General features: G+C 49.8%; 95 protein-coding genes, 7 tRNA genes, 1 rRNA gene and 1 other annotated feature (2 of these 104 only partly in view). Of the genes, 87 read left to right on the plus strand and 16 right to left on the minus strand.

The genetic code is table 11. The annotated features are described in order from the left end of the window. From ACXMYH_RS00070 to ACXMYH_RS00105, 8 genes are all read left to right on the plus strand, one after another. Positions 1-2,386: ribosomal RNA gene (locus ACXMYH_RS00070) — 23S ribosomal RNA — on the plus strand; it begins 502 nt to the left of the window's first position. Between the two features lie 73 nt (positions 2,387-2,459). Continuing rightward, positions 2,460-2,533, plus strand: a tRNA-Asp gene (locus ACXMYH_RS00075). 37 nt (positions 2,534-2,570) lie between these two features. Continuing rightward, positions 2,571-2,643, plus strand: a tRNA-Val gene (locus tag ACXMYH_RS00080). Between the two features lie 13 nt (positions 2,644-2,656). Then, positions 2,657-2,729, plus strand: a tRNA-Thr gene (locus tag ACXMYH_RS00085). 29 nt (positions 2,730-2,758) lie between these two features. Beyond that, positions 2,759-2,840 (plus strand) — tRNA-Tyr (locus tag ACXMYH_RS00090). Positions 2,841-2,891: 51 nt separating this feature from the next. Then, positions 2,892-2,965 (plus strand) — tRNA-Met (locus ACXMYH_RS00095). Between the two features lie 4 nt (positions 2,966-2,969). Continuing rightward, positions 2,970-3,042 (plus strand) — tRNA-Phe (locus tag ACXMYH_RS00100). Between the two features lie 20 nt (positions 3,043-3,062). Continuing rightward, positions 3,063-3,135: transfer RNA gene (locus tag ACXMYH_RS00105), tRNA-Lys, on the plus strand. A gap of 126 nt (positions 3,136-3,261) precedes the next feature. Here the strand turns inward: ACXMYH_RS00105 and ACXMYH_RS00110 are convergent. Then, positions 3,262-3,948: a TIGR00266 family protein gene (locus ACXMYH_RS00110; RefSeq protein ID WP_118532130.1), complete on the minus strand. Its 687-nt coding sequence runs from the start codon at positions 3,946-3,948 to the stop codon at positions 3,262-3,264. Between the two features lie 296 nt (positions 3,949-4,244). Here ACXMYH_RS00110 and ACXMYH_RS00115 point away from each other — a divergent pair, with 296 nt between their 5' ends. From ACXMYH_RS00115 to ACXMYH_RS00205, 19 genes are all read left to right on the plus strand, one after another. Next, the gene (locus ACXMYH_RS00115; protein WP_486555248.1) at positions 4,245-5,522 is read left to right on the plus strand and encodes a hypothetical protein; all 1,278 of its coding nucleotides are present in this window, start codon (positions 4,245-4,247) and stop codon (positions 5,520-5,522) included. Positions 5,523-5,770: 248 nt separating this feature from the next. After that, positions 5,771-6,277 carry a DUF1003 domain-containing protein gene (locus ACXMYH_RS00120; protein WP_118532136.1) on the plus strand — a complete coding sequence of 169 codons (507 nt, stop codon included), beginning with the start codon at positions 5,771-5,773 and terminating at the stop codon, positions 6,275-6,277. A 74-nt stretch (positions 6,278-6,351) separates the two neighbouring features. Then, positions 6,352-7,944 (plus strand): aminotransferase class I/II-fold pyridoxal phosphate-dependent enzyme, encoded by a 1,593-nt coding sequence (locus ACXMYH_RS00125; RefSeq protein WP_486555249.1) that lies wholly within the window; start codon positions 6,352-6,354, stop codon positions 7,942-7,944. A 272-nt stretch (positions 7,945-8,216) separates the two neighbouring features. Next, the gene (locus ACXMYH_RS00130) at positions 8,217-8,798 is read left to right on the plus strand and encodes a nucleoside/nucleotide kinase family protein (protein ID WP_142410763.1); all 582 of its coding nucleotides are present in this window, start codon (positions 8,217-8,219) and stop codon (positions 8,796-8,798) included. Between the two features lie 136 nt (positions 8,799-8,934). Then, on the plus strand, positions 8,935-9,942 hold the full coding sequence (holB, locus tag ACXMYH_RS00135; protein ID WP_252197347.1) for a DNA polymerase III subunit delta': 1,008 nt from the start codon (positions 8,935-8,937) through the stop codon (positions 9,940-9,942). Positions 9,943-9,952: 10 nt separating this feature from the next. Further along, positions 9,953-10,864: a PSP1 domain-containing protein gene (locus ACXMYH_RS00140; RefSeq protein WP_117483866.1), complete on the plus strand. Its 912-nt coding sequence runs from the start codon at positions 9,953-9,955 to the stop codon at positions 10,862-10,864. Then, a complete protein-coding gene (locus ACXMYH_RS00145; protein WP_118321839.1) occupies positions 10,854-11,591 on the plus strand; it encodes a tRNA1(Val) (adenine(37)-N6)-methyltransferase in 738 nt (245 codons plus the stop codon). Before ACXMYH_RS00140 ends, ACXMYH_RS00145 begins: the two co-directional genes overlap by 11 nt. Before the next feature lie 197 nt (positions 11,592-11,788). Further along, positions 11,789-12,637, plus strand: coding sequence for a 16S rRNA (cytidine(1402)-2'-O)-methyltransferase (rsmI, locus tag ACXMYH_RS00150; RefSeq protein WP_486555250.1), 849 nt, complete (start codon positions 11,789-11,791; stop codon positions 12,635-12,637). A gap of 213 nt (positions 12,638-12,850) precedes the next feature. Beyond that, positions 12,851-13,126, plus strand: coding sequence for a hypothetical protein (locus ACXMYH_RS00155; RefSeq protein ID WP_486555251.1), 276 nt, complete (start codon positions 12,851-12,853; stop codon positions 13,124-13,126). A gap of 166 nt (positions 13,127-13,292) precedes the next feature. Beyond that, positions 13,293-14,420: a poly-gamma-glutamate synthase PgsB gene (pgsB, locus tag ACXMYH_RS00160; protein ID WP_486555252.1), complete on the plus strand. Its 1,128-nt coding sequence runs from the start codon at positions 13,293-13,295 to the stop codon at positions 14,418-14,420. Beyond that, complete coding sequence (locus ACXMYH_RS00165) at positions 14,413-14,838, plus strand: poly-gamma-glutamate biosynthesis protein PgsC/CapC (RefSeq protein WP_486555253.1); 426 nt, start codon at positions 14,413-14,415, stop codon at positions 14,836-14,838. Before pgsB ends, ACXMYH_RS00165 begins: the two co-directional genes overlap by 8 nt. Before the next feature lie 16 nt (positions 14,839-14,854). Then, entirely contained in the window at positions 14,855-15,928 is a 1,074-nt protein-coding gene (gene pgsW / locus ACXMYH_RS00170) for a poly-gamma-glutamate system protein (RefSeq protein ID WP_117472164.1), read from the plus strand. Beyond that, positions 15,918-17,357: a sensor histidine kinase gene (locus tag ACXMYH_RS00175; RefSeq protein WP_486555254.1), complete on the plus strand. Its 1,440-nt coding sequence runs from the start codon at positions 15,918-15,920 to the stop codon at positions 17,355-17,357. Before pgsW ends, ACXMYH_RS00175 begins: the two co-directional genes overlap by 11 nt. Then, complete coding sequence (locus ACXMYH_RS00180; protein ID WP_015553922.1) at positions 17,326-17,949, plus strand: response regulator; 624 nt, start codon at positions 17,326-17,328, stop codon at positions 17,947-17,949. Before ACXMYH_RS00175 ends, ACXMYH_RS00180 begins: the two co-directional genes overlap by 32 nt. A gap of 340 nt (positions 17,950-18,289) precedes the next feature. Then, positions 18,290-20,152 carry a gamma-glutamyltransferase gene (ggt, locus tag ACXMYH_RS00185; RefSeq protein ID WP_486555255.1) on the plus strand — a complete coding sequence of 621 codons (1,863 nt, stop codon included), beginning with the start codon at positions 18,290-18,292 and terminating at the stop codon, positions 20,150-20,152. A gap of 93 nt (positions 20,153-20,245) precedes the next feature. Next, positions 20,246-20,902 carry a DUF6305 family protein gene (locus ACXMYH_RS00190; RefSeq protein WP_486555256.1) on the plus strand — a complete coding sequence of 219 codons (657 nt, stop codon included), beginning with the start codon at positions 20,246-20,248 and terminating at the stop codon, positions 20,900-20,902. Between the two features lie 79 nt (positions 20,903-20,981). Then, positions 20,982-22,268 (plus strand): TRAP transporter large permease subunit, encoded by a 1,287-nt coding sequence (locus tag ACXMYH_RS00195; protein WP_486555257.1) that lies wholly within the window; start codon positions 20,982-20,984, stop codon positions 22,266-22,268. A 15-nt stretch (positions 22,269-22,283) separates the two neighbouring features. Continuing rightward, the gene (locus ACXMYH_RS00200) at positions 22,284-22,439 is read left to right on the plus strand and encodes a hypothetical protein (protein ID WP_015553926.1); all 156 of its coding nucleotides are present in this window, start codon (positions 22,284-22,286) and stop codon (positions 22,437-22,439) included. Between the two features lie 9 nt (positions 22,440-22,448). Continuing rightward, the gene (locus ACXMYH_RS00205) at positions 22,449-23,582 is read left to right on the plus strand and encodes a M14 family metallopeptidase (RefSeq protein WP_117472168.1); all 1,134 of its coding nucleotides are present in this window, start codon (positions 22,449-22,451) and stop codon (positions 23,580-23,582) included. A gap of 67 nt (positions 23,583-23,649) precedes the next feature. Here ACXMYH_RS00205 and ACXMYH_RS00210 read toward each other — a convergent pair whose 3' ends face one another. Continuing rightward, positions 23,650-24,045, minus strand: coding sequence for an ECF transporter S component (locus tag ACXMYH_RS00210; RefSeq protein ID WP_486555258.1), 396 nt, complete (start codon positions 24,043-24,045; stop codon positions 23,650-23,652). A 245-nt stretch (positions 24,046-24,290) separates the two neighbouring features. Between ACXMYH_RS00210 and ACXMYH_RS00215 the strand changes: the two genes are divergently transcribed. The 27 genes from ACXMYH_RS00215 to ACXMYH_RS00345 all read left to right on the plus strand — a co-directional run bounded on the left by ACXMYH_RS00215 (position 24,291) and on the right by ACXMYH_RS00345 (position 61,755). Beyond that, a complete protein-coding gene (locus tag ACXMYH_RS00215; protein ID WP_486555259.1) occupies positions 24,291-25,256 on the plus strand; it encodes a beta-ketoacyl-ACP synthase III in 966 nt (321 codons plus the stop codon). A 122-nt stretch (positions 25,257-25,378) separates the two neighbouring features. After that, on the plus strand, positions 25,379-25,612 hold the full coding sequence (acpP, locus tag ACXMYH_RS00220; protein WP_015553932.1) for an acyl carrier protein: 234 nt from the start codon (positions 25,379-25,381) through the stop codon (positions 25,610-25,612). A gap of 110 nt (positions 25,613-25,722) precedes the next feature. Next, positions 25,723-26,655, plus strand: coding sequence for an enoyl-[acyl-carrier-protein] reductase FabK (fabK, locus tag ACXMYH_RS00225; protein ID WP_144363693.1), 933 nt, complete (start codon positions 25,723-25,725; stop codon positions 26,653-26,655). A gap of 8 nt (positions 26,656-26,663) precedes the next feature. After that, the gene (gene fabD, locus ACXMYH_RS00230; RefSeq protein ID WP_215702243.1) at positions 26,664-27,572 is read left to right on the plus strand and encodes an ACP S-malonyltransferase; all 909 of its coding nucleotides are present in this window, start codon (positions 26,664-26,666) and stop codon (positions 27,570-27,572) included. 80 nt (positions 27,573-27,652) lie between these two features. Beyond that, a complete protein-coding gene (gene fabG / locus ACXMYH_RS00235; RefSeq protein ID WP_117470021.1) occupies positions 27,653-28,396 on the plus strand; it encodes a 3-oxoacyl-[acyl-carrier-protein] reductase in 744 nt (247 codons plus the stop codon). Between the two features lie 113 nt (positions 28,397-28,509). Further along, positions 28,510-29,745 carry a beta-ketoacyl-ACP synthase II gene (fabF, locus tag ACXMYH_RS00240; protein WP_486555260.1) on the plus strand — a complete coding sequence of 412 codons (1,236 nt, stop codon included), beginning with the start codon at positions 28,510-28,512 and terminating at the stop codon, positions 29,743-29,745. Positions 29,746-29,756: 11 nt separating this feature from the next. Further along, positions 29,757-30,233: an acetyl-CoA carboxylase biotin carboxyl carrier protein gene (gene accB / locus ACXMYH_RS00245; protein ID WP_015553937.1), complete on the plus strand. Its 477-nt coding sequence runs from the start codon at positions 29,757-29,759 to the stop codon at positions 30,231-30,233. Positions 30,234-30,307: 74 nt separating this feature from the next. After that, positions 30,308-30,730, plus strand: a complete 423-nt coding sequence (gene fabZ / locus ACXMYH_RS00250; protein ID WP_015553938.1) for a 3-hydroxyacyl-ACP dehydratase FabZ — start codon at positions 30,308-30,310, stop codon at positions 30,728-30,730. 13 nt (positions 30,731-30,743) lie between these two features. Next, on the plus strand, positions 30,744-32,099 hold the full coding sequence (locus ACXMYH_RS00255) for an acetyl-CoA carboxylase biotin carboxylase subunit (protein WP_215702245.1): 1,356 nt from the start codon (positions 30,744-30,746) through the stop codon (positions 32,097-32,099). 38 nt (positions 32,100-32,137) lie between these two features. After that, positions 32,138-33,913: an acetyl-CoA carboxylase carboxyltransferase subunit alpha gene (locus ACXMYH_RS00260; RefSeq protein ID WP_118321832.1), complete on the plus strand. Its 1,776-nt coding sequence runs from the start codon at positions 32,138-32,140 to the stop codon at positions 33,911-33,913. A gap of 8 nt (positions 33,914-33,921) precedes the next feature. Continuing rightward, the gene (locus tag ACXMYH_RS00265; protein ID WP_486555261.1) at positions 33,922-35,061 is read left to right on the plus strand and encodes an NAD(P)H-dependent flavin oxidoreductase; all 1,140 of its coding nucleotides are present in this window, start codon (positions 33,922-33,924) and stop codon (positions 35,059-35,061) included. Between the two features lie 155 nt (positions 35,062-35,216). Continuing rightward, positions 35,217-35,933: a nucleoside recognition protein gene (locus ACXMYH_RS00270; protein WP_142410776.1), complete on the plus strand. Its 717-nt coding sequence runs from the start codon at positions 35,217-35,219 to the stop codon at positions 35,931-35,933. 278 nt (positions 35,934-36,211) lie between these two features. Continuing rightward, positions 36,212-37,873 (plus strand): ABC transporter substrate-binding protein, encoded by a 1,662-nt coding sequence (locus ACXMYH_RS00275; RefSeq protein ID WP_215701986.1) that lies wholly within the window; start codon positions 36,212-36,214, stop codon positions 37,871-37,873. Beyond that, complete coding sequence (locus ACXMYH_RS00280; RefSeq protein ID WP_486555262.1) at positions 37,864-38,862, plus strand: ABC transporter permease; 999 nt, start codon at positions 37,864-37,866, stop codon at positions 38,860-38,862. Before ACXMYH_RS00275 ends, ACXMYH_RS00280 begins: the two co-directional genes overlap by 10 nt. Then, a complete protein-coding gene (locus tag ACXMYH_RS00285; protein WP_486555263.1) occupies positions 38,859-39,680 on the plus strand; it encodes an ABC transporter permease in 822 nt (273 codons plus the stop codon). The genes ACXMYH_RS00280 and ACXMYH_RS00285 overlap by 4 nt, the downstream gene beginning before the upstream one ends. 12 nt (positions 39,681-39,692) lie before the next feature. Continuing rightward, positions 39,693-40,532 carry an ATP-binding cassette domain-containing protein gene (locus tag ACXMYH_RS00290; protein ID WP_486555264.1) on the plus strand — a complete coding sequence of 280 codons (840 nt, stop codon included), beginning with the start codon at positions 39,693-39,695 and terminating at the stop codon, positions 40,530-40,532. After that, positions 40,529-41,167, plus strand: a complete 639-nt coding sequence (locus tag ACXMYH_RS00295; protein ID WP_118651121.1) for an ABC transporter ATP-binding protein — start codon at positions 40,529-40,531, stop codon at positions 41,165-41,167. Before ACXMYH_RS00290 ends, ACXMYH_RS00295 begins: the two co-directional genes overlap by 4 nt. Before the next feature lie 164 nt (positions 41,168-41,331). Beyond that, on the plus strand, positions 41,332-41,802 hold the full coding sequence (locus ACXMYH_RS00300; RefSeq protein WP_182426825.1) for a prepilin peptidase: 471 nt from the start codon (positions 41,332-41,334) through the stop codon (positions 41,800-41,802). 32 nt (positions 41,803-41,834) lie between these two features. After that, complete coding sequence (locus ACXMYH_RS00305) at positions 41,835-42,878, plus strand: type II secretion system F family protein (RefSeq protein ID WP_329752211.1); 1,044 nt, start codon at positions 41,835-41,837, stop codon at positions 42,876-42,878. Between the two features lie 14 nt (positions 42,879-42,892). Then, positions 42,893-43,360, plus strand: a complete 468-nt coding sequence (locus tag ACXMYH_RS00310) for a type II secretion system protein (protein WP_118532160.1) — start codon at positions 42,893-42,895, stop codon at positions 43,358-43,360. After that, positions 43,357-43,710 carry a type II secretion system protein gene (locus tag ACXMYH_RS00315; protein ID WP_118298258.1) on the plus strand — a complete coding sequence of 118 codons (354 nt, stop codon included), beginning with the start codon at positions 43,357-43,359 and terminating at the stop codon, positions 43,708-43,710. Before ACXMYH_RS00310 ends, ACXMYH_RS00315 begins: the two co-directional genes overlap by 4 nt. Continuing rightward, positions 43,700-44,086 (plus strand): type II secretion system protein, encoded by a 387-nt coding sequence (locus ACXMYH_RS00320; RefSeq protein ID WP_118532162.1) that lies wholly within the window; start codon positions 43,700-43,702, stop codon positions 44,084-44,086. Before ACXMYH_RS00315 ends, ACXMYH_RS00320 begins: the two co-directional genes overlap by 11 nt. Positions 44,087-44,176: 90 nt before the next feature. Beyond that, positions 44,177-45,409: a GspE/PulE family protein gene (locus ACXMYH_RS00325; protein ID WP_118532164.1), complete on the plus strand. Its 1,233-nt coding sequence runs from the start codon at positions 44,177-44,179 to the stop codon at positions 45,407-45,409. Between the two features lie 421 nt (positions 45,410-45,830). Continuing rightward, positions 45,831-46,895: a DUF6273 domain-containing protein gene (locus tag ACXMYH_RS00330; protein ID WP_215701995.1), complete on the plus strand. Its 1,065-nt coding sequence runs from the start codon at positions 45,831-45,833 to the stop codon at positions 46,893-46,895. A 12-nt stretch (positions 46,896-46,907) separates the two neighbouring features. Beyond that, positions 46,908-50,603: an N-acetylmuramoyl-L-alanine amidase family protein gene (locus ACXMYH_RS00335; protein ID WP_486555265.1), complete on the plus strand. Its 3,696-nt coding sequence runs from the start codon at positions 46,908-46,910 to the stop codon at positions 50,601-50,603. 15 nt (positions 50,604-50,618) lie between these two features. After that, positions 50,619-60,713: an MSCRAMM family protein gene (locus tag ACXMYH_RS00340; RefSeq protein WP_486555266.1), complete on the plus strand. Its 10,095-nt coding sequence runs from the start codon at positions 50,619-50,621 to the stop codon at positions 60,711-60,713. Then, the gene (locus ACXMYH_RS00345) at positions 60,697-61,755 is read left to right on the plus strand and encodes a hypothetical protein (RefSeq protein WP_185911826.1); all 1,059 of its coding nucleotides are present in this window, start codon (positions 60,697-60,699) and stop codon (positions 61,753-61,755) included. The genes ACXMYH_RS00340 and ACXMYH_RS00345 overlap by 17 nt, the downstream gene beginning before the upstream one ends. Here the strand turns inward: ACXMYH_RS00345 and ACXMYH_RS00350 are convergent. Continuing rightward, complete coding sequence (locus ACXMYH_RS00350; RefSeq protein WP_486555267.1) at positions 61,747-62,103, minus strand: arsenate reductase family protein; 357 nt, start codon at positions 62,101-62,103, stop codon at positions 61,747-61,749. The two genes, ACXMYH_RS00345 and ACXMYH_RS00350, sit on opposite strands and share 9 nt — an antisense overlap. 89 nt (positions 62,104-62,192) lie before the next feature. On the opposite strand from ACXMYH_RS00350, the gene ACXMYH_RS00355 reads away from it, so the two are divergent. The 4 genes from ACXMYH_RS00355 (at position 62,193) to ACXMYH_RS00370 (ending at position 64,373) form a co-directional block, all read left to right on the plus strand. Then, positions 62,193-62,726 (plus strand): spore maturation protein, encoded by a 534-nt coding sequence (locus ACXMYH_RS00355; protein WP_118532174.1) that lies wholly within the window; start codon positions 62,193-62,195, stop codon positions 62,724-62,726. Positions 62,727-62,955: 229 nt separating this feature from the next. Then, positions 62,956-63,417, plus strand: coding sequence for a MarR family winged helix-turn-helix transcriptional regulator (locus tag ACXMYH_RS00360; protein ID WP_346011198.1), 462 nt, complete (start codon positions 62,956-62,958; stop codon positions 63,415-63,417). Positions 63,418-63,577: 160 nt separating this feature from the next. Then, entirely contained in the window at positions 63,578-64,075 is a 498-nt protein-coding gene (locus ACXMYH_RS00365; protein ID WP_118532176.1) for an ABC transporter substrate-binding protein, read from the plus strand. Continuing rightward, a complete protein-coding gene (locus tag ACXMYH_RS00370; RefSeq protein WP_486555268.1) occupies positions 64,011-64,373 on the plus strand; it encodes a hypothetical protein in 363 nt (120 codons plus the stop codon). The genes ACXMYH_RS00365 and ACXMYH_RS00370 overlap by 65 nt, the downstream gene beginning before the upstream one ends. Before the next feature lie 134 nt (positions 64,374-64,507). Here the strand turns inward: ACXMYH_RS00370 and ACXMYH_RS00375 are convergent, their stop codons facing one another. Further along, a complete protein-coding gene (locus tag ACXMYH_RS00375) occupies positions 64,508-65,029 on the minus strand; it encodes a nitroreductase family protein (protein WP_118532180.1) in 522 nt (173 codons plus the stop codon). 232 nt (positions 65,030-65,261) lie between these two features. On the opposite strand from ACXMYH_RS00375, the gene ACXMYH_RS00380 reads away from it, so the two are divergent. Both ACXMYH_RS00380 and ggt (ACXMYH_RS00385) read left to right on the plus strand, forming a co-directional pair. Further along, positions 65,262-66,638: a sodium:solute symporter family protein gene (locus ACXMYH_RS00380; RefSeq protein ID WP_118532182.1), complete on the plus strand. Its 1,377-nt coding sequence runs from the start codon at positions 65,262-65,264 to the stop codon at positions 66,636-66,638. Between the two features lie 85 nt (positions 66,639-66,723). Then, on the plus strand, positions 66,724-68,469 hold the full coding sequence (gene ggt / locus ACXMYH_RS00385) for a gamma-glutamyltransferase (RefSeq protein WP_486555269.1): 1,746 nt from the start codon (positions 66,724-66,726) through the stop codon (positions 68,467-68,469). Between the two features lie 114 nt (positions 68,470-68,583). On the opposite strand, the gene ACXMYH_RS00390 is transcribed toward ggt (ACXMYH_RS00385), so the two are convergent. Beyond that, the gene (locus tag ACXMYH_RS00390; protein WP_486555270.1) at positions 68,584-69,306 is read right to left on the minus strand and encodes a cysteine hydrolase family protein; all 723 of its coding nucleotides are present in this window, start codon (positions 69,304-69,306) and stop codon (positions 68,584-68,586) included. Between the two features lie 261 nt (positions 69,307-69,567). Between ACXMYH_RS00390 and ACXMYH_RS00395 the strand changes: the two genes are divergently transcribed. The 7 genes from ACXMYH_RS00395 (at position 69,568) to ACXMYH_RS00425 (ending at position 76,173) form a co-directional block, all read left to right on the plus strand. Beyond that, positions 69,568-70,416: a helix-turn-helix domain-containing protein gene (locus tag ACXMYH_RS00395; protein ID WP_118532188.1), complete on the plus strand. Its 849-nt coding sequence runs from the start codon at positions 69,568-69,570 to the stop codon at positions 70,414-70,416. After that, positions 70,397-70,672, plus strand: a complete 276-nt coding sequence (locus tag ACXMYH_RS00400; protein ID WP_486555271.1) for a DeoR family transcriptional regulator — start codon at positions 70,397-70,399, stop codon at positions 70,670-70,672. The genes ACXMYH_RS00395 and ACXMYH_RS00400 overlap by 20 nt, the downstream gene beginning before the upstream one ends. An 11-nt stretch (positions 70,673-70,683) precedes the next feature. Next, the gene (locus tag ACXMYH_RS00405) at positions 70,684-71,166 is read left to right on the plus strand and encodes a DeoR/GlpR family DNA-binding transcription regulator (RefSeq protein ID WP_486555272.1); all 483 of its coding nucleotides are present in this window, start codon (positions 70,684-70,686) and stop codon (positions 71,164-71,166) included. Between the two features lie 380 nt (positions 71,167-71,546). Then, positions 71,547-73,073 carry a glycerol kinase GlpK gene (gene glpK / locus ACXMYH_RS00410; RefSeq protein WP_118532192.1) on the plus strand — a complete coding sequence of 509 codons (1,527 nt, stop codon included), beginning with the start codon at positions 71,547-71,549 and terminating at the stop codon, positions 73,071-73,073. A gap of 22 nt (positions 73,074-73,095) precedes the next feature. Continuing rightward, positions 73,096-74,532: an NAD(P)/FAD-dependent oxidoreductase gene (locus ACXMYH_RS00415; RefSeq protein ID WP_118298242.1), complete on the plus strand. Its 1,437-nt coding sequence runs from the start codon at positions 73,096-73,098 to the stop codon at positions 74,530-74,532. Positions 74,533-74,543: 11 nt separating this feature from the next. Beyond that, positions 74,544-75,800: an NAD(P)/FAD-dependent oxidoreductase gene (locus ACXMYH_RS00420; protein ID WP_118532194.1), complete on the plus strand. Its 1,257-nt coding sequence runs from the start codon at positions 74,544-74,546 to the stop codon at positions 75,798-75,800. 16 nt (positions 75,801-75,816) lie between these two features. Continuing rightward, positions 75,817-76,173: a DUF1667 domain-containing protein gene (locus ACXMYH_RS00425; RefSeq protein ID WP_118298240.1), complete on the plus strand. Its 357-nt coding sequence runs from the start codon at positions 75,817-75,819 to the stop codon at positions 76,171-76,173. A gap of 72 nt (positions 76,174-76,245) precedes the next feature. Here the strand turns inward: ACXMYH_RS00425 and ACXMYH_RS00430 are convergent, their stop codons facing one another. Further along, positions 76,246-78,078, minus strand: coding sequence for a DUF885 domain-containing protein (locus tag ACXMYH_RS00430; RefSeq protein ID WP_486555273.1), 1,833 nt, complete (start codon positions 78,076-78,078; stop codon positions 76,246-76,248). A 285-nt stretch (positions 78,079-78,363) separates the two neighbouring features. Between ACXMYH_RS00430 and ACXMYH_RS00435 the strand changes: the two genes are divergently transcribed. Next, the gene (locus tag ACXMYH_RS00435) at positions 78,364-78,843 is read left to right on the plus strand and encodes an acyl-CoA thioesterase (protein WP_118298237.1); all 480 of its coding nucleotides are present in this window, start codon (positions 78,364-78,366) and stop codon (positions 78,841-78,843) included. 72 nt (positions 78,844-78,915) lie between these two features. On the opposite strand, the gene ACXMYH_RS00440 is transcribed toward ACXMYH_RS00435, so the two are convergent. Together ACXMYH_RS00440 and ACXMYH_RS00445 are read right to left on the minus strand one after the other, a co-directional pair. Beyond that, positions 78,916-79,791, minus strand: coding sequence for an alpha/beta fold hydrolase (locus ACXMYH_RS00440; RefSeq protein ID WP_486555274.1), 876 nt, complete (start codon positions 79,789-79,791; stop codon positions 78,916-78,918). Beyond that, positions 79,779-81,497, minus strand: a complete 1,719-nt coding sequence (locus ACXMYH_RS00445) for a bifunctional lysylphosphatidylglycerol flippase/synthetase MprF (protein ID WP_486555275.1) — start codon at positions 81,495-81,497, stop codon at positions 79,779-79,781. Before ACXMYH_RS00445 ends, ACXMYH_RS00440 begins: the two co-directional genes overlap by 13 nt. 167 nt (positions 81,498-81,664) lie before the next feature. Continuing rightward, positions 81,665-81,909, plus strand: a binding site (T-box leader). A 180-nt stretch (positions 81,910-82,089) separates the two neighbouring features. Here ACXMYH_RS00445 and metG point away from each other — a divergent pair. The 16 genes from metG (at position 82,090) to ACXMYH_RS00525 (ending at position 102,361) form a co-directional block, all read left to right on the plus strand. Further along, positions 82,090-84,066: a methionine--tRNA ligase gene (metG, locus tag ACXMYH_RS00450; protein ID WP_486555276.1), complete on the plus strand. Its 1,977-nt coding sequence runs from the start codon at positions 82,090-82,092 to the stop codon at positions 84,064-84,066. After that, complete coding sequence (locus ACXMYH_RS00455; RefSeq protein ID WP_486555277.1) at positions 84,067-84,855, plus strand: TraX family protein; 789 nt, start codon at positions 84,067-84,069, stop codon at positions 84,853-84,855. Positions 84,856-84,936: 81 nt separating this feature from the next. Then, on the plus strand, positions 84,937-85,713 hold the full coding sequence (locus ACXMYH_RS00460; RefSeq protein ID WP_486555278.1) for a TatD family hydrolase: 777 nt from the start codon (positions 84,937-84,939) through the stop codon (positions 85,711-85,713). Positions 85,714-85,842: 129 nt separating this feature from the next. Next, positions 85,843-86,709, plus strand: a complete 867-nt coding sequence (gene rsmA / locus ACXMYH_RS00465; protein ID WP_015553982.1) for a 16S rRNA (adenine(1518)-N(6)/adenine(1519)-N(6))-dimethyltransferase RsmA — start codon at positions 85,843-85,845, stop codon at positions 86,707-86,709. A gap of 119 nt (positions 86,710-86,828) precedes the next feature. Continuing rightward, complete coding sequence (locus tag ACXMYH_RS00470; protein WP_015553983.1) at positions 86,829-87,521, plus strand: L-2-amino-thiazoline-4-carboxylic acid hydrolase; 693 nt, start codon at positions 86,829-86,831, stop codon at positions 87,519-87,521. Positions 87,522-87,623: 102 nt separating this feature from the next. Then, positions 87,624-88,937, plus strand: coding sequence for an MATE family efflux transporter (locus tag ACXMYH_RS00475; RefSeq protein WP_117503785.1), 1,314 nt, complete (start codon positions 87,624-87,626; stop codon positions 88,935-88,937). Positions 88,938-89,314: 377 nt separating this feature from the next. Beyond that, the gene (locus ACXMYH_RS00480) at positions 89,315-90,301 is read left to right on the plus strand and encodes a diaminopimelate dehydrogenase (protein ID WP_118532211.1); all 987 of its coding nucleotides are present in this window, start codon (positions 89,315-89,317) and stop codon (positions 90,299-90,301) included. A 167-nt stretch (positions 90,302-90,468) separates the two neighbouring features. Next, on the plus strand, positions 90,469-91,845 hold the full coding sequence (locus tag ACXMYH_RS00485) for an MATE family efflux transporter (protein WP_486555279.1): 1,377 nt from the start codon (positions 90,469-90,471) through the stop codon (positions 91,843-91,845). Positions 91,846-91,963: 118 nt separating this feature from the next. Beyond that, complete coding sequence (locus ACXMYH_RS00490) at positions 91,964-92,899, plus strand: leucine-rich repeat protein (protein WP_486555280.1); 936 nt, start codon at positions 91,964-91,966, stop codon at positions 92,897-92,899. Between the two features lie 17 nt (positions 92,900-92,916). Beyond that, positions 92,917-94,281 carry a vWA domain-containing protein gene (locus ACXMYH_RS00495; RefSeq protein WP_215702006.1) on the plus strand — a complete coding sequence of 455 codons (1,365 nt, stop codon included), beginning with the start codon at positions 92,917-92,919 and terminating at the stop codon, positions 94,279-94,281. 195 nt (positions 94,282-94,476) lie between these two features. Continuing rightward, positions 94,477-96,021: an ATP-binding protein gene (locus ACXMYH_RS00500; RefSeq protein WP_486555281.1), complete on the plus strand. Its 1,545-nt coding sequence runs from the start codon at positions 94,477-94,479 to the stop codon at positions 96,019-96,021. Positions 96,022-96,041: 20 nt separating this feature from the next. Next, positions 96,042-96,914 (plus strand): B12-binding domain-containing radical SAM protein, encoded by an 873-nt coding sequence (locus ACXMYH_RS00505; RefSeq protein ID WP_486555282.1) that lies wholly within the window; start codon positions 96,042-96,044, stop codon positions 96,912-96,914. Positions 96,915-97,495: 581 nt separating this feature from the next. Continuing rightward, positions 97,496-99,685 (plus strand): anaerobic ribonucleoside-triphosphate reductase, encoded by a 2,190-nt coding sequence (gene nrdD, locus ACXMYH_RS00510; protein ID WP_117503797.1) that lies wholly within the window; start codon positions 97,496-97,498, stop codon positions 99,683-99,685. Next, complete coding sequence (gene nrdG, locus ACXMYH_RS00515; protein WP_486555283.1) at positions 99,685-100,236, plus strand: anaerobic ribonucleoside-triphosphate reductase activating protein; 552 nt, start codon at positions 99,685-99,687, stop codon at positions 100,234-100,236. The genes nrdD and nrdG overlap by 1 nt, the downstream gene beginning before the upstream one ends. A gap of 312 nt (positions 100,237-100,548) precedes the next feature. Continuing rightward, positions 100,549-100,995 carry a MarR family winged helix-turn-helix transcriptional regulator gene (locus ACXMYH_RS00520; RefSeq protein ID WP_021903993.1) on the plus strand — a complete coding sequence of 149 codons (447 nt, stop codon included), beginning with the start codon at positions 100,549-100,551 and terminating at the stop codon, positions 100,993-100,995. Further along, the gene (locus ACXMYH_RS00525; RefSeq protein WP_486555284.1) at positions 100,982-102,361 is read left to right on the plus strand and encodes an MATE family efflux transporter; all 1,380 of its coding nucleotides are present in this window, start codon (positions 100,982-100,984) and stop codon (positions 102,359-102,361) included. The genes ACXMYH_RS00520 and ACXMYH_RS00525 overlap by 14 nt, the downstream gene beginning before the upstream one ends. Before the next feature lie 171 nt (positions 102,362-102,532). Here the strand turns inward: ACXMYH_RS00525 and ACXMYH_RS00530 are convergent, their stop codons facing one another. The 5 genes from ACXMYH_RS00530 to ACXMYH_RS00550 form a co-directional block, all read right to left on the minus strand. Then, complete coding sequence (locus tag ACXMYH_RS00530; RefSeq protein ID WP_486555285.1) at positions 102,533-103,777, minus strand: 3-isopropylmalate dehydratase large subunit; 1,245 nt, start codon at positions 103,775-103,777, stop codon at positions 102,533-102,535. Between the two features lie 16 nt (positions 103,778-103,793). Further along, entirely contained in the window at positions 103,794-104,285 is a 492-nt protein-coding gene (locus ACXMYH_RS00535) for a LeuD/DmdB family oxidoreductase small subunit (RefSeq protein WP_486555286.1), read from the minus strand. A 325-nt stretch (positions 104,286-104,610) separates the two neighbouring features. Continuing rightward, positions 104,611-105,861 (minus strand): 3-isopropylmalate dehydratase large subunit, encoded by a 1,251-nt coding sequence (locus tag ACXMYH_RS00540; protein ID WP_486555287.1) that lies wholly within the window; start codon positions 105,859-105,861, stop codon positions 104,611-104,613. Positions 105,862-105,865: 4 nt separating this feature from the next. Further along, on the minus strand, positions 105,866-106,348 hold the full coding sequence (locus tag ACXMYH_RS00545; RefSeq protein WP_015553998.1) for a LeuD/DmdB family oxidoreductase small subunit: 483 nt from the start codon (positions 106,346-106,348) through the stop codon (positions 105,866-105,868). 312 nt (positions 106,349-106,660) lie between these two features. After that, complete coding sequence (locus ACXMYH_RS00550) at positions 106,661-107,284, minus strand: MBL fold metallo-hydrolase (protein ID WP_486555288.1); 624 nt, start codon at positions 107,282-107,284, stop codon at positions 106,661-106,663. Between the two features lie 202 nt (positions 107,285-107,486). On the opposite strand from ACXMYH_RS00550, the gene ACXMYH_RS00555 reads away from it, so the two are divergent. Beyond that, a complete protein-coding gene (locus ACXMYH_RS00555) occupies positions 107,487-108,629 on the plus strand; it encodes a M20 family metallopeptidase (protein ID WP_486555289.1) in 1,143 nt (380 codons plus the stop codon). A 139-nt stretch (positions 108,630-108,768) separates the two neighbouring features. Here the strand turns inward: ACXMYH_RS00555 and ACXMYH_RS00560 are convergent, their stop codons facing one another. The 3 genes from ACXMYH_RS00560 to ACXMYH_RS00570 form a co-directional block, all read right to left on the minus strand. Continuing rightward, entirely contained in the window at positions 108,769-110,175 is a 1,407-nt protein-coding gene (locus ACXMYH_RS00560) for a HAMP domain-containing sensor histidine kinase (protein WP_329752240.1), read from the minus strand. After that, the gene (locus tag ACXMYH_RS00565) at positions 110,172-110,882 is read right to left on the minus strand and encodes a response regulator transcription factor (protein ID WP_118532235.1); all 711 of its coding nucleotides are present in this window, start codon (positions 110,880-110,882) and stop codon (positions 110,172-110,174) included. Before ACXMYH_RS00565 ends, ACXMYH_RS00560 begins: the two co-directional genes overlap by 4 nt. A gap of 108 nt (positions 110,883-110,990) precedes the next feature. Further along, positions 110,991-113,387, minus strand: coding sequence for an endonuclease MutS2 (locus ACXMYH_RS00570; RefSeq protein WP_486555290.1), 2,397 nt, complete (start codon positions 113,385-113,387; stop codon positions 110,991-110,993). Positions 113,388-113,778: 391 nt separating this feature from the next. On the opposite strand from ACXMYH_RS00570, the gene ACXMYH_RS00575 reads away from it, so the two are divergent. Both ACXMYH_RS00575 and ACXMYH_RS00580 read left to right on the plus strand, forming a co-directional pair. Next, positions 113,779-115,104, plus strand: coding sequence for a S1C family serine protease (locus ACXMYH_RS00575; RefSeq protein WP_215702017.1), 1,326 nt, complete (start codon positions 113,779-113,781; stop codon positions 115,102-115,104). Between the two features lie 56 nt (positions 115,105-115,160). After that, positions 115,161-115,343 carry the 5' portion of a 3'-5' exoribonuclease YhaM family protein gene (locus ACXMYH_RS00580; RefSeq protein ID WP_118321794.1) on the plus strand. The gene runs 762 nt beyond the window's last position, so 183 of the gene's 945 nt are visible here — the first part of the coding sequence; the start codon lies at positions 115,161-115,163; its stop codon lies beyond the right edge, outside the window.

Here is a 115,343-nt window from a genome sequence, read left to right on the forward strand (position 1 = left end):
AAGGTGAAAAGGACCCCGGGAGGGGAGTGAAAGAGAACCTGAAACCCTGTGTTTACAAGCTGTGGAAGCACGTTAAGGTGCAACCGCGTACTTTTTGTAGAACGGTCCGGCGAGTTGCGGATGCTGGCAAGGTTAAGCACTAAAGGTGCGGAGCCGAAGCGAGAGCAAGTCTGAATAGGGCGTCAAGTCAGCATGTGCAGACCCGAAACCGGGTGATCTATCCATGTCCAGGTTGAAGCGAAAGTAAAATTTCGTGGAGGACCGAACGCACATCCGTTGAAAAGGGTGGCGATGAGGTGTGGATAGGGGAGAAATTCCAATCGAACCCGGAGATAGCTGGTTCTCCTCGAAATAGCTTTAGGGCTAGCCTCGTATTAGTCTGGTGGAGGTAGAGCACTGAATTTCCTAGGGGGCGTCAAAGCCTACCGAAGAATATCAAACTCCGAATGCCATACAGATGATGTACGGGAGTCAGACGGCACGAGATAAGTTGGGTCGTCAAAAGGGAAAGAGCCCAGACCTGCAGCTAAGGTCCCAAAGTGTGTGTTAAGTGGAAAAGGATGTGGGATTTCAAAGACAACTAGGATGTTGGCTCAGAAGCAGCCACACATTCAAAGAGTGCGTAATAGCTCACTAGTCGAGAGGTCCTGCGCCGAAAATGTCCGGGGCTGAAACACAACACCGAAGCTCAGGAATGTATTTATACATTGGTAGAGGAGCATTCTTAAAGGGGCGAAGCAGTACCGATAAGGAGCTGTGGACTTTTAAGAAGAGAGAATGCCGGAATGAGTAGCGAGATGGAGGTGGGAATCCTCCAGGCCGAATATCTAAGGTTTCCAGGGTAAAGCTGATCTGCCCTGGGTAAGTCGGGGCCTAAGGCAAGGCTGAGAAGCGTAGCTGATGGACAACAGGTTTAGATTCCTGTACCACATGATATCAGAACTGTGGGGACGCAGAGGGATAAGATGACCGGGGAACAGAACCCCGGGCAAGCGTAGGAGGTGTCAGGCAGGCAAATCCGCCTGATAAGCCAAAGACGTGACGCGGACCGAACTAAAGTAGGGAAGCATCTGATTCCAGCTGCCGAGAAAAGCCGCTATTGTGTATCATGTGCCCGTACCGTAAACCGACACAGGTGGATGAGGAGAGAATCCTAAGGCCGGCGGGAGAAGCATTGTTAAGGAACTCGGCAAAATGACCCCGTAACTTCGGGATAAGGGGTGCCAGAGAGATCTGGCCGCAGAGAATAGGCTCAAGCAACTGTTTAGCAAAAACACAGGTCTATGCGAAACCGTAAGGTGATGTATATGGGCTGACGCCTGCCCGGTGCTGGAAGGTTAAGAGGAGAGGTTAGAGCAATCGAAGCTTTGAATTGAAGCCCCAGTAAACGGCGGCCGTAACTATAACGGTCCTAAGGTAGCGAAATTCCTTGTCGGGTAAGTTCCGACCCGCACGAAAGGCGTAATGATTTGAGCGCTGTCTCGACAATGCACCCGGTGAAATTGAAATACCAGTGAAGATGCTGGTTACCTGCGCCAGGACGGAAAGACCCCATGGAGCTTTACTCCAGCTTGATACTGGGATTCGGTAATGCATGCACAGGATAGGTGGGAGGCTACGAGTACGGAACTCCGGTTTCGTATGAGCCGCTGTTGGGATACCACCCTTGCGTTACTGGGTTTCTAACCATGGTCCATGATCTGGATCGGGGACAATGTCAGGTGGGGAGTTTGACTGGGGCGGTCGCCTCCGAAAGGGTATCGGAGGCGCTCAAAGGTTCCCTCAGAATGGTTGGAAACCATTCGAAGAGTGCAAAGGCAGAAGGGAGCTTGACTGCGAGACCGACGGGTCGAGCAGGTAGGAAACTAGGACTTAGTGATCCGGTGGTATGAAAGTGGGATTGCCATCGCTCAACGGATAAAAGCTACCCTGGGGATAACAGGCTTATCACTCCCAAGAGTTCACATCGACGGAGTGGTTTGGCACCTCGATGTCGGCTCATCGCATCCTGGGGCTGAAGTAGGTCCCAAGGGTTGGGCTGTTCGCCCATTAAAGCGGTACGCGAGCTGGGTTCAGAACGTCGTGAGACAGTTCGGTCCCTATCCGGCGCAGGCGGAGGATATTTGAGAGGAGCTGTCCTTAGTACGAGAGGACCGGGATGGACGGACCGCTGGTGTACCGGTTGAGCTGCTAAGCTCATGGCCGGGTAGCCAAGTCTGGCAGGGATAAACGCTGAAGGCATCTAAGCGTGAAGCCCCCCTCAAGATGAGATATCCCATTCGTTAAGAAGTAAGACCCCTTGAAGACGACGAGGTAGATAGGGCAGAGGTGGAAGTGCAGCAATGCATGGAGCTGACTGTTACTAATCGGTCGAGGGCTTATCCAGAAAGGTCAAGTGAAGATTCGAAGGTTGATGGAGTTCAGTATGTGATTTTGAAGGTATGTTAAATACCTTGTATGGCCCGGTGGCTCAGCTGGTTAGAGCGCCGCCCTGTCACGGCGGAGGTCGTGGGTTCGAATCCCATCCGGGTCGCGCATACATGGTTTTGTATGTATTTATTTTTAAATATGGGATCTTAGCTCAGCTGGGAGAGCATCTGCCTTACAAGCAGAGGGTCATAGGTTCGAGCCCTATAGGTCCCACTTTTAAAGATATGCCGATGTGGCTCAATTGGCAGAGCAGCTGATTTGTAATCAGCAGGTTATCGGTTCGAGTCCGATCATCGGCTTTTAGTTTCAAAAACTAAATAATTCTTATGGGCGGATTCCCGAGTGGCCAAAGGGGACAGACTGTAAATCTGCTGCAACTTGCTTCGGTGGTTCGAATCCACCTCCGCCCATTAAAATAGGTATTGATTTTTCGATATTTATTGTGTATAATAATAAGGTATCGCGGGGTGGAGCAGTCTGGAAGCTCGTCGGGCTCATAACCCGAAGGTCGTAGGTTCAAATCCTGCCCCCGCAATTATGCCCAGATAGCTCAGTTGGTAGAGCAGAGGACTGAAAATCCTCGTGTCGCTGGTTCGATTCCAGCTTTGGGCACTACAACTTCATAGTTGTATGGGATATTAGCTCAGTCGGTAGAGCACTTGACTTTTAATCAAGTTGTCCGGGGTTCGAATCCCCGATGTCTCATTAAGTTGCGGAAGCCGAGAGGTTTCCGTTTTTTCGTATTCTAAAGTTTGCTAAAAAAGAGGTTGCTGCACATTCACACAGCAACCTCTTTTTTAGGTTAAAGTATATGTTGTTGAAAGTCGAAGATCAGTTTGATTTTGTCGGAATGAACTGTGCAATGCGTCCGGCGAAATCAGCGATATTCTGAGTCTGAAGGATCACACGGCCAGGACCGGTAAGCTTTGTGAGGAAGAGACCTTCGCCGCCGAAGAAGATGTTTCCAAGGCCTTTGATCGTCTCAACTTCATATTTTAAGGTTTTCTCGAACGCAACGATATTTCCTGTATCAACTTTGATCACTTCGCCCGGTGCGAGCTGTTTCTCGACAACATCGCCGTCGATTTCGAGAAAGGCCATTCCGGAACCGGAGATGGATTCAAGGATGAAGCCTTCGCCGCCAAACAGTCCGGAAGTAAATTTCTTTGTGAAGGTGACATCAAGATTTACAGAATCCTGTGCGCAGAGGAATGCACCTTTCTGGCAGATCATGCCGCCGTTTTCTGCCGCGTCGATCGGAAGAACCTGACCAGGTACAGTTGACGCAAATGCGATCGTGGCACCCGGAGCATCCGCACGGTAGGTAGCCATAAACATGGATTCACCGGCAAACATGCGGCCAAGACCTTTCATAAATCCGCCGCGTGTGTTTGTGGACATGGAAATCCCTTCAGACATCCAGGACATTCCGCCGGACTGTGTGTACATAGTTTCGCCTGGAGCATCAAATTTGATCTCAACTGCAGGGATAGTTGTGCCAATAATTCTGTATTTCATAGGATCCTCTCTTTCTGGCGTATTGAACGATGAAAATACGCTTGTATTGCTGTATCCAAAAGATACACAAGGGTGAACAAATATATTATATCATACTCTGCCGATAGTTACAGAAGAGATACTGGAATGAAATTTACGATGAAAAATCCTGTTTATGAAAATAACAAAATGATAACATGTTTACAGTTTCCTTAAATATGGGAGTGCTCGCTTGTGTGAAAAAATTATGGATGATAGAATATCGGTAACAAGTTCAGTGACAGGCGAGTTCAGTTTTTTGAAAAGAAGGTGGCAAGGTGAAAAAGATTTGGATGATGGCGGCAGCTTTAGGACTGGGAATCTGGCTGACAGGGTGTTCGCCGGCTTTTGTTCCGGTAGAAGATCCGAGTGAGCCACAGACAGAGGAACGAAATAGTCCTGAAACGGAAAAAGATGATCAGAGGGAAGATCTGGCCTTTCAGCCACTTTCGGAGGAAGAACGTCGGTGGATCGTAACAGAATTGGAATCCTTTGATGGAGATCATAAATTTTCGGATATGGATCCGGAAAAGGCAGCATCCTGCGGTGGAGAGATCCGGGATGCGTATGATTTTGTTGGACGGGAGACGGAAAATGGTTACGGGTATGTCCTGGGATTTCGAAAAGGCAAGGAGGATCCGCTGAAAGATCTCAGCATTTACAGCATTGATGATGTGATCGAGGCTGAAAAGTGGAACGAGGACGAAAGTATTTTTGAAAAAGTATATACTTTCGAAAATGTTTATGAAATGTATTACACGGAAGCAAAGGATGTTCTGTTTTTTGTTCCGAGCGGAATGGAAGAATCGGAAGAACTCAGAAAAGCATTTACATACAGCCTCTGTGACGGTGACGAGGGGGTCCGGTATCTGGAGACTGTAAAGGAGCGCGGTGTGCGGATGTCACCACCGGAGGACGGCGGATATCTTACCGTCCGAAGATTTGAAGCTGCAGAGGTACTGGAGGAATATATTCCTTTGACTGAGGATCAGGAGAAAGAGATCACCGGCTCGGATGAGATCATTGATCCGGTAATGTATGGAATAGATGGGATCACATATACGGCAAGCCAGGAAATTTATGAGTCAGAAAACCCGGATCCGGATGAGATCACAGTTCCGGCATTAAGAATTGCTGAGGAAAAATGTGAATTTCAGACGGTAGGAACGGAAGACATGAAAGAAATTACAAGTGCGGAACTTGAGGTGATCCCGATTTCCAAAGAGCTGGAGAAAGGCTTGGAGAGCAAAGATTCTGCTGACGTGGAAGCTGACTCGGAAGTCGTGGGAATATCCGAGACGCTGCAGGATCCGGAATTGTTAAAAAGGCTGGAGGAGATCCTGTCGGGGGCATCTTTTGATGAAGAGAAAGACTGTCCGTATAACGGGATCCTGACGCTTACAAAGGCGGATGGGACACAGATAACGGTGAGACTGGCATCGGACGGATGCGATTCGATGGTTTACGGCAGCTACGGCTTTTATCAGGCAGCCGGGGATGAAGTCGCGGAAATTTGGTATATGTTTCCGGAGGTAAAAGCGGAGCTTGTAAAGTAAGCCGGCATTTGTAGCATTGACACTTCTTATGGAATACAGACAGATATTAGACTGGGTGAACAAAGAAGACTGGAGTGCATTATTGGATGTAGTACCGTTCATGTTTCTGCCGTTGGGTATATATGTGGTTGTTATGCTGTTGTCAAATGCGCTACTTGTCAGATTTATAAACAAAAAATCAGGGAACTGTTCCGGGGGGGCTGCGCAAATAAATTTTACCAATTGATCGAATTGGAAGGAGTATCATCATGAAAGAGAACAGAAAATTATTGAAAGAAGTGCTGAAGGACATCCGGCACGATATGACGGATGAGGAAGTTTTGAACCTTTTAGCAGACAGTAAGATTTCAGTCAGTCCTGAAAAAGAGAAAGAAAAGTACACACTCGGGCAGCGGGCAGCTGACACGATCGCAAAATTTGCAGGCAGTTGGGCGTTTATATTTTCCTTTACAGGTGGGCTGATCCTGTGGATGGTCATCAACACGATTCTTGCGTCAAAAGCGTTTGACGCATATCCGTTTATCCTGCTGAACCTTGTCCTGTCCTGCGTTGCAGCCATTCAGGCACCGCTGATCATGATGAGTCAGAACCGACAGGAGGAAAAAGACCGCCGGCGTGCTGAAAACGATTATAAGGTAAACCTGAAAACCGAGATCATGATTGAAGACCTCCATGATAAGGTGAATGCGATTCTTATCAGACAGTCGCAGATCGAGAAAATTCTCTCGGAGCAAAAAGAGAAAAATACTTTATAACGAATGTGGATTCGAATTTGACGGGCAATTTCCAGTTCGTTTGCAGTCAGATGGGAAACAGGAGAATAAAAATTTTGAATTACAGAAAAGAAAAACAGCCGGGACTTTTAGAACGGCTGACAGAATATGCGGGATCGGATGCGTATCCATTTCATATGCCGGGACATAAAAGACGGGAGATTCCGGATGGGATCCCGGGGGGATTTCCGGACCCGTATGGGATCGATATCACGGAGATCGATGGGTTTGACAACCTGCATCATGCGGAAGGAATTTTGAAGGACGCCATGGATGAGGCGGCTGCGATCTACGGGGCGGACCGGTCCTGGTATCTTGTGAATGGGAGTACATGCGGGATTTTAAGTGCAGTTTTTGCGACTACGGAAAACGGCGGAAAGATCCTGACAGCGAGAAACTGTCATAAGGCGGTGTACCATGCGATCTGCCTGAACCGGCTGGAGGCTGAATATCTGTATCCGGAGGAGATCACGGAATTCGGGATCAATGGAGGAATCCGTGCGGAGGACGTGAGAAAAGCGCTTGAAAAGGATGCGATGCGCTGTGCGGGAAATTCGGGGGATGTGAGAGGAAAAATCACGAAAATCCAGGCAGTGCTCATCACATCTCCAACCTATGAAGGCGTGGTGTCGGATATCCGGGCGATCGCGGATGCGGCTCATGAATACGGGATCCCGTTGATCGTCGATGAGGCGCATGGGGCGCATCTGGAGTATGCAGATCAGTGTCACGGATTTCCGAAATCGGCGCTGGAATACGGGGCGGATCTTGTGATCCAGAGCCTTCATAAAACGCTGCCGTCCTTTACCCAGACGGCAATCCTGCATGTGAAGGGAAAACTTGTGGATCAGGACAGAGTTTCGAGGTATTTGTCCATGTTTCAGACGTCCAGCCCGTCATACCTTTTTATGGCTGGGATGGAGCGGTGCATCTGGTATATGGACGGGGACGGAAGAAATGAGATGGTCCGGTATGAGGAAAGACTGGAGCACTTTATGGAGCGGATGGAAGGACTTCAGGTACTTGAGATCCTGGACCGGGAAATCTGTGGGAAATATCGGACGGTGGTCGGATGGGATCCGTCGAAGATCGTGGTTTCCACGATGCGCGCAGAGGAGTTTCACGGGGAAGAGCTGGCGGAGACACTGAGGAGAAAATACCATCTTGAGATGGAGATGACAGCGCCGGAGTATGTGATCGCGATGACGTCGCTGATGGACACGGAAGAAGGATTTGAGCGGCTTGGAACGGCGCTGCTGGAGATTGACGGGGCATTGAGACACTGCGTGGAGCCTGAACAGCAAAAAGAAAAAGGTGAGTCAAAGGAAAAAGAAAGATGTGAGACTCCAGAAGTCACGGAATCCAAAGTTTTGCACCCAGTCAGGAGAATGCTCATCTGCGAGGCGATGAATGCCGATATGGAGCGCACAGCGCTTCAGGATACGGTCGGAAAGGTATCTGCGGAGTTTGTGTATCTGTATCCGCCGGGAATCCCGATCATCGCGCCGGGAGAGGTCTTCACGGATGCGATCGTGGAGAAGATCGTGGCGTACAAGGCAGCAGGACTTCTTGTCCAGGGGCCGGCTGATCCGGATGCGGACGTGATCTTAACATGTCAGACGCCAGGGCTTGTTCATAAAGGATGCTGAGGAAAAAGGAAAACGTTAGTAATTCAAGTGCATAAGAGGTGGCTGCATCCGAAATGAAGAGGCTTATCAGGCAAGAATATTTCCCAGGAGACAAATTTTTGTTACTTTAAAAGGATAAGAATTATCGAGCGAGGATGGAAACAACGGTTGCACGAGACCTCTGGTTTTGATACAATGAAAAGATAGAACCTGAAAAATGGTTGTAAAAGTTCGATCGAAAAGTCTTATCTGACTGGGATAAAAATTATAATACAGAAGGCTGAGAGAAACAAATGGGCAGGATATATTATCTTCTTGGAAAGAGCGCGACAGGAAAAGATACACTGTATAAGGAAATCCTGAAACGGAGACCAAAGCTGCGGACGGTGACGATGTATACAACAAGACCGATCCGGGAAGGCGAGACGGACGGAGTGGAATATTTCTTTACCGGTCGAGAGGAGCTGGAGCGGCAGCTGGCTTCCGGAAAGGTGATCGAGTCGAGAACTTATCAGACGATCGCCGGTCCGTGGACTTACTATACAGTGGATGACGGGCAGTTTGATGTTGCCGACGACGAGTCCTGTCTTATGATTGGGACACTGGAATCTTACGAGAAGATGTGTGCCTATTTTGAAGCGGGAAAGATGGTTCCGGTCTATATCGAGGTCCCGGATGGGATCCGGCTTCTCAGGGCCGTCAAACGCGAGGAAAACCAGAAAAAGCCGAATTATCGGGAAGTCTGCCGGAGATACCTTGCAGACGAAAAAGATTTTTCAGAGGAAAATCTGGAACGCCTGGGAATTACGAAGAGATATCAGAATACGGATATGGAAATGTGCGTGGAAGAAATCCTAAGGGATTTGGATAAATAACTTTTTATAGGCGTTATTTTGTGGTAAGATAAAATGGAAACACCGTTAGCGGGAACAGTTAAATGTTCTGTTCGAACCGGGAAGCTCCGGCGTAAAAAGCACTGCCGGAACCAACAGGATGAGGAGGGATGCGGCTATGTCAGAAGAAAAGATCATGGGATTTGAAGAGATCCTCGGGAATGAGATGGTGAAAGATCACTTTAAAAAGGCAATCCAGAACCATAAGATCTCACATGCTTATATCCTGACGGGAGAAGCCGGCATGGGAAGAAAATCGATCGCGAATGCGTTTGCGATGACGCTCCTGTGCGAGAAAGGCGGAAGTGAGCCGTGTATGATATGCCATTCCTGCAAGCAGGTGATGAGCGGAAATCATCCGGATCTCATCTATGTGACGCATGAAAAGCCGGGAAGTATCGGCGTGGATGATGTGCGGGAACAGATCAATGATACGATCATGATCCGTCCGTACAGCAGCTATTATAAGATCTATATCGTGGATGAGGCGGAAAAAATGACGGTCCAGGCGCAGAATGCCCTGTTAAAGACGATCGAGGAGCCGCCGTCCTACGCGGTCATCATTCTGATCACGACGAACCAGGAGGCGTTTCTTCCGACGATCCTCTCCAGGTGTGTGCAGATGAAATTAAAGCCGCTGAAGGATTTTACGATCAAGAGCTATCTGACGCAGAATCTCCATGTTCCGGAGAAGGACGCAGATATCTGCACCGCGTTTGCAAGGGGAAATCTCGGGAAAGCGATCCATCTGGCATCTTCTGATGAGTTTAAGGAGCTTTTCCAGAAGGTCATGGTCCTCGTAAAGAATGTCAGGACGATGGACATTTCCATGCTTTTAGATTGCATCCGCGAGATGAAAGAGCAGAACTTTGATATCGGCGAGGTGCTGGATCTGATGCAGCTCTGGTACCGGGACGTGCTCATGTTCAAGGTCACAAAGGACATGAACCTGCTGATCTTCAAAGATGAATATAAAATGATCAATGAGACGGGAGAAAAAGTCGACTATGCCGGTCTGGAAGCGATCCTTGCGGCGATCGACACAGCGAGAACACGTTTGAACGCAAACGTAAATATGGAATTGGCGATGGAATTACTCCTGCTGACCATGAAGAACCCGTCATAAGGAGCAAAGAATGACGAAAGTAATCGGGATCCGCTTCCGGAAAGCGGGAAAAGTATATTATTTCAGCCCTGGTGAAAATGAGATTAAAACAGGCGATCATGTGATCGTCGAGACGGCCAGAGGCGTGGAGTACGGATATGTGGTGCTCGGAACTCACGAGGTGGACGATAAAAAGGTGATCCAGCCGCTGAAATCCGTGATCCGCATGGCAACACCGGCGGATGAGGAGACGGAGCGCCGCAACAAGGAGAAAGAAAAAGAGGCGTTCAAGGTCTGCGTTGAGAAGATCAAGAAACACAACCTCAGCATGAAACTCATTGACACGGAGTATACGTTTGACAACAATAAAGTATTGTTCTACTTTACGGCAGACGGAAGGATCGACTTCCGTGAGCTGGTAAAGGATCTGGCGTCCGTGTTTAAGACGAGGATCGAGCTCCGACAGATCGGTGTCCGCGATGAGACAAAGATCGTCGGCGGGATCGGGATCTGCGGAAGACCGCTCTGCTGTGCGTCGTATCTTTCCGAGTTTATCCCGGTATCGATCAAGATGGCGAAGGAGCAGAACCTGTCCTTAAATCCGACGAAGATCTCCGGCGTCTGCGGCAGACTGATGTGCTGCTTAAAGTACGAGGAGGACACATACGAGGAGTTGAACGGAAGACTTCCGAATATCGGTGACTATGTGACGACGGACGACGGTTTAAAGGGTGAAGTCCACAGCGTCAGCATCCTGCGCCAGCTTGTGAAGGTTATCGTGACGGTAAATAACGATGAGAAGGAGATCCGTGAGTATAAGGTGGATCAGCTGAAATTCCGGCCGAAAAAGAGACGGGAAAAACAGTCATCCAACGATGCGGAGTTAAAGCAGTTAGAGGCACTGGAGAAAAAAGAAGGGAAATCGAAACTCGATGGCGATTGAGTTAAAGGAAAATGAACGGCTGGATGATCTTCAGAGAAATGGTCTGCAGATCATCCAGAAGACAGATGGATTCTGCTTTGGAATGGATGCGGTGCTGCTTTCCGGATTTGCGGCGGTGAAACCGGGAGAGCGGGCGCTGGATCTCGGAACAGGAACGGGGATCATCCCGCTTCTTCTCTCCGCAAAAACGCAGGGAGAACATTTTTCGGCACTTGAGATCCAGGATGAGATCGCCGAGATGGCAGAGCGGAGTGTGAAACTGAACCATCTGGAAGAAAAAATCGAGATCGTACATGGAGATATCAAGGAAGCCAGCCGGATTTTCGGAGCGGCTTCCTTTGATGTCGTTACGACAAATCCGCCGTATATGAATGACGCTCATGGGTTAAAGAACCCGACGGAAGTGAAGGCGATCTCGAGACATGAGGTCCTCTGCACGCTGGAGGATGTTGTGCGGGAAGGCGCGAAGGTCCTGAAACCGGGCGGAAGGATGTATATGGTCCACCGGCCGCACCGTCTGATCGAGATCTTCGGGACGATGAAGCAGTATAAGCTGGAGCCGAAGCGGATGAAAATGGTCCATCCGTTCAAGGATAAGGACGCGAACATGGTCCTCATCGAGGCGGTCCGCGGCGGCGGAGCCTGGATGAAGGTCGAGGCGCCGGTGATCGTTTATAAGGAGCCGGGCGTGTATACGGATGAGATCTATTCGATTTACGGGTATTAAATTGTTGTGAGGGTTTTTTAGGCGGATGAGACGGAAAAATGACAGGAATTTTCTAAACGAAAAGATCCGGATAATGTAGGAATGGTCGCGGATCTTGCCAAGCCGGAATGGAACCATCTGTAAACTCGCGTTACGGAAATGTTGAGATAAAAAGCTGTCGGTGAAAAAGCAGCATCGGGCAGCAGGAGGAATTGGTCATGCAGGGAAAATTATATTTATGTGCAACGCCCATCGGGAATCTGGACGATATCACGCTGCGGGTGTTAAATACGTTGAAAGAGGTCGATCTGATCGCTGCGGAAGATACGAGACACAGCATCAAGCTCTTAAACCATTTTGACATCAAAACGCCGATGACCAGTTATCATGAGTTCAACAAGGTGGAAAAGGCGAGAGTTCTCGTCGAGAAGATGAAGGAAGGCACCAATATCGCACTGATCACGGATGCCGGGACACCGGGGATCTCGGATCCGGGCGAGGAGCTTGTAAAGCAGTGCTATGAGGCCGGAATCGAGCTGACTTCTCTTCCGGGGCCGGCGGCATGCATCACGGCACTCACGATCTCCGGAATGGCGACAAGACGGTTCGCGTTTGAGGCGTTTCTGCCGTCCGATAAGAAGGAAAAGCAGAGAATTCTGGAAGAATTAAAGTCTGAGACACGGACGATCATCCTCTATGAGGCGCCGCACCGTCTGGTACGGACCTTGGAAGAGCTTCTTGAGGCGCTGGGGAACCGGAGGATCACGATCTGCAGGGAACTCACAAAGAAGTACGAGACGGCATTCCGAACCACGTTTCAGGGGGCGTTAGATCATTTTGAGACGGAGGAACCGCGGGGCGAATGTGTCATCGTGATCGAGGGAAAGAGCCCGGAGGAGATCAAAAAAGAGAAAGAACAGACCTGGGAAGCCATGTCGCTCACGGAACACATGGACGTCTATCTGTCACAGGGAATCGAGAAGAAGGAAGCGATGAAGCTTGTGGCGAAGGACCGCGGGATCGGAAAGCGGGATGTGTATCAGATGCTTTTGGATGAGCAGGAATAGGGAATTCGAGAAGAAGATGTGTCGCTGGTTATTGAGTGAGATGACGGGTGGTACGTCTTCTTTTTTGCAAAAAATTACAGACAAATAACAAAAAAATAACAAATGTCTTAATAATGCGGCGAGAAGATAAATATTGATTGAAAATAGTGGGGGGGAATGATATAATTCAAGTAGATGAAACTGAAACAATCAGCATAGCGGGGGGCGATTTATATGAAGAAAAAAATGTGGTTAACATTATGTAACTTAGGCGTTTCAGTAGTATTTTTATTATCGTTATATAGCTATACAAAGGGTATGAGAATGTTTTCGCTGGGATTAGCAATGGCACTTCTTATAGAAATAGGTATAAGAGGGCTTATTGAGCAGAAATTTGCGCAGGAGGGCGCTGAGGTAAATGGAAATAAGATTTATCATGTATCTGAAATATTAAGATATGCCTGCGCTATTATTTTGGCAATAGGAGTGTGGCGCAATGGGTTTAAATGACAGTGATTAAAATAATAGTTTTAATATAAAATGCTTCTTTTTCCCAAAGCAATAATGCAGTTGGGAAGAAGAAGCATTTTCTCATATTTATCTGTGGAGTTTTGTGTCGTTTCGGAGTATGATTTAAGAAAATGGTTCTTCTGAACGATAAAATCAGAGGTGTTTTATGCTTAAGATTATGATTTTTCTCTTAGGGCTTTTCTGGTGCCTGGGACTTTGGATAGAGGGGCGGGAGGCGGCGAAAAGCCGCGCGACCCTGCGTCACGTGGTGCATGTAAACGGCACACGAGGGAAATCTACGGTCTGTCGGCTGATCGAGGCCGGCTTGCGGGCAGGCGGCTTGCGGGTATTCTGCAAAACTACAGGTACGGATCCGATGACAATAGATGTTTCCGGCAATGAAGAGCCTCTGCACCGCAGAGGCAAAGCCAATATTAAAGAACAGGTCGGCATTCTGCGCCGTGCTGCCGCCCAGAATGCGGAAGTTCTGGTGATCGAGTGCATGGCATTGCAGCCCGAATATCAAAGATGTGCGCAGCATCGCATTTTGCAGGCCGATGTGGGCGTGATTACGAACGTGCGGCACGATCATGCCGATGTGATGGGGGATAGTCTTCCGGAAATTGCGGATACGTTGAGCAACACGATTCCCAGAGGAGGCGTTTTATTTACGGCCGATGAGGCCATGGCAGATCGTCTCAGGAGCCATGCGGAGATGCTGGGCAGCCGCTTCGTTCTGGCACGTCCCACTGGGGATGAGCCGGATTTTGATTTTGCCGAAAATATTTCCCTGGCACTAGCTGTATGTGAAGATCTGGGCGTTTCGCGGGAAACAGCTCTTGCGGGCATGGCACATTATAAGCGCGACCCTTATGCGCTGGCACTATATAAGATGGGGCAGGGGATTTTTGTGAATGCCGTTTCGGTAAATGATTCTGATTCCACCTGCATCGTCTGGGAAGATCTGCAGAAAAAACTTGGAGAGAAGGCCGGAAAGCTTATTTTGATCGTATGCAACCGGGCTGATCGGGGAAGCCGCACCCGGGATATGCTGACTGTATGTGAGAGACTGGCTCCGGCCGAGGTCTGGCTGGCAGGTTCGCATAAAGACTATATGACGGCTAAACTGCACCGGTTGTTGCCTGATTGCGCCGTGCGCAGCTTTTCACAGGCTGACGATATGCCTCTAAACGATACAGCACCGGGTACAGTGCTGTTTGCAGTCGGCAATTTGTATGGAGCGGGGCGCAAACTGATCGCCCGTGTCCGCGAGGAGGGAGAGCCTTATGTATAATCAAATCATTCTGTTAGGTGTAGTGGTGAGTATGATCTTTACCGAGATTACCGGGCTTTCGGCTGGACTTATCGTACCCGGTTATCTGGTTCTGGCGTTACATAGCCCCGGTCGTATTGTTACTACGCTGATTATGGCATCCGTGAGTGTGCTTTTATGCCGTCTGGCATCGCAATGGCTGATTTTATTTGGTCGACGCCGGTTTGCCTTTCTGATCCTGCTGACCTTTGCGCTGAATTGTGTACTTTCCGCATGGAGACTGCTTCCCTTCAGTGTGATTGGCATTTTAATGCCAGGTATTCTGGCGCGGGAAATCGATAGACAGGGATTCTTCGATGCCTTTCTGGCAATTGCCGCCACTACGCTTTTTACGGCGCTGATCTTACTGCTTATCGGGCAAAAGCTGCCCGGCGTGTGAAAGGAGGCGTTTTCGCATGAAAAGTTTGCAAAAACGCCGAAGCACGGCACTTATCCTGGCTGTGGTCTGGCTGGCCGTCTGCCTTGTCCTTACATTGGCGATGGGACAGACGAAAGCCACGGAAGACTATGAGATCAAACTTTTGGCTGCCCAGAAGCTGCAGGGCTGGATGGATGATATCCGGGATTATAAGCTGGAAGCAGGACTTTCCCTCACTCCTTATGATACGCACAAGACCGGAATGATCGGCGATGAATATACGCCAATTACCACCAGCCTTGGCTCGGAGGAGGCGAAGCGGACCACAGCAAACCCGGACATGGCCGCACTGCTGGTGCAGATGCTCACCGAGGCCGGGGTAAAGTCCGGCGATACCATCGGTGCGGGCTTTTCGGGTTCCTTTCCAACGTTGAATCTGGCTGTGCTGGCCGCCGGTGAGGCGATGAATGTGAAGGTGATCTATATCGCTTCCATGGGAGCGAGCACCTTTGGGGCAAACCAGCCGCAGTTTACCTTCCCGGACATGGTCTGCCGCCTTTATCTTGACGGCAGGCTCCAGACACCTCCGGCTCTGATCACACCGGGCGGTGATTATGACTGCGGAGGTGAAATGTTTGAGGAGGAAAAAGAGGAGGCACTTGCCCGCATTGCGTCCTATGGCGTGGCAGATATCATGCAGGAGCGCGATTTCGCGGCAAACCTGAAGGCGCGTGAGGACCTGTATGAGACGTTAGGTCCCATAAGCTGTTTTGTCGGTGTGGGCGGAAACATTACGACCATCGGCCTGGAAGAGGACAAGATGAAGGCCGGTGTGATGGTTCCCTATACGGTTACCAGTGTGCGCAGTGATGACGGACTCTTGCAATATTATAATGCACATGGTCTGCCGGTTCTGCATCTTTTAAACATCAAGCAGCTGGCTGCCCAGTACGGTCTGCCGTTTGATCCAGAGATGATCGTCCCGCCAGGACAGAGTGCCCTGTATTACCACACGGTATATCCACATTTTCCGGCTCTGGCCGGGGTCCTTGGGGCTGTGTGTATATTAGTTTTTGCCTTTAAAAGGAGATCCAGGAGTGATGACAGGTAATATCAAACTGGCGGGTTTCGAGATCCGCAAAATAGACCACAAAGAAATGATGATCGGTCTGGCGTTGATCGCGCTGAGTTTTTTAATGCCGGTTTTATTTACGGTACAGAATTTTCAGGTGCGGGAGTATATGCATCTTGCGTTGGAAAAGCAGGAGAAGACCGATCTGATGGTGGCTGCTTTACGCCTGGTGATGTTAAATGCCCTGCGCGCTGCTCCGCATTATATCGGAGCATATTATATTGCCGAGTCAGTGGAACTCTACCGGAGAGGGAAAAAAAGTTGGATACCCAATGCATGCATGATTTTACTGATCCTGCCGCTTGTATATGAGGGCATTGGTCTGGTGCACGGTATTCGTTACGACTTTGGTTTGCCTGCTCTGCTTTTGGGTTCATCCGTGGTACTGTTTCGGCGTCTGGATTATCAATATATATCATTAACAAAAAAGAACCTGATGTTGCTGATTTTTACTATAGCTTTTCAGTTCCTGGACATCATGCCGCTGATGAGCGGTCTGCCCGTGGGACGCGGTGAGACGAGTTCTGATATCAAGCTATTTGCTGATGTGCTGGAGGCCAATTCTCTCTTAAATGCCATCGGTGCGGTGGGAATTTTAGTTGTGACTCTGTTTGCAACGATTATTCTCCTGCAGCTGCGGGATGAAAATAATCTTCTGCGTCTGTCGGAGGAAAAAGAAAAAATGCAGAACGTGCAGAGTCGTGCAGCACTGCTGGAGATGAAAAACCGTACCTACCGGGAAATGAAGTATCTGGTGCACGATTTAAAATCGCCTCTGACCAGTACTCAGACTTTGGTGGGAATTTTAAAAATGCAATGCGAGGTTGACGGAAGAAACAGGGAAATCGAATATCTGAGCCGCATTGAAAGCCAGATGGATCGGATGAGCAGCATGATCTCGGAAATCTTATATGAAAACAGATGCAGTCCCAGCGACACCAAGCACATTTTAGATATGGCACTTGCGCAGATATCGGTAGAGGATTACGCATCTAACGTGCATATTGACAATGAGGTACCGGAGCTTCAGGTAAGCGTAAACAGTATTTTGTTTACGCGCGTGTTAGTAAATCTGATCCACAATGCCGCACTGGCGGTTGAGAAGGAGCGGGAGCTTGCCATCTGGATCCATGTACGGGCCCGCCGGGTGGATGACCTGCCGTTTATCACTTTTTCTGTTTCAGATAACGGCTGCGGTATGACCGAGCAGCAGCAAGCCACCATGTGGGAGCAGGGAATTTCCGGCTTTGGCTCCAGCGGTCTGGGACTTGCCTTTGTGAAACAGACCGTGGAAGCCATGGACGGCTCGGTGATATCGGAAAGCCAGCCGGGCAAGGGCACACGGTTCATCATATTTTTACCGGAGGTAGTAAACCATGGAACGAAAGATTACGATACTTTCCATTGACGATGAAGAAAATATTCGCTTTGCCTTAGGCGAGCTGTTTCATTTTCAGGGCTGGGAGGCCTGCAGTGCCCCAAATGTAAAAAAAGGCCTGGAGCAGTTTCGTTTACACAAACCTGACATTGTATTAATCGATTATCACATGCCCGGCATTAACGGCGTGGAAGGAGTGCAGATGTTGCGTGCACTTTCACATACTGTGCCAATTATCGTGTTTACAATTGATGAAAGTCAGGAGGTGGCTGACCAGTTTCTTCAGGCGGGTGCCAGTGATTTTGCCTTGAAGCCCATCAAGGCTCCAGATATTATCAGCCGCATCAAGCTGCATTTACGCCTTTTAGAACGAGAGCATCAAAAACAGGCACCTTTGGACAAAGGCTTAAGTGAGGCCACGATGCAGCTGGTGCTGGATTCGTTAAAAGAAGGTGGGGATTACATGACAGTAAATGAGGTGGCTCGCAGCAGCGGTCTTGCATATCAGACGGTATACCGTTACCTGCAGTATCTGATTCAGAATAAGAAAGTGGAAATGGTGAGCATTTACGGCAAAGTCGGCCGCCCGCGTCAGTTATTCCGCTGGGTTGAAAATATGTAAGCGATCTACAATAAAACGAAAAAAGTTTTACCTTGAGAAAACGAGGTAAAACTTTTTTCGTTTAATATGAAACCCAATTTAATTGATCAAATGACATTATTACATTTTTGAGAAAAATATGAGAAAAAATAGACTTGAATAGAGTGATTTTGTATAATTTACACAGTTCCTACAGAACTTCGACACAGTTTCTACATAAATATTACTATTATCCTGGGGATCAGCTTTCACCCCGACTTGAGATGTGATGGTAAAGCTTTCGCTTACTAATAAAAGACACCATAAAACAGAGAGGAGTTGCCGATGGGCGGCGAACCTCTCAAACAAAAGGAGGATGACAATGAAAAGATCAAATCGTCTGGTTGCAAGATCTGCAGTTGCACTCAGTCTGGCAGCTTCGTTGACTGCCTGCGGAACTGCTTCCTCAACGACAACGACAGCGGCGAGCAGTGAGGCTGCTACCGAGACAGCTTCCGAAACAGAAGCTGCTTCTACGACCGAAAACGTTGGTGAGGATGTCTGGCTGCCTTACAACGAAAACCTCGAGAAGAAGCGTGATGACCGTGACGCTACCGGTAAAAACGGCGCGGTTGCTTCCTGTAACTGGTACGCCAGCAAGGCAGGTCTGGAAATTCTGAAGGAAGGCGGAAACGCCTTTGACGCAGCGGCTGCTGTAGCCTACACTCTGGGCGTGGCTGAGCCGTACTTCTCCGGTCTGGGCGGCGGCGGATTTATGACTATTTACAGTGCCAAAGATGACAAGGTGAGTGTCCTTGATTTCCGTGAGACTGCTCCTGCAGCTGCTAATGCACAGATGTGGTTGGATGAAAACGGAAAGATGGAGCAGTTCAGTCTGGACGGCGTGAACAATCTGGGTGACAAGAGCGTGATCGGCGGTCTGTCGGTAGCTGTACCTGGAGAAGTTGCTGGTTTTGAGTATCTTCTTGATAACTACGGTTCTGATGCCGTAAGCCGTCAGCAGATCTTCCAGCCTGCTATCGACACTGCCAACAACGGCTATGTAGTGGGAGTTACCTTTAAGGAAGAGCTGGACAGCGAGTATACCGGTATTGCTGCAAACGAGACTTTGAGCAATATCTACCTGGATGAGAGCGGACTGCCGTATGAGGTTGGCGATGTGATCAAAAACCCGGATCTGGCAAAGACCCTGCAGCTGATCGCTGATGGCGGTAAAGATGCTTTCTATACCGGCGATATGGCACAGGCTATGGTAGATGCTGTTGCGGCTTGGGGCGGCAACATGACTATGGAAGACCTTGCAAATTACGAAGTAAAGGTTCGTGAGCCTGTCGTTGGTCACTATAAAGATTACACCATCTACTCTTTACCACCGGCATCTTCCGGCGGTACACACCTGGTTGAGATCCTGAACATTCTCGAGAACTACGACGATATGGACAAGATTGGTGTAAACAGCGCCGAGTATGTACATCGTTTCTCTGAGGCTTTCAAGATTGCCTTCGCAGACCGCGCGCAGTATATGGCAGATACTGACTTTGCTGATGTTCCGTTAGCTCAGCTGACAAGCAAAGACTATGCTGCAGAGCGTTATAGCGAGATCACTGACAAGAGCGGCAGCTATGTGGCTGTAGAGCCGGAAGAGTTAGAGCATTATGCAACTACAAGCTTTTCCGTTGTTGACCAGTGGGGCAACATGGTAGCCTGCACAAAGACTATCAACTACGGCTTTGGTTCCAAGGTTGGTGTTCCTGGCTATGGATTTATTATGAACGACGAGATGGATGATTTCTCAGCTGATCCTGAGAGCGTAAACTGCGCAGAAGGCGGAAAACGTCCGTTATCCAGCATGAGCCCGTCTATCTTTTTATATCCGGATGGATCTCCGTACATGACAATCGGAAGCCCGGGAGCTACCCGTATTTTCCCGACGATCGCCCAGGTTATTGAGCGCATGATTGACTACAATATGGATATTCAGGACGCAATCGATTGTGCACGTATCTACGACAACGCATCTGAAAATATCTGCTATGAGTCCGGCGGTGTGAACCCGATCACTCCTGAGGTTGCTAAAGAACTGCAGGATCGCGGACATGAAGTTACCGATAAGGGAGAATGGCAGCTGTTCTTCGGCGGCGTACAGGGAATCTCGATCGGTAAGGACGGAACCCTGCGCGGTGGTGCGGATCCTCGCCGTGATGGTAAGGCTCTGGCATATTAATTTTCATTTCCAGTAATACATGAATTATCAGTGCTGCCCGCTTCCCGATAACGGGGCGGGCAGCCGTAAAATAAGAAAAGGAGATATACGATTATGAAGAAACTTGGTATTTTTATTGCGGCTGGTGCTTTGACATTATCTTTGGCTGCTTGCGGCTCCGGCGCTTCCAGCACAACAACTACCGCAGCGGCTGCAGAAACCACAGCAGCAGCTTCCGCAGAAACTACAGCAGCAGGTGCTGCAACTGAACTGACTGAGATCAGCGCAGGTATGTGCTCTACTCCGGCTATCCTGACCAGTATTGGACAGAGTGCTGATGTAGACATTGCAAATACACTTTGCACAAAGGCTGGCATTGAAGTAACAATGAATAAGAACATCACAGGCGCAGATCTTCCGGATGACTGCAAAACTCTGATCCTTGCAGTCGGTGGATCTTCCAAGGGACTTGGTGCTGCCGGTATCGATGCTGACCAGGAGCTTGCACGTACTGACGCGCTGATCTCCGCTGCAAAGGAAAAAGGCATCATTGTTCTTGCTCTGCACACTGGCGGATCCGCTCGCCGCGGTACCTTATCTGACAGCTTTATCACTCCGGCTTTCCAGGGCTGCGATGCTGCTATCGTAGTTTCTGAGGGAGATTCCGATGGTCTGATGTCTGGTATCTTATCTGGCAACGGAACTCCTGCAATCTACGTAGATAACACTGCAGGTACTCTTGACGCTTTAAAAACTGCATTTGGTCTGTAAATCTGAGTTACTAAACAAACAAACTAACCTGCGGCCTGGCTGAACGGGCCGCAGTGATTTTGAAGAGGAGAACATCATTATGACACCTTACGTGATCACTTTTATTGTGATGGTCGGTGTTTTCATGATCGGCTGCTTTGCATTCAAACTGCCTGTTGGCGTATCAATGCTGATAGCAGCGCTCTGCGGTGCTCTTGAGGGCGGCCTCGGCACCGAGACTATCCGTATGATGGTAGAGGGCGAGTTCGGTTATGTAGATACCATTCTGACTATTGGCTGTGCCATGATTTTCATGAAGGTCATTGAGGGATCCGGTGCTCTGGATGCTTTAAGCAGCCTGATTATTGAGAAATTCCATCGTTTCCCTGCTGTTTTACTGGTTTTAATCATGCTCATCATTATGTTCCCCGGCATGATCACCGGTTCTTCCACTGCAGCAGTTCTTTCAGCAGGTTCCATTATGGCTCCGGTTCTTGCATTAATGGGAATCGATGCCGTTACTTCAGGCTCCATTATCGCTATGGGTGCTCTGCTTGGTATGATCGCACCTCCTGTAAATACCGCCGCATTAATTATCTGCGCAGGTATCGATGTTCCTTATGTTGGTTTTGAGGGTCCGCTGGCCTTAATTACCTTCCCGTTAGCGATTCTGTTCGTGCTTTTACTCGGCTACAAGCAGGCACGCCACATGGACTATGAAAAACTGAAACCTGCTCTTGAAAAGCAGGATGCGATCCGCAAGCAGTACGGTGTGCGCATCTACATTCCGTTACTGGTTCTGGTTGCTTTAATGGTTATCTTTAAGGTTCTGAAGTTAGGCGAAGACATCGGTATGCCGCTCATGTTCCTCATCAGTGCTGCCGTTGGTCTGTTCACCGGAAAGAAGATCAATGTACTGACTGCTGTTCCGGAAGCCATCCGTACCGCAGCACCTGTTATGGGTATTCTGATGGGTGTTGGTATGTTCATCGAAGTAATGACAGCGACCGGCGTTCGCGGTCTGGTAGTTATCAGCTGTCTGCGTCTTCCGAGCACATTGTGGCTCTTAGCCTGCGCGATCAGTATTCCGCTGTTTGGTGCAGTTTCCTCTTACGGCGCATGCTCGGTTTTAGGCGTTCCGTTCGCTTACATTTATGCTTCACTTTTAGGCGGAAATTCCGTTGTGGTTTTAGCTGCTATCAGCCTGATTGCTGCTGTGGGTGATATGATGCCTCCTACCGCTTTAGCGGGTCTGTTCGCTGCACAGGTTACAGGTGTAGAAAAATACACTGAGATCCTGAAGCGTTGTATTGTGCCTATCATCATTTTGCTGGTTTACGCTTGTTTCTTCCTGGCAAATTCAAAACTGATTGCCGGACTGTTTTAAAGGAGGGACTGAATTATGAGTATTATCACGATCATTTATTTAGCCATCGCCCTTCTGGTTTTTGTAAGCACACTGTACAACATGATTTTTAAGGAAGAACGCCTTGTTGATCAGATCAACGCAGCTATGATTTTAATTCCTCTGCTGCTGCGCATCTTCCTGATCAAGTAAGGAGGGTGAATGAAAATGAAGAAAACGTATCTGTCCGCCGTTGCCATCCTGGTTTGCGCGGCTCTTGTTGGCGGTATTGCCGGTACGAGCTTTTATACCAAGCGCCATTTCAAGGAAGACATCGTGACTGGTCCGAATGTGACCGAGGTATTTAAGTTGAGCCGTTATAATCCAAACCTGGAAGGCACCATCGGCGATTCCGATGTGTATGTACTGAAAGGCGAAAAAGAGGGAGGTTCCCTTGTTGTTCTGGGCAGCACCCATGCCAACGAACCTTCTGGGCATATGGCCGGCATTATTCTGGAAGAGAATGCAAAGGTTGAGGCGGGCACCATTTATGTGATCCCGAACATCAATAATTCCGCTTTGACCCACAATGACCCGCTGGATGGTTCTCCACAGTACATGCACTTCACCACAAAAAATGGTGAGACCAGAACATTCCAGTACGGCTCTCGTGCAACCAACCCGATCGACCAGTGGCCGGATCCGGATATTTACACACACAAGTCTTCCGGTCAGACACTTTCCGGTTCAGAAACTCGTAACCTGAACCGATGCTATCCGGGAGTTGAGGATGGTACTTTATCTGAGCAGGTTGCTTATGCGGTAACCAATATGATCAAGACCTTAGATATTGACATGGAGATCGATCTGCATGAGTCCAGCCCGGAGTATGCTGTAAACAATGCTACCGTAGCTCACGAGCGCGCTTCTGCTATTGCATCTGAGGGCGTTCTGAATCTGGAATTAGAGGGAATTTCCATGAGCCTGGAGCCGTCTCCGGTTTCCTTACATGGTCTGACTCACCGTGAGTTAGGTGATTATACCAATACTTATGCACTGTTAATGGAGACTGGTAATCCTAGTCAGGGTCGTCTTCGTGGCTATACAGATGAGGATCTGGTAAAGACAGGTGAGGATCCTTGCTATGTGATCGCCTATGATCTGGGTCTTCTGTATGTTGACTACAGCTCCGGCAACTTCCCAATTGAGTTGCGTACTGGCCGTCATCTTGCTGGTATCAGCGCTTACATCGATGCGTTCAACAATAACAGCAGCGAAGATAAGCAGATCATTGTGAAAGGTATTCCGACCTATGACGAGATGATCAACAGCGATTTAGGTGATTTCCTTCTGTAAAAATTTTATACAGACCCAATGAAAACCCCGGTCTGCAGTGCATGAACATTGCGGACCGGGGTTTTTGTTACGCAAATTTTGCCTTTAATGTTCGGATCGCCGGGGACTGTACAAGGATCGTGTAGGCCACGCCTCCGAGGACGATTCCTGCGATGGTCTGCATGGACAGGGTGAACATTTCACCGAAGGCAACAACGGTGCTGTAGAGTGGGATCTTTACGAGCGTGTAGCCGATAATATGGGCGATGCCGCCGACGATAGCACCGACGAGCCAGGAATATTTAAAGTTCGGCAGAAGTTTGTAGGCAATCGTTCCGGCGATGAACGCCCAGAGACCTTTTAATACCATGGTCGGGAGAACCCATACCGCGTAGCCGCCGAGAAAATCGGAGAGACCTGCGCCGATGGCACCGGCGAGGACGCCGCGTCTTGTGCCAAATAAGCAGACGGTCAGGATGATCATGCAGTCGCCAAGGTGGGTGTAGCCAAAGGCGGAAGGAACCAGTCCAGAAGAGAAGAAAAACGGTTGCAGAAAGCAGAAATATATCATGGAACGGGACGTCAGGGCCGGATTAAAAAAATTCACTTGACAAAACAGCAGACATCTATTACCATTAGAATCAAACATTTTGAATATCAAACTATTTGAAATTAAAAACTACTGCGGGGAAAAGAATTTCTTCGCATCGAAATGGCAGGATTTAGAAGATGATGACAGCCAGAATTGCTGGAATCGGCGCGTATGTGCCGGAGAATTTGATTACGAACGACGATCTGGCGAAGATCGTGGACACGAATGACGAGTGGATCCGGACACGGACCGGAATCCGGGAACGCCGGATCTCCTCCGGAGAGGGAACGCGCCATCTGGCGGCGAAGGCGGCTGAGCGGGCGCTTGCGGCAGCAGGAGTTGCCCCGGAAGAGCTGGATATCATCATTCTCGGGACTTCGTCCCCGGATCGGAATTATCCCAGCGATGCCTGCAGTGTTCAGGCGGCCATCGGGGCAGTGAATGCAGTTGCCTTCGATATCTCGGCGGCATGCGCGGGATTTATTTTCGCCATGAATATCGTGGAAGGATTTTTTAAAGCCGGAATTTACAAGACGGCGCTGATCATCGGGGCGGAAACCCTCAGCAAAGTGACAGACTGGAGTGACCGCGGAACCTGCGTCCTTTTTGGAGACGGAGCAGGGGCAGCCGTTTTAAAAGCGGAAGAAACCGGAATCATCGACATGATGATGGGAGCGGACGGAACAAAGGGTGATGTTCTCGCCTGCACCTCGAGAACCGTCGGAAACTTTCTCACAGGGACAAAGCCGGAGCTCGGATTTATGACCATGGATGGACAGGAAGTTTTCAAATTCGCAGTGCGGAAGGTGCCGGAGAGTGTCTTGGAGCTTCTTAACCGGACAGGGACAAAAAAGGAAGACATTAAATATTATGTCCTCCACCAGGCGAACGAGCGGATCATTGAGGCAGCGGCCAGACGTCTGAAGGAGCCGATGGAGAAATTCCCGATGACGATCGGTCAGTTTGGAAATACATCAACGGCATCGATTCCGTTACTGTTAGACGATATGATCCAGAAGGACATGCTGAAGCGGGGCGACAAGATCATCATGTCAGGCTTCGGAGCCGGAATGACCTGGGGTGCAGTGCTCATGGAGTGGTAGATATCTGATTCATCCGGAAAGCAGGAGAAATTATCTACATAATAAGAAATAATTTAAAAAAACAAAAAAATGCAAAAACTCATAAAATACAAATAATAAGAACATTTAAAGGAGATCAAATCATGTTAGAAAAAATGAAAGAAATCATCGCAGAGCAGTTAAGCACAGACGCAGACAGCATCACAGAGGCAACTTCCTTCAAGGATGACCTTGGTGCAGATTCCCTTGACTTATTTGAGCTTGTTATGGCTCTTGAGGATGAGTATTCCGTAGAGATCCCGGCTGAGGACCTTCAGAATCTCGCAACGGTCGGCGATGTTATGAAGTACTTAAAAGATAAAGGTGTTGAGGAATAATCAAACCGAATAAACCAGAGTATAAACGCGTCTATGACGCGTTTTACTGATATAAAGATAATTCCGGGCAATACCCGACAGATAGATTTCAGGAAGTGAGAGCAATAAAAATGAAGACAAGAATTACAGAAATGCTGGGAATCGAATATCCGATTATTCAGGGCGGTATGGCCTGGGTCGCTGAGCATCATCTTGCTGCCGCTGTTTCCGAGGCAGGAGGTCTTGGCCTCATCGGCGGCGCAAACGCACCGGGAGAAGTTGTCCGTGAAGAGATCCGTAAGGCGAAAGCACTGACAAAGAAGCCGTTTGGCGTTAATGTCATGCTAATGAGTCCGTATGCGGATGATGTGGCGAAGGTGGTTGTTGAAGAGGGCGTGAAGGTCGTTACGACAGGAGCCGGAAATCCTGCAAAGTACATGAAGATGTGGAAGGAAGCAGGAATCATCGTAATCCCGGTCGTTGCTTCTGTGGCTCTTGCGAAGCTTATGGAGCGCGGCGGCGCTGATGCTGTCGTTGCTGAGGGAACCGAATCCGGCGGACATATCGGTGAGGCGACCACCATGACTCTCGTTCCGCAGGTCGTTGACGCGGTATCTATCCCGGTCATCGCGGCAGGCGGCATCGGCGATGGAAGAGGAATCGCAGCGGCCTTCATGCTGGGCGCTGAGGCAGTCCAGATGGGAACAAGATTTGTTGTCGCAAAGGAATCCATCGTTCATGAAAATTATAAGCAGAGAATTATTAAAGCAAAGGACATCGATTCTGCGGTAACAGGAAGAACCCACGGACATCCGGTCCGCTGTCTGAGAAACCAGATGACGAGAGAATACAACCGCCTTGAGGCAGAAGGAAAATCCTTTGAGGAGCTTGAATATCTGACACTTGGAACCCTCAGGAAAGCCGTCCAGGAAGGTGATACCATAAACGGAACCGTTATGGCAGGCCAGATCGCAGGTCTTGTAACGAAAGAGCAGACATGTAAGGAAATGATCGATGAGATGATGGAGCAGGCAGACAAGCTGCTTGGCGGATGTCAGAAGTAAGGAGAATCATGGGAAAGACAGCATTTATTTTTCCGGGACAGGGCGCGCAGGTATGCGGCATGGGCCAGGATTTTTATGAAAATTCGGAGACGGCAAAGGCAGTATTTGACCGTGCGACGGAGCTTTTAGGCTTTTCCGTTCCGGAGTTATGTTTTGAGAAAAATGACCGTCTGGACATCACGGAGTATACGCAGGCGGCAATGGTGACCACGAGCGTTGCTATGATGAAGGTTATGGAGGAGCGCGGCATCCATGCGGATGTGGCGGCTGGCTTAAGCCTTGGCGAGTACTGCGCACTGGTGGCAGCAGGCGTTATGACGGCGGACGACGCGATCCGCACGGTCCGGGAGAGAGGAATCCTCATGCAGGAGGCAGTTCCGGCGGGAGTCGGCGGAATGAGCGCTGTCCTCGGCATGACGGCAGATGAGATCAATGCAGTTGTGGACGAGATCCCGAACGTGCAGGTCGCAAACTACAACTGCCCGGGCCAGATTGTGATCTCCGGTCTCAAGGAGGCAGTGGAGACCGCGGCGGTGAAGTTAAAAGAGGCAGGTGCAAGACGTGTGATCCCGCTTAATGTCAGTGGACCGTTCCACTCCTATCTTTTAGAGGAAGCTGGGGAGAAGCTTGGAAGGTTTCTGGAGAATATTCCGGTATCTGAGCCAAAGATCCCGTATGTGGCGAATGTGACAGCCGCTTATGTGACAAAGGCGGAGGATGTAAAGCCGCTCTTAACACGCCAGGTATCTTCTTCTGTCAGATGGCAGCAGAGCGTGGAGACCATGCTGGCGGACGGTGTTGACCGGTTTATCGAGATCGGACCGGGAAAGACGTTAGCTGGATTTATCAGAAAGATCAACAGGGAAGCGACGGTCATCAACATTGAGAAATTTGAGGATCTGGAGAAGCTGAACTAAGTGATCGAAAGAGAAATTAGTAAATAATGTCGTCAGAGACAAAAATCTGGCGGCTGACTGATAGAAACACGGAGGGAAACATGAATTTAACAGGGAAGGTTACTCTTGTGACAGGCGCAAGCCGCGGAATCGGCCGTCAGATCGCTTTGACACTGGCTGGATATGGCGCGACCGTCATCGTCAACTATAACGGCTCCGCAGCAAAAGCAGAGGAAGTCGTAAACGAGATCACAGCAAACGGCGGAATGGCGGAGAGCATGCAGTGCAGCGTCAGTGATTTCGAAAAATCCAAAGAAATGATCGATGGGATCGTAAAGAAATACGGCCGTCTCGATATTCTTGTGAACAACGCCGGAATCACAAAAGACAACCTGATCATGAAGATGTCCGAGGACGATTTTGACGCAGTTATTGCCACAAACTTAAAGGGCGCATTCAACTGCATCAAACATGTCTCCCGCCAGATGTTAAAGCAGAGAGGCGGACGGATCATCAACATCTCCTCCGTTTCCGGAGTGATGGGAAATGCAGGCCAGGCAAACTACTGCGCATCTAAGGCCGGCATCATCGGACTCACGAAATCCGTTGCGAGAGAGCTTGGAAGCCGCGGAATCACATCGAACGCAGTTGCACCGGGATTTATCCGTACAGAGATGACGGATGTGCTGCCGGAGGACGTAAAGAAAGCCATGGGCGAGCAGATTCCGTTAAAGCATTTCGGCGAGACAAAAGACATTGCGGAGGCAGTCGCATTTCTCGCTTCCGATGAGGCAGCTTATATTACCGGCCAGGTTCTTCATGTGGACGGCGGCATGGCGATGTAAAAGACAGTTGGAAAAAGCGCCTGTTCCGGCCACACAGCCGGACAGCGGATGTTTCGGTTATCATCTGCGCGGGGCGTGGATGATAGCATAATTAGAACAGGAGAACGAAAAGCATGAGAAGAGTTGTAGTAACAGGAATGGGCGCGATCACCCCGATCGGAAACGATGTTGAGACATTTTGGAACGGATTAAAAGAGAAGAAACTCGGATTTGGACCGATCACCTATTTTGACACGACCGATTATAAAGCAAAGCTCGCGGCAGAGGTTAAGGACTTCGAGCCGAAGGACTATATGGATCCGAAGGCGGCAAGAAGAATGGAGCGCTTCGCACAGTTTGCGGTAGCGGCAGCCCGCCAGGCGCTGGAGGATTCTTCCCTCGACATGACAAAGGAAGATCCGTTCCGTGTCGGTGTCTGCGTGAGCTCCGGTATCGGAAGCTTACAGATCATCGAGAAGGAATATAAGAAGCTTCTGGAAAAAGGACCGAACCGCGTAAACCCGCTTCTGGTGCCGCTCATGATCAGCAATATGGCAGCAGGAAACGTGTCCATCCAGTTTGGCTTAAAGGGAAAGAACATCAACGTCGTGACAGCGTGCGCGTCCGGTACGAACTCCATCGGTGAGGCAATGCGTGCGATCCAGTACGGCGAGGCGGAGGTCATGGTCGCAGGCGGAACTGAGAGCTGCATCACACCGTTAGGCGTTGCGGGATTCTCCGGACTTACCGCTCTTTCCACCTCTGAGGATCCGGAGCGCGCCTCCATTCCGTTCGATCTTGAGAGAAACGGTTTCGTCATGGGCGAGGGCGCAGGTGTCGTTGTCTTAGAGGAATTAGAACATGCAAAAGCTCGCGGAGCGAAGATCTACGCGGAGTTAGCCGGATACGGAGCGACAGGCGATGCTTATCACATTACTTCTCCGGCGGAGGACGGAAGCGGTGCCGCAAAGGCAATGGAATACGCAATTGCTGACGCGGGAATGAAGCCGGAGGACATCGATTACATCAATGCCCACGGAACAGCGACCCACCACAACGATTTATTCGAGACAAAGGCCATCAAGCTTGCGCTTGGCGACCATGCATATAAAGTAAAGATCAACTCCACAAAATCCATGATCGGCCACCTCTTAGGCGCTGCCGGCGGCGTTGAGTTCATCGACTGTGTAAAATCCATCCAGGACGGCTTCGTTCATGCTACAGCAGGATTAAAAGTGGACGATCCGGAATGTGATCTTGATTATACAAAGGGCGACGGCGTTTCCATGGAAGTAAAGACAGTTTTGACGAACTCTCTGGGATTCGGCGGACACAATGCGTGCCTGCTTGTCAGAAAGTTTGAGGAGTAAGGAGAACGGCGATGGAAGTAAAAGAGATCATTGAATTAATGAAGGCAATGTCAGAGAACGGCATGACCGGCTTCGAGCTTGAGGAAGGCGACTGGAAACTGAGCATGAAGCGGGAAAAGAAAATCGTTGCGGCGGCGCAGACACCGGTCGTTATGCAGGTCCCGGGACAGGGTTCCATGATCCAGACCGCGGATGTGACCGCTATGGAGCAGGTCTCCGGTGAAAATGCGGAAAAGAAAATTTCCGGAATCTCCGAGAAAGTGATCACCTGTCCGCTTGTGGGTACGTTCTATTCCTCCCCGGCACCGGACGCAGAGGACTATGTAAAAGTCGGAGATACCGTGAAAAAAGGTCAGGTCATCGGAATTGTGGAAGCCATGAAGCTGATGAATGAGATCGAGAGCGAGTATGACGGAATCGTGGAGGAGATCCTTGTGAAGAACGAGGAGACGGTTGAGTATGGTCAGCCGTTATTCCGGATTCGTTAATTAATAAAGATAACCGTTTGGCGGCCTGCGCATTGCCGCGCGGGCTGTGAAAGATTGGATAGAGGATAAAAATCATGTTAGGAATCAAAGAAATTCAGGAAATCATTCCCCACAGACATCCGTTTCTTCTCGTGGATTGTGTGGAGGAGCTGGAGCCGGGCGTGAGAGCCGTCGGATATAAATCTGTGACATACAATGAGCCGTATTTCGCGGGCCATTTTCCGCAGGAGCCGGTAATGCCGGGCGTCCTGATCGTTGAGGCGCTGGCACAGACAGGCGCTGTCGCGATCTTAAGCGTTGAGGAAAACAAAGGAAAGACTGCGTATTTCGGCGCAATGAATAATGTAAAGTTTAAGAAGAAAGTAGTTCCGGGCGACAAGCTCCGTCTGGAATGCGAGATCATCAAGCAGAAAGGACCGGTCGGTGTTGGAAAGGCGGTCGCTACCGTGGACGGCAAAGTCGCGGTATCTGCGGAACTCACATTTATGATCGGTTAGGACTGGTGAAGAGATGTTTCAGAAGATTTTAATCGCAAACCGCGGCGAGATCGCCGTTCGGATCATCCGGGCATGCCGGGAGATGGGGATCAAGACGGTTGCCGTCTACTCCGAGGCAGACCGGGACGCACTGCACACACTTCTTGCGGACGAGGCGATCTGTATCGGACCGGCGCCGTCCACGGAGAGCTATCTCGATATGGAGCGGATCTTAACCGCATGCGTTGTCATGAAGGCAGATGCTATCCATCCGGGCTTCGGATTTTTGTCCGAGAATGCCCGTTTCGCGGAGCTCTGTGAAAAGTGCAATATCCGCTTTATCGGACCGTCAGCTGAGATCATTAACAAGATGGGAAATAAATCTGAGGCGAGAAAGACCATGATGGCGGCCGGTGTTCCGGTCGTTCCGGGAAGCAAAGAGCCGGTCTACACCGTGGAAGAAGGTCTTAAGACCGCAAAGGAAGTCGGTTTCCCGGTCATGATCAAGGCGTCCAGCGGCGGCGGCGGAAAAGGAATGCGCGTCTCAAGATCAGAGGAAGATTTCGAGTCCAATTTCTTAAACGCCCAGATGGAGTCGGTCAAAGGATTTTCCGACAATACCATGTACATCGAGCGGTTTGTGGAGAATCCGCGCCATATCGAATTCCAGATCCTGGGTGACCGATACGGAAATGTCGTCCATCTCGGCGAGCGCGACTGCTCGATCCAGAGAAGACACCAGAAAGTCCTTGAAGAGTCCCCGTCTGCGGCGATCTCCGATGAACTCCGCAAAAAGATGGGGGAGACGGCGGTCCGGGCGGCGAAAGCAGTCGGATATGAGAATGCGGGAACCATCGAGTTCCTTTTGGATAAACAGAAAAATTTCTATTTCATGGAAATGAACACGAGGATCCAGGTGGAACACCCGGTAACGGAGTCTGTCACCGATATGGATCTCATCAAGGAGCAGATCAGGATCGCCTCCGGTGAGCCGCTCTCTGTGCGCCAGGAAGATATCAGGATCTCCGGGCATGCGATCGAGTGCAGGATCAACGCGGAGAATCCGGAGAAGAACTTTATGCCGTGCCCGGGCATGATCACAGACATTCATCTTCCGGGCGGACGCGGAGTCCGTGTCGATACGGCTGTTTACAATAATTACCGGATCCCGCCGAACTATGACTCCATGATCTTAAAGCTGATCGTCCGCGACAAGGACCGCGCGTCTGCGATCGCGAAGATGCGCAGCGCACTCGGAGAGCTTGTTATCGAGGGGATCAACACAAATCTGGATTTCCAGTATGACATCATCAGTGATCCGGATTTCCAGGCGGGCGAGGTGGATACAAACTTTATCCCGTCCCATTTTCCGGAGTATTGTAAAGAATAAAAATTGTGTTTCCATAGACTGGAAAGGAGCTTTTTTGTATGTTAAGGGATATGTTTAAGAAAACATATACAAAGATCGATATGAGATACCGCGCGGAAGAAAAGGAATCTGCGAAAGCAGAGCAGGAAGACGCACCGGTAATTCCTGCCGGTCTGTGGAAAAAATGTAATAAGTGCGGAAAACCGATCTATACGGATGATGTCCGCGCGAACTTTTATATCTGTCCGAAATGCGGCGGATATTTCCGTGTCCATGCGTACCGCAGGATCGAGATGATCGCTGACGAGGGAAGCTTTGAGGAGTGGGACAAGGAGATGGAAGTCTCCAACCCGTTAAATTTCCCGGGATACGAGAAGAAACTTGCGGCGGCAAGAGAAAAATCGAGACTCAACGAGGCGATCGTCACCGGAAAATGCCGGATCCACGGGGAAGAGACGGTTGTCGGCGTCTGCGATGCGAGATTTTTAATGAGCAGCATGGGCCACAATGTAGGAGAAAAGATCACACGGGCGGTCGAGCGCGCCACAGCGGAAAAGCTTCCGGTGATCCTTTTCGCCTGCTCCGGCGGCGCGAGAATGCAGGAGGGCATGGTCTCCCTGATGCAGATGGCAAAGACTTCTGCGGCTTTAAAGAGACATCATGAGGCGGGACAGCTTTATGTGAGTGTTCTGACCGATCCGACGACGGGCGGCGTGACGGCAAGTTTCGCGATGCTCGGAGATATCATCCTTGCGGAGCCGGGGGCACTCATCGGATTTGCCGGACCGCGTGTCATCGAGCAGACGATCGGGCAGAAGCTGCCGGAAGGTTTCCAGAGAGCGGAGTTCCTTGTGGAGCACGGTTTTGTCGATAAGATCGTGAAGCGTGAGGAATTAAAGGAAACGCTGGCGATGATCTTAAAGCTTCATAAAAAGCCGGAGAGCGGATGTCTGGCGGCCTGGGAGAGAGAACATTCCGGGGAAGGTGCTTCAGAGGAGAACCGGTCCCGTGGAAAGAAAGTCCGCCATGCATCGGAAAAAGCCGCCGGAATGATCCGCAGCGCGTGGGATTCCGTCCTGCTTTCCAGAAAGTCGGATCGCCCGGTAGCGACCGACTATATCCATGCGATCTTTGATGACTTTATGGAGTTTCACGGAGACCGCTACTGCAAGGACGACGGCGCCATTGTCGGCGGGATCGCGTCCTTCCACGGAATGCCTGTGACAGTGATCGGCCAGGAAAAAGGAAAGAATACAAAAGAAAACATTAAGCGCAATTTCGGCATGCCGTCCCCGGACGGATACCGGAAAGCGCTCCGTCTCATGAAACAGGCGGAGACCTTCGGACGTCCGGTGGTATGCTTTGTGGATACACCAGGGGCGTTCTGCGGTCTGGAAGCCGAGGAGCGCGGACAGGGCGAGGCGATCGCGAGAAACCTCTTTGAGATGTCCGATCTCACCGTTCCGGTCCTCTCGATCGTGATCGGGGAAGGCGGAAGCGGCGGAGCACTCGCCATGGCGGTTGCCAATGAGGTCTGGATGATGGAAAATGCAGTCTATTCCGTCCTTTCCCCGGAAGGTTTTGCTTCGATCCTCTGGAAAGACAGCAAACGCGCCGATGAGGCGGCACGTGTCATGAAGATGACTGCAAAAGAATTAAAAGAACTTGGAATCATTGAACGGGTTATCCCGGAGCCGGAACCGGCAGACCCGGAAACACTTCCGGAGATCGCAAAGACTATGGAAGATGCCATGGAGGAATTCTTTGAGACATGGACACCGCTCGGCGGGAAGACGTTAGCAGAACGCCGTTACGAGAGATTCCGGAAGTTCTAGGAGGCAGAATGGAGAAAACAAACATCCTGAAACCATTAAAAATAGGAAACCTTGTGGCGAAGCGCCCGGTGATCCAGGGAGGAATGGGAGTCGGCATCAGTCTTTCTTCGCTCGCCGGAGCCGTTGCAAAAGCGGGCGGCATCGGGATCATTTCCACAGCGCAGATCGGATTTAAGGATCATGACTTCGGAAAAAATCCGATGGCAGCGAACTTGAGAGCGATCCATTCAGAGCTTAAAAAAGCCAGAGAGAAAGCGCCGCAGGGCGTTCTCGGCTTTAATATCATGGTCGCGACAAAAGAGTACGCATCCTATGTAAAAGAGGCCGTAAAGGCCGGAGCGGACGTGATCATCTCAGGAGCCGGTCTCCCGATCGACATGCCGAAATTTGTCGCGGAGGCGGAGAGCGAAGCGGACGGCGGAGAAAAAAAAGAGCGCCGCACGATGATCGCGCCGATCGTTTCTTCTGTGAAATCGGCACTTGTCATCTGCCGGATGTGGGACAGAAAGTACCATACGGCACCGGATTTCGTCGTGGTGGAAGGTCCCTGCGCGGGCGGTCACCTTGGATTTTCCAGGGAACAGCTTACGGAGCTTGGAGCCGATACGGATCATGTGGCGGAGACATATGATGAGCCGGCATACGACAAGGAGGTCCGCGGGATCATTGAGACGGTGAAAAGCTTTGCCGAGAAGTATAAAAAGCATATCCCGGTCATCACGGCGGGCGGAATTTTCGACTATAAGGACGTTCTGCATCAGTTTGAACTTGGAGCAGAAGGAGTCCAGGCGGCGACGAGATTTGTGACCACCGAGGAATGTGACGCGGATATCGCTTACAAAGAGGCATACATTAACGCGAAAGAGGAAGACATCGTGATCGTGAAGAGTCCGGTCGGAATGCCGGGGCGTGCGATCAAAAACAAGTTCTTAGAGCGTGTCGCGAAAGGCCCGGTCAAGGTCGAGCACTGTTTCAGGTGCCTGGAGCATTGTGATCCGGCGACAACGCCGTACTGCATCACGAAGGCGCTTATCAATGCCGCGGAAGGAAAGATCGATGACGCGCTGCTGTTCTGCGGGAGCAACGCGTACCGCTGCGAGAAGATCGAGACGGTGCCGGAAGTCATGGCGGCGCTGTGCGGAGAATAGCTCATAATCCACAAAGTATTGTAAAGTTGCGGAGATTCATAGATCCTGCATTTCTGTCATAGAATGAAGAAACTCAGGTGATAACCCGATGGATCCGGTCTTTTACCGGATTTTCGGGGATTTCACCTCTTCAGACAGAAATGCGGGATCTTTTTATGTTAAATGCGCTGTGGGCTGGGATGATGGCCGCCGGGATCTTCTGGGCGGCGTTTCATGGAAATATGGGGGAAGTGACGAACGGGCTGCTGGATTCGGCGAAAGAGGCGGTGACTCTGGGAGTCACCATGCTCGGGATCATGTCGTTCTGGTGCGGGATCTTAAAGATCGGGGAGCGAGCCGGTCTCATTGAGGCGCTCACGAAAAAAATGCGCCCGGTGATCAGATTCCTCTTCCCAAATCTCCCCGACGGACATCCGGCAGGGCAGTATATCGCGACAAATATGATCGCAAATATGCTGGGACTCGGCTGGGCGGCAACCCCGGCGGGATTGAAGGCGATGGAGGAGCTGGGAAAGCTGGAGGATGAGAGAAGAGGCGGGATTTGCCGGAGAGAGGACCGGGAAGAAGATTGCGGAATATCCGGGGAGCGGAGACGGTCATACGGGGAGACTCCGGATAAGCCGAAGTCAAAAGAAAAACTGTACAGATGGAAGCGCCCGGCCGGGACCGCCAGCAACGAGATGTGTACATTTCTGATCATCAACATCTCGTCCCTGCAGCTGATCCCCATCAACATGATCGCCTACCGCAGCCAGTACGGCAGCGTCGATCCGGCAGCGATCGCGGGACCGGCGCTGCTCGCGACGATCGCGAGTACGGCGGCGGGGGTAGTGTTCTGCAAAGTCATGGACAGGAAAAACATTGATTTTTGAAAAAAAGTTTACTATAATGTTACTATTATGCGGCTGAAGCCCATACTCGGAAAAGAGCCCGCCCAAGGCGGTTTGCAAACAGAACACGATAAAAATATTCGTATCTGTACGTCATCAGAGCGAGATGACATACAGATCGTAAAAAAAGTCGATAAAACAATACCAGGAAGGTTGACGCATACAGAATGTATGCTTCTTTCTGGTATTTTTTTGCACTCGTGTCTGGAGTAAAAGTGTGTCATTGAACATGGTTTCAGGACAGAAAAGGGGATAAATTCATGAAAAAACGAACAATAAAAACAATACTGGCAGCTCTGACGGCAGCCGCCATGGTATGTTCCATGGCCGGCTGTTCCGGAAAGGACGCGGGGACAGCGGAAAGCTCCGCATCCGGTTCCTCCGCTGCTGCGGAGAACACAGGCGCGGCAGCAGAAAACGGGAAAGACTCCGTCATCGTTGTCATGGGGCCATCCTCCGAGCCGGAGGCAGGATTTGATCCGGCTTACGGCTGGGGAGCTGGAGAACATGTCCATGAGCCGCTGATCCAGAGCACACTGACTGTCACAAAGGCAGATATGACGATCGGTTATGATCTGGCGACCGATATGAATGTCAGTGATGACGGGATGACATGGACCGTGACGATCCGCGATGACGTAAAGTTTACCGATGGGGAGAAACTCACGGCGGAGGACGTGGCATTCACTTACAATACACTGCGGGACAACAGCTCGGTCAATGACTTTACGATGTTAAAAGAGGCGAGAGCGCTGGATGATACCACGGTCGAGTTTGATATGAACCGTCCGTATTCGATCTGGCCGTACACGATGGCGATCACGGGGATTGTCCCGGAACACGCTTATGGTCCGGACTATGGAACGAACCCGATCGGTTCCGGCCGCTATATCATGAAACAGTGGGACAAAGGGCAGCAGGTGATCTTTGAGGCAAACCCGGATTATTATGGGGATGCGCCGAAAATGAAGACCGTGACGGTCTTATTTATGGATGAGGACGCAGCGTATGCGGCGGCTCTTTCCGGACAGGTGGATCTTGCTTACACATCGGCGGCATACTCTGACCAGACGGTCGATGGATTTTCCCTTTTTGACTGCAAGACGGTCGATAACCGCGGCTTCAACCTTCCGGTGATCCCGGCGGGGGAGACCGATGAGAACGGCGTGGCGCTTGGAAACGATTTTACAAGTGATGTAAGTGTGCGCCGCGCGATCAACCTTGCGATCAATCGGGAAGAGATGATCGACCACGTATTAAACGGGTACGGGACAGTGGCATACAGCGTCTGCGACCAGATGCCGTGGTATAACCCGGCGGCGGAGACGGATTATGATCCGGATATGGCGAAGGCGATCCTGAAAGAGGATGGCTGGGAAGCCGGAGAAGACGGAATCCTCACAAAAGACGGAGTCCGCGCCGAGTTCACCCTGATGTATCCGACCGGTGATTCTGTCCGCCAGGCACTTGCGGAGGACACGGCAAACCAGTTAAAAGCATTCGGGATCAACGTGACGACCGAGGGAGTCGGCTGGGATACCGCCTACGACCGCGCACAGTCCACTCCGCTCATGTGGGGATGGGGCGCGCACACGCCGATGGAGCTCTACAACATTTACCATACGGCTCCGGGAAAGAAATATGCGGAATATTCCCCGTATGCAAATGTGAAAGTGGACAAGTACATGGATGCCGCTCTGGCGGAGAGCGACCTTGAAAAGTCCTATGAACTCTGGAAAGATGCCCAGTGGGACGGGACGACAGGGATTACCCAGGATGGGGATCTTCCGTGGATCTGGCTTGTGAATATTGATCATTTATACTGGGTGAAGGATGGACTGCAGGTTGCGGAGCAGAAACTTCATCCGCACGGACATGGCTGGTCGATCGTAAACAACGTTGACCAGTGGACATGGAAATAAAGAGAACGGGTCTGTGGATCGGCAGACAGGCAGCGCGGATGTGTCTGATGGTACTCCTTGTGAGTATTCTGGCGTTTGGGCTCCTGGCGGCCTCGCCCATAGATCCGCTCCAGACAAACGTCGGTCAGACCGCGCTCGGCTCCATGAGTCCGGAACAGATCGCAAGACTCAGAAGCTACTGGGGAACGGATCTTCCGCCGGTGGAGCGGTATCTGAACTGGCTGAAAGACTTCCTTCATGGAAACATGGGAACCTCGCTTCTGTACCGGAGACCGGTGGCGGAAGTCATCGGTGAGAAGGTCTTAAGCTCCGTATGGCTTTTATTTACGGCATGGCTGTTATCTGGCATTCTCGGCTTTTTCCTTGGCGTTCTCGCAGGAAAAAAGCGCGGAGGAGTCATGGACCGGATCGTGACGGGATATTCGCTGTTTGTGGCGAGTACGCTGTCGTTCTGGGTGGCCATGGTGCTGCTCATGGTATTTGCGGTGAAGCTTCACTGGTTCCCGATCGGATTCAGCGTTCCGATCGGAATGGATGCAGGGGCAATCTCCATTGCGGACAGGATCCGGCATGCGGTTCTTCCGGCTGCGGCTTTAAGCATCACGGGAATCTCATCCATCGCCCTTCATACGAGGGAAAAGCTCATCGAGGTCATGGAAAGTGATTACGTTTTGTTTGCGAGAGCAAGGGGAGAGTCGGACTGGGCGATCTTAAGACGTCATGGACTCCGGAACATTCTTCTCCCGGCCATGACACTTCAGTTCTCGTCGGTGAGTGAGATCATCGGCGGCTCTGTCCTTGTGGAACAGGTATTTTCCTACCCGGGACTGGGACAGGCGGCAGTGACGGCGGGACTCGGAAGTGATGTTCCGTTACTTTTAGGGATCACAGTCGTGACGGCGGTCATCGTCGCCGCGGGAAATCTTGCGGCAAACATTTTGTACGGTGTGATCGATCCGAGGATCCGGGAGGGGGCGAAGCAGAGATGATGAAAAATCGCAGAAGAAAAAGCTTCGCACTGCTGATCCTGGCAGCTGGACTTTTGGTGCTCGTTGCGGTTCTCGGGAGCTTCTGGAAGGAAGCTGCGATCCAGACCGATTTTACGCAAAAAAATCTTGCGCCTTGTATCCAGTATCCATTCGGAACAGACTGGATGGGCCGGGACATGTTTGTTCGGACGATCGCCGGACTTTCTTTAAGCATCCGGATCGGACTCCTGACGGCGGCGGTCAGCGCAGCTGCGGCATTTCTTATGGGACTCTGCGCGGCTGTGTGCGGAAAAGCGGCGGACAGCATTGTGCAGATGCTCATCGATATCGTGATGGGAATTCCACATATGCTGCTTCTGATCCTGATCTCCTTCGCCTGCGGGCGGGGATTCTGGGGTGTTGTCTGGGGGATCGCGTTCACGCACTGGGCATCGCTCGCGAGACTCATCCGCGGGGAGGTCCTGCAGCTAAAACAGAGCCAGTATGTGAAGATCGCGGAGAAGCTCGGAAAAGGAAAGTTTTATATCGCATTCTGCCATATGGCGCCGAACCTGATCCCGCAGTTTATTACGGGACTTGTCCTCCTGTTTCCGCATGCGATCCTTCATGAAGCCAGCATCACATTTTTGGGCTTTGGGCTTTCCTCGGAAAGTCCGGCGATCGGGGTGATCCTGTCGGAGAGCATGAAGTACCTTGCGATGGGAAAATGGTGGCTGGCGCTGTTTCCGGGACTTTTCCTCGTGGGAACGGTCCTGCTGTTCCATTATATCGGTCAGGCGCTGTGCAGGCTTCTGGATCCGGGCAGTGTTCATGAATAGGAGGCGGAGAAGATGAAGGATACGATTTTGGAAGTGAAGGATCTCTCCGTCACCTTTACACAGTATGACCGCGGTTTTTCGAGACGGACGCTCCATGCGGTGGAGAAGATGGACCTCTCGGTACGTGCGGGCGAGATCGTGGCGGTCGTGGGATCAAGCGGATCCGGCAAGAGTCTGTTAGCCCATGCGATCATGGGAATCCTGCCCTACAACAGCGCGATGGACGGGGAGATCCGGTTTCTTGGAACACCGCTGACGGCGGAACGGGTAAAAAAGCTCCGTGGACATGAGATCGTTTTTGTGCCCCAGAGTGTGTCATATCTTGATCCGCTCATGAAGATCGGGGATCAGATCCGGAACGGGAAAAAGGATCATTCCGTGAAGGAGAAATGTCTGTCGGTGCTAAAGCGCTATGGCCTGGCCCCGGATATCCGGGAAAAATATCCGTTTCAGCTATCCGGCGGCATGACGCGGCGCGTTCTGATCTCCACAGCGGTGATGGAAACACCGAAATTCGTCATTGCGGACGAGCCGACACCTGGACTTCACATGGAGGCGGCAACGCGCGTTATGGGGCATTTCCGGGAGATGGCGGATGACGGGGCAGGAGTTCTTCTCATCACCCACGATCTGGAGCTGGCGCTTTTGACAGCAGACCGGGTCGTCGTGCTCTATGGAGGCAGAGTCATCGAGGAGACGGACGCGGCTGCTTTTCAGAATGAGGAGAACCTGAAACATCCGTACACAAAGGCGCTGTTCCGATCCATGCCGAAGAACTGGAAAAAGGACGGAGAAAACCTCTGCGACACAGGAGAGATCCTGGAGATCATGCGAAAGGAATACGGAAGATGAAGCTGGAAGCGATCGACATTTCTTTTAAATACGGGAAAGGGAGCAGACAGATCCTGGATCATGTAAATCTTTCGGTGGAACCAGGCGAAAAGGTGGGGATCATGGCACCGAGCGGATATGGAAAGACAACGCTTTGTAAGATCCTTGCCGGGTATGAGAGACCGGATCAGGGGAAAGTCCTGGTCGATGGAATGCCGATCCTGAAGATCCGCGGTTACTGCCCGGTGCAGATGGTCTGGCAGCATCCGGAGCTCTCAGTGAATCCGAAAAGGCGCCTGAGTACGGTTCTTGCGGAAGGGGACTGGACGTTTGAGGATCCGGGCGAACGGGCGCGGATCGAGGAAGGCCTCGGGATCCGGGATGAATGGAAAGAACGGTTTCCGGTGGAGGTTTCCGGCGGGGAGCTTCAGAGGTTCTGTATCGCGAGAGCATTGGGGCGAAAGACGAAACTTCTGATCGCGGATGAGATGACGACAATGCTGGATCTGATCACGCAGGGACAGATCTGGGATTTCGTTTTGAAGGAACTGAAACGGCGGGAGATGGGAATGATCGCGGTCAGCCACTCGCCGGAGCTCCTTGAGAAGGTGTGTGACCGTGTGGTGCGGTATCCGCAGGCTGATCTTCGCGGGTGATATTTATAGCCCATATGTGGGCAATGAATTGACAAGCTTTATGAGATTCCGTAAAATGGGGACATAAAAATATGGTTTTTTGATGCGGTGCAGTGGACAACTGCGCCGTTTTGCTTTTTGACAGAAAATTTCAAAGAATATTTTTACAAACGATGGAGGAAAAGATGAGATTTTGTATGGATCTGTGCCTTGCGGTGGTCCTGATCCAGATTGCATGGACCGATATCCGCACGATGATGATACCGGACCGGGTGCTGGTTCCGCTGATGATCCTGGCGGGACTTTCGGTATTTACGGAGCCGGAAATTCCATTTACTGCCCGGCTCATCGGGATCTTCTGCACAGCACTTCCCATGTACCTTGCAAATCTTTTTGTGGACGGGGCATTTGGTGGCGGTGATATCAGGCTGCTGGCAGCCGCAGGATTCTGTCTCGGATGGAAAACATGTCTGATCGGGACGATCACGGGACTTTTTCTTGGAGGACTTCAGTCAGTGGTCCTGCTGGCACTTGGAAAGGTGAGATTCGGAGAGCGGGCGAGGATCCCGTTTGCTCCGGCGCTCTGTATGGGACTATTTGCCGCAAGACTTTTTGAGGATCAGATCGTCTCCCTGTTCTTCTGGGGAACATGGTAGGGGATCCAGAGTAATAAAAGGTGGGATATGTCATGAAAAAGCAAAAGAAACTTGGGACGGCAGGATTAGCTGATTTTTTTCGACAGTTTTCGGTCCTGGTAAGCTCGGGACTTCCGGTTGCCGGGGCACTTGAGATCATGGAAACGGATGAAACAGATCAGAGATTTTCCCGGGCATGCCGGCTTTTCAAGCAGCGGATGACCGATGGAATGGCGATCGGGGATGCCATGGAGGAGACAGGGGCATTTCCGGAGCTGGCAGTCCAGATGATCCGGTCGGCGGAGATCGGAGGTCATCTCGGGAAAACGACTATGAAGCTCTCGGAGCATTATGAAAAAGAACATCGCACGGAAGGAAAGATCCGCAGTGCTATGCTGTACCCGAAGATCCTTATCTTTATGATGATATTCCTGGTCCTGTTTGTCTTTCTAGCGATCCTTCCGACGCTGGAACCACTCCTTAAAGGTGTGAAGCTTCCGCTTCTTACGAGAACACTGATGGAGATCAGCCATTTTCTGTATCGATACCGATATTTTCTTCCGGCAGCAGCACTGATCCTTTTCACGGTCTGGAAATTTCTGATCACGAGACCTGTGGTCAGGCTTTTGTACGACAGGATGCTGTGTGCACTGCCGGTCCTGGGAAGACAGGTGAGAACGATCTGCACGGCGAGATTCTGTGAAAACATGTCGAGTCTCTATTCCAGCGGACTGCCGATCCCATCCTGTTTAATGTATACAATCGGGACCATCGGAAACCGCTATCTGGATGGGAAACTCCGGTTGATCATGGAAGACGTGAAAAACGGAATGCTGCTCAGCGAGGCAATCCGGGCGAGCGGCAGTTTCGATAAGAAACTGGCGGCGGTGATCGTCACCGGTGAGGAAGCGGGATGCCTGGAAGATATGTTAAAAAGGCTGGCGGAAAATTATGAACATGAGGCGGATCTGGCACTCACGAAACTGATGAATCTCCTGGAACCGGCGATGATCCTGGTCATCGGCTCACTCACCGGTCTTCTGATCCTTGGGATCATGGAACCGATGTGGAACATGTATGGGAGTATTGGCAGTTGAGAGGAGGAAACCGATTGAAAAAGAACGGACATGAAGGCTTTGTTATGGCAGAAGTTCTGATCACAGTCATGATCGTCATGGTCTTTGGGACTTTACTGTTTTCTTCAGCATCGAGAAGATATGCGCGGGCAGAGCGGAATATCGCGAAAATGGAGGCGAGACTGGCTGCGGAATCGGTCGTGCAGGTGCTGGCAGGGAAGATCCTGAAAGAAGAGTCATCGGAGGTGATCGAAAAACTTGTCTCCAGACACGGTCTTCCGGTGACCGAGGGCGTGGTCTGGGCGGATACGGAGAATGGAGAGTCAGAAAAGATCAGGACTGTCGTGACATCTTTCTGGCGAGAGGATGGCTCTGAACTGGTGCTGCATGCGGAGTGTACGGTGCGGGAGCAGACAGAAAGTGCATCGATCGTTCTCGGGCGGGAACGCCTATCCGTGTATACACCATCCACAGCGGATCGGAAGGAGGAGAACGCGCCATGAAAAAGAGAAAGAAAATACTTTCAGATCACAGCGGAATGACGCTCGTGGAGATATTGACAGCGTTCTTTATTCTGATGCTGGCGTCAAAGGCTGTCGTTTCCTGTATTTCAGGGTATTCCCGCGTGATCGAAAAGAGCCGGGAGCTTTCCGCAGCAGGCACAGAAGTGGAACGCCTGACAGGAGATGCGGAATATGCAGCAGCCGCAGAGATCCATCTGGAGATCGGCGGGGAGGAGTTTGTGGAATCCGGATCCTATGTGGAAGAGACGGTGAAAGACAGTGATCGTCCGGTAACCGGTTTTTGGGCGGATCAGGCGGTCATGGAGGAGATTTTTGCAGATGGAGAATAAAAGAGGCGGTTTTACCCTGGTGGAAGTCATGACGGCGATCCTGCTGTTTGGAATGCTGATGCTTCTTATTTTTCCGATGAGGCGGATGATGGTTCGCGTTCTGGAGCGGACAGGGGATCAGGAACATGCGGAAATGATCGGTGATGCCGTTTTCCGGCATGTGACGGACGGATTGCAGACAGGTGCGATCCGGGTCGGGGAGCTGGACGAGCTTTCACTGGATACGTTTTGTGAGGATGATCTCGTGCTGGAAATTTCAGTGGAGGATTCGAGTGAATCCCGCGTATTTATCAGGATCACGGTGTCTGAGGGGGCACGGGTCCTTTATGAGAGATCTGGAAATATTTTTTGTGGGAGCCCCGGACAGCAGCCTTAAATAAGGGATGACGATGACAAAGAATTGGTTTTTATGCGGTGGCGGTACCGCAGTCCAGACAGTGAAATTTTGAGATAGGGGGAAGTGAAAATGCTGCTTGCATTAGGTGGAGACGGAAGAAATGGAAACAGGGAAGAGAGCGCGGAAAAAACGGAACGGGTTGGAAGAGAGACAGAATCGGCGGTGAAGATCCTGGAAGAACTTCTGATCTTCGGATACCGGAAAAATGCCAGCGATATTCACATGGAACCGTGGGAGGACCGGTTTGTGATCCGGATGAGGATCGATGGAATGATGACGATGGTCCGGGAGTTTGACAAATCCATGTACCAGCCGCTCGTGACGAGAGCGAAGGTCATCAGCGGGATGGATATCGCAAAAAAGAGAGTTCCGCAGGACGGACATTTCCGGGAGACGATCAAAGGGATCCGGCTGGATATGAGAACGAGCGTGATCCCGACGATCTTCGGGGAAAAGATGGTGCTGAGATTTCTGGACAGAAAGACGGAGATCGATCATTGCGGGACATTTGGCATGAATGAAGAAAATTATAAGAAGATGATACAGATCCTGAGGAGTCCGGGCGGGATCCTGTATCTTACCGGACCGACAGGATGCGGAAAGACCACGACATTGTACCTGATCCTGGAATATCTGTTGAGACAGCCGGTAAATATCGTGACGATCGAGGATCCCGTGGAGCGATATCTTCCGGGGATCAGCCAGATCCAGGTGAATGAACAGGCGGGACTTACCTTTGAATCGGGACTCCGCGCGGTTTTGAGACAGGATCCTGATATCATCATGGTCGGCGAGACGAGAGATCCGGAGACTGCGAAGATCAGTGTCCGCGCGGCGATCACCGGTCATCTGGTGCTCTCGACTCTGCACACGAAAAGTGCAGTGGGCGGGATCACAAGAATGGCGGATATGGGCGTGGAGCCATACCTCACGGCGGACAGTCTGTGCGGCATGGCGGCACAGAGACTGGTGAGAAAGGTGTGTCCGCACTGTGCGGAGGCGGTGGAACTCACGGAGGAGGAACAGCGTTTGCTTGGAAGAACGGTGAAAAGTGCAAAACGCGGGCGCGGATGTGAACACTGCCTGAATACAGGATACAAAGGGAGAACTGCGGTCCATGAGATCTTTGTGATGGACCGGGAATTAAAGCGGATGACAGCGGAGAACCGGCCTGCATGGGAGATCGAGGAATATATAGTGAAGACACAGGGAATGCGGACCATGCGGGAAGAGCTGGCAGATCTGGTGTGTGACGGTGTGATCCCGATGGAGGAGTTCCTGCGGACGGTGGAAGTTCGGTAAATACAATATGGAGAAGAAAACGGGATGCGCGCGGCGTGTCCCGTTTTTTCTTAAAAGGAACTTCCGGTGAAATCCAAAGGCACTCCGTGCCAATGGTGCACACTCTTTTTTACATTATCAAATGCCTGTAAACACTGACTTTGCAGGGATTTTTATGAAAACGGATTGGCAAAAATGACGAAAATAGAAAAATATTTTCGTGAAACTGACCAAATAACAGGGGCATGGTTTTACGGATCCGATATGGATTCCGGAAAGGTCCTGTGATATAGTTATGGACAAACAGAGGAATGAACCGTCCGGGACATTCCAGTCAAATCATGACAGATCTTTTTAAAGTCTTAAAAATCTCCGGAAGCAGATGGTGTCTGCTTCATCGAAAAGCCGCCGGCGGCTTTAGCCGGAATATCCAGGAGGAAAAATGAATCGAAGGAAAATGGTAAAGTGGCTTGCTGCTGCAGGTTCTTTTGGCGCACTCGCAGGTTGCAGCGGGGAACTTGTCCCCTATGCGGCGGAGAGACCGATAGAGATCTCGGCAGCGGAGCAGGTGATCCTGCAGGACCGGGAAGCAGGCAGAAGATTCTTTATGGAATCCGTGTCTGCTGCAGACCGGGAAGGAAGACAGGAGATCACGGTAACAGGAAGAGAAAGTGCATTTGATACGCTGGTGATCGCGCAGATGTTTCCGGATGTGATCAATATTTCAAAGACAGATCTTGGAACGAGAAGTGTGAACGGTGAGCTGTTTTCGGACTGCCGGATCGGTTTTGAGTGGCGGGGGCGGGCGCCGGATCCCGGAGAAGAGAAAGTGCCCGGAACAGGAGATCAGTTCGGGGATGAAAAAGACCGGGCGTCCTGGAAGATCGGCGATGTGATCCTGCGGAATGTCGCGGGAAAAGTCTGCAGATTCCGCTGCATTGATGATGATTATCAGGATGGAAGCGGAAACTACGGAAAACGCGCGCTGTTTCTGGCGGAGTGTGTGATCCGGTCTGACGTGGAGAGCACATATGAGGAACGGGTCCTGCTTTCGTTCGGGGAGAATAATAATTATAAGAAATCCCGGGTAAGAAAGTGGCTGGGAGAACAGGAGGAGAATACGGTTCCGGATGCGGACTTTGTATACACGGGAACAGTAACCGCATTTACAGGAAGGACGGAAACCGGAGATTTTGCGCAGACCCGGATGGATGGGCTTCGGAGCTGCCGGCTTTCGTATCAGGAATGCCGGGACCGCTTCTTTCTGCTGTCTCTTGAGGAGGCGTACCGGTACCGGGAGGAGATCTGGAACCCGGAAGGAAAGGGAAGTTCTTACAGCAGGGGATTCTGGCTCCGCACACCGGCTTATGAGACAGACGAGTATGGAAATTTTGTATACGGAAACAGGGAATATGTTGTAGATCTGGAAAACGGATGCCTCAGACAGGCGGATGTGTCGGATAGCGGGATCGGAATCTGTCCGGCGTTCTGTCTGCCGCAGGCATAGAGGGGAGAAAATATGAAAAAGAGCAGAAAAAACAGAGGAAGAAAGAGCCGGATGATGTTAGCGGGATTAGGAGTCTGCATGGCGCTCGGAACACCGGTAAAGGGAATGGCAGTTTTAAGAAGCGTGGAGACGGCGGAGGGGAAAATCGCGACTGCGTCGGATGCGTCCGGGAAGATCGCTGTATTCGCGGCGGACGATGAGATCTGGGGTGCGGATGTAGGTGATATGAGCTTCCTGAGTGGAAGATCCGGAGACGGAAGCAAAGAAAAACCTTACCAGCTCACGACAAAAGAGCATCTGATCGGACTTGCGGTTCTCGCGTCCATGGGAATGGAAATTGGAAGAGGGGAGGGAACGTACCCGGGTAATTATAGAGGTGCCTGGTTTGAACTGGGGAAAAATATCGATCTCGGCGGCATGAACTGGATCCCGATCGGTTTTTACCGAACCGGTGCGGATATGCGGGCGGGAAAAGTGAGTCCGTTTGAAGGTCATTTTGACGGAAATGGGAAGACTGTCTCGAATTTTCGCATGTACCAGCCGTCCTGGGACTTTGGAGGACTGTTCGGAATGGTGGAGAATGCGGAGATCACGGATCTTAAAGTAAAGCCGGGACATGTGATCACAGTGAAGGAAAATGGAGGAATTCTTGCGGGCCGGGCAAAGCATTCGGTGATCCGGAATGTGACGGTAAATGGGACACTGAGGACTACCGGCACCGTTGGCGGAGTGACCGCGGATGTTCTGGAAGATTCTGTGGTGGAAAACTGTGTTTCCGACCATGTGGCGATCGACGCGGGAAGCGGAAAGGAGATCTTCATTGGCGGAATTGCCGGGCGGGCCTCCGAGTCACTGATCGCGGATTGTGAAGTGAATACCGGGGACAGCCTGAGCGCCAGGATCCAGGGCGGTGGTTATGTTGGCGGAATTGCGGGCTTTCAGAATTCTGCAGATATCTTTAATTCGCATGTGATGGGGACCATCGGCGGAAGCGGTGCCCAGTCTATCGGCGGAATTACCGGAAAATATGCCTCCGGAAAGATCAAAGTGGCGAGATTTGAGGGAACGATCGCGTCCTCCGGGCTCGGAAGCGCGGCGCGGGAGGGAACCTTCATCGGAACGCACGATACTGGGTTCCATTTCCGCTATGGTGCGGAGGCTGGCGCGGACGCAGCGTATCTGTTCGCAGACACGGAGGAAAAGATCGCGGCCGGAGTCTGTGGTTCCGGAGTTTCGGATGATAACCGGTTTTCATATGATGCCCATATCGGCTTCTGGAACAAGGGCGATAATTTCTACACATTAGTCCAGGGACAGAATGTAAAGAAAGAGGATGAGCTCTATTTCTACGAGGAACTCGAAAACGGAGTCCTCCATGTCGTGGATACGGAGGATGCGGCGAGACAGGGCCTGTATACTCCGGACCATTTCGCACCAAATTCCGTGGGACGGCCAGTGCGGGGATATCTGCTTTCGGTTCTCCAGGTGGATACGGCGGCAAATTCAGAGAATTTCTACGATGTCGCAGTTCTCACAGCAAAAGGTCCGTCCGCGTACAGTAAAGAATTTCATAAAGCTTACCGGGGTGCAGTGGTGGCCGGGGACACGGTGACAGTCCTCACAGCGCCCAGGAATACGGAGACGGAAAAATTCCAGATGGACGGTGTGCCGACTTATACGGACTCTCTGGGGCGAAGAAGGAAGACGAGCTATCAGACAGGCGGTTCCTACCAGTTTGTGATGCCGGAGCATGACACGGAAGTATCTGCTGTCTATAAGAAGGTGGCTGCAGGCGTGCGGGTGGAGCCTCAGGAATTTGCTTTCAGGGTCACAGAGGAGCGCACCGGCGACCGGATGAACCCGTCGATCACAACGGAAGTGCGGGACAGCGCGGGAAAACTTTTGGCGAGATATCTGAACGGAAAACCGGAAGCAGGGACAAAGGTCCAGGATGTGAAGATCCAGGCGGTAGTCGATAAGAATAATGATGTCGCTGATGAGGCGGTGAGATGGAGCGTGGACGATGATGAACTGATCCTTTTAAAGAAAAATGATGATGAGGATGAGTCCGGATATACGAAAAAGAGCGCTTCGATCGAGCTGAATCTGAATGCCGGATTTTTTAAGGACATCGTCGGGAAGGCTGAGGCAGAGCAGGCAAAGAAACAGTACCGGTATCCGATCGAGGATACGATTTACGGAAACGGAATTCAGGGTGGACTTGCTGTCCTGACGGCAAAAACGAGACCTGTATCCAGTTTCGAGGAGAAGTCTGTGACGGCAAACTGCAGGATCCCGGTAACCTTCCAGATCAAAGACCGGACGAAGGTCGCGGCGGAAGGAGCATCTCTCAATAAGACGGCTTTAAATTTTACAGTCACCAGAAAACTGACCGGTGACCGGAAAAATCCGCAGGAGACACTCACAGTATCAGCACCGCAGATCCTTTCGGGGACCTTTGCACCGGATTATTTTGACAAAAAAGATATCAATTGGACAGTCGGTGATCATGCGATCATCCAGATGGATGCCGGTTTTGTGGAAGAAGGGATCGCGGACGGCGATTACCGGAACGCGAAGGTGAGCGCCAAAAAGGATACAAGATGGATCCTGGATCTCATGGAAGCAGATGACGCGGCTCATGCGGAACATATTTATGAAAAACGCACCGGATATGGGACCCGAAGCACGGATGTGATCATGGCAGCAAAGGATGCGCTTGGAAATATCCAGTCGGCAGCCTGCAGTGTGAAAGTGGACTTTGTGACGGATGACCAGACGGTGGTGATGCCTGAGGAGATCAGGGCGGATCAGGATACGCTGACCTTTGCGCTGACACTTACGAAAAGCGGATCAAGATACAACCCGGTACTTAGCTGGGAGGGCTCGGATGCTCAGAAGATCACGGCAGAACTTGTTCCCGAAGCGGCGCTCAAAGGGAATGGAGACGGAAATTTTGTACTTGAATGGAGATCTCGATCCGGAGCTGTGAAAGCGGAAAACGGAGTGATATCGGCAGATACAGGCGCATCCTGGATCACGGAGGCGATGAAGAAATACCCGTATACGGCGGAAACCACGGATGAGATCACGGTGAAGGCAGGAACTATTGAAAAAAAGATCCCGGTAAAATTGACGTTTAAACTTGTAGACCGGACATGGTCAGGAAGTTCCGGAGGACATTCTTCTGGCAGTGGAAGTACGGGAAGTGTATTGAAAAAGCTGCAGAATACAGGAGAACAGCCGAAAGGAAGTATTGCCGGTGAATGGAGAAAAGAAGCAGACGGAAGCTGGCGGTTTGTTTCCGGCGGAAAAACTTATGCCGGTGAATGGGCCTGGATCTACAATCCATACGCAAAAGAAGGTCAGGAAAAAACTTCCTGGTTTCATTTCGCAAGTGACGGTAGGATGCAGACCGGCTGGTTTCTCGACGAAAAGGATGGCAGCTGGTATTACCTCCGGAAGACGAGCGACGGAAACCAGGGAAAAATGCAGACCGGATGGCTGAAAGAGGGAGAAAAATGGTATTACCTTGGACCGACGGGACGAATGACAAAGGGATGGAACTGGATCGACGGAAAATGTTACTATATGGACCAGAAAAACGGACATATGCTGGCGGGCTGTATGACACCGGACGGATATACCGTGGATGATACAGGTGCATGGTGTGTTCACGGGGTTGTGCAGACATTTGGAAAGAAATAATGGCGGGGGATCAGGATGGAAAAGAAGAAAAGAAGGCGATGGATAGCCGGTTTTCTGGCGGTTATCATGACGATCACGGGAGTGGGGATTCCACTCCCGTTCCCGTCCGAGGCATCGGATATATGGCCGCAGAAATCGACGGCACCGTTCTACTGCCTCGATGGAGGAAAAGGATGGAAAAAAGTCGACCGGTATGACATGTATAAATTTGATACGATGCCGTCTCCCCTTACGGAGACGCAGGCGAAACGGCTATTCTGGGCGTATCCGAATAACTGGTCAGCGTTAAAGGACGCGACAAAAAAATTTGATCCGGGCCTCTATGCGGAAATTGCCTCCACAACATCGAGTGCCAATATCGTAAAATATGTGAAAGACGATGCCGGAACAAAATTTGCCTGGGTGGCTGACAATCCGGAAATCGAAGATCGCGCGATCGCTGCAATGGAGCAGGCGTCATCGGTCGGACTGGCGGCGGGGAAAGAAGCACCGGACGCGATCCGGGGAGCGACTTCAGAAGATACGGCAGTGCCATTCCAGGTACTGCCTTTTTCCGACGGACCGGGGGCACTGGATACAGAATTTGTGCTCGGAAAGGAGTTTATCCGCGATATTGCAAAGATCGAACCTCAGAGTGTCTGGGACAATGGATCGACCGGGGGAAATGTGGGCTGGCTGGATGCCTCCCAGGATAAAAATATTGCAAAATCTGTGATGGGTACAAATCTGTATGAGGTGACCTGGAGCGGAGACGCGATCCGCATCCATAATAACGGCTCGGCGACTGCAAATGAAAATGCGGTCGGCAGCAGTATGACAGATGAAGAAAAATATAATAAGACTACGGTTCGTTATAAGATCACGATGAGAGAAAATTCCGGCTGGTACACGGAGGGCAGCTGGAATCCGGAATATCTCCGGGAGTGGATGGATTTTAAGGTCTGCATCAACGCACCGGAACACCAGAGACTCTACAAAGCGGATATGAGGATCATTCCGTCGGATATGGTATTTTATCTTGTGATCAGCCAGGACGGAGGAGAAAAAGACGAAAGGCAGGAATACGGAGCAGAGACGCCGACACTGGAATTTCAGATCTATCGCCATAAAGAGACTTTTTCGGCGGATTATAATGTCAGACTCGTAAAACATGATGATGAGACGGGAATGCCGTTAAAGGGAAGCCAGTTCTATCTGTATGAAAGATTTGAGGATCAGGATAAGATCTCAAAGGCGGATGGAGAGGGAAAACTTGCGGAAAAAAATTTAAGTTTTCGTCCATGGAGAGACTTCCAGGTGTTTTCTGAAGGAACCACGAATGAAAAGGGTGAAATTACTTATCGCGATACCAGAAAGTATGCCTATGAAAAGACATATTGCGACGGACATGCCGCTCCATCCTGGGCAAATATGCCTGAAGAACAGGGAAAAGGTGATGGGAAAAGCGATGCCTATGAGGAGGCGGCAGAACAGACGCGGGACAATAACCGGGCGGCGGCAAAACAGTGGCTGGAGTTAGCAGAGGCCTGCGAGGCAGAGGCGGACGGCGGATGCCACTTTCACTGGCTTGCAGATGAGAGTGTCTATGACGAAGTGAAGGAGGTATTGGAGAGCGGAGAAGCAGACGGAAGAAGCCGGGAAGGCGCCGGGATGATGCGAAAGAACCGTGCCGCGTCTCAGGATGCATTTGAAGGATCCGGCTGTAAAGCAGATTGTGAAGAGACTTACCGGAAATTTATCGGACTGCGTTTTACTTATACCTGGAAAGAAATCCAGGCGAGAAGTGGGTATATACTCCATGATCTGCATCAGGATGATATTCCGGTGGAGATGATCATGACGGATTCTTCCGAGGCAGGAGCGAATGCGGAGAAGGTGTCCGGAAGCAGCCGCGAGATCGCGGAAAACATCTGGTATTCGGGAAATGGAAGTATGGGTGAGAACAGTGTTTCAGAAAGAAAAATACCGATGGTGAAAAGCACGATGGGAAATGTTCTGAGGAGAACTGCTTCCGACTCAGAAGCTGCGGCTGTCAGGGCGACGGAGTCCAATGCAGAAAAGAAAAGTATTTTCCGGATGCTTTATGACTTGTTCCGGGGAAAAGATCAGGATGAGGAAGAGGAAAATGGAGGATCAGACGGTTGGGGTGAGTTTGAAGGTGTTGGAGATTTTGCGGATATCCTGGCAGATGCAGAGGAAGATGGGATCCGGCATCTGAATACCGGGGATCCCGGAAAATATTCGCATTGTAACGGAGCGGAAAACTGTGGGGATGCATGGCATGTCTATAACCACCGGACGGAAGGACGGATCCATATTACAAAAAAAGATCTGGACCTTTTCCGGGGAGAATCTGATAAGTATTCATCCTACGGGGATACAGAAGGGGACGGAACACTTCAGGGGGCTGTTTACGGTCTTTTCGCGGCGGAAAACATTATCCATCCGGACGCAGAAGTAGCGGGAAACGGGACCCTGACAAATACAGGGATCGTCTACAGGAAGAATGATCTTGTGGCTGCGGCATCGACAGATCAGGACGGAAATGCAGATTTCCTGTGTTATACCGTAAAACCGGGGATGGAATACGATTACGGGGAAGGGAAGATCAGCAAAAGAAATGATATTTCCTGGAACGGACCGGAAAATCTTTATCAGAAGAATAGAGAAAAGAACGGAAACTGCTGGATCGGACGCCCGCTGATCCTTGGAAAATATTATATAAAGGAGCTCTCAAGAAGCGAGGGATATGAACTTTCTGTAAATGGAATGGAGCAGCAGATTACAAACCGGGGAAGCGGATATGATGTGCCGGATTCTGTGACAGATGCCAATGGAACTGCGGTGGTTACGATGCCGGAGCTTGCGGCTGCGATGGAAGGCGATGATGGAAGCGGAAAAGGATACGATGAACTTGCATTTACGGTGAGTTCCTCGGGAACTGCCGGGGAAAACGGAGATGGAGGATATGAGATCCTCGCCTGCGGCTTCCCGGAAGGGACAAAGTTTTATCGTGTCGATACAGGAGAAGAGCTGGTCACAGGACCTCATGTGACGGGAACAGAGACCGTGATCGTGAAAGATGCGGCAGGAAGAACGATATGGAAGCAGGCGGAAAGCGATTCCAGTGACCTTCTCTATCAGCCGGAACGTAACGCAGCGGGAAAGATCACCGGGCAGGAACCAGTGATCCGAATGGAACCGCAGATTTTAAAGGTGGAGCAGATCCCGGAGAAAATACCGATGCGCCTTGAAAATCTGTCTGTCGATGAGGACGATGAACGTTTTCAGGCAAAACTGGAGGAATGTGATCTTTCAGACGAAACAGCAGACGCGTTTCTCTTTTTGAAAGCGCAGACGGAGGAAATCCTCGGAAAGAACGGATATGATGTCCCGGTTACTGCAGGAGGGATCCGTTCTATGGAAACTGCACCGATTTACAAACGGGGAGTGAAAAAAGGTCAGACAGATGTCTGGGGTATGACGACGGAACCAGGAGAAACAGCGAAAAAAACAGTATATGGGGCAGCAGTACAGGAAATCTCTGTCACATGCAAAAAGAATGACAGTATCCTGGATCTCATGCAGAATATTTTCACCTGGTATCAGGAACATCCCCAGTGGAATTTTGGTGGGATCGACATGATCAGAAGAGAAGGAGACCACTATCAGATCACCCTGTACGCCGGGGCATCCTCGATCGGGAATCGAAGATTTTTCACATCGAAAACGGAAAATGGAAGGAAAACGGTGGACTGCGTGTATGCCGTATACGAGGATCCGGTAAATCTTCGCTGGGTCTACCAGGAATATAAAAACAGTGGAAAGTATCGGTTTCAGGTGGACAGACAGTACATGCTCGGGAACGGCAGAGGCAGAAGATATTATCTTGACGCGACACTGACCCCGGTCATGATGCCGGGAACGGATGGAAAACTGACGGAGATCATGCATCAGGTCATGGTTTACCATAAAAAAGGGGAAGACGTGATCGATTACCTGTCTGGAGATCCGGCACATGGATACCGCGTTCCACTTACAAAGACGGAAGATAAGATCGAGATCACGACAGAAAAAGAAGTCGTGGAAAAAGACGTGGAACTTCCGGATGTGGTGAGAGAGGAAAAAAACGGTGTATACAGGATCCATATAAAGACCGCGGGGAAGGATTTTTTTGGAAAAGAATTCAATGATAAAAAGACGAGTCTTACTTTAAACTTTACTGCAAAACTTCCGGAAAAAAGCCATGTTCTGACGGAAAAAGAGATCCGGATGCTTGGAAATGCGAATGTCCGGGGATATCGGGCGGGAGACCGGATCGGCTATGCGGAATACCTTGTAAGGTTTTCGGGTGCAGCTCTTGCAGCGTCTGTTTCGAAGAACCGGGATCTTTCCGATACCTATATTATCGCAAAGCGGCTGATCTATCGCGGGCAGGATAAGATCAGCGAGGACGGGGATACGGGACTGACACCGGCAATTGTTCTTGAGCGGCCTGTGAAACAGAAAATACGCGTGGAAAAAAAGACGGACGACGGAGAAAATATCGGGAATTTCCGCTTTAAGATCTACCTGAAGTCCAATCTGGAACGAATTTTCTGTACAAAAGACGGAGAGATTTCCTGGGCAGATAAAAACGGAAATCCGGTGCAGATCGAAGAATACCGGGAACATTTTCCAGAGCTGGTGCAGAAGATCTATACGAGAAAGGAAATCCGACAGGTACTGGAGACGGTGGAGCGGGGGAAAGATTCTGACCAGGGTGAAGGAACGATTCACGAGTATAACTATGAAAAGTTCTTCGCGGCTATCCGAACGGCGGATACAGATCGCTGGAAGAGAAAGGGAAAACTGTGGAATACGTCATTTAAACCATTTGCGTCCAGCCTTATCAGCGGAAAGAAAAATGAGATCAATACTTCAGAATATGCGAAAGAAAACACAAAGCGCTCGGATGCGGTCCGGCAGTTCGCCATCGACTGGTATCTGAAAGAGGAGATGGAAAATCTGCAGTATAAGGAGAGCAAATATCCGGATGAGCAGTACGACCATGCCTTTTTTCTTGCGATCCAAAAGGCGGAGGAGTATCTGCAGCCATTTTTCCGATATGATCTTGGAAAGATCTACGCGATCGCATGGGACAGCGAGGAGGACGGTGGTTCTGACGGAGATCAGACAACTCTGACCGTTCAAAAGAAAAATGGGGAGACAAAGGAAGAGGCAGCTGCGGCAGTTTCTGAATATCTCCCATACGGAGAGTATGTGATCGCAGAGGAACAGCCATATGTACCTGAATTACTGGACTTTAAGAACAGGCATTATGAGATTGATGCGCCGAAGGAGATCTTCCTTCCGGAGGCAGCAGGACAGTCCGGGGATGATCAGAGAGAAAACTATATTTATAAGAGAGCGTATTCCCCATGGGATCTTGCGAAAAAGTACCTGATCCGCTTCAATGAGGAGTGGGACAAAAATCAGCAGCAGGAGCTGCGGGAGTATGTGATCAGTGCCCACAGCAATGACGGGGATTTTGAAGTTTATCCATATGGCCTCTCAGAAAAAGCAAAGACCGGCCATTATGAACCTTATGGAAACGGGAAGGTGGGGCGATATTATCACTATCGGTCAGACAGCGAATACGGAGCGAAAACGGATGGAAAGGAGACGATGACAGGGGTAAAAACAGCTCGTAACGGAGAATATGCGCCGATGCTGGTTCCATGGAGCATTGTAGATCCGAATGAGCAGAAAGATGACAAGAGCTGGACAGGATATGGAGAAAAATCATTTCTGGACCGGAAATATTATGCTGATGTGAGAATTGAAAAGCTTGATGCGGAAACAGGGGAACCGATCCTTTACGATGACGCAGTATTCGGGATCTACCGTGCAGAGAGAAATGAGGCAGAGAATGGTGATGGAGCTGTAACGTGTTACACGGCTGATACGATGATCCTGGGAAGCAGATATTTTCTGGAAGCGATGGGAGCGAAGGAGATCCGGCCGTTTGCGCGGAAAGCGCCTGGAGCCGGAGAACTCTTTTACGGAACGGTTCCTGCGGGAACGCCGGTTTGTCATGAGGAAGATCTTGTAAGCTTTACGGACAGAGATGGACTGCAGACGGGAACGCTCCTGGCGATCCCAACAATCCGGGATATTGCGGAAAAGGGGATTCTTCAGGCAGCAGGTTACGCGAAAACGCCAAATCCTCTTCCGGCAGGAGTCTATGTGCTGGCAGAGATAAAGGCGCCGTCTGGATATGTACGTTCAGGACCTGTGGCGGTGGAAATCTACAGTGACAGGATCCTGTATTCCGGTGGCTGGACGGAAGAGAAAACGGCAGCATCCGTTTATGGATATGAGCAGGATCCGAAGGGGATCCATCCGAAGAATGTCACGGATACAGCCAGAATCTACGCGGAAAATACCGCAACAATTCTGGAAGTTTCAAAAACAAAGACAATAGATACAACTCGTGGAATGAAGGTATCAGGCCGCGTGGAAGGTACGATCTCTGAACTTCGCGCACAGTATGGACTGGAGAATCTCGACCTTGCCTATGATCATGCAGGGATATACCAGGGATTTGGCTGGAAGAAAGGGACACTGGAGATACTGGAAGAGCGGAAACATGCCGGAGAGAGGGTGGAGCTCGTTTATGAGAACGGTGTCTTTCAGGGATACGGCTATGTGACAAAAAGGCTTGAAACGGCAGATCATGAGAACCCATATGTAACCGGAGCGAAACTTGCGCTTTATGACGCGATCCGGGTAGAAACGACCGGAGATTCCGAGGACTACGCATTTGAAGGTGTGGAGGTCACAAGGGACAGAAACGGAAATGTGACAGATATTGTCGTAAAGGAGGGATATGCAGGAGAAAAACAGGAATTCTCTCGTGAACCAGGATCGGAAAATGATACCCGGGGCGAAGGAATCTGGAAATTCAGGACCGTGAAGAGACCGGATACCCCGGTCCTGCTCTACGATCTCGGGAATCTTGATGTGATAACGAAAGGAAAAGATGGAACTCTTTACGGCTATGACCGGGAAGGGCGGCGGCAGAAGATCACCTTTGATACGAGATCGATCTACGCGCTGAAAAATGGAAAACCTGTATTTGAAGTATCTGGAGGCGATTTCTCAAAACTTGTATATGATCGGAAGTCGAAGGCGTTTACCTCGATGGATCCGGAGACTACGCTGTTTCATCTTGACTCATTCCTGTGCAGGGACGCGGAAACAGATCCCTATACGGGACTGGCATATGTGAGGAAGATGGAGATTGGAAGGTATGGAAGGGAACGACCGGTCTTTTACGTGTGGCCGGTGGTAAAAGAGACGGATTCATCGGGGAATCTGATCGGAAGACGGAAAATATTGACCGGAAGACCGGCAGAAATCGCAGAAGAAACTGAGAATGCCTATATTACTGGGACATGGAACCCGAAAACAGGCCGTTTCGAAAAAAAGATGGAACCAGTTCTCGATGAGTTTGGACTGGTAAAATATTATCCGGAAAGCGGCGCCGTGTACAAGAAAGGAGAATCGGTCTATGACCGGGATGGGGATTATGTGACATACCGGTATGAAGATCTTCTGGAAATGGAGAACCGTGCGGCATACCACTTGAACAGGAGAGAGGATCTTCTTGATGTAGGGGATCCGGAGGATGAGGCGGATGATGTACCTTTAAAACACAGAAAGGGAGAGGTATGGATCATTCCGAATGTATGGGTCAGCGGTGAGAAAACGATCCAGGACGGCAGCACGGATGAGGAGACGGATGGACAGCCGGATCTTTTAAGACGTGTGATCCCGGGAAGCTACATTCTTGAGGAACTGGAGGCGCCGGATGGGTATGTGCGTGCGCTTCCGGCAGCAGTGGAGGTGAATGAGACAAAAGAAATCCAGAGAGTCGTCCTGTCAGATGAGAAGACGAAGGTGGAGATTGCAAAGACAGACGGGACAGAAAGCTATGTTCAGAATATCGAAAACGGGACGGACAGCCAGAATAAAGAAAACGGGACGGAGATCCGCGGATCATACGGTCAGAAGTTTGTCAAAGGAGCAAAACTTGCGCTCTTTAAAGCGAAGCGTGTGAATTCTGCGGATCATGAGAAATACCCCAAAGGATACTACCTTGTGAAGGCAGAAGAGACGCCTGCTGTGTGGAGCTCAGAAGACCCGTTGGACAATCACAAAGTTCCGGTGACGGCGCTGTGGATTACGGATGGAAAACCAAAGTATTTTGAGGGAATTCCGGTGGGAAACTATATCCTGGAGGAGCTGGAGACTCCGCCCGGTTATCTTCCTGCTTCGATGGAGATCACAGTGGAAGAGACAAAAGAGCTGCAGAGCTTTGTCCTGAAGGATGACCATACAAAACTGGAGATCCTTAAGTTTGAGAGAAATACGTCCGGCGAGAAAGAAGCGCTGTCCTGGCCGGCGTCTCCCGAATTTGTTCTCTGTGAAGCGGATCTTGATGAAAACGGGGAGGTGAAGATGGAGAACGGTACTTATGGGTACCGGAAAGACCGGATTGCAGACAGTTGGAAGGCAGATGACCTGTCAGAGTACCTTCCGGCGGTCCCGGAGGCGTATGAAAAGATGTTTGGCGAGTATGGAAATGGATTTGAACAGTTTTCATGGAGAAAAGAAATCACGGGACGAGTGATCTCCGGAGAGGCCAGACTTCTGGAGAATAAAGAAACAGAGGATCAGGGGATCATCCTGCAGCTCTGGGAGCTATCGGATGGAAGCAGAATGCAGGTTTCTGTATCCGCAAATGGAAATCCGGAAAAATTAACGCAGAATGGTCAGCCGTCACCGGCATTTGAGTATCAGTTCCGTTACCGTTCCGGATTTTCCGGCAGCTTCCCGGAAGTGACCAGCTACGATACAAGAGGCGGTCTGCACCGGATCGACCGGCTTCCGGAAGGAAAATATGTGCTTCTGGAGAGTAAGGTTCCGGATGGATATCAGGGAGCAGATCCGATGCTGATCACAGTGGATCAGTCCGGAACCGTTATCCGTTATGAAGTGGAAAATAAACGGAAACCGGAGGAACGGGCAGCATTTGGGCGCATCAGGATCAGGAAGACGGATGCGGATGATAAAGATCTGCGGCTTTCCGGTGCCTGGTTTGAAGCTGTCTGTGTACAGACAGGGGAGAAAACTGTGTTTGCGACTGGTGAAGATGGGATCGCGTTATCGCCGGAACTTTCAATCGGATATCTGGATCATGGAGCCTGGATCATGTATGAATATACAGTTCGGGAGCTCATGCCGCCTCCGGGATACGGACGCTGTGAAGAAACCTTTTCGGTCGTGTTTGACAGGGAAAAAGAGGATCTGATCCAGCTGTATGAACTTTCTGTCGAAAATAAAACGACAAGAGCCGGATTCAGTAAACTGGATCTCACGACAGGGGAAGAACTTCCGGGAGCTTCCCTGGAGTTAAAAACTTCTGATGGAAGGCTTGTTGATTCCTGGATATCCGGGAAGACTCCGCATCTTGTAGAAGGAAAGCTGACGGCAGGTGAGAACTATATTCTGACAGAAATATCCGCTCCTGACGGGTACGAGCTCGCGGAATCCATTTCCTTTACAGTGCCGGAGAACGGAAATTTCGTGAAGATCGAGATGACGGATCGAAGAAAGCCGCCGGAGGAACCGGAAACACCGACGGAGCCGGAACAGCCGACAGAACCCGATATCCCGACTTTTCCGGAAACACCGACGGAACCGGAAATGCCGGAGACGCCGGAAACACCAACGGAGCCGGAACGTCCGACGCCATCTGTTCCTGGTGAGAAGCCAAAGAAACCGGTGGAAGCGGAGTGGACAGAGCCTGAGACAGAACCGGAACCGGAACGGAAAAAAACATATGGGACGATCACGGTACGCTATGAACGGGAATTTTCAGGCAGCGGAAAGGGGCACGTCCACCAAAAAGGCAGGACAGATCTCAGAACCCCGGAAACGGGAGATACGGGAAGACCAGAGCTTGCAGTAACCGGTCTGTTTGTCGGATTCCTTGGACTCTGGTATCTTCACATAAAAAAGGAGAGAGAAGAAAGGAACAATGAACATGAGGATGAAAAATGATGGAAGCCGGAAAATCCGGCTTCCGGTCAGAAAAATATTCGGATTTTTAGGAATGGAGGCAGTTCTCTTATGTGTATCTTTTTTCATGCCTGCATTCGCGGAAAAATTGCCGTCAGAGGAAAGAAAGCTGCAGGTGGAAGAAACTCTGTCCGGAGAAGAGACATCGCCTGCGGAGAAAAAAAGAGAAGAAAAAGAGACTCTGACGTATGAAAGCCCCATATTTACGGGTGGGGGAGAGGAATTTCTACCGGAAGAGACAAGGACCGAGGGCGAAAAAGAATACCGTCTGGTATCAACGCGAATCCGAAACGCAAAGAAAACAGGAGAAATGACGTATGCCCAGGTGACAATCCCATATGATCTGGAAGGAGATGATACAGTGCCGGAGACAGCGGATGTTCCCCTGATCGATGAGGAGTCCGGCACAGAGTTTGAGCGGGAGCTTTCTCTTGTGGATGTGGAAGAAATATCGAGAGAATGGTCAGATACCTTTTCTTTTTCAGTCACGGTTTCCGGGTATGGAGCAGACTCATTTTATCTGGGAGATATGGAGATCCCCGGGAATGCGGATCTTGCTGACTACGGAGAAAAACTTCTGGATCTCGCCGGACTGTCCCGGGAGTATTACCGGGTAGACCGCGTGGAGTGGGACGGCGAACCTTATGAAGATGGGGAGGTGATATGCAGAAACGCAGCCGCAGTTGGAAGCAAACTGGTCCGAAACGTAAAAGCGAAGTACGGCGGTCAGATCCGGACACCGGATCTGGAAGGAAAGCAGTATATTGGAATTTATGAGGAAGTTCTCCCGGAAACGGAAGATGAGACAGGGATCGAACCAGAGCCGGAGATCATGAGCCAGCCGGAAACGATCCCGGATACTTCCGAAGAAACTGTACAGGCAAGTCTCGCAGAGCGGATCATTGAATGGCTGGAGAGCCATATCACGACGATAACGGTGAGTTTTGTAAGTGTACTTTTACTGGCAGCGGGAATCTGGCTGTTTGTGAAAAGCGGAAAAAAGCCAGGGCGTCAGTCACCCTAGCTTTTCCTGCCAGTTTTTTTCCTTAAAACCGGTGAGAACAAAGGAGTCACCGATCACTAACGGACGTTTTACGAGCATGCCGTCAGTTGCCAGAAGGGCAATCTGTTCTTCCTCGCTCATAGTCGGGAGTTTATCTTTCAGTCCCATGGATTTATAGAGAAGTCCGCTGGTGTTAAAGAATTTTTTTAACGGAAGTCCGCTCATTTTGTACCATTCTGTCAGTTCTGCCACACTGGGATTATTTTCCTTGATATGGCGGCTGGTATAAGATACCTGGTGCTCATCGAGCCAGCGCTTTGCCTTTTGACAGGTGGAACACGGCGGATATTCGAGAAAAAGAATATTCATAGTGAAAAACACCTCCATGTGCTTAGTATAATGGATTTTTCCGGAGAATACAATGAAAAGGAGAAGATGTTGATCGGGCGGAAAGAAATATGGATATTCTGATCTTTCTTTCAGAGTTTATGGTACCGCTCACGGTATTTTATATCGTCGGTTCCGGAATCCTTGCAAAACGACCGGTGTTCGATGATTTTCTGGATGGCGCAAAGGAAGGAATGCACACTGTGGCGGATGTACTTCCGACTCTGATCGGACTGATGACAGCGGTGGGAGTTTTAAGAGCTTCGGGGATTCTTGAAGCAGTATCGGAACTTCTGAAGATTCCCGCCGCACTCTGCCATATCCCTGTTCCGGTAATCCCGATCATTCTGGTGAGGATCGTATCCAGCTCTGCAGCCGTTGGTCTGATCCTTGACATCTTTAAAGAATATGGGCCGGATTCTCTGGTCGGAAATATGGTTTCTATCATGATGGGGTGTACGGAGACAGTGTTTTATACCATGAGTGTGTATTTTATGTCTGCACATATCCGAAAGACACGCTGGACATTGCCTGGAGCTCTTGCTGCAACAGCGGCTGGGATCGCTGCAAGTATCTTTTTGACGGGGCAATTATTCCATACCTGATACAGCCGGGTCGGAATGCGAAGCATCGGCATAATCTTGTTACAGCCCGGCGGTGGAGCGTCCGTGTACTGTAGTGTATTTTCACAGAAAAAGCGGAAAACCGGAGAAAATCGGTTGTGTCGTGAATTGGAATCGTTTATAATAAAAGCCGTAAAAAACAAAAGATCCGGGGCGTCAGGAAGATCGGATATTGCGGTTGGACAGCCCAGAGAGGAAGAGGATTCCACGGTTGGACGATTATAAAGTATTGAACGAGATCCTGGTGAGACTGTTCCGCAGCATCATGGACGTTGAGGAGAAGGCGATCATCACCCAGGAGTTCCAGGATATAACAAACAATGATATGCATGTGATCGAGGCCATCGGTATGGGAACACCGAAAAACATGTCATCGATCGCAAAAGAACTCTCTGTCACGGTAGGCACCCTGACGATCGCGATGAACAGCCTGGTAAAAAAAGGGTATGTGAAGAGGGAACGCGGGGAGGAAGACCGCAGGGTTGTATATATCTCGCTTTCGGATAAGGGAAAGAAAGCGTTTATCCACCATGCGAGATTCCATAAAGAAATGATCACCTCGATCCTGGATGAATTTGACGAGGATGAGAAAAAGATCCTGATCCGTGGACTCACGAAGCTGGACAACTGGTTTCGGGATAAGGAAGAGGAGAACAAAACAGGACGGGAATAAAATGCGCACTGCACGATCGCTGTTTCAGCGAGAAGTCAGGTGCGTATTTTTAATTTGCGCGAGACCTTGGCGACTGTCGTGATAGCAGAGAGAAAGCAATAAAAAGTTGAATTAAAAAAGTAAAGCATATATAAATATAACTTAAAAATATTAAGTAAAGTTGATAAAAACAATATTTAATCTTCCGGCGGATGATGTGGACCGGGTTTCCGGTCTGGACGATGTCACGGTTTACTCCACACAGCAGGGGACCATTGCACCGATCATCAATCATAAAGAAGGGCTCTGCGCGAATCAGTGGTTCCGTCAGGCGGTCAGCTATGCACTTGATTATGAGGAAGTCATGACGGCAACCTATGGGGCCAATGGCTTTACGATGGGGTCTTGCTACATGGATGAAGCACAGCCGTTCTGGTACACGGATGCCGGATCTGAGGAATACAATGTACACGATCCGGAAAAGGCGAAAGAGATCCTGAAGGAACATGGATATGATGGAACTCCGCTGAGACTGACAGCAGCGACCCTGAATAAGATGGATTATATGGCAGTGACCATGCAGTCAGTCGGAGCTGGAAGAAGTCGGCATCCCGGTGGAACTGAATATCGTAGACTGGCCGACACTCCAGGCGCAGAGCACCGATCCGACAGCATATGATATGTATATCTGCACATTCTCCCAGGTGCCGATTCCGTCCTTGAAACTCTATTTTGGACCGAACTACGCTGGCTGGAATGATGATGAGACGCTTCAGAGCCTTTTAAATGACATGAACACGGCAACAAACATGGACGATGCGAAAGCAGCATGGGATAAAGTTCAGGAATATTCCTGGCAGTATCTGGCAGTTCTCAACTTTGGTCATTATATTGCAAACTATGCATGGAATGATCATGTAAAAGGCTTAAATAATTACAGCGGACTCTACTTCTGGAATGCGGGATACGTAGAGTAGATCAGCACAAAGATCCGGATAAAAATACCTGGCAGAGATGGATCGCTTCACTCTGACCAGGTATTTATGTGTCTGTAACTGTATGTGTATAAAGACTGGCACCGCGGTAAACAGCAGCGCCGGAAAGCTTTCGATTATTCGATATAGGCAACTTTTCCGATCCGCTCTTTCGGCTGGATCACAGTATCCGGATCCGGATAGCCTAAAGCAGCCATCCCATAGACTACATGATTGGCTGGAACACCAAAATCATTTAAGATGTCACGGATTGCCGGAGTATCGCAGATATTCTGGAGCTGGTTGATCCAGACAGAGCCGACTCCGTAGGAATTGGCAGCTAAAAAGATATTTTCGAGAGCGCAGGCATCATCTTCTTTTCCCCAGTTACTGTCGCGCAGATTGGACGGTATGATGATGGCAGCCGGGCAGTACAGATCATATCCCGGGCGGTTTAATGTGGTTTTGATCGCCTCAGCCAGACGTTTGATGGCATTCTTATTTGTCACCACCGTAAATTTCCAGGTCTGTTTTCCCATACCGCTCGGCGCGTGGAGAGCTGCCTGTACCAGATCATCAAGGATCTCTCTGGAGATTGGAGTGTCGGTGAATTTACGGATGCTTCTTCTTGTAAGGATATTGTTCATGACTTCGTTCATTGAGATGTTCCTCCTGTCAAAATCAGAATGTAAAAAGTTTCGGGAAACATATACCGATTTATTTTATCATATTAGTCGTCAAAACTCCAGAGACCTTAAGAGAAAATTGAAAGAAAAAATAGAAATAATAAACAAAATTAAATATCAATTCCGATTTTTCCTATCACATTTTCACTACTGGTGATATCATATGCCCATAATAATAAATTTCCAAACAGAAAGGGGTAATTGTATGTTAATTGCTACATGGATCGTGACTTTTATTCTGATCATTGCTGTCGGAATCTATGCAGGAACAAAAATCGCACATGCAAATCAGTGGTCCGGCAGTGACCGGTCAATGAGTGCATTTGCGGTTGGCGCGATGTTAGGTGCATGGCAGATCGGAGGCATGAGCGTTGTTGGTGCCGCACAGAATGGTTATACGATGGGTATCGCGGGATGCTGGTACTCGATCGCAAGCGGCGTCTACATCCTTTTCTTAGGACTTCTGGCTGGTCCGCTTCGTAAAAACTTAAAGACAGAGGCGCTTCCGGATTATCTGGAATCCCGCTTCTCGCCGGGCGTTGCAAGACTTCAGTCCTACGTATGGATCATTTTCGGAATCATCTATATTCCGATCCAGTTAAAGACGATCTCATCGATCATCCAGATCGTTCTTCCGGGATTAAATACCGGTCTTGCGATGTTTATCGGTGTTACGATCGCAGCAATCTATACTGGATTCGCAGGAATGAAAGGTTCTGCAGCAATCGGTCGTGTCGTTTGTATCGCAACATATGTACTTCTTATTTTCTTTGTGGGAACACACATTGGAGATTTCGGCGGATATTCCGGACTGATCGCATCACTTCCGGAAGGTTATGACAAGTTAAGCGCAATGCCGACCCAGCAGATCATCGCGTGGGCAGTCGGCGGTCTCTTAAGCTCTGTAGTTCTTCAGTCCGCTCTTCAGCCGATGTTAGCAGCGAAAGACGACAAGACAGCATGCGCAGGCTGCATCATCGGTTATATTCTTGCAGCTCCGATCTGTATCCTGACAGCAATCGTTGGTATGATGGCGCGCGCAGCAAATGACGGTCTCGGTGACGGCGCAACAGCATTCGCATGGGCAATCCGTGATATGAACACACCGGTCATGGCAGGTATCATCTTTGCAGTCTGCACGATGATCATTGCTGCGACAATGGCTACCATGATGATGGCAACCGGTACGATCCTTACCAATATCTACAAGAAACAGATCAACAAGAATGCGGATGACCATCAGATCCTCAAGATTTCCCGTTTCGGAACGATCGCAGTTGCGTATGTTTCTCTGTTAGTTGGTTTCTTCATTCCGTCCGCACAGATGACAAATATGTTCTTAACACTTACATACTGTGTAACTTCTCCGTTCAGCTATTCCGTAGTTGTAGGACTTTTCTGGAAGAGAGTGAACGCGAAAGCATCGTTCGCAAGCGTTATCGCAGGTATCGTAACCGCGATTGCATGGGTAGTGCTTGGATTAAACGGAACATTAAACGTTGTATATCCGACGATCGTTGTCAGCTATGTCGTTGGTATTATTGTTACACTGGCAACTTCTCCTGCTGAAAAGACAGCATAACAGAAACTTGGAAGATATGAGCTGCGTTTTACAGAAAGAAGATCTGTAAAACGCAGCGAAATGACAGAAAAAGGAGGATTTTGATATGCCGAACAGACCTTATCTTGGAAGGACCGTTGATGATACGATCGCGATGTATAAACCGCATGTATCGGGAACAGAAGGCGCGGTCAGCTCGAACAGCCCATATGCGACACAGGCTGGTCTTGAGATCATGAAACAGGGCGGAAATGCCTTTGATGCAGCAGTTGCAGTGTCTCTTGTTCTCGGCGTTGTGGAACCGTACCATTGTGGAATTGGCGGCGGATGCTTCCATACATTCTATGATAAAAATACAAATGAGTTCTACTGCGTGGATGCCCGGGGAATTGCTCCGAAGAATGCATACCAGGATATGATGCTGGATGAGAACGGTGATGTAGACCTGAACCTTACCGAATATTCCGGAAGATCTGTATCGGTACCGTCGTTCTATCGCGCAATGGATAATTTGCTGAAGAAACACGGCACGATGACATGGGAACAGGTTTCAGCGCCTGCGATCAAGCTTTGCCGTGATGGCTTTGCATGCGGCTTCGCGTACGCCAGGATCACGGATACCCCGGAGGCAGAGCACAATAAAGCAGAATATGAAGGTTTTGAGGAGCTTTATCTGAATCATGGAAAGCCGCGTCAGTTTGGTGAGATCATTAAAAATCCGGACCTGGCAGACACCATGGAAGGCGTTGCGAAGAATGGTGTGGACTGGTTCTATAATGGACCGATCGCAGACGAGATGGTAGAGCATATCAACAAAAATAAAGGACTCTTCTGCAAGGAAGATCTCATAAACTGCAAGCCGAAGGAACGGATCCCGGTTCGCGGAAATTATCGTGGATATGATATCATCTCCATGGCACCGCCGTCTTCAGGCGGAACCCATATCATCCAGATGTTAAATATTCTGGAAAACTTCGATTTAAAAGGAATGGGATTCCATTCTGCTGACAGTACTCATGTAATTGCAGAGACCATGAAGATGATGTTTGCTGATCGATCCGTGGCAATGGGTGATCCGGACTTCGTTGACGTAAAGGTTGATAAACTGCTCTCGAAAGAGTATGCGAAAGAGCTGGCTGCAAAGATCGATATGGATCATGCAAAAGAATATGCCCCAACGGACGGGATCGAGGCAAAAGAGTACCGCGGCTGCACATCTAACTTTACGGTAATGGATAAATATGGAAATGTGATCTCCCAGACACAGACGATCCGTAACTGGTGGGGATCGGGCGTTGTGATCCCGGGAAGAGGATTCATTATGAACAACGCAATGGCAGACTTCAGTGCAAAAGCAGGTGTCCGTACCACACAGGGACTGGCATATGGAATGGCAAATGCGATCCGTCCAGGAAAAACTCCGTTATCCAGTATGTCCCCAACAATCGTCATGAAAGACGGAAAACCGGTATTATCCGTTGGCGCAGCTGGTGGTCCGCGTATCATTACAAGTACCCTGCAGCTCATTATCAACAACCTGGATTACGGCATGATGATGGATTCTGCAGTAAAACATCCGCATATGTGCTGTCTGACATTAAATCAGGGACTTGAGCTTGAGGAAGGTTTCTCTCCGGATACGATCAAGCTTCTGGCTGCAAAAGGACATATCATCAAGAATACTACCGATTTTGGAGAACTTCTCGTTATGCCGAATGGTATCCGTAATATTGATGGTACTTTCTTCCCAGGAGGAACAAGCCGCGTTGACGGCGGCGGCGGTGCACTGACGGCGTCCGGAACGATGGCGATCGATGGTCTGTGCTTTATTGATGAGAAATTAACGAAATAAGAAAAAGAAGACCAGAAAATTTTATTTCAGGTAAAAAACACCGGCAAACTGGAGGGAATCTCCAGTTGCCGGTGCTATGTTGTGTTATGCAGAGAAGCGGAACAGATGAATGGATCAGTCGATAGCTGGCGTTCCTTGTGCTGCAGCTTCTTCAATCAGCTGGATCGTCTCATCCGTGCTCAGAACAGTACAGTAAATGACGTTCATGATCCGTAATTCGGCTTCATGGAGCTCCTGGGTAGCGGCTGCACAGGAATCTTCCGGACAAATCACACGGAAACCCTGATCAGCGAGAACGCGGATCGTGGAGGCCACACACTGGTCGGTCACTACACCGGTGACGATCACGGTATCGATCCCCATATTGTGGAGGATCTGTGTGTAGTTTGTTCCAAGGCTGACGCTGTCTGTGGTCTTATTTACAACGATCTCGTCTTCGAGAGGGGTAAGCTCATCGACCATTTTTGCACTGTCGTCGCCTACATAGACGTAAATATCGTTCCAGCCAACGGTGCTCTGGACACGGGAACGGTCAGAGCCGTCTTTTTTCAGACTCGCGATCCGCCCGTAGGTTACTTCAACTCCGTTTTTCCGGCAGCAGTCCAGAAGGCGTTTGTTATTCGGGATGACCACCTTTTCTACGTGATCGTAAAACCATTCCCATTCATCCCACTCTCCGGCTTCCTTACACTGCAGTGCATCGTAGCCGTCTTTTGCGATGAAATGTTTCTGCATATCCACGATCAGAAGAGCTGTTTTTTTCAGATCCAGATGGATATCCGGGATTTCTTTCATGTTGCGGTAATAAAATGAGAGAAATTTTTCATTTGTTTTCATCGGCATATATCTCCTGTCTATATCTTATGAAAAAAATTATAGCAGAAAGAAAAGAGCCGGGCAACTGAAATAGAATGCAAATAAATGTGTGATTTTGTGCGATGTTAGAAAAAACACAATAATTTCGTAAAAATAACAAAAAACTAAGACTGAACTTTGTTTATTACGCTAATATACAATAAAAAGAATTTTGTGTTAAATTATTAAATAAGAAAAAAGATCCATCCGCAGACGTTTGAAATAAAGAAGGAGGGACGTGCCATGACGCAATCAGAAATTTTGAAAGCGACTGATCGCTTTTTTACAAAACAGCCCTTTTGGGATATCACACGAAAACGCACAGACACGTATCTCCGGATCGAAGATGAGACGGTACGGATCATTCGTTACGGTATGAACGAAGGGACGGAAGGACTGGACTGTATTCCAGGTGTTGGGCAGATCGGGATCATGTTTTCCGTGCAGGAAAAAGAAGCAAAAGCATACCTTTACGGGGTGCTTCCGGAGAAGAAGATCCTGCCGCAGTATGGGATCAAAGAAAGTGCACAGCTGCAGTTCTCACCGGCGAGTTTCTCAAAACTGACCGGACTTCCGTCGGCAGATATTCCGGCTGAAGGACTTCTGCTTACCGATGTATTTCCCTGGGCAGTTCCGTTTATAGAAGAAGTAAATTCTGTGGACAATGGGCAGGAACACTGCGAGGTGATCTCAAAATTCCTGCAGGAATGTGTCCGGAAAAAATCCGATATTCGTGAAACAGATAAGGAGCTGGCCAGTTCGATCGTAAATTACCTGATGAAATACAGAAAAGTTATCCGAATGAAGGAACTGGAACAGGAGTATGGATTCTGTGCAAGGACGATCCAGAAGGCAGTTGTCAGCAATGTGGGAGTCACACCGAAACAGCTGAATCTTCAGATCTGCCTTCAGAATGCGATTCAGACGATCGCGGAAAAGCCGGATCTGTCATTGACAGATCTTACCTACCAGATGCAGTTTTATGATCAGTCGCACTTCGGGAGTGTGTTCCGCCGTATGACGGGAGTGTGTCCGGGACAATATCAGAAGTGGCTGCAGACGGAGAAGGAAGGTGAGAAATGTGCTGTATGACAGACGGGAAAAGATCATAGCCCTTTTGAATCGTGACGGAATGGTAAAGGCCAATGAGCTGGTGGAGCAATATGGTGTGTCCATGGAGACGATCCGAAGAGATCTGGAATATCTGGAGAAACGAGGACTTGTCGACCGTGTATATGGAGGAGCGATCTTAAGAAAAAAACGCGGAGTGGAACCGAAGATCGAGAAACGCCAGCTGGAGCACTATGAAGAAAAAAAGCGATCGGTCAGAGAGCCGTTGATCTTGTAGAGGATGGAGAAGTGATCGCGATCGACCTTGGAACGACGACGCGGGAATTTGCGCGTGCTCTGGTTGGAAAAAAGAGACGCCTCACTGTGATCACAAATTCGATCCCGATCGCACTGGATCTATCAGTGGATGAAAATATCCGGGTGATCATGGTCGGCGGAGAAGTGCGCAAGAATGAACTCTCCGTATCCGGAAACATTGCAGATGAAAATATGCGCTATTTCCAGACGGACAAGATTTTTCTCGGAGTCGGCGGATTGACGGAAAAATTTGGAATTACAGATTACCATGTGGAGGAAACTCCATTTCGCAGGATCGGGGTCAGCCGGACGCAGAAGGTGATCGCACTTGCGGATCACAGTAAATTTGGAGTGACGGCGATGAATCAGGTGTGCAGCCTGGAACAGATCGATGCGCTCGTGACGGATCGGCAGGCGGATAAAAATCTGATCGGGAGACTGAAGGCAAAGGGAATGAAAGTGTATCTTGCGTGAAAGAACAAAATATGTTGGATTTCAGAAAAAAGGCAAAGGGGACTGAGCAGCCATGGTGGGCTGTGGAAGTCCCTTTTTCCATATTTCTGAGAGGCATGATCAGATACAGAAGGATTTGCCGGACAGGTGGATTTACGGAATCAGCCGGAAGGAAAAGACAGAGAAAGCGGAAGAAGACGCTGGAAAGTTGCGATTATGTGCGATTACATAAAAATCACAAATTTTATGTGCAAAATAGCACAAACACACGAGCAATTTTTATAAAAATCATGAATATAATTCTCTAAATCTGTGTGATATAGTAAATACAATAAAAAAACAGAAAATGATTCTGCGTATCAGGAAGGAAGTGAGGGGAACCGTTGAGCAGGAAATACTTTATGGGAGTTGATCAGGGAACGACCGGGACAACGGTACTCCTGCTGGATGAAGACTGGAATCTGGCCGCTTCGTCACATAAAGAACATAAACAATATTATCCGCAGCCGGGCTGGGTGGAACACGATCCGAAAGAAATCCTGGCGCAGATAAAAGAGGCGGCAGAAGAGGTGATGGAAAAAGCCCATGTGACAGCTGAACAGGTCGAATGCATGGGAATCGACAATCAGGGAGAGACGGTTGTCGTCTGGGATAAAGTGACAGGCGAACCGCTTTATCCGGCAATCGTCTGGCAGGATCGAAGGACTGCAACATGGATCGAAGAGCTGGAAGAAGATATCCAGTATATGATCCGCCAGAAGACAGGACTTCATGCAGATGCGTATTTTGGCGCGACAAAGATCAAATGGATCCTTGACAATGTGGAAGGCGCGAAGGAAGCTGCGATGGAAGGAAGACTGTTGGCAGGACCGACCGATTCCTGGTTTATCTGGAATCTCACTGACCGAAAAGTCTTTGCTACCGATTATTCGACGGCATCAAGGACCGCACTTTTCAATATCCATACGAATGAATGGGATCACGAATTGCTGGAGCTTTTGGAAATTCCGAAGAGCATTCTTCCGGAGATCCGAAACAGCACAGAAAAATATGGATATGCCACACTGCGGGGGTGTGACGGAAAAGAAGGAAAGATCCTGATTTCCGGAAATATGGTGGACCAGCAGGCGGCCCTGTTTGGACAGGCCTGTCTGAGCGAGGGAATGGTCAAAACGACATATGGAACCGGATGCTTCATGCTGATGAACACAGGAAAAACACCGGTTTATTCCAATACAGGACTTCTTACATGCGTCGGCTGGAAAATGCATGGAAAAGACATGGTATTCGCTCTGGACGGAGGAATCTATGTTGCAGGTTCCGTCATCACATGGATGAAGGACAAGATGCATCTTATTTCCGATGCGAAGGAGACGGGAGAACTCGCGGAATCGGTTCCGGATACAGCCGGTGTCTGTTTTGTACCGGCGCTCACCGGACTTGCAGCGCCGTACTGGGATCCATACGCGAGAGGAATGCTGATCGGGATCACACCAGGAACTGAGCGGGCTCATGTGGTCCGGGCTGCCCTGGAGAGCATCGCTTATCAGGTAAGAGATATTCTTGATCTGATGGAGATGGATTCCGGCATCAGGATCCGTGCGATGCGTGTGGACGGCGGAATTACAGCAAATGAATTTCTGATGCAGTTTCAGGCGGATATTCTTGGAATTCCGGTGGATGTGCCGGAAATCTCCGAGACAACTGCACTGGGAGTTGCCTATATGGCAGCGTATGGATCTGGATTATTTAAAGACCTTGATGAGATCGAGGCGAACTGGAAGCTCAAAAAACGTTATTATCCGAAAATGAGTGAAAAAGAGCGGGAGAAAAAGATGCGGATGTGGCATCGGGCAGTCGCCAGAGCGAAGGAATGGGTCGAGGAAGAAGAGACAGATGGACCGGAACTGACCGGAGAATTTGATTGAATAAAGGTGAAGGAGAGGAAATATGAAAACAGATGTGGTAATTATTGGTGCAGGTGCAGTCGGATGTGCGATCGCCCGCGAGTTATCCAGATATCAGCTGGATGTAACCGTAGTAGAGAAAAATGAAGATGTTGGCGGCGATGCATCAAAGTCCAACAGCGCGATCATCCATACCGGATACGATGCGTCACCGGGAACACTGGAATCCCAGCTTGTTGTAGCGGCAAACCCGATGTATGATCAGCTCACCAGGGATCTTGATATCCCGTTTAAGAGAGTCGGAGCGATCCTTCCGGCGATCACGGAAGAACAGTACGAAAAACTCCCGGAGATCAAGCACAAAGCATTTATGAACCGTGTTTACGATGTTCAGTATAAGACAGCGGAAGAACTTCTTGAGATGGAGCCGAACCTGAATCCGGAGGTCAAAGGCGGACTCTATATTCCGAGAGAGAGTATCATCGATCCGTTTATCCTTGTGCAGGCTCTGGCAGAAAATGCAAATGCAAATGGTGTTCATTTCCTTTTAAATACAAAAGTGACCGATATCAAGGTAAAAGATGGAGCTGTAAGTGAGGTTGTAACGACAGGTGAGACGATCGAGACAAAATATGTCATCAACGCAGCGGCTCTCTACTGCGATGAGATCGCTGCAATGGTAGGAAAGGCTGATTACAAAGTCGTTGCAAGAAGAGGCCAGTTTTATATTCTTGATAAGAACACAAGCTGTAAGGTAAATGAGATCGTACTTCCGATCCCGACCAAGATCACAAAAGGAAAATTAATGTGTCCGACCATTCACGGAAATATGTTAGTGGGACCGACTGCTGAGGATCTTGATAATAAGACGGATAAGTCCGTGACAAAAGAAGGTCTCGACAGCATCTTAAAGGATGTAAAGAACCTGATCCCGAACGTCAATGTCCGCGACAGCATCACCCAGTACAGCGGTTTGCGCCCGAACAGAAATCCGGAAGGACTTCATGTTGATACATATGACGACTTAAAGGGTTATATCAACCTGTCAGGCGTTCGCTCCACAGGTCTTACACTCTCCGTAGCGATGGGTGTATATGTTGCGGATGTTATGAGAGAGATGGGCGCACCGATGGTATTTAAGGAGAACTTCATCTCAACGAGAAAAGGAATCGTCCGTTTCCATGAACTGAGCCGTGAAGAACAGGATGAGATCGTAAAGGAAAATCCGGCGTATGGAAGAGTCATCTGCCGCTGTGAGACGATCACAGAAGGAGAAATCCTGGATGCGATCCACAGACCGCTGGGTGCAAGAAGCGTAGATGCGGTAAAACGCCGTGTAAGAGCAGGAATGGGTCGTTGTCAGGGCGGTTTCTGCGGACCAAAGGTCATCGAGATCTTAGCAAGAGAACTGGGTATTCCGGTGGAAGAAGTCAATAAAAACAATGCGGGTTCCTATATGGTTGCCGGGAAAACGAGATAGGGGAGGATACTATGTACGAGATTCAGACTGATGTGGTAATTGTAGGAGGAGGCCCGGCAGGCTTATCTGCCGCTGTGGCAGCAAAAAAAGAAGGAGCGGAGAAAGTCCTGATCATCGAAAGAGATGAAAAACTGGGTGGCATCTTACAGCAGTGTATCCATCCGGGATTCGGACTTACTTATTTCCATAAAGAGCTGACAGGTCCGGAGTATGCGGGACATTTCAAAGAAGAGGCGCTGGCACTTGGCGCGGAAGTATTATTAAATTCCATGGTGCTGGAGGTTATTCCGGAAGAGAGCGCAGTGATCTGTGTAAACTCCGAATACGGAATGACAAAGGTAAAAGCCGGAAGCATCGTTCTTGCGATGGGATGCCGTGAGAGAACACGTGCGGGCATCATGATCCCGGGAACAAGACCGGCAGGCGTTTACACAGCAGGTGCTGCACAGCGTCTTGTTAACCGCCAGAACGCTGTAGTTGGAAAGAATATCGTGATCCTCGGTTCCGGTGATATCGGAATGATCATGGCGAGAAGAATGACACTGGAAGGTGCCCATGTCATCGCTGTTGTGGAGCTGATGGACTTCCTTGCAGGTTTGACGAGAAATAAAGTTCAGTGCCTGGATGATTTTGGAATTCCGTTAAAACTTTCTCATACGGTGACAAGAATTGTCGGAAACGAGAGAGTAGAGGGAGTTTATATCGCACAGGTTGATAAGGATAAAAAACCGATCCCGGAAACAGAAGAGTTTATTCCGTGTGACACGCTGCTTCTGTCAGTTGGTCTGATCCCGGAGAATGAACTGAGCCGCGGTGCTGATGTGAAGATCTCCCGTATCACAAATGGACCGGAAGTAAACCAGTATATGCAGACATCCTGGGATAACGTATTTGCATGTGGAAATGTTGTTCATGTAAACGATCTTGTTGACAATGTAACCGTTGAGAGTATGAATGCAGGTGCATCTGCAGCCCGTTATGCGATGCACAAACTCCCGGAGGCAAACCGCGAGGTTCCGTCTGTGACAGGTGAAAATGTCCGCTATCTCTGCCCGCAGCGTGTAAAGATCGGTGAAGAAAATGAGACTGTCCGTCTGTTCTTCCGTGTCCTTCATCCGGAACTGGATGTTGTGATCCGTGTAAAGAGCGGAGATAAGGTACTCTCTGAGAAGAAGGCGAAGCGTGTAAATCCTGGTGAGATGTGCCATGTAGAAGTAAAAACAGCTGAAATCACCGGAGATGACGTAACGGTAGAAGTAGTGAAATAGGAAGGATGGAGACAAGATGGAGAAAGAGATTATCTGTACTGTCTGCCCGATGGGATGTCATATCACTGTAACAGGCGAAGGCGACCGGGTGGATTCGATCACTGGATATACATGTAAGCGTGGAGAGGAGTACGGGAAGCAGGAATTTGCACATCCGGTAAGGATTCTCACAAGCACTGTGAAATTAGAGGGCGCAGATCAGCCGCTTCTTCCGGTACGCTCCGAAAAACCGGTTCCGAAGGAGCTGCTTGCGGACTGTATGAAAGTGTTAAAAGCAGTGGATGTGAAAGCACCGGTGAAGAGATATGATGTGATCGTTGAGAACATCTGCGGCTGCGGTGTCAATATCGTGGCATCTGACAGCGTCGGCTAGGAAAAATATATAAGGAAAAGTGAGACGGCTGCTCCGGAGAATGATAAAAGGATTCTCCGGACAGCCGTTTTTTCATGCATTCTTCTCAAGCCATAGTCTGAAATATTTCCTGATGACAGAAAACGGCATGGGTCCGAGATCGAGAAGAAATCTGTGAAATTCTTTTGCGGAGAACCGGTTCCCGAGTGCTTTTTCCGCCTCTTCCCGCATTTCCATGATCTCCACGTATCCCCCAGCGTATTCGAGATAGTTCGTGGGACTGTCAATCATTGTCTGCCAGAGCTCTTCTACCAGATCATCGTCTGCGTCAAAACAGGTGCGGATAAACGCGGCGGCCTGATCTTTGGACCAGCCGTCGTAGTTGATCCCGATGTCCAAAAGGGAGTGAAAACAGAGCGAAAAGGACCGCATGGCGGCATGATAGGCGCTGGTTTCTGTGGAAACACCATTATCATAGGACCAGGCCAGATTTTCCACGTAAGTCGCCCAGCCTTCCGCTGCGCCGGAACAGGTCAGCAGGGCGGACAGTGGATGTTTCGCATGTTCCCGGAAATAGACTGTCTGGTAGAGATGTCCGGGGAAACCTTCATGGGCGAGCGTGGGATAAAGTTCATCCTCTGCGCCGGTACTGCCGTTATTGATATAGATCACATTCTGAGCGGGATCATCGAGCGGTGCGGTGAGATAAAATGCAGGACTCAACGCCGCTTCCAGCTGGGCCGGGACATAGCGGATCTCGTACTGCCTGGCAGCATCAGACAGCGCCGGAAAGTCAGAATTCATCTGATCCTGAAGATCTGTAAGGATCTGGTCAGGCTGTGTACAGGAAAAAGTGAGATCGGAAGCGGCAGCTTTGGAAAAAGAGGAGATCGTCTCCAGATCTTTCTGCATCCGGTAAGACAGCGCAGTTTTCAACTCTTCGATCGTACGATAGGAGAGACCGGGACCTGATCTTACAAGATATTCATAGTACTGCTTTCCGTCCCGGAATCCGGCGAGACCGCTTTCGTTGATCCCGCGCCCTTTTAAGCTTGAAAGCCCGTCGATCAGATGGCGATAAGCGGGCAAAAACGCGTTTTTGATCATGTCAAGATGACGGGAACGAAAGTCAGTTTTCTGCTGTTCTGTCAGAGTGATCTCATGTTCCAGAAATTTCAGGCGGCTTTCAAAGGTCTCCGTCAGGAAATTGTCTTCCGGGTCAATGAGATAACTTTCACAGGATTCGATGATCCGGTCGATCGAAGCGTCGGACAGACCGAGTCCGGCATCAGATTTTTGCTGCTCAAAGAAAAGAATATCACCGTAATAGGAGTCGAGCTGGGAAAGCAGAGAGAGATAGTCTTCGACATCCTGGAGAGAATGGAAAGAATACTCCGACAGCAGGATCGGGAGCTGCGCCTGGATCCCGATGGTGGGGGCAAGTGGCTGTTCGTAGAGCTCGAGACCTTCCGCCATCAGAGAAGTATCAGTCATCGCGGAAAGGGAATCGTAAAGGATCTGCTGGTCTGCTGATAAGGAGCCAGGATCAAAGTCGTTGAGTTTTTTTCGGAGATCATGGAGGTCATGGTGATTTGTGATGAGCTCGGACAGGCGGTAAGTGCCAAGGGAGGCATCCCCCGCATCAATTCCGTAATTTTCCGGGTGGAGCAGCGTGTAGTGGAGATCCAGAGTGCTGGAAGACTCCATCTCGGTGTGAAAGAGGTCAGAGCAGAATGAGTCGAAATCTGCCTGGAGCTTTAAAGCTTTTTCAGAAGTAGCGGGATTGCCGGATGAAAAGTCATTGGAAGAGTAAGATTCCCCGGTCTCCGCCGGACTGGCAGAGAAAATCCGCTCATTTCCGCAGGCAGTGAGAATGAACAGGAAAAAGAGTGCCAGAGCAGCTGCCCAAATGTGTTTCCATTTCATAAAAAGAACCTCCCGGATGCAGCTGCCAATAGGATCAATACGGAAGCTGACTGGTTCAATATATGAATCAGATGAGGGAATACAGAACTTTTTTTACTTACAAATACAGGAACTTTTCTTTTCAAGGTTGAAAAGAAGCGCGGAAGAGGATATACTGAGTAGTATCGCGACAGAAAGACAAATGTGCGATACCCAAGGACAAAATGCACATTTGGCACCAGCGTCTGCGGATGGAAGACCCAGCAGACGGGGATCATCTAAGAATGAGGAGGGGGGAACAGAATTATGTGTGAAAGATTAATGCGTCATGTATCAGAATCAGCAGTAGAACAGACACAGATCGTTCTTGCGAGCCATATCAACGGTGCCGGCCGACTTTTCGGCGGACAGCTGATGGAGTGGATCGATATCGTTGCGGGTGTTGTAGCGAGAAGACATTCCCATTGCAACCAGACAACGGCTTCTGTGGACAGCCTTCAGTTTAAGGAAGCAGTGTATATGAATGATACGCTGATCTTATTCGGAAAACTTACTTATGTGGGTCATACTTCCATGGAGGTTCAGGTCGATACCTATGTGGAGGCACTCGACGGAACGAGAAAACTTGTAAATACCGCATATTTTGTAATGGTAGCACTCGACAAGAATGATCATCCGACAACCGTTCCGGGACTGATCGTGGAAACCGAGGAAGAAAAAGCTGCATGGGCAGCCGGAGAGCGCAGAAACGCGCTGAGAAAGCAGAGACGGATCGAGAATTATTAAAACAGTGCGTATATATCCGCATAAATAAAGGACTGTGAAACACACAGCCAACAAAAAAGGACCTTAAACAGATCAAAGGTCCTTTTTTGCTGCCATGCATCCGAAAGGCGCTGCCGGGCACCCTTTCAAAAAGTCCAGAATGACGTTCAGATAAAACTGCTTTCTTCCAAACATGGAAGTATGGGTAGCACCGTTCACAAGGACGAGCTGCGCACGCGGGATCAGCCGCGCCATCAGCCGGGAGTGGGAGGTTTTCACGAGATCTCTTGTCCCCGCAAGAAGAAGGACCGGCGCCTGTATCGCATGCAGCTGTTCTTTTGTCATCAGCGGCGAGTTGCAGAGCAGGGAGGCGAGCTGCTGGCAGCGGAAAACATGAGAATAGACCATGTCAGCAAATGCATGCCCTTTTTTCTGCGGATGGGAAGCTGGTGAGTCCACACGGCGCGGACGTTTCTGTGAAAGAAAACATGTGCGGAAAAGCGTGGACAAGATCCGATAAAAATAATACTTCCCAATGCAGAACATCCGGACGGGAAAGATCAGTCCGTCAGGCGTGATATTTCCGCTGACAGCGATCACAGAAAGCGTCCGCTCCGGAAAAAGAGAAGCGAACTCCAGTGCGATGTTCGCCCCGTCACTGAATCCAAAGAGGATACACGACGGGATCCGGAGAACATCCAGAAGCGCCGCCGCATCCTTTGCCATATCGGCAGTCGTAAACTCAGCATCTGCATTGTCTGGCTTGATCCGGGAACGTCCGTGGGCACGGCTGTCCATCAGGATCACCCGGTAGTTTGCAGACAATTTTTTCTCGTAGAAGTCAAAGATCATATGCGTCTCCGCGTTCCCGTGGAGCATCAGGATCGGAACTCCGTGCCCGCTTTCTTTATAATAAATCCAAACTTTGGGCGTATCCGCCATACCCTGACGACAGATCATTTTTTCCATTTGTGAAGTTCCCCTTTTAAAAGCGTGAGAATATACCCGCGGATCCCATGAGGATTCTGGATCTCAACAGCGGCATACAGCATGCTCGGCGTCGGATATTTCGGAAGGTACGCATAGTAAGACGGAACCCATTCCGTCGGGCTGTATTTTTCTTTTGCCCGGTAAAGATCCCGGAAACCGTAGCACGCGTTTAAATGGTCATAGATAAACTGGAGCAGGCGTTCCATCGGATTTTTACTCTCTGCGTTCAGACCGGCAAGCGGGGCGACTCCGAGACTGCCGTAGCCGATCCCCTCTTCTTTAAATACCTGGAACGCCTCGTAGATGATCGTCTCCATGACACCGCTCGGCGCATCTTTTCCGTGTCTCGTCACATCGGCCATGTAGCCGTTCTTTCCAAGGAAAGGAACAAAAACGATAAAGGCAACCATTTTTCCATCCGAATTCAGGGCGTAGAAGTAACGCTTGTCCATCGGATCATCGAGTCCGACGGTTCCCATCGTAAACTGAAGCATTCCGCTCTTCTTCCCTTCGAGCCATTCGTCCGTGATCCGGTAAAATTCGCGGTCGAGATCAGGATCCCGTTTCTCCAGCACTTTGTATTCGTGGACCGTGATGCCGGCTTTTGTCGCATGGTTGATGTTCATGCGCATCTTGGCGCCCTTCTTGCCGCTGATCTCATAGTCAGAAAGCTTAAACCGCGCTTCCTCCCCGCTTTTTACGAGACCGAATCCCTGCTTTTCATATTCCGACAGGTAGTAGTCGGTCAGACCGAGAAAGAAAATATTGTGGGCACTGTTCTGGCAGAACTCGCGGAACTCAGCGAGAAGTGCAGGAAAATCTTCATCCTTACAGACTGGATCGCCGTTTACAACGATGGTATCGCCGACGGTCCCATAAGGCAGAACTCCGTCAACAGAATGCCCGAAATACAGACATTTGTCATCTTCCAACGCCAGGTAGGAACATGGATTCTGGCTGTACAGGTTTAAAAGTGTTCTGGCATGCTGGATCTCCTGGGCTCCATGAGCTTGTTTCTGAAGCCATGGACGCAGTGCGCAGAGGATGGCGGCGAGGATGCAGCCCCAGCTGAACCAGAAAAGGACAAATTCTGTTCCATGACGGTCTGCCATGGAAGCAGGAAGATCGCCCATTCCGAAGATCATGCCGATGCCCTGGGCGAAACTGTCCGCAAAGGAGACGGAGGATCCGGCAGCGGTTCCAACCTGCATGTAATGCCAGGTGATCCCGACATTGATCAGGACACCTGCAATGGCAAGAAAAGCAAGTGTTACGGTCTGCTTCCGGTTCTCGCGTCCGGCCGGGATACAGAAATCCTTCCGCAGGGCAAAAAACAGAAGAAACAGAACGAGGTCAAAGATCATGACTCCGTTGTGCAGCGGATGTCCCATCCCGATGAGACCGCGCAGAAAGTTGAGTGTGAAGATCCCCATCGCGATCATCCATGCATTCCGCTTTCTCTTCCATAACTGCAGCGACAGCACGAAAAGAACAATGGAAAAGGCACGCTGGACCATGCGCCCCATCTCAAAAGAGGCCTGCATGGACTGGGAGATCCTTGAAAACGGGAAAAAAGTCAGCAGAAACAGGAAAAAAGAAAATACGGCGAGCAGAACGATCGAGATGTTCTCCAGACGGATCCGGAGCTGCCGTTTTTCATCCAGTCTTTTTTGTGATTCATTCATAAGTCATTCCTCCGAAGCAAAAATCATGAATACGATCTGTTTTATGGTAACACAAAGTGTAGTCTTTTTTGTGTGAAAAATCAACTAAAGGAAGTAAAGTTCCCGCGGAAACCGACGGGATGCCTTGACAAATTTATTTGAACAGGATAGACTAAAGACATCATATGGAAAAAGCTTGGAAGGGAAGAGTACGCCGAAAGGAAGTTTTCAGAGACCCCGGCTGGTGCGAAAGGGGAGCGAAGAGTCGGCGGAAGATGGTCCTGGAGCTGTGCAGGTGAAAAGAAAATCTCCGTTTAGCCTGTGCCGGAAGCGCCCGTTAGCGCGTCAGGCTGTTTGGTGACAGCCGGTGAGGGCGATGACCGTGAGGCATCGCTGAATTTAAAGTGGTAACACGGGGGGACTCGTCTTTAATAATAAAGACGGGCTTTTTTTATGCATTGCGGCACATAACGCGGCAGAAAAAGTCCCCAGCGCAGAAAACGTCCTGTGTGCCATTTATGCCTGAAAGATACAGAAAAAGCTGTATTTTGTGAGCAGATAACCGGCAGGAGAAGAGCCGTAAAAAGAGATAAAAAACAGGAGGAATCAATCCATGTGTACAAACTGTAAGAAACCATACTACATTTCCACAGCGATCGCCTATACATCCGGCAAACCGCATATCGGAAACACTTATGAGATCGTATTAGCAGACGCGATCGCACGCTACAAGAGAGAACAGGGCTATGACGTTTACTTCCAGACAGGAACCGACGAGCACGGTCAGAAGATCGAGTTAAAGGCTGCGGACGCAGGCGTAACTCCGAAGGAGTTCGTTGACAACGTAGCAGGACAGATCAAGGAGATCTGGGACCTCATGAACACTTCCTATGATAAATTCATCCGTACCACAGATGATTACCATGAGAAACAGGTCCAGAAGATCTTCAAGAAATTATATGATCAGGGCGATATCTACAAAGGACATTATGAAGGACTTTACTGCACACCGTGTGAGTCTTTCTGGACTCCGTCCCAGGTCGTAGACGGAAAATGCCCGGACTGCGGACGTCCGGTACAGCCGGCAAAGGAAGAGGCATATTTCTTCCGTATGAGTAAATATGCTCCGAAGCTCATCGAATATATCAACGAGCATCCGGAGTTTATCCAGCCGGTATCCAGAAAGAACGAGATGATGAACAACTTCCTGCTTCCGGGACTTCAGGATCTTTGCGTATCCAGAACCTCCTTCAAGTGGGGAATTCCGGTCACTTTTGATCCGAAGCACGTTACCTATGTATGGCTTGACGCGCTGACCAACTATATCACGGGAATCGGATATGACTGTGACGGAAACAGCGACGAGAAGTTTAAGAAATACTGGCCGGCAGACCTTCACCTGATCGGTAAAGATATTATCCGCTTCCATACCATTTACTGGCCGATCTTCTTAATGGCTCTCGGTCTTCCGCTTCCGAAGCAGGTATTCGGACATCCGTGGCTGTTACAGGGCGATGGCAAGATGAGTAAGTCCAAAGGAAACGTACTCTATGCAGATACGCTCGTTGACTTCTTCGGTGTAGATGCAGTCCGCTACTTCGTACTTCATGAGATGCCGTTTGAGAACGATGGCGTGATCTCCTGGGATCTTATGGTTGAGCGCATGAACTCTGACCTTGCCAACATCCTTGGAAACCTTGTAAACCGTACCGTTTCCATGACAAATAAATATTTTGGCGGAATTGTCGAGAACAAGGGCGTTGCAGAGCCGGTGGATGAAGAGTTAAAGGCAACCGTTCTTGAGACGGTCAAGAAAGTAGACGAGAAGATGAATAAGCTCCGCGTTGCAGACGCGATCACAGAGATCTTCAATATCTTCCGCCGCAGCAACAAATATATCGATGAGACAACTCCGTGGACACTCGCAAAGGATGAGGCAAAGAAGGATCGTCTTGCAACCGTTCTTTACAATCTCACAGAGGCGATCACCATCGGTGCGTCCCTGTTATTCTCCTTCATGCCGGAAACTTCTGAGAAGATCCTCGCTCAGTTAAACACAGAGAAGAGATTGCTGGAGAACATGAATACCTTCGGTCTGTACCCGAACGGAAACAAGGTTACAGAGAAGCCGGAGATCCTGTTTGCCCGTATGGACATCAAGGACGTTATGGAGAAGGTTGAGGCCATGAAGGCAGCAGCCGCAGCAGAGAAACAGGAAGAGAAGAAGGAAGAAGAGAAGCCGGGCATGGACGTTGAGAAGAAGCCGGAGATCACATATGATGATTTCGCAAAGCTTCAGTTCCAGATCGGTGAGATCGTGAAGTGTGAAGAGGTTCCGAAGTCCAAAAAATTACTTTGCTCCCAGGTTAAGATCGGTTCTGAGACAAGACAGATCTTAAGCGGAATCAAGGCATGGTATAAACCGGAAGATATGGTCGGCAGAAAGGTTATGGTCGTTACGAACTTAAAACCGGCGAAGCTCGCAGGCATGTTATCGGAAGGCATGATCCTCTGCGCAGAGGATGATGAGGGCAACCTCGCATTAATGACACCGGCAAAGGATATCAAGTCCGGTTCTGAGGTCTGCTAAGTGAAGGTACGCTTTTGCTTTTCGGCGGAACAGCTAAAAAACATTGCTCTGGTCAGCATGGTCATCGACCATGCTGCCGTTGGGCTTATTGAACAGTCAGAACTGGCTTCGGGCGCTGCCTGGAGTCTCTGTGGGACAGCCATGCGCCTTGTGGGGCGTGTGGCTTTTCCTCTCTTTGCGTTTATGATCGCGGAGGGCGCAGTGCACACGAGGGACCGGAGAAGGTATGCACTGAGGCTGCTTCTGCTGGCGGTTATTTCGGAGATCCCCTTTGATCTTGTTGCGGGGGGAACATGGCTTTTTCCGGTGGATCAGAATACGGTGTTCACATTACTTCTGGGACTTCTGGCAGTCTGGGTCGGCGATCTGATCTGTGGGACCGGATCTGGAGTGTCATACGGAAACCGGGAAAAAACAGGAGATGGCGGCAGGAAGGCGGTAGGCCAGAGGAGATTTCCGTTGGAATATGAGCGGTATATCCGGGTTCTGGCGGCGGTTCCTTTCGGACTGGCAGCCTATTATCTGAAGACGGATTATGGGTTTATGGGCGTGCTGTTGATCGTTATATTGTATACATTGCGCACGGAACCACAGTTTCGCACGGCTGTCTGCATTGTGTTTTTATTTTGTATGTATATGGATTTCTATGGCGCTGCGGCTTGCGTTGCAATTTTCCTGATAAACCGTTACAATGGAGAAAAAGGCAGTGGGAGCGGAAGAATTTTCTATCTGTTTTATCCGTTGCATCTGCTGGTGATCCGGGGAATCAAGATGGCTGTGGGACTGTAAAAAATGAGATTGTGTAAAAAGTCTTACAGATGCCGGCTCCGGATGAAAAAGAAAACGACATATGACTTGAGGACAGAAAGAATGGACTATATTTTTGACACACATGCCCATTACGACGATGAGGCATTTGACGCGGACCGGGAGGAAGTGCTCACGGGACTGAAAGAACAGGGAATCGGAACCGTTGTGAATGTCGGAGCGAGCATCGCGTCAACAAAGACAACGCTGGCACTGGCCGAGGCGCATCCCTTCATGTATGCGGCGGTGGGCGTGCATCCGAATGAGACGGCGGAGCTTACGGATGTGGACATGAAATGGCTGGAATCTCTGGCAGAAAACCCGAAGGTTGTGGCGATCGGTGAGATCGGTCTTGACTATTACTGGGACGAGCCGGAACGGGAGATCCAGAAACACTGGTTTTCGGCGCAGCTTGAGGTCGCAAAGAAGACGGGACTCCCAGTGATCATCCACAGCCGTGACGCGGCGAAGGACACGTTAGATATTATGAAAGTGGAACACAACGGTGCCACCGGCGGCGTGATCCACTGCTTTTCCTACGGAGTGGAGATGGCGAGAGAATATCTGAATATGGGATATTACATCGGGATCGGCGGAGTACTGACCTTCAAGAACGCGAAAAAGTTGATTGAGGTGGCGGAATACGCACCACTAGACAGGATTGTTCTTGAGACGGACTGCCCATATCTGGCACCGGTGCCGAATCGCGGAAAGAGAAATTATTCCGGAAATCTGCCGTATGTGGCGGAGAAACTGGCAGAGATCAAGGGTGTTTCCAAGGAAGAGATCATCCGAGAGACGGCGAAGAACGCTAGAGCGCTGTATCGGATCACAGAGTAGGAGTTTCGGGACGATCAGACCGATCGGACTGCGATATCGGAATGGTATCAAATTTTGTATACAAGATGCACCTCATGCAACAAAAGCACCTGCGCAAAAGCGCAGTCAAAAATAGAAAGAGAGAAATAAATGGCAAATCTGGGAAACCCAAAGAATACCATAGAGATCATACAGAAGTATGAATTCATGTTTCAGAAAAAGTTCGGTCAGAACTTTTTGATCGATACCCATGTACTGGAGAAGATCATCTCCGCAGCTGGAATCACAAAGAATGACTGCGTCCTTGAGATCGGCCCGGGAATCGGAACCATGACCCAGTACCTTGCGGAGAACGCCGGACATGTTGTAGCTGTTGAGATCGACCGGAACCTGATCCCCATCTTAAAGGAGACACTGGCGGATTACGACAACGTGACCGTCATCAACGAGGATATCTTAAGAGTCGATATCAAGGCACTGGCCGAGGAATACAACGGCGGAAAGCCGATCAAGGTCGTTGCGAACCTGCCGTACTATATCACGACCCCAATCATCATGGGGCTCTTTGAGAGCGGAGTGCCGATCGACAATATTACCGTCATGGTCCAGAAGGAAGTTGCGGACCGCATGAAGGAAGGACCGGGGTCCAAGGATTACGGCGCTCTGTCCCTGGCTGTCCAGTATTACGCGGAGCCGGAGATCGTAGCGAACGTACCGCCGAACTGCTTTATCCCGCGCCCGAATGTGGGATCAGCGGTGATCCGGCTTACAAGACATAAGGAGATGCCGGTTGAGGTGAAGGATCCTGCCCTGATGTTCAAGATCATCCGCGCGTCCTTCAATCAGAGAAGAAAGACGCTGCAGAACGGTCTCGGAAATGCGCCTGAACTTCCGTATACAAAGGAACAGATCGCGGCAGCGATCGCAGAGATGGGACTCACTCCGACGATCCGCGGCGAAGCGTTAAGCCTTGCACAGTTTGCGCAGTTGTCGGATATTCTTGGAGAGATGAAATAAGAAGCATGCGGATATCTGGTCATGCGGGAAAATGAGTCTGTCCGCAGCATAGACTTTGTATACAAGCCAGAGCGCTATGGTGAAGCAGAAGAATAGAATATAGGACGGGAGGAAGCATTATGGGATTTACAGAACTGTCACACGCGTTTATCGCGGCAAAATATTATGTTTATCTGAAGGAAATCTTCGGTGACCGCGGCGAGGCGGCATTTTTGCATGCCACCCGATATTACGGCGAACAGCGTGGACGTCGGATGGCACAGCGAGCGATCCGGGACGGAAAACCTCTGACTTATGAGACATACTGCCAGTACGGTGAATGGGTCAACACGGAAGAGGTGAAAGCACAAGGACTCGGAAACCAGTCCGAGACGACAAGCTTAAGCCCGGACTTTCAGATCCACATCCATGTCTGTCCGTGGCACACCCAGTTTAAGAATATGGGACTCCCGGAAGCGGGGCTTCTCTATTGTAAGGACCTGGATGCGTCCATTTCCCGAGGTTTCAACCCGGAGATTCGCTATGAGGTCTCCCAGACACTCCATGACCATGATTATTGTATACAGACGATCCGGAACGCCGGTTTGACGCCGGAGTCCAATATGGCAAAAAATCCGGCAGGCCTCAGATCTTTCGAGTACCACTGCGCTCACTCCTACTGGGCATACCGGGAAGTCTGTGAAGCAATCTTCGGGGAAGAGGGGACACGGATCGCTGAAAGAGTCCTTGATGATTTTGCCGCAGAGTATGGAAAAAAGATGGCAGACACGCTGGCAGGATATGCAAGGACGAATTTTAACATCGCAGACTAAGAAATCAGCAGCTTTGCAAAAAGAGCTGCTGAAATATTGCTGTTAGAAAGAAGAACAAGGTATATCGAAATACATTTTGAAGAATATTGAGGAGCAACACTTATGAAACAGATCAATATGCTGGAATCCCCGGTCCGCCAGGTATTTTTCAGTTACCTGGTGCCGTCCATCAGCGCAACACTCGTGACCTCCATTTATATTCTGGCGGACACGATGATGATCGGACGCGGAGTCGGTGGTTCCGGTATTGCGGCGATGAATATTTTACTGCCGCTCTACAACACATATTTCGGGATCGGAATGATGTGCGGAGTCGGCGGCAGCGTTCTCTTTGGGTTTTCCAGAGGACGCGGCGATGAAAAACGCGCCAGAAGTTATTTTACGGCGGCACTCTGTGTGGTGCTTGCTCTGTCAGCAGTCTTTCTGATATTGGGAAGAATCTTTTTCAACCCTCTGATTACTTTTATGGGAAATACCCCACTCTTAAATGAATACACCGTGCCTTACGGAACTGTGCTCACAACAGCGGCTCCCATGTTTGCCCTGTCTTCATTCCTTCAGGCATTCGTCCGAAATGACGGTGCGCCGAAGCTTGCCATGGCGGGCGTGATTAGTGGAGGCGTCACCAATGTGATCCTGGATTATGTATACATTTTTATCATGAAATGGGGAATGGGAGGTGCGGCGCTGGCGACAGCCACCGGAACGACACTCACGGTGCTGATCCTCGCAAGCCATTTTTTCTCGAAAGATAACCACTTGAAGCTGGAATTTAGCGATGTGTGGAGACGGGTGCCGGAGGTGCTCGGAAATGGGCTCGCAAGCTTTATTCTGGAGATCTCCAACGGTTTCGTGATGCTGCTGTTTAACCGCCAGCTCCTCGCTTACGTGGGAGAGATGGGAATCACGGTCTATGGAATCATCACAAACACCGCGCTTGTGGCATCGTCCATTTCCAACGGTATCGCTCAGGCAGTACAGCCGTTGCTTTCCGCAAACTTTGGCGCGGGAAACCTGAAGAGAGTCGGCGAGGCGAGAAAGCTGGGAGTCCGGACCGGATTTGCTGCAGGCTTCATATTCACTGCGATCGGCATGCTGATCCCGGTACAGTTGTCCTATCTGTTCCTGGACCCGACACCGGAGATCCTCACAATGGCGGTCCCGGCGATCCGGCTGTATTTCCTCTGCTTCTTAGTCAGCGAGTGGAACATCATCAGCGGAATGTATTTCCAGTCTACTGTGAGACCGCGGTTTTCTTTAACGATCACACTGCTCCGCGGAGTGATCTTAAACAGCGTGTTCGTGTTCCTTCTCCCGGCACTCTTTGGTGTAGACGGAATCTGGCTTACGGTGACTGTATCAGAGTTCATCACGGCGGGCGTTGCGTTTGTGCTTATGAAAAGGGAAAAACATTAATATAAAAAAAATATGGTAACTGTTCAGTAGGTCTGCGCACTTGCTGCGCTGACCGTAAGAAAACATAGGCTGGAGGGCAAAAATCCCATCAGCGAAGCTGATCTGGAATGGATTTTTGCGTGTAACTATGAAGGTACTGAATAGTTACAAAATATGTAAACAACGGACTTAGGGATCTTTGAGAAAAAGGATTTCGGATTCCGTTGTTTCTTTTTTCATTGCCGCGTTCCCAGAAGAACATTCCGGTGGCAGGTTTTGCAGGTGCATCTGGAAGAAACAGGAGACAAATTCGTTAAACTTATTTCAATTGACACTATAACAGCCTATTGGTAAAATGGAGATAGCGACATTAAATAAAGAAAGAAGAGGAGAACAATATGACGATCAGAATCGGAATTATGGGTTATGGAAATCTTGGACGCGGCGTTGAGTGCGCCATCAAACAGAATCCGGATATGGAGCTTGCGGCAGTATTTACAAGAAGAGATCCGAAAAATGTCAGGATCCTGACCGAAAGCGCAAAGGTTTACCATGCGGACGAAGCGAAACATATGACAGATAAGATCGATGTCCTGATCCTTTGCGGCGGAAGTGCGACAGATCTTCCGGTGCAGACACCGGAGTATGCGAAATATTTCACCGTAGTGGACAGCTTTGACACACACGCGAGAATTCCGGAGCATTTTGCAGCTGTCGATGCAGCGGCAAAGGAAGCAGGAAATGTAGCAGTGATCTCCGCAGGCTGGGATCCGGGTATGTTCTCCTTAAATCGTGTATACGCAAATGCAATTCTCCCGGATGGTAAAGACTATACATTCTGGGGCAAAGGTGTAAGCCAGGGGCATTCCGACGCGATCCGCCGCATTGATGGCGTGAAGGACGCAAGACAGTATACAGTCCCGGTTGAGAGCGTATTGGAGAGAATCAGAAACGGCGAGACTCCGGAGCTCACAACGAGAGAGAAACACACAAGAGAATGCTATGTTGTTGCTGAAGAGGGTGCTGATCTTGCACGCATCGAAAAAGAGATCGTAACGATGCCGAACTACTTCTCCGACTATGATACAACGGTTCATTTCATCAGCGAGGAAGAGATGAAGCGTGACCACTCCACACTCCCGCACGGCGGTTTCGTGATCAGAAACGGAAAGACCGGATGGAATCAGGAGAATACACATGTGATTGAGTATCGTCTGAAACTGGATTCCAACCCGGAGTTCACTTCCTCCGTGATCGTTTGCTGTGCCCGCGCCGCATTCCGCATGAAACAGGAGGGAATGAGCGGATGCAAGACCATTCTTGACATTCCGCCGGCATACCTTTCCGCAAAGAGCGGTGAGGAACTCAGAAAGAATCTCCTGTAATCATAAAAAGAACCTTTAAAGGCGGCGAAAGAGCCGGCCTTTGATCAATCATACCTCCGCCCTGTGTCCGCAGCCGACAGATACAGGGCGGAAGTATCAATTGCCATGCATTCAGAAAAGACTGCAAACGGGATCCATGCATGGCGGATTTTGTAGAGGGTGAAGATATGACACTTAAGAAGAATCATCCGGCAGGTTACAACGGGATCACGGACGGTGTGATCTGGCAGCAGCTTCTGCTCTTTTTCTTTCCGATCCTGTTCGGGACATTTTTCCAGCAGCTTTACAACACGGCAGATGCCATGATCGTTGGAAAATTCGTTGGAAAAGAAGCACTTTCCGCGGTAGGGGGTACGACAGGAACGTTGATCAACCTGTTAGTTGGTTTCTTCGTCGGAATGTCCTCCGGCGCGGCCGTTGTCGTATCCCAGTTCTATGGGGCAAAGGAAGACCAGCAGGTGCAGAAATCGGTTCACACATCGTTCTGTCTGGCGCTGGCCGGCGGTGTGACACTCTTAGTGATCGGTGAGATCTTCACTCCGGCTGCGATCCGGGCCATGGGTGCTCCCGAAGAGATCCTTGGATATTCTGTGACATACCTCAGGATCTATTTCCTGGGTATCATAGGAAATCTGGTCTATAACATGGGCGCTGCGATCCTGCGAGCTGTGGGAGATTCGAAGAGACCGCTCTATTTCCTTGTGGCGAGCTGCCTGACCAATATTGCTCTGGATCTCCTGTTTGTAGTCTGTTTTCATATGGAAGTTGCCGGGGCGGCGCTTGCGACGATCATGTCCCAGCTTTTATCGGCAGTACTCGTTATGATAACGCTGATCCGGACAAAAGAATCTTACCGTTTTATCCCGAAGGAACTCCGTGTGGAGCCGGTATTATTAAAGAGGATCATAAAGATCGGTCTTCCGGCGGGACTCCAGTCCATGATGTACTCGATCTCCAATATCCTGATTCAGGCAAACATCAATGGATACGGAACGAATACGATTGCGTCCTGGGCAGTTTATGGAAAGATTGACGGTATCTTCTGGATGACCATGGATGCCATGGGAATTTCTGTGACGACTTTTGCGGGACAGAATTTCGGTGCAGGAAAGATCAAACGTCTGAAAAAGGGCACCTATGTGGGGCTTCTCATGTCGACGATCATTACGGCAGCACTTGGTGTATTTATGTTTACGGCAGGTCCGGTACTCATCAGTCTCTTTACCAACGATGTGGATGTCATGGCGGAGAGCATGAGTATTATCCGCTTCCTGGTGCCGTTCTGGTTCTGCTACATCTGCGTCAACGTATATCCGTGTACGCTGCGCGGCGTGGGCGATGCCCTGATCCCAATGCTGATCATCTGTGTTGGAACCTGTATCCTGCGTGTGCTCTGGGTATTCGGCGCGGGCGCAGTCCATCCGGGACTGTACACGACGCTGACGAGCTATCCGTTAAGCTGGAGTATCACTTCGCTGGCATTTCTGGTATACTATTACCGGTTTAGTGCGATGAGAAAGTTAAATAAACTGATTGAAGAATAAGCATAACTGTTCGGCAGGTCTGTGAACTAATTGTTCTGGTCTGCTGAACAATTATAATAAGTGTAACTGGAATATGGATGTTGAATTTGAATTTAAAGAGAAAAATGGGGGCGCTTGTGTGACAAAGCTTTTGGCACCAGGCGCCGTCTGCGTGGTACCGGAAAATATAGGCGGACTTCCGGTGACAGAACTGGCAGACAAGGTATTTTCGGGGAGCACGGTGGAGAAAGTCTATCTCCCGCGGACACTCACCCGGATCGGAAGATATGAATTTTATGGATGTGAGAAGCTTCAGGAGATCCATTTTTACGGGGCGCTCCGGGAAGTCGGCGGCGGTGTGTTTACGGGCTGCCGGAATATCAGGAGTCTGACTGTGCATATGGGGGTGGATGAAGAGTCGGCACTCAGGGATTTTGTGACGGAGATCAATGAGAGAGTCACAGTGCATGTGTTTATACAGGGCGGACAAAATCGAATGCAGGACGAGAGAGACACGGACTCTGCACGAACATCACTGGCTTCAAGTACTTTTGAGGAAGAGAACGGGGAGACAGAGACTGCGCGTGTGATCTTCCCGGAATACTACGACGAGGCGGTGGAAAATACGCCCGCCAGGATCACGGTATCCAATATCCACGGTGCAGGGCAGAAGTATCGCTACTGTTTTGAGGGACGAAAATTCCGATTTGACAGGTATGATAAAATGTTTGTGTATGAAAAAGCAGAGGAATCGGTTCTCATGGCATCGAAGATCGCGGTGACCCGGCTGCAGTATCCGAAAGGACTGTGGGAGAGCGCGAAAAAGGAATATGAAAAGTTTCTTATGGAGAATCTTTATGAGGTACTTCTTGGAACTCTTGAGGACCCGGAGACCATAAAATGGATTGCGGGACAGTATTTAACACCGGAAAAGAATCCGCTGACGGCGGATAAGATGTCGGGGCTGATCACGGAGATCTCGAAAAAGCATCTGCCGGAGCTTTTGGGGATGTTTATGGAGATCCAGAGGAAGAAGTTTGGCGTAAAGAAGAAAAAGTTTGATTTTGATTTGTGAGGAGGTCAGAAATCGTCATGAGAGAAGATGCGGCATGGTCGCCGATCCTGAGAGAGCAGGGCGCGCTGGAAGAACTGGCGGCGATCGGCGTTGAGATCATACGGAACGCGAGGAATGAGCTGTATCTTTCCATGCGGTTTCTCGACGTGGCTTTAAATGGTCTGTTCCCGGTGGCGGATAACAGCATCAAGGGAATCGGAACGGACGGAACCTTATTATCATTTGAGACAGGATACATCTGCGGCTGGTACCGGAGAAATCCTGTTTATGTAAACCGCATGATCCTGCACGAGACCTTCCACTGTCTCTTTGTCCACCCATGGTCGAGAAAAAAGCGGACAGAGGAATACTGGAATCTGGCATGCGATATCGCTGTGGAGTCCCTGATCGACGGGATCCACAAGCCGTGCGTCCATCTGCCGATGTCCCCGGTGCGGGCGGAATTTTACGGACGTCTGAGGAAAAAGATCAAGGTACTGAACGCGGAGAGCATCTATCACACTATGCAGGAGATGGAGCTTTCGGAGATCGAATATGAGCGGCTCTGCCGGGAATTCTGCCGGGACGATCATTCCAGATGGGAGAAAGAGGACGAGAAGAAATCTCCGAATCCCAACCGGAACCGAAAAAACGATTGGGATGACAAGCGGGAGAAGATGCAGGCGGAGATGGAGGCGTTTTCCAACGAGGCGGCGGATGACTCCAGGGAGCTGATGGATCAGCTGGCGGTGGAGAACCGAGAGCGGTACGATTACCGGAAGTTTTTGCAGAAATTTTCGGTGCTGAAGGAGACAGTCCAGATCGATCCGGATGCGTTCGACTATGTATTCTACAATTATGGCATGCAGTTATACGGAAATATGCCGTTGATCGAGCCCCTTGAGACGAAGGAAGTCCGGCGGATCGAGGATTTTGTGGTCGTTATCGACACTTCGATGTCATGTTCCGGGGAGCTGGTGAAGAAATTCCTGGAAGAGACCTATGGGGTGCTGGCTCAGTCGGAGAGCTTCTTTAAGAAGGTCAATATCCATATTTTGCAGTGCGACGATAAAGTACGGCAGGATGTGAAGATCGAGAGCGAGGAGGATCTTCGGAATTACATGGACCACATGGAACTCCATGGCATGGGCGGGACTGATTTCCGCCCGGCATTCCTGCATGTGGACCAGATGATCAAGGCGGGAAAGTTCAGCAGGCTGCGGGGACTTCTCTATTTTACGGACGGATATGGGACATTTCCGGTGAAAATGCCGCCATATGACACGGCCTTCGTGTTTATGCGGGATAATTATACTGACGCGGACGTTCCGCCTTGGGCGATGAAGGTGATTCTGGACCCGGAGTCGATGGAGGACGTGGGGAAAATATTAGATGGAAAATAGTAACTGTTCAGTAGGTCTGCGCATTTACTGCGCTGACCGTAAGAAAACTTAGAATGGAAGGCAAAAATCCTATCGGCATAGCCGATTTGGAATGGATTTTTGCGCGTAACTGTGGGGGTACTGAACAGTTACGGAAAGTAAAAGGTTTGACAGGCTGGTTCACGGACTGTAAAAATTATACCGGAGTAAAAAGATATGAACATCAAGCGTGCAAAACAGGAAATTAAAAATACGATACAGGTGTATCTGACGAAGAACGCACACGGGGAATACGAGATCCCGTCCATGCGGCAGCGCCCGGTGCTGCTCATCGGTCCGCCAGGAATCGGAAAGACCCAGATCATGGAGCAGGTGGCGCGGGAGTGCGGGATCGGTCTCGTCTCCTACACGATCACACACCATACGAGACAGAGTGCCATCGGTCTCCCGTTTATCTCGGAGAAGACTTACGGCGGGAAGAATGTCCATGTGACGGAATATACCATGAGCGAGATCGTTGCGGCGATCTACAATAAGATCGAGGACACAGGACTCTCCGAGGGACTTCTCTTCATCGATGAGATCAACTGCGTTTCCGAGACGCTGGCTCCGGCCATGCTGCAGTTTTTGCAGTATAAGACTTTCGGAAATCATAAGATCCCGGATGGCTGGATCATCGTGGCAGCAGGAAACCCGCCGGAATACAATAAATCCGTGCGGGAATTCGATATTGCGACCCTGGACCGCATCAAAAAGATCGATGTGGAGGCGGATTTTGAGGTCTGGAAGGAATACGCGAAACAGGCGGATATCCATCCGGCGATCCTGTCATTCCTCACCGCAAAACCGCAGTATTTTTACCAGGTGGAGACAACTGTGGATGGCAAGATTTTTGCGACACCTCGTGGGTGGGAAGATCTCTCCGGATTTTTAAAGGTCTGCGAGAAGGTGGATCTTATCTGTGACCGGGAAGTTGTAGTGCAGTACATTGAGCATCCCCGGATCGCAAAAGATTTTGCGAACTATCTGGAATTATATAAGAAGTATCAGGCGAGGTACCAGATCGATGAAGTTCTGGAAGGAAAGCAGGACGAGCGCCTGATGGAACAGGCGGCGAAGGCACCGTTTGACGAGAAGCTTTCCATCATCAGCCTGATTTTAGCGAAGCTTGATGTGGAGTTTAAGGCTTATGCGCAGAAAGAGGATTATCTGGAAGTGCTGTTTGGGGAGCTGAAAGCATTCAAGAGAAGTCTGGAAGATAAAACGGAGGCCGGAGAAACGATGAAGACAGTGCCGCAGACTCCGATCAACATTTTCTCCCATCAGATCGAGGCATTCACCGCTGCATCCGAGCAGAAACAGAAAGCCGGTCTTCTCACAAGACAGGAAAAATATCGCTGTGCCGATATCGCAGCGGATATGAACCGATACCTTCAGACAGTGAAAGCAGAGCTTTTATCGGGTGGTGACGAGATATTCGACCGGTTCCGGGAGCTGTTTGGTGACGAACGGACAGAACTTGAGGATCTGTGCGCTCATGCCAGACAGACACTGGAGTATGCCTTTGATTTCATGGAAGGAACGTACGGAAGCAGTCAGGAGATGGTGGTGTTTATCACAGAACTGAACTCCAGCGTCCCGGCCGTGCGGTTCTTACAGGAAAATGAGTGTGAACGATATTTTGAATACAATAAGAATCTGCTGTTTGATGAGAGACGGGCAGATATTCTGAGCAGGCTGGACAGACTTGGGGCATTTTAATTGGAAAGGAAAGTGATCATATGGAATACGAAGGAACCGTATACCGCCCGCCGAGCGAGGCGAGAAGCTTAATTATTCAGGTGACTGTGGGCTGTGCCCATAACCGGTGCACCTTCTGCAACATGTACCGGGTGAAAAAATTCCGAGTGCGGACAAAAGAAGAGATCATGAAGGATCTGGACGAATGCCGCGATTATTACGGACCGTATGTCAGCCGTGTATTCTTTGCGGACGGTGATGCACTGGTGGTAAAGACAGAACTTCTTTTAGAGCTTTTAGCCTATGTCCACAAAAATTTCCCGTACGTGGAGCGGATCACCTCTTACGGGACTGCAAAGGATGTTCTGGCAAAGTCTGAGGAAGATTTAAAAGCCTTAGCGGCAGCAGGACTCGAGATGGTCTATATCGGAGCGGAATCCGGCGATGACCGTGTCCTGGAGCATATCCATAAGGATGTGACGGCGGCCCAGATTGCGGCGGCGGGACAGAAATTGAAGCGCTGCGGCATCAAGACCTCTGTGACGCTGATCTCCGGCCTCGGCGGAAGAAAAGGGATCCGGGAACATGCCATCAAGTCGGCGGAGCTGATCAATCAGATGAATCCGGAGTATGCCTCCTTCCTGACATTGCGCCTCTATGAGGGGACCCAGATGAATGAGGAAGTAAAACGCGGGGAGATGGAGCTTATCACCCCGGACGAGATCGTGGAGGAAATGGAGCTGTTTTTAACACACATTGATTCTCCCGGAACGATCTTCCGGACAAACCACGCGTCCAACTATGTAGTGCTTGCGGGAACTTTTAACGAAGATATTCCGAAAATGCTGGCACAACTGGAGGACGCAAAGAAAAGACAGCGTTACCGCCTTGAAGAATGGCGCAGCCATATTTAAGTAAGAAGAGCAGAGAAAACAGTCCCGCGGGCTTTCTGGACGCTTAAAACGGTAGAAAAATGGCTCGCGGGATATGCCTTTTCAGGGCTTTCCGGGACGATCCCGGAGGGGCCTCTTTTTGTAGATTGTATTCAAAAAACAACAAGATATAGTTTTGAATCATGAATTTTTCACCATATATATGGTTTTGGTATATCATATTTATATAGCAGTACTCCTTGCAATCCGGGAACAATACAGTTATAATAGAATCGTTCTCGCGTGAGTGACTAAAAATAACGTGGCGGGAACATGACATGACCGCCTTAAGAGACTTGTGGCGGCAGGTCCGACAGATCAATCATAAAATATCTAAATCAGATAAAATTTCTGTATAATTCTGAAAAAAACAAACTGTATATACAACCAAGAAAACTATCAGCAACTGAAATGTACATGCCTGAGGCCGGCCAGTAAATGCGCGGACCTGTAGGTCAGCTGTGTTTTTTAGCAGAATAGACAGAAGAGAAAAACAGGCAACGGCAGTTGTGCGTAAAGCGGACAATTCTGCCAACACAATGAAATGAAACGGGGAATCAGGGATGAAGATCATCAAAAGAAACGGAGCGGAGGAAAGTTTTGACACGCTCAAGATCGTAAATGCGGTCCAGAAGGCGTGCAACGCCACAGAAAATGCCTATCTGGCACCGGAACAGCTTACGGATATCGCGGATTATGTAGAGTACAAGTGCAATAAGCTGGGACGTGCGGTGTCCGTAGAAGAGATTCAGGATATGGTCGAGAACCAGTTGATGGCGATCGGTGCTTTTGCGATCGCAAAAAATTATGTGCGCTATCGCTATGACCGCTCTCTGGTGCGGAAAGCAAATACGACGGACAACCGGATCCTGTCCCTGATCGAGTGCAACAACGAAGAGGTTATGCAGGAGAACTCCAACAAGAACCCGACCGTCAACAGCGTACAGCGTGACTATATGGCTGGCGAAGTCAGCAAGGATCTCACGAGAAGACTTCTTCTTCCGGAAGATATTGTTGAGGCGGATAAGCAGGGAATCATCCACTTCCATGACTCCGACTATTTTGCACAGCATATGCACAACTGCGATCTTGTAAACCTGGAGGATATGCTGCAGAACGGCACCGTGATCAGCGAGACATTGATCGAGCGCCCGCACAGCTTTTCCACAGCCTGCAACATCGCGACCCAGATCATCGCGCAGGTTGCCAGCAACCAGTATGGCGGACAGAGCATCAGCCTTGCGCATCTCGCTCCGTTCGTTCAGGTATCGAGAGTGAAGATCCGTCAGGAAGTGATTGGCGAGATGAAGGATCTTGGAATTGCTGTGACAGAGGATCAGATCGATAAGCTCACGGAGGAGCGTCTCCGCAGAGAGATCACGAAGGGAATCCAGACGATCCAGTATCAGGTCGTAACACTCCTTACCACAAACGGACAGGCACCGTTCGTTACCGTTTACATGTACCTCGACGAGGCAAAGAATCCGCAGGAGAAAAAAGACCTTGCGATGATCATCGAGGAGACCTTAAAACAGAGATATCTCGGCGTTAAAAATGAAGCCGGCGTATGGATCACACCGGCATTTCCGAAGCTGATCTATGTTCTCGATGAGGACAATATCACTCCGGATGCGCCGTATTACTATTTAACAGAGCTTGCGGCAAAATGTACCGCAAAGCGCATGGTTCCGGACTACATCTCCGCGAAGAAGATGCGGGAATTAAAGGGCGATGTGTATACATGCATGGGCTGCCGTTCCTTCCTGACTCCGGACCGTTCCTACGTAAAAGGAAACCTTGCGAATGCAGGAAACTACCGGGAAGGCGAGCGCAAGTATTATGGGCGCTTCAATCAGGGCGTTGTGACGGTAAACCTTGTTGATATCGGACTCAGCGCAAGAAAAGACATGAACAGGTTCTGGGAGATCTTTGATGAGAGAATGGAACTCTGCCACCGCGCAATGCGCTGCCGCCACGAGAGATTAAAAGGAACCTTATCCGACGCGGCTCCGATCCTCTGGCAGTATGGCGCGCTTGCCCGCTTAAAGAAAGGTGAGACCATCGACAAGCTCCTCTATGACGGATATTCCACACTTTCTCTGGGATATGCAGGCCTGTGGGAATGTGTATACAGCTTAATTGAGAAGAAATTAACTGAGCCGGAAGGAAAGAAACTTGGTCTTGAGATCATGCAGAAGTTAAATGACTACTGCACGAAGTGGAAAGAGGCGGAGAATATCGATTACAGCATCTACGGAACCCCGCTGGAATCCACAACCTACTCTTTTGCGAAGAGTCTCCAGAGACGTTTCGGTATCGTAAAGGGCGTAACCGACAGAAACTACATCACGAACAGCTACCATGTACATGTAACGGAACCGATCGACGCCTTCAGTAAGTTAAAATTAGAGTCTGAATTTCAGGCACTGTCCCCGGGCGGAGCGATCAGCTACGTGGAAGTTCCGAACATGCAGGATAATATCCCGGCTGTTCTTCAGGTCATCCGCTACATCTATGACAATATCATGTACGCGGAGTTAAATACGAAGAGCGATTACTGTCAGGTATGCGGCTACGACGGCGAGATCAAGATCATCGAGGATGACGGAAAGCTCGTATGGGAATGCCCGCATTGCGGAAACCGTGACCAGAGCAAGCTCAACGTTGCAAGACGTACCTGCGGATACATCGGAACACAGTTCTGGAATCAGGGCAGAACACAGGAAATTAAGGAAAGGGTACTGCACCTGTAATGAATTACGGAGAGATCAAAACATGTGATATTGCAAACGGTGAGGGAGTCCGCGTGTCCCTCTTTGTGTCCGGCTGTACACATCACTGTAAAAATTGCTTTAATGATGTGGCGTGGGATTTCGGATATGGAAAGCCGTTTACGGAAGAGACGGAAGAGATGCTGCTTGAGGCGCTGGAGCCGGATTATGTGGATGGACTTTCGCTTCTCGGTGGAGAACCCTTTGAGCCGGAGAACCAGCGGGCACTTCTCCCGTTCTTAAAGAAAGTGCGCGAAAGATTCCCGAAGAAAAATATCTGGTGCTATACCGGTTATCTTTTCGATAAAGAGCTTCTCGGTGAGAGCCGGGCGAGATGCGAGTGTACCGATGAGATGTTAAGCCTGATCGACGTTCTCGTGGACGGCGAGTTTGTCCAGGAGCTCTACAGCGTGGCACTGGCATTCCGAGGCTCGGAGAACCAGAGGATCATCGATGTGAAAAAGTCCCTGGAAACAGGGGAGATCGTCTGGCATGATCTGGTGAGCCGGGGAATCTCGATGAAGTTTAATTAGAATATAAAGCTATATATAGAAAAGATCCGGCAGTTGGGTTGTTTTACAGGGATTTTTGATTCTGTAAGACAACTTGACTGCCGGATTTTTTTGATGTAATAGGAAATTCCGAGAAATTTCCTGTCTCACAAAAGGCACTTCTTTTTTTATAAAATCTGTAGTGCAGGTAAGGGCATCATGTGAAAAATGAAGTCTGGATATGGCATCTGGATAGGCTTAGAGCTGCCGCTGCTCTTGACTTTTGGAGAGTATTCTCGTATACTAATATAGTTCTAAATAGAACAGTTCACTTTTGAATCAGAGGTGATACACATGAAATTTGTTGATTTTATGGCGGACAGCCGGGATTTCTATACGGGGCTCATTGATCCGGTCTGCAAAAAATACGGGCTGACCCAGATGGAATTCAATATTCTGCTGTTTCTCGCCAACAATCCGGAGTGCGATACCGCCGCCCAGATCATCAAGAAGCGGGCGTTCACAAAGTCCCATGTCTCCATGTCTGTCCGCTCATTGGAAGAGCGCGGACTGCTCACTGGGGAATATTATGGGACGGACCGGAGGACGATCCATCTGAAACTCACGGACGCCGCTGCGCCGATGGTCTCTGACGGGAAAAACGTCCAGAAACGGGCCGCCGAGATCATCTGCCGCGGATTCACCCCGGAAGAGCACCGGATGCTGTTCGAACTTATGAACCGGATCAATTCAAACATCTCAGATTACAGGAAAGAAGGAAAACTGCATGAACAACAGTAAAGAATTTCTTGGGACAGAGCCGATCGGAAAACTCCTCTTTAAGCTTGCCGTTCCATCTGTCATCGCACAGATCGTCAACATGCTGTACAATATCGTTGACCGGATTTACATTGGACATATCCCGGGAAGCGGAAGTCTCGCCCTGACCGGTGTCGGTGTCTGCCTGCCGATCATTATGGTGGTCTCCGCCTTCGCGGCCCTCGTAGGCTCCGGCGGTGCGCCGAGAGCGTCGATCTTTATGGGAAAAGATGATATGGATTCCGCGGAAAAGATTCTCAGCGGCTGTTTTACGGTTCAGATCATCATTTCTGCGATCCTGACAGCAGTCTTACTGTTGTTTGGCCGCTCTATGCTCTTGACTTTTGGAGCCAGTGAAAACACTATCGGCTATGCCGTTGATTACATGAGTATTTACGCTGTCGGAACGATCTTTGTCCAGATGACGTTAGGCATGAACATGTTCATCACGGCCCAGGGATTTTCAAAGACCAGTATGCTGACGGTTACCATCGGAGCTGTCTGCAACATCATTCTGGACCCGATCTTTATCTTCGGGTTTGGCATGGGCGTAAAGGGTGCGGCTCTCGCGACGATCATCTCTCAGGCGGTATCCTGCGGATGGGTTCTCGCGTTCCTGACCGGAAAGAAGACCTTCTTACGGATCAAAAAGGAGTATTTAAAGCCGGTTCCATCTATCGTTTTCCCGTGTCTTGCGCTGGGACTTTCTACGTTTGTGATGCAGTCCAGCGAGAGTGTTATCTCGGTATGCTTTAACTCTTCCCTGTTAAAGTACGGCGGAGATCTGGCAGTCGGTGCCATGACGATCCTTACAAGTACGATGCAGTTTGCAATGCTGCCGCTCCAGGGAATCGGACAGGGAGCGCAGCCGATCATGAGCTATAACTACGGAGCGAGAAATATCGACCGTATGAAGAAGACATTCAAGCTCCATCTCGTGATCTCCCTGATCTATTCCACGTTGTTCTGGCTCTTTGTCCAGCTTTTCCCGGCAACCTTCGCGGGAATCTTCAGCTCCGATCCAGAACTCGTTTCCTTCACTGCAGGCGCTCTGCGGATCTACTGCGGTGCGATGTTCCTCTTTGGAATCCAGCTCGCCTGCCAGATGACCTTCGTTGCCATCGGATATGCAGTATGTTCGATCATCGTTGCGGTTGTGCGTAAATTCGTGCTTCTGCTTCCGTTAATCTTCATCGTTCCGATGTTCGTCAGCAATAAAACGATGGGTGTCTACATGGCGGAGCCGATCGCGGACACGATTGCGGTGACGTTTACGGCGATTATTTTTGCGATCCAGTTCAGGAAAGCGCTGAGACTCATTGAGGGTACAAAGAAAGCAGCGGCGTAAGGGATATGGGAAAAGACAATCCCGAAAAGCATAATTTAAGCAATATAAAAGGTCGAAAGTTTCAACTTCCAATACGAATTTGAAACTTTCGACCTTAATTTTTTATGAATATAAATCTAATTTATCCTACGCTGACCTGAAATTCAGGCTGGCGGAATAAGAGACACCCGTTTATTCCGGACAAACGATCTTACCGGCCACCGCGCATGCCGCAGCTGTTCTCGGGGAGGCGAGATAGATCTGGACTTTGGATGTTCCCATACGTCCAAGGAAGTTGCGGTTGTTGGTAGCGACAACACGTTCACCGTCAGTCAGGATACCGCCCGCGCGTCCGCAGCAGAGGCCGCAGCCCGGGTGGGTGATCATAGCGCCTGCCTCGGCCAGTGTCTCAAGGATTCCGAGATCAGCAGCCTGTTTGTAGATCTTGCGGCTTGCCGGAGTCACGATGAGCTTTACAAATTTTGCAACCTGTCTGCCCTTTAAAACTTCCGCAGCCGCAGCCAGATCCTCAAGACGTCCGTTTGTGCAGGAACCGATGAATACCTGATCGATCTCTGTGCCTTCAAGTTCGCTGACATTGCGGATCTTGTCGACCTGAGACGGACATGCCATGACCGGAACAAAATCCTCGGCGTTGTATTCCATCACGCGGCAGTAATTTGCGTCTGCGTCGCCGAAAAGACTCTTCTGGTAGTCATTTAAGGTAACATTGCAGTATTCCGCCGTCTTCTCGTCCGGTGTGAACAGAGCGCACTTTGCGCCGGCCTCAATGGCCATGTTGGAGATCGTCATACGGCTTGCGACTGTCATGCTCTCCACTGCGCTTCCGGAGAACTCCAGAGCCTTATAAGTAGCGCCGTCCGCGCCGAGATCACCGATGAGACGGAGAATTACGTCCTTGGACATAACATTCTCCGGCAGTTTTCCGTTGATAACGACTTTGATGGTCTCCGGCACACGGATCCACATGGTTCCGGTTCCCAGGATGCTGGCCATCTCCGTATATCCGATTCCGGAGGAGAATGCGCCGACACAGCCGTAGGTCGTTGTGTGGCTGTCTGTACCGAAGGCAACATCGCCCGGTTTTACATATCCGGCTTCTGTCATTAACTGGTGGCAGATTCCGTCACTTCTGTGGACGTGGGTCATGCCATATTTTGCGGCAAATGCATCGCCGACATGGAAATGTCTTGTATCGTCAAGCTGGCTTGCCGGAACAAGGTGGTCGTAGATCAGAACGACCTTATCCGGATCCCACAGCTTTTCAAAGCCCATCTCTTTAAATTTCTCCGCCACGAACGGAATAAAAATGTCGTGGATCATGACGCGGTCAACATTTACGGTCACGATATCGCCCGGCTTTACGGACCTGCCGGTGTTATGTTCAACGATCTTCTCAATTACAGTCTTTCCCATTTCGTTTTCCTCCCGTTCAGTCCAAACCATTCAGCTTGCGCATGGCCTTGACAAGGCCGCCTGCGCGGATAATGTCCATCAGATTCTCGGGAAGAGACGCAATCGGGTACTCTTTTCCGTTGTAGTCGATGTGTTCGTTTATCACAACGGATACGGTATCGCCCTCTTTGATGTCATCGTAGAGTGTCGGCTGTTCGATGAGGAGCAGGCCGTTGTTGATGGAGTTACGGAAGAAGATCCTCGCGAAGGATTTCGCGATCACGCACTGGATTCCCAACGCTTTGATGATCTCCGGTGCCTGTTCTCTGGAAGAACCGCAGCCGAAGTTTTTTCCGGCAACGATGATGTCACCGGGCTTGATCTGGGCAGCCAGCTCCGGGCGGAGCGGGGAAAATCCATACTGTTTCATATCGTCAATGGTCTTTAATGCAAGGTACTCGGTCGGGATGATGATATCGGTGTCGATGTCATCGCCCAGAACCCAGATCTTTCCAGTCATTTTTTCCATGTAAATATCCTCGATTTCTATACAAATATAGTGATCATATTCAAAAATGCATATTGCCGTATCATTCTGGCAAATACCAATAAGTAATTTATCCGTAACTGTTCAGTAGGTCTGCGCACTTGCTGCGCTGACCGTAAGAAAACATAGGCTGGAAGGCAAAAATCCCATCAGCGAAGCTGATCTGGAATGGATTTTTGCACGTAACTATGAAGGTACTGAATAGTTACATTTATTCTATGTATAGGGGCATTACTGGTGGAACGACACTTCTGCCTGTATAAAAGTACAGGCAGAAGTGAAAATAGTCTTTACAAATCTGTGCAGATTATAAATCACTTGCTAATGCAATCTCGCCCTTAATAGCAGACGCCGTAACCGTCGCTGCGGATCCAAGATATACCTTGGAGCTCGGATGACCTGCGCGGCCCTTAAAGTTTCTCGTACCGGTGCTGATCAGGACTTCGTTCTCGCCGATCACGCCCTGGCAGCTTCCCCAGCATACGCTGCAGTTCGGGTTCATGACGATCGCGCCGCCCTCAATAAAGGTGTCGATCAGCCCTTCCTTCAATGCCTGAAGATAAACGGTCTGACTTGCCGGAACGACAAGAAAACGAACCTTTTCTGCAACATGTCTGCCCTTTAAGATGGAAGCGCCGACTCTCAGATCCTCGATACGTCCGTTGTTGCAGGAACCTAAGAATGCCTCGTCGATCTTCACGCCGCGGACTTCCTCAGCCGGAACCAGGTTGTCAACGAAGTCCGGTTTCGCCACTACCGGGCGGATCTTGGAGAGGTCAAAGGTATATTCTCTTGCGTAGACTGCATCCGGGTCGCTTGTGAAGAGTGCCTTCGGCTTTCTTCCGTGAGCTTTCAGGTATTCGATGGCTTTCTCGTCCGGCTCGAAGATACCGGTCTTGGCACCTGCCTCGACAACCATGTTGCAGAGGACCATACGCTCGCTGATGCTCAATGTCTTAGCGCCCTCGCCTGTGAACTCCATAACCTGGTAGTTGCAGCCGTTTGCGCCGATGGTGCCGATGATGGTCAAGATCAGGTCTCTCGCGTAAACGCCTTCCGGCAGCTTTCCGACGAGGTTGAATTTTACAGTCTCCGGAACGAGAACCCAGGATTTTCCTGTCACCATGCCGTAGAGGAGGTCTGTACATCCAACGCCTGTACCGAAGGCGCCGAGAGCGCCGTAAGAGCAGGTGTGGCTGTCAGCACCAAAGATCAGTTCACCCGGACATACATAATGTTCCATCATAACCTGGTGGCAGACGCCTTTTCCCTCCCAGAAATCAATGTTGTTTTCCTTCGCGAAGTCGCGCATCTTCTTCTGGGATGCCGCTGTCTTCGGGCAGTCGGACGGAACATTGTGGTCTACAATGAATACCATCTTCTTTGTGTCCGCGATATGCGGATGTTTTAATTTATTGCGGTACATGTCAACGGTCAGATGGGTAGTTCCGTCGTTACTCATCATACGGTCTAATGTTACAGTATGGATATCTCCCGGTTTTACGTAGTCAACTCCGGCTGCCGCCGCAATGATCTTTTCTGCAATCGTCATTCCCATTGTCTTAGTCCTCCTCACGGTTTAAAGAAGCGATCAGTCCGCCCTGATTTAAGATGTTCTGCATGTATTCCGGCAGCTTTGTGCAGGAATATGTCTTTCCGTTTGCGTGGGCAGTTCCGTCAGACATGGAAAGTTCCATGGTGTCGCCGGTCTTTACATCATCCGGCAGGTCTTTACAGACGATGACCGGAAGTCCGATGTTGATGGCATTTCTGTAGAAGATCCTCGCGAAGGATTTCGCAACAACAGCCTGTACGCCGAGAGCTTTTAAGACGCCCGGTGCCTGTTCTCTGGAAGAACCGCAGCCGAAGTTCTCGCCGCCGACAACAAAATCACCAGGTTTTACTTTTTTCGGGAAATCCGGGTCAAGAGACTCGAATGTGTGCTCTTTCATCTCTTCCAGATTTGGTAAGAGCAGATACTGGGATGCAATGATCTGATCGGTATCAAGGTCATTATGAAATTTAAAGATCGTTCCTTCTGCCATGACTTTATATGTTCCTTTCTTATCTAAGAAATATTAAAAGACAGCTGCAAAAATCCAGACCGTCAGCCGCCTTAACAGTTCATGAATTCTTTCGTTTCCTCATTATAGCATAGGATCAGGCATAAATAAAATGGCGCGTATTGATATGGCACATAACTTAAAGTTATAAAATTATGATGCTTTCCAACGCCGGGAAAAGGCCATAAAAATTGCTGCAGTTAAACTCTGTATTTGAGCGGACATGACAGTTGTATCTTTACACTGCCGGTCGGATCATCACGGAAAACTGCAGCAAAAATGGAACTTATCTGGTTATTTCAGCTTCAAAACCGCCGTTTGCGGTCTCGTCTCAGCCGTCAGCACCAGTGTGTTGGAGTCGTACTCCACCACATTCCGGCAGAGTCCTGTAAATTCCTCAAGACGTCCGATCACCGGATAGCCGAAATGGTCAGAACGGTAGTGCATCGGGATCACAACGCGGGGCGCGAGATCATCCACCACAGCCTTCGCCTGGACCGCATCGATCGTATAATAACCGCCCACAGGGATCAGGATCGCGTCGAGATGCTTTAACAGATCCTTTTGTTCTCTGGTAAGAGGACATCCGATGTCACCCATATGGGCAATTTTAAGTCCATCTGATTCTAAAATGTGGATTCGGTTCGGCCCGCGGAGCGCCCCCTGTTCCGGGTCATGCCAGGTGTCAATCTTCGTGATGGAAAACGGGTTCTTTGTCCCGCTGTGCTTTAAGGTTACTGCGTCCGTGTATCCGTGGTCACCGTGCTCATGGCTGCAGAGCACCATGTCCGCGGTGAGGGAGAGTGGAGCAAGCCCCGGCACCGTATTCGGGCCATATGGATCAAAAACAATGGAAAAACCATCTTTTTCAATGGAAAAACAGGAATGACCATTCCAGGTGATAGAAATAGAATTCATAATTATGTCCTCCTCTCGAGCAGTTAGAAATGATTGAGCAGATGACTATATTTTATCATGAAACGCAGGGAGATTCAATGGACGAAAAGCAAGGTCCCATCTGTGCCGGAGTGGGAAATTTATGTGATCAGTGCTTGAGAAATCAGGAGCAGCCGCGGTATAATAGTGGATATAATATCGGGAATAACAGGAGGAAATGACGATGGATCTGACACAGGTAAAGCACGAGATCGAAACATTGGCGGAGAAACACCGGGATGAGTTTGAGACGGTCAGTGCATGCATATTTGCTCATCCGGAGCTGGCATACCATGAAACGCTGGCGCAGGATCAGCTATGCGGGCTGTTGGAAAAGCATGGCTTTAAAGTACAGCGGGGAGCCGGCTCTCTGGAGACCGCATTTGTGGCAGAATACCGGAGCGGAAAGCCGGGAATGACCTTTGCCTTTATGTGCGAGTACGACGCACTCCCTGAAATTGGACATGCATGCGGACACAATCTGATCGGCACCAGCGGAGCCGGCGCCGGTGTGATATTAAAAGAGATCATGGAAAAATACGGGATCGGCGGAACCCTGAAGGTTCTTGGAACACCGGCAGAGGAAAACGGAAGCGGAAAGATCACGATGCTGGACGAAGGAATCTTCGATGGTGTGGATATGGCGCTGATCATGCATCCGAGTGATATGTCCATGGCAGATGATATCTCATTTGCAGCCGTAAATAAGACCTATACCTTCACCGGAAAACCGGCACATACCGCAGCGTGCCCGTGGATGGGGGCCAGCGCATTAAACGGAGTTCTCCAGATGTTCCATGCGGTAGATTCCCAGAGACTTCATTTTAAGGATTACACGAGGGTTCATGGAATTATCCTGGAGGGCGGAACCGTTGTGAATATTGTTCCGGAGAAAGCTGTATGCCGGTTTAATATCCGGGCATTAGACGCAGGCTATTTAGAAGAAGTGATCGCAGTCATTGACCGCTGTGCAAAGGGTGCGGCGATTTGCGCCGGTGTAGATGTTGAGATCAAACAGGACGGTTATCTCATCAAGGATGTGCGCAACAACCGGGAACTTGTGACGGCAGTGGAGAAAAATATGGACCTGATCGGAGAACACCACATTCCGCGGGATCTGACTCAGGGAATCGGATCCACGGATGTGGGAAATGTGACTCAGGCACTTCCGGCTGCCCAGTTTTATATCGGTGTGGGCGAAGGCTTGGGAACCCATACAGCAGCATTTGCGGACGCTGCAGGAGGTGAAGCAGGAAGACGTGCTCTCACTGCCGCAGTAAAAGTGCTGGCAATGACAGGACTTGATATGATGTCCGGCCGATCATAAAAAATAACAAAGCATGAAGGTGATTGTTCATGCGATCGGGACGAAGATGAAAGAAATCTAAGAAAACGGAAGAATCGACAGAAATAAAAATCTCTGCCCGGACACATCAAGGTGTGACCGGACAGAGATTTTTGCTGTATTACAGCGCCGTCGCCTTCGGCAGCGTAAAGATAAATTCCGACCCGACCCCCTGGGTGCTGATCACATCAATATTTTCCCCGTGTGCCTGTATGATCTCTTTTACGATCGCCAGCCCGAGTCCTGTTCCCTTTTTATCTTTTCCTCTGGAGAGATCCGACTTATAGAAGCGGTCCCAGATCTTCTTGATACTTTCCTTCGGAATACCGATTCCCGTATCCTTCACGGAAACAAAGACTTTCTCGTACTTCAGCGAAGTCTGGATATAGATTACAGAATTCTCACGGCTGAATTTAATGGCGTTGTCGATCAGATTGTAGAGTACCTGCTGGATCTTACCGAGATCTGCATACACCATCTGGATATCCGCAGCGAAGGTGAGATCGAGAACGATATCCTTTGCATTGCAGGTTCCTTCAAAGGTTGCCGCAGTATCTTTAATAACGCGGTTGATGTCGAAGTTGCTGCGGGTCAGGAATCCTTTGCTGTCGAGAGAGTTTAACGTCAGCATGCCCTGCGTGAGCTTGTTCAGACGCTCGGTTTCAGAGATCAGAATGCCGAGGTATTTGTCGTAAAGTTCCGGCGGGATCGTTCCGTCCTTGATCGCCTCGAGGTATCCTTTGATCGAGGTCAGCGGGGAGCGGAAGTCATGGGAGACGTTCGCGATGAAGGAGTGTTGGTATTCCTCCATTTTATTTAACTCACTGGACATATAATTTAAAGTATTAGCAAGATATCCCATCTCGTCGGCGGAAGTTACCTTGATCGTGTGATTTAAGTTCCCGGCCGCATATTCTTTTGCGCCTTCCGTGATCTTCTTTAAAGGGAAGAAAACGGTTTTTGTGAAGACGAGGAGAATGATCAGGGACAGGATGAAGATGACCAGTGCCGTAATGTATACAATGTTCAGAATACGGTCTTTCCCATGAACGATCTGTTCGATAGGCATGTGGATCACCACGTATCCATACGTGTTAAAATTTCCTGTGATCGGTGCGATGACAGACAGCATGTCCTCATCAAACATGCCGAAAAATCTGCCGGTCATGTACGAGCGGTTTCCCGCCGCTGTGGGGTCAAAACCATCGATGGAGGTGCCGATGTGGGAGGCAGGAGATGTCTCCGCAACGACGCTGCCTTTCTGGTTGATGACCCAGGCCTGGGCCTTTAAGTAAGTGGCGACAGCCTGTAGCTGCGGGTTGGCTGTCGAAAGACTGATATTTTTTCCCTGATAGATATCGCTGTAGGTGGAGGCGAGAAGATTTGCCTCATCATAGAGGGATTCGGATCGTTCCTCCAGAAGATACCGGTAAGTGATCTCGGAGGACATGGTCGCGATAAAAATGAATCCCAGAAGACCGAAGACGAGATATCCCAGAAGGAATTTACTGTAAAGAGAACGGGTCATCGTCTTACCTCGAATTTATAACCGATCCCCCAGACGGTGGACAGCGCCCAGTTTTCATCGTCGCGGATCTTCTCGCGAAGGCGTTTGATGTGGACGTCTACGGTCCGGGTATCGCCGATATACTCATATCCCCAGATATGGTCCAGCAGCTGCTCACGGGTGAAGACCTGATTCGGGGAGGAAGCAAGGAAATATAAGAGTTCCAGCTCCTTTGGCGGCATGTCGACCGAATGGCCTTTATAGAGGACTGAATAGTTCGTCAGGTTGACGATCAGGTTCGGATATTCCACATATTCGCCCTGCTGTTTTGTTGCGGCTGCCATGCTGGCCGGAGCCGCCTGGTAGCGTCGGAGAACTGCTTTGACTCTCGCGACGAGCTCTTTGGAGTCAAACGGTTTGATCATATAGTCGTCGGCGCCCAGCTCGAGACCTAAGACCTTGTCGAAAACCTCGCCTTTCGCGGACAGCATGATGATCGGTACCTGGGAAGTCGTGCGGATCTCCCGGCAGACCTGGTAGCCGTCCATGCCCGGCAGCATCAGGTCGAGAAGAATCAGATTCGGCTTAAAGACCGGAACCTCCTTCAATGCGGATTCTCCGTCCCCGACAATTTTTGTCTCATAACATTCCTTCATCAGGTACAGGGAAATTAATTCTGCAATGTTTTCATCGTCATCCACGATGAGGATTCTCTGCTTATCGACCATTTGAGGCCTCCTTCTTATGAGATGGTCCCATGAAAGGACTGACAGCGCGCAACGGCCAGCTTTCATGGAAGTTGAAGTCTGCATCAGCAGACAGATCAGTTTCTTAAGTTACTTGAATGTCACGATCGTGACGCCGGTATCACCTTCTCCGAACTCACCGAGCCGGAATTCTTTCACATATTTGAGCTTTTTCAGATGCTTATGGACCGCAGCTCTCAGAGCACCGGTTCCCCGTCCGTGTACAACGCGGACCTGCGGAAGATGGGCGAGGTAAGCGTCATCCAGATATTTGTCGAGGACAGGCATCGCCTCGTCCGTGGTCATTCCGATCAGATTGACTTCCGGGGAGACAGAGAAGGACTTCGCCATCTTGATCTTTCCGCTTCCCGTGTTGTTCCGCTTCATAGCAGCCGGATCGAGTCCCGGTCCGGATACGGATGCCTCGTCTAAAAGTTCCAGATCTTTGATATTCACAAGGGAGCGCAGGATCCCCATCTGCACATAGAGATCGCCTTTTGCGTTCGGCAGTGTGCTGACAGTTCCCTTTAAGTTCATCGTGAGAACTTTGACACCGTCGCCGATCTTTAATTTCTTCGGCGAGATCGTCTTTTTCGGTCCCTTATTGTTCTTGAGACTTAAGTTTTTATCGACTTTGTCCAACTTTTCGCGGAGCTTTGTCCGTTCGGCTTCCAGTTCTTTTCCGACACCGGAACTTGCGGCGAGCTTGTTGATATTCCGGATCGTCTGGTCAGCGGTCTCCTTTGCTTCGCGCAGGATCCGCTGTGCTTCCTCGTTGGCATTCTTTAAGAGCTTTTCTTTCCGCTCGTCAAGACGCTCTTCCTTCTGCTCGATATTCTTCTTTAAGCGGGAGATTTCTTCTTTATAGCTTGCAATCTCTTCACGCTCTTTCTCGATCGTCACGCGGCTCTGTTCGAGGTTCGCGAGAAGATCCTCAAATGCCTCATCATTGGATTCGAGGTGTGTTTTCGCGTCGTCGATAATATAATCCGGCAGACCGAGCTGCTTGGAGATCGCGAACGCGTTGCTCTTTCCCGGAATTCCGATGAGGAGCTTGTAGGTCGGACGAAGTGTCTCGACATTGAACTCACAGCATGCATTTTCGACACCCGGAGTAGACAGGGCAAATACCTTTAACTCACTGTAGTGGGTGGTCGCCATGGTCCGGCACTTCATATTGTGAAGGAAGGACAGGATGGAGATCGCCAGTGCAGCACCTTCCGTCGGGTCTGTTCCGGCACACAGCTCATCGAAAAGACAGAGAGAGTGGCTGTCTGCCTGATTTAAGATCTTCACGATATTCGTCATATGGGCGGAGAAGGTACTTAAACTCTGCTCGATGCTCTGCTCGTCGCCGATATCCGCGAAGACTTCATCGAAGACGGAAAGTTCTGATCCGTCAAAAGCCGGGATCTGAAGTCCGGACTGTCCCATCAGGGTAAACAGGCCGACCGTCTTTAGGGAGACGGTCTTACCGCCGGTATTCGGTCCGGTCACGATCAGCAGGTCGAAATCTCTTCCCATCCAGATATTGATCGGAACGACCTTTTTCGGGTCGAGGAGCGGATGACGGCCGTCTTTGATATGGATGTAACCTTTCCGGTTGAATTTCGGCATGGAACAGTTATAGATCCTGGCCAGGGCCGCCTTCGCGAAGATGAAATCCAGCTTTGTCAGGATCTCAAAATCTGTTGTGATCGGCTCGATATACGGAACAAGTTCGGTACTCAGGGCAGCCAGGATCATCTCGATCTCTTTCTGCTCTTTTAATTCCAGTTCACGCAGCTCATTGTTCAATTTGATGATCGCCATCGGCTCGATAAAGAGTGTGGAACCGGTGGAGGACTGGTCGTGGACCATTCCGGCAAACTGGCTCTTGTACTCCGCGCGGACCGGGAGACAGTAACGCCCGTCGCGCATCGTAATTACGGCGTCCTGCAGCATGGTCCGGCTGGAATTTAAGATCGCGTTCAGCTGAGTGTGGACTTTGTCCGCGGTGATCTTCATCTGGCGGCGGACATGGTGGAGTCCCGGACTTGCGTCATCGGCGATCTCATCTTCTCCGAGAATACAGCGGGTGATCTCACTGTTGACATTTGTCAGCGGTTCCAGTGTCCGGAACATCTCATCAAGAGAATCGTCAGGCAGCTCTGTATTTTCCGGGTGACGGCCGTAGTTTTTCGCACGCGCCGCGCATGTCAGAAGTCCGCTGACGGAGAGGAGTTCCATAATGCTTAAGGAACTGCCGATCTCCAGGCGTTTTAAGGAATCTCTCACATCCCGGACTCCGGCCAGTGAGAGACTTCCTTTCTGGCGGACACGGGTCACAGCGTCCGTGGTTTCCGTCTGCGCCTGAACGATCTCGTTAAAATCTGAGGACGGGGTCAGTTCCCGGCACATCTTCTTTCCGGGTTCAGACGCCGCACAGTCAGTCAGGCGTTCAATGATTTTATAATATTCAAGTGTTTTTAATACTTTCTGATTCATAGGTCGATCCTTTTTCCTTTCAATGGCAGATATTTGATTTCATTCACTGCCAGTTACAGTGCGCGGGCAGGGACGCCCGTGTCCGGTAACAAGATTCCTTTTTATGGAATATGCAGAGATTTCAGGCGAAGATGCCTGTCTGCACAGAAAAAGTATAACACAAACAGTTCAAATATCATAGGGATTTTTTCCTGTGAAAAGTAACAGGGATGCTCTCACTCAGGACCCGTGGGCACCAAGTTTTTCTTGCATAATAAGTAGAAAAAAATTATAATGGAAAAAAGATAGGCTAAAAGCAAAGAATCCGCAAATGTGACAGGATCTTGATGGATATTTGCCCGCAGCAGAAAGAATTCCGGATTGCTGCGAGATATGAAAAGGAGATTTTTTCATGTCAGATACACCTAACGAAAAAAATTTTATGAGAGAAAAGATCGTAAAACCCCCGATCGATAAGCGCAGGGCCGCAGGCCGGATCCTGTGCTATGTTCTTTTTGCGGTTGTTTTCGGCGGCGTTGCGGCGGTAAGCTTTGTGGTATCCCTTCCGACAGCAAAAAAAATCCTGGGAAAAGACCAGCCGGCAACATCCGCGCCGATCACGATCGAGCGCGACCAGGATCCGTCCGGCGAACCGACACCGGTGGAGACGATGGCGGAGACCACAGGAGAGGGGATCCGCTCGGAAGACCTGAAGGACGAGGTGGAAAAGATCGTTGGGGATGCCATGGAAAAGTTCCCCTGGACGACGAAAAACCTGACCGAGTTCAACGATGCGTTCCGGAACATCTACCTGGAATCAGAAAAAAGCATCGTGACAGTCTCGGCGGTGAAAAACGATGTGGACTGGTTTGACAACCCTATCGAGACGACGGGACAGTACGCCGGGATCATTATCGCGGTAAACCCAAGCGAAGCGCTGATCTTAACAGAACAGAGCGCAGTGGCGGGAGCTGATTCCCTGCGTGTGACCTTCGGGGATGGATCAATAGCGGCAGTGGAATTAAAATCCCAGGATTCAACAGCCGGGATGGCGGTTGTCAGTGCGAAGATCGCTGATATTGAAGAACAGACGGTAAACTGGATGAAGGCGGTGGAGCTTGGAAATTCCTATTCCGTCCGCACCGGGGACATGGTCCTCGCAGTGGGAAGTCCGTCTGGACATGTCCATTCCGTCAAACAGGGACTGATCTCCTATGTGGCGAAAGGTGTCCAGGCAGTGGACGGTCAGACCCGTATCCTGTATACAGAATTTGAGAGTCATGCGGATGAGGGAACATTCCTTATAAATCTTTCCGGTCAGCTTGTGGGTTGGGCGACGTCCATTTATCAGGCCGGGGACAACACACAGGCGGAAGATAGGACGATGGCAATGCCGATTTCGGAGTACAAGGGCGTGCTCCAGAAACTCACAAACGGACAGTCCGCTCCGTATTTTGGAATCCGCGGCCAGGATGTGACCTCCGCGATGATGGAGAGCGGGATCCCGAGCGGTGTGTATATTACAGATTCCATTGCAGATGGGCCGGCTTATAATGTGGGAATCCAGAACGGGGATATCCTGACAAAGTTTGATGATCTGGAGATCCAGACGATCCGGGACTTCCAGAACCGGCTGGAGGAGACAAAGACCGGGGATACCGTGAAAGTTACAGTAAAACGGAAGTCTATTGATGAATATAAAGAAATAGAGTATCAGGTAACGATCGGAGCCAGGTAAACATACCTGGCTCAGCGATTGTGTGAGAAGTATGACCGATCAGAAAAGGAGAAATTATGAGATTTATTGAAACATTCCGGGAAGGAAATCACATTTCGGATGTATATCTGTGCAAAACAAAACAGATCGCACTTACAAAAAATGGAAAAGAGTACGGATCTCTTGTACTTCAGGATAAGACGGGAACCGTTGACGCGAAGATCTGGGAGCTGAGTTCTCCGGGGATCAATGAGTTTTCC

Source organism: Pilosibacter sp. NGB245, assembly GCF_057397225.1.

What these genes read in the sequence shown, in the direction of transcription:
- ACXMYH_RS00110 (WP_118532130.1), bottom strand. Translation starts at nt 3,948, where the DNA reads ATGAAATACAGAATTATTGGCACAACTATCCCTGCAGTTGAGATCAAA.
- ACXMYH_RS00120 (WP_118532136.1), top strand. Translation starts at nt 5,771, where the DNA reads ATGAAAGAGAACAGAAAATTATTGAAAGAAGTGCTGAAGGACATCCGG.
- ACXMYH_RS00130 (WP_142410763.1), top strand. Translation starts at nt 8,217, where the DNA reads ATGGGCAGGATATATTATCTTCTTGGAAAGAGCGCGACAGGAAAAGAT.
- holB (WP_252197347.1), top strand. Translation starts at nt 8,935, where the DNA reads ATGTCAGAAGAAAAGATCATGGGATTTGAAGAGATCCTCGGGAATGAG.
- ACXMYH_RS00140 (WP_117483866.1), top strand. Translation starts at nt 9,953, where the DNA reads ATGACGAAAGTAATCGGGATCCGCTTCCGGAAAGCGGGAAAAGTATAT.
- ACXMYH_RS00145 (WP_118321839.1), top strand. Translation starts at nt 10,854, where the DNA reads ATGGCGATTGAGTTAAAGGAAAATGAACGGCTGGATGATCTTCAGAGA.
- rsmI (WP_486555250.1), top strand. Translation starts at nt 11,789, where the DNA reads ATGCAGGGAAAATTATATTTATGTGCAACGCCCATCGGGAATCTGGAC.
- ACXMYH_RS00155 (WP_486555251.1), top strand. Translation starts at nt 12,851, where the DNA reads ATGAAGAAAAAAATGTGGTTAACATTATGTAACTTAGGCGTTTCAGTA.
- pgsB (WP_486555252.1), top strand. Translation starts at nt 13,293, where the DNA reads ATGCTTAAGATTATGATTTTTCTCTTAGGGCTTTTCTGGTGCCTGGGA.
- ACXMYH_RS00165 (WP_486555253.1), top strand. Translation starts at nt 14,413, where the DNA reads ATGTATAATCAAATCATTCTGTTAGGTGTAGTGGTGAGTATGATCTTT.
- pgsW (WP_117472164.1), top strand. Translation starts at nt 14,855, where the DNA reads ATGAAAAGTTTGCAAAAACGCCGAAGCACGGCACTTATCCTGGCTGTG.
- ACXMYH_RS00175 (WP_486555254.1), top strand. Translation starts at nt 15,918, where the DNA reads ATGACAGGTAATATCAAACTGGCGGGTTTCGAGATCCGCAAAATAGAC.
- ACXMYH_RS00180 (WP_015553922.1), top strand. Translation starts at nt 17,326, where the DNA reads ATGGAACGAAAGATTACGATACTTTCCATTGACGATGAAGAAAATATT.
- ggt (WP_486555255.1), top strand. Translation starts at nt 18,290, where the DNA reads ATGAAAAGATCAAATCGTCTGGTTGCAAGATCTGCAGTTGCACTCAGT.
- ACXMYH_RS00190 (WP_486555256.1), top strand. Translation starts at nt 20,246, where the DNA reads ATGAAGAAACTTGGTATTTTTATTGCGGCTGGTGCTTTGACATTATCT.
- ACXMYH_RS00195 (WP_486555257.1), top strand. Translation starts at nt 20,982, where the DNA reads ATGACACCTTACGTGATCACTTTTATTGTGATGGTCGGTGTTTTCATG.
- ACXMYH_RS00200 (WP_015553926.1), top strand. Translation starts at nt 22,284, where the DNA reads ATGAGTATTATCACGATCATTTATTTAGCCATCGCCCTTCTGGTTTTT.
- ACXMYH_RS00205 (WP_117472168.1), top strand. Translation starts at nt 22,449, where the DNA reads ATGAAAATGAAGAAAACGTATCTGTCCGCCGTTGCCATCCTGGTTTGC.
- ACXMYH_RS00210 (WP_486555258.1), bottom strand. Translation starts at nt 24,045, where the DNA reads ATGATCATCCTGACCGTCTGCTTATTTGGCACAAGACGCGGCGTCCTC.
- ACXMYH_RS00215 (WP_486555259.1), top strand. Translation starts at nt 24,291, where the DNA reads ATGATGACAGCCAGAATTGCTGGAATCGGCGCGTATGTGCCGGAGAAT.
- acpP (WP_015553932.1), top strand. Translation starts at nt 25,379, where the DNA reads ATGTTAGAAAAAATGAAAGAAATCATCGCAGAGCAGTTAAGCACAGAC.
- fabK (WP_144363693.1), top strand. Translation starts at nt 25,723, where the DNA reads ATGAAGACAAGAATTACAGAAATGCTGGGAATCGAATATCCGATTATT.
- fabD (WP_215702243.1), top strand. Translation starts at nt 26,664, where the DNA reads ATGGGAAAGACAGCATTTATTTTTCCGGGACAGGGCGCGCAGGTATGC.
- fabG (WP_117470021.1), top strand. Translation starts at nt 27,653, where the DNA reads ATGAATTTAACAGGGAAGGTTACTCTTGTGACAGGCGCAAGCCGCGGA.
- fabF (WP_486555260.1), top strand. Translation starts at nt 28,510, where the DNA reads ATGAGAAGAGTTGTAGTAACAGGAATGGGCGCGATCACCCCGATCGGA.
- accB (WP_015553937.1), top strand. Translation starts at nt 29,757, where the DNA reads ATGGAAGTAAAAGAGATCATTGAATTAATGAAGGCAATGTCAGAGAAC.
- fabZ (WP_015553938.1), top strand. Translation starts at nt 30,308, where the DNA reads ATGTTAGGAATCAAAGAAATTCAGGAAATCATTCCCCACAGACATCCG.
- ACXMYH_RS00255 (WP_215702245.1), top strand. Translation starts at nt 30,744, where the DNA reads ATGTTTCAGAAGATTTTAATCGCAAACCGCGGCGAGATCGCCGTTCGG.
- ACXMYH_RS00260 (WP_118321832.1), top strand. Translation starts at nt 32,138, where the DNA reads ATGTTAAGGGATATGTTTAAGAAAACATATACAAAGATCGATATGAGA.
- ACXMYH_RS00265 (WP_486555261.1), top strand. Translation starts at nt 33,922, where the DNA reads ATGGAGAAAACAAACATCCTGAAACCATTAAAAATAGGAAACCTTGTG.
- ACXMYH_RS00270 (WP_142410776.1), top strand. Translation starts at nt 35,217, where the DNA reads ATGTTAAATGCGCTGTGGGCTGGGATGATGGCCGCCGGGATCTTCTGG.
- ACXMYH_RS00275 (WP_215701986.1), top strand. Translation starts at nt 36,212, where the DNA reads ATGAAAAAACGAACAATAAAAACAATACTGGCAGCTCTGACGGCAGCC.
- ACXMYH_RS00280 (WP_486555262.1), top strand. Translation starts at nt 37,864, where the DNA reads ATGGAAATAAAGAGAACGGGTCTGTGGATCGGCAGACAGGCAGCGCGG.
- ACXMYH_RS00285 (WP_486555263.1), top strand. Translation starts at nt 38,859, where the DNA reads ATGATGAAAAATCGCAGAAGAAAAAGCTTCGCACTGCTGATCCTGGCA.
- ACXMYH_RS00290 (WP_486555264.1), top strand. Translation starts at nt 39,693, where the DNA reads ATGAAGGATACGATTTTGGAAGTGAAGGATCTCTCCGTCACCTTTACA.
- ACXMYH_RS00295 (WP_118651121.1), top strand. Translation starts at nt 40,529, where the DNA reads ATGAAGCTGGAAGCGATCGACATTTCTTTTAAATACGGGAAAGGGAGC.
- ACXMYH_RS00300 (WP_182426825.1), top strand. Translation starts at nt 41,332, where the DNA reads ATGAGATTTTGTATGGATCTGTGCCTTGCGGTGGTCCTGATCCAGATT.
- ACXMYH_RS00305 (WP_329752211.1), top strand. Translation starts at nt 41,835, where the DNA reads ATGAAAAAGCAAAAGAAACTTGGGACGGCAGGATTAGCTGATTTTTTT.
- ACXMYH_RS00315 (WP_118298258.1), top strand. Translation starts at nt 43,357, where the DNA reads ATGAAAAAGAGAAAGAAAATACTTTCAGATCACAGCGGAATGACGCTC.
- ACXMYH_RS00320 (WP_118532162.1), top strand. Translation starts at nt 43,700, where the DNA reads ATGGAGAATAAAAGAGGCGGTTTTACCCTGGTGGAAGTCATGACGGCG.
- ACXMYH_RS00325 (WP_118532164.1), top strand. Translation starts at nt 44,177, where the DNA reads ATGCTGCTTGCATTAGGTGGAGACGGAAGAAATGGAAACAGGGAAGAG.
- ACXMYH_RS00330 (WP_215701995.1), top strand. Translation starts at nt 45,831, where the DNA reads ATGAATCGAAGGAAAATGGTAAAGTGGCTTGCTGCTGCAGGTTCTTTT.
- ACXMYH_RS00335 (WP_486555265.1), top strand. Translation starts at nt 46,908, where the DNA reads ATGAAAAAGAGCAGAAAAAACAGAGGAAGAAAGAGCCGGATGATGTTA.
- ACXMYH_RS00340 (WP_486555266.1), top strand. Translation starts at nt 50,619, where the DNA reads ATGGAAAAGAAGAAAAGAAGGCGATGGATAGCCGGTTTTCTGGCGGTT.
- ACXMYH_RS00345 (WP_185911826.1), top strand. Translation starts at nt 60,697, where the DNA reads ATGAGGATGAAAAATGATGGAAGCCGGAAAATCCGGCTTCCGGTCAGA.
- ACXMYH_RS00350 (WP_486555267.1), bottom strand. Translation starts at nt 62,103, where the DNA reads ATGAATATTCTTTTTCTCGAATATCCGCCGTGTTCCACCTGTCAAAAG.
- ACXMYH_RS00355 (WP_118532174.1), top strand. Translation starts at nt 62,193, where the DNA reads ATGGATATTCTGATCTTTCTTTCAGAGTTTATGGTACCGCTCACGGTA.
- ACXMYH_RS00375 (WP_118532180.1), bottom strand. Translation starts at nt 65,029, where the DNA reads ATGAACGAAGTCATGAACAATATCCTTACAAGAAGAAGCATCCGTAAA.
- ACXMYH_RS00380 (WP_118532182.1), top strand. Translation starts at nt 65,262, where the DNA reads ATGTTAATTGCTACATGGATCGTGACTTTTATTCTGATCATTGCTGTC.
- ggt (WP_486555269.1), top strand. Translation starts at nt 66,724, where the DNA reads ATGCCGAACAGACCTTATCTTGGAAGGACCGTTGATGATACGATCGCG.
- ACXMYH_RS00390 (WP_486555270.1), bottom strand. Translation starts at nt 69,306, where the DNA reads ATGAAAACAAATGAAAAATTTCTCTCATTTTATTACCGCAACATGAAA.
- ACXMYH_RS00395 (WP_118532188.1), top strand. Translation starts at nt 69,568, where the DNA reads ATGACGCAATCAGAAATTTTGAAAGCGACTGATCGCTTTTTTACAAAA.
- glpK (WP_118532192.1), top strand. Translation starts at nt 71,547, where the DNA reads ATGGGAGTTGATCAGGGAACGACCGGGACAACGGTACTCCTGCTGGAT.
- ACXMYH_RS00415 (WP_118298242.1), top strand. Translation starts at nt 73,096, where the DNA reads ATGAAAACAGATGTGGTAATTATTGGTGCAGGTGCAGTCGGATGTGCG.
- ACXMYH_RS00420 (WP_118532194.1), top strand. Translation starts at nt 74,544, where the DNA reads ATGTACGAGATTCAGACTGATGTGGTAATTGTAGGAGGAGGCCCGGCA.
- ACXMYH_RS00425 (WP_118298240.1), top strand. Translation starts at nt 75,817, where the DNA reads ATGGAGAAAGAGATTATCTGTACTGTCTGCCCGATGGGATGTCATATC.
- ACXMYH_RS00430 (WP_486555273.1), bottom strand. Translation starts at nt 78,078, where the DNA reads ATGAAATGGAAACACATTTGGGCAGCTGCTCTGGCACTCTTTTTCCTG.
- ACXMYH_RS00435 (WP_118298237.1), top strand. Translation starts at nt 78,364, where the DNA reads ATGTGTGAAAGATTAATGCGTCATGTATCAGAATCAGCAGTAGAACAG.
- ACXMYH_RS00440 (WP_486555274.1), bottom strand. Translation starts at nt 79,791, where the DNA reads ATGGAAAAAATGATCTGTCGTCAGGGTATGGCGGATACGCCCAAAGTT.
- ACXMYH_RS00445 (WP_486555275.1), bottom strand. Translation starts at nt 81,497, where the DNA reads ATGAATGAATCACAAAAAAGACTGGATGAAAAACGGCAGCTCCGGATC.
- metG (WP_486555276.1), top strand. Translation starts at nt 82,090, where the DNA reads ATGTGTACAAACTGTAAGAAACCATACTACATTTCCACAGCGATCGCC.
- ACXMYH_RS00460 (WP_486555278.1), top strand. Translation starts at nt 84,937, where the DNA reads ATGGACTATATTTTTGACACACATGCCCATTACGACGATGAGGCATTT.
- rsmA (WP_015553982.1), top strand. Translation starts at nt 85,843, where the DNA reads ATGGCAAATCTGGGAAACCCAAAGAATACCATAGAGATCATACAGAAG.
- ACXMYH_RS00470 (WP_015553983.1), top strand. Translation starts at nt 86,829, where the DNA reads ATGGGATTTACAGAACTGTCACACGCGTTTATCGCGGCAAAATATTAT.
- ACXMYH_RS00475 (WP_117503785.1), top strand. Translation starts at nt 87,624, where the DNA reads ATGAAACAGATCAATATGCTGGAATCCCCGGTCCGCCAGGTATTTTTC.
- ACXMYH_RS00480 (WP_118532211.1), top strand. Translation starts at nt 89,315, where the DNA reads ATGACGATCAGAATCGGAATTATGGGTTATGGAAATCTTGGACGCGGC.
- ACXMYH_RS00485 (WP_486555279.1), top strand. Translation starts at nt 90,469, where the DNA reads ATGACACTTAAGAAGAATCATCCGGCAGGTTACAACGGGATCACGGAC.
- ACXMYH_RS00495 (WP_215702006.1), top strand. Translation starts at nt 92,917, where the DNA reads ATGAGAGAAGATGCGGCATGGTCGCCGATCCTGAGAGAGCAGGGCGCG.
- ACXMYH_RS00500 (WP_486555281.1), top strand. Translation starts at nt 94,477, where the DNA reads ATGAACATCAAGCGTGCAAAACAGGAAATTAAAAATACGATACAGGTG.
- ACXMYH_RS00505 (WP_486555282.1), top strand. Translation starts at nt 96,042, where the DNA reads ATGGAATACGAAGGAACCGTATACCGCCCGCCGAGCGAGGCGAGAAGC.
- nrdD (WP_117503797.1), top strand. Translation starts at nt 97,496, where the DNA reads ATGAAGATCATCAAAAGAAACGGAGCGGAGGAAAGTTTTGACACGCTC.
- nrdG (WP_486555283.1), top strand. Translation starts at nt 99,685, where the DNA reads ATGAATTACGGAGAGATCAAAACATGTGATATTGCAAACGGTGAGGGA.
- ACXMYH_RS00520 (WP_021903993.1), top strand. Translation starts at nt 100,549, where the DNA reads ATGAAATTTGTTGATTTTATGGCGGACAGCCGGGATTTCTATACGGGG.
- ACXMYH_RS00525 (WP_486555284.1), top strand. Translation starts at nt 100,982, where the DNA reads ATGAACAACAGTAAAGAATTTCTTGGGACAGAGCCGATCGGAAAACTC.
- ACXMYH_RS00530 (WP_486555285.1), bottom strand. Translation starts at nt 103,777, where the DNA reads ATGGGAAAGACTGTAATTGAGAAGATCGTTGAACATAACACCGGCAGG.
- ACXMYH_RS00535 (WP_486555286.1), bottom strand. Translation starts at nt 104,285, where the DNA reads ATGGAAAAAATGACTGGAAAGATCTGGGTTCTGGGCGATGACATCGAC.
- ACXMYH_RS00540 (WP_486555287.1), bottom strand. Translation starts at nt 105,861, where the DNA reads ATGGGAATGACGATTGCAGAAAAGATCATTGCGGCGGCAGCCGGAGTT.
- ACXMYH_RS00545 (WP_015553998.1), bottom strand. Translation starts at nt 106,348, where the DNA reads ATGGCAGAAGGAACGATCTTTAAATTTCATAATGACCTTGATACCGAT.
- ACXMYH_RS00550 (WP_486555288.1), bottom strand. Translation starts at nt 107,284, where the DNA reads ATGAATTCTATTTCTATCACCTGGAATGGTCATTCCTGTTTTTCCATT.
- ACXMYH_RS00555 (WP_486555289.1), top strand. Translation starts at nt 107,487, where the DNA reads ATGGATCTGACACAGGTAAAGCACGAGATCGAAACATTGGCGGAGAAA.
- ACXMYH_RS00560 (WP_329752240.1), bottom strand. Translation starts at nt 110,175, where the DNA reads ATGACCCGTTCTCTTTACAGTAAATTCCTTCTGGGATATCTCGTCTTC.
- ACXMYH_RS00565 (WP_118532235.1), bottom strand. Translation starts at nt 110,882, where the DNA reads ATGGTCGATAAGCAGAGAATCCTCATCGTGGATGACGATGAAAACATT.
- ACXMYH_RS00570 (WP_486555290.1), bottom strand. Translation starts at nt 113,387, where the DNA reads ATGAATCAGAAAGTATTAAAAACACTTGAATATTATAAAATCATTGAA.
- ACXMYH_RS00575 (WP_215702017.1), top strand. Translation starts at nt 113,779, where the DNA reads ATGTCAGATACACCTAACGAAAAAAATTTTATGAGAGAAAAGATCGTA.